We start from the raw sequence: 113,419 nt of genomic DNA on the forward strand, positions 1-113,419 counted from the left end.
TCTCATCGGTGGGCCTCAGCGTTTTGGAGAACAAGGGCTTTGAACGCCCCCAAGATTCGTGGATTACACTTTCGATACATAGGGTGTTGCCGCCCTGTTCCGCAAGATGTTCTGCACTTTATCACCCAAATCGGCTATTGCTGGCAGCCCCGGAGTTTCGCGGAAAATCTCGCAATCATACCTGAAATCGGAATACAATAATGAGAGTCAAGGCCCACGAGATAAGTTCCGATATCCGGGATGCAACCGAAACGGGGCTGCTTTGCTTGCAACCCGGTTATTCTCAAGGGTTAAGAATAAGCCCGCGCTGGCCCTCATCACATGTCCATATTGATCGCGAGGCGTTCAACCACTTGCTTGCGGTGTGCAAAGAACTGCCAGAGGGCGTCACGTTGATCCTCACCAGAGGTTACGAACAGGCGCATTCAAGACTTGGCCTCGTCAGGCGGGTTTCGCGGCGAATGGGAATAAAGCTGTTTCAGATCCTGTATAGCCAGCGACGCTCAGAAATCGCCGAGATATTCGGTGCTAACGGACATGATGTTGATGGAACGCATATCGAGGTCTCAATCGCTGTTGGCCTGAAGAGACTGCGGTTTCTCCCTCTCGGCGTGTTCACACCGGAAACTTGGCAAAAAGCGAAGGTCCGTCGTCATCAGCCTGATATCGATGCCGTGAAGGCCAAATTAAGGGAACATGGCTTCCGCATTCATCGCAACCATACCGAAAGCCTTCAGATTCACTGTGACTTGATACCCTCCAAAACTCCTGATCCTGACGGAACGCAACCGGAAACGGCTTAGGCGGCTTCCGCCATCAACCAGCGCTTGAGCAGGGGTACATTGCCGGTTCCCAGCGCCTGCGCTACACGCCGCCCGACCGCCGCGCCGAACTTGTATCCATGCCCGGAACAGGCGGAGACAACGAGACATTTGCCCTCTTCCGTGGCGAAAAATCGGTTATCCGAGGTGAACGTGTAGGCACAGGTGACAACGTTGGTGACTGTGTATTCACCGATCCGCTTCATCGGCGGTGCGAAGAGATCGCGGATCGCCTCACCCTCACCCGCTTCCGGAACCCGACCAGCATCGGCATCAGGCGATTTGCGCTTGTGCAGACCGGAGCCGAATTTCAGACCGCCGCCACCACTCGCGGGAATAATGTAGCCATCCGTGCGTCCGCCCACATCGAGTACAACCGGAGAACTGTCCCATGCAGCTTTTAAATCCGCCGGTGGCTCAAGATAAACAACGGCGGTGCGATAGGTGGTCAGCGATGATGTCACGTCGGGGAAAAGTTTTGTGACCCATGCGCCCGCCGTAACAACAACCCTATCGGCGGTAATCACCGTCCCGTCCGCCAGCACGACCGAACCGCCGGCACTGTCAACCGCGGTGACTTTTGTATTTTCCAGAACCACCGCACCATGGGCGCGCAGCCAGCGGGCGATGTCGCTGGCGATCTTCCTGCAATGCAACGCTCCCCCCTCAGGCGAGAAGAATGCATACCGGAATGTTCCTTCTTCCAGATAACCATAACGTTTCACCGCGTCCGCTGGCTCGTATATCTCCAGCGGATAACCGCCCTGCTCCAGTCCTTCGCGATATTCCTCCGCTTCATCATCAGCTTCGCGTGAAATGCAGATGAAACCGCGTGGATCAAGATGGGTTGCACCGATGTCCTGCCAAAGCTCGTCCCACGCCTCATAGGCTTCGGAAATCGCATCGGCATAACCACCGGCAGCACCATAGGCGCGGCGGATAATACGATGGTGATCACCGGAAGCCGCAAGCGGATTGGGAATAGGTCCCTGCTCGATCAGCGTCACCGAATGCCCCGCCTTGGTCAGCGACCATGCGCTGGACAGCCCGGCAATTCCTGCCCCGACGATGGTGATTTTCATGATTGGGTCCTGCTATGACTTGTGAAGGAGGAAGATTCGCATGCAATATGAAACCATTCGCATCGATTGCTCAAACATTTTCGATGAAGACAGTTTTCACAATGTCTTTGCCGGGACCTTTGGCTTTCCCGTATTCTATGGCCGCAACATGGATGCGTGGGTCGATTGCATGACATCGCTGGATGAACCGGATGATGGTATGACCACTGTTACGGTCGAAAAGGGGGGCATCGTGGTGTTGCAGCTTGATGCAATCGCACAAGTGCGGGATCGTTGCCGCCGTGCCTATGACGACCTTCTCGAATGCTCTGCCTTCGTCAATTGGCGCCGTATGCAAAGCGGCCTCAAGCCTGTCCTCTGCCTGTCTTTTGCCTGACCCTAACGGTACATCAATCATGAATCCCACGCCCGCATCCTTCCAATTCAATCCTGCCAATCCCCATCTGAAACTTGATCCACACGACCAGCCCTTCGTCCAAAACCCCTATGACACTTACGCAGCGCTGCATGCGCAGACGTCGGCGTTCTTCTGGGAGGAATACGGGTTCTGGTGCTTTATCGGCTTTGACGGCGTCAATAAATTGCTGCGCGACCGGCGTTTTGGCCGGGAGAATCGTCATGGTATCGCAGATTCGCAGGGCAATAGTGGCGACCGCTCTCACCTCAAAGACTTCGATCATGTCGAAAAGTTCTCGATGCTGGAGCTGGAACCACCGACGCATTCGCGGCTGCGTACGCTGGTCAATCGCGCGTTTGTCTCCCGGCAGGTTGAGCGCCTGCGTCCGCGCATTGAGGCACTGGCACATGAGTTGATCGATCGGTTCGAAACCAAGGGTGAAGCCGACCTTATCGCCGATTTTGCCACGCCCATCCCTGTTACAGTCATTGCCGAGATGCTTGGCGTACCCACCGAGGCAGCGCCACGCCTTCTCGACTGGTCCCACCGCATGGTTGCCATGTATATGCATGGCCGCAACCGGCAGTCCGAGGACAGCGCCAATGCTGCCGCCGCAGAATTCTCGGGTTTTCTCCGGGATTATGCTGGACAGCGGCGTGCTGAACCGGCCGACGATCTTCTTAGTCTGCTGCTCGCGGCCGAAGCAGATGGAGCAAAGCTGTCGGAAGACGAGCTTATCACGACCGCCATCCTGCTGCTCAACGCAGGTCACGAAGCGACAGTTCATCAAACCGGTAATGCGGTGAAAACCATTCTGGAAAGTGGCCGCAATGCCGCCGAACTGTTGCGGGACGCCGATGCAACGGTGCAAACCGTTGAGGAATGCCTGCGATTTGACGCGCCGCTGCATATGTTCACGCGCTACGCCTATGAGGAGATCGATCTTGGCGACGGTATCGTTGTGAAACCCGGCGACCAGATCGGTTTGATGCTTGGTGCGGGCAATCGCGATCCTGATGCCTTTGTCGATGCGGGATCATTCCTGCCGGGACGGACGGATCAGAAGAACCTCTCCTTCGGCGCGGGTATCCATTTTTGCATCGGCGCACCATTAGCGCGGCTGGAGTTGCAGGTCTCGCTAAAAGTGCTGTTCGACCGCCTGCCGGGGTTGCATTTGAAGGAGACCCCACGCTTCCGCGATAGCTATCATTTCCATGGATTGGAAAAGTTGGTTGTCGAGTGGTGAGTGGTGAGTGGTGAGTGGTGAGAAATGATCATCGACCCGCTCCCGCCGTCACCCCTTTCCCTCATGGTGAGCCTGTCGAACCATGATGAACTGCTGGTGCCAGACTGCCCGGTTCAAAGTTTGGTGCGTGGTTCGACAAGCTCACCATGAGGGAGAGTGAGGATGCCACACGGCTAATCGCAAAAGATGCAAAAACATCGCCAATGGTGCAGAACTTGACTCCCTGCAACCACCCCTCTCCCTCATGGTGAGCTTGTCGAACCACGATGAACTGTTCGTGCCAGACTGCCCGGCTCAAAGCTTGGTGCGTGGTTCGACGGGCTCACCACGAGGGAGATAGGAGCGCCTCACAACCGGATTACATATTCCTTGCGGGTGGTTTCAATCACCTCCCAGGTGCCGCGAAAGCCCGGTTTCAGTACAAAACTATCCCCGGCCTCCAGATGGCGCTCTTCACCACCCTCTTCCGTGACAATCGAGCGGCCGGACAGGATGTGGCAGAACTCCCATTCATCATAGGAAATGCGCCACTTGCCCGGTGTTGCCTCCCAAATCCCGGCATAAAGACCGCCTTCCGCCTCATCGCAGTTCCAAGTGCGAAATTGCGGATCGCCCGAGATAACCCGGTCCGGCGCCGGCGCGCCGTGTTCAGGGTCAATGCTACCGAAATCGATACGGACAAAATGTGTCATGGGTTCATCCTGCCTTTGTCAGCGCCTGATCGAGATCAGAGATAAGGTCTTCGACAGTCTCGATACCAATCGATAGCCGCACCACATCGGGTCCCGCTCCTGCGGCCACCTTTTGCGCGTCGCTCAACTGCCGGTGCGTGGTCGATGCGGGATGGATAATCAGGGATTTTGTATCGCCAATATTGGCCAAATGCGAAAACAGCTGCAGGTGCTCGACCAGTTTCACGCCCGCTTCGTAGCCGCCTTTCAAGCCAAAGGTGAAAACAGCGCCGGCACCGCGCGGCGCATATTTTTGCTGCAAAGCATGGTATGGATCGTTTGGAAGTCCCGCATAGCTGACCCAAGCCACTTTCTCGTGGGTGGAAAGCCATTCGGCTATTTTCAGCGCATTATCCGCATGGCGCTGCATGCGCAGCGGCAAGGTCTCAATTCCCGTCAGAATCTGAAAAGCGTTGAACGGCGACAAGGCTGGTCCAAGATCGCGCAAACCAAGCACGCGGCAGGCAATAGCAAAGGCGAAATTGCCAAATGTTTCGTGCAGGACGATGCCATTATATTCGCTGCGCGGCTCGGATAGCAGCGGATAATTACCGGATTTTGACCAGTCGAAGGTGCCGCAATCAACAATCACACCGCCCATCGAATTGCCATGACCACCCAGAAATTTGGTCATGGAATGAACGATGATATCGGCGCCATATTCGATGGGCCGGATGAGATAGGGGGATGCCAGTGTATTGTCGACGATCAGCGGCAGACCATGTTTGTGGGCGATTTCGGCAATCGCCTCGATATCGGTGACGATACCACCCGGATTGGCAAAGCTTTCGATGAATATGGCGCGGGTCCGGTCATCGATCTGGGCTTCGAACGAGGCGAGATCATCCGGTTCCGCCCAGCGCACAAGCCAATCAAAAGATTTGAACGACTGGCCGAACTGGTTGATCGAACCGCCATAAAGTTTTTTGGAGGCGATGAAATTATCGCCGGGCTGCATCAATGTGTGAAAAACCAGCAGCTGCGCCGCATGGCCCGATGCGACAGCAAGTGCAGCGGTTCCGCCTTCTAGCGCCGCCACCCGCTCCTCAAGCACCGCATTGGTCGGATTGGTAATGCGCGTGTAGATATTGCCGAACGCTTTGAGGCCAAACAGCGATGCCGCATGGTCGGCATCATCGAAAACAAAAGCTGTCGTCTGGTAAATCGGCGTAGCACGCGCTCCCGTTGCCGGATCGGGCTGGGCGCCCGCGTGGACGGCAAGAGTTTCAATTCCGGGTGCGCGATGCGCCATGGTTCATCTCCCTGTCATCAATGATTTGCCCGAGGCTATGGGATTGCGGCTCTAACGCCAAATCATTTTGGCTGTCTTAAACCAAAACTCTGGAACCCTTGCCGCATCTGCGGTTTTTTCGCCGAAAGGATGCGGGAATTCACGCCGCTCCAGCCAATTTCGCCGCACAGCCGCGCATATTCAATCTTCGGGCAGCGATTCATGACCACCTGAATACCCGCAGCCTCGGCTTTGCGCGCCGCTTCATCGTGGCGAACGGTCAGTTGGGTCCAGATGACTTTGGGTAGTGGGTCCAGCGCCAGAACTTCGTCAACAATCGCAGGCACTGCATCGGAAGCACGAAATACATCGATCATGTCGATGGGTTCAGGGATATCGGCAAGACGCGCATAGACCTTTTGCCCAAGGATTTCCTTGCCCGCCTGCCCCGGATTAACGGGGATCACCCGGTAGCCCTTATCGATCAGATATTTCATCACAAAAAAGCTCGGCCGCACCTCATTGGCGGAGGCGCCGACCATGGCGATGGTTTTGACCGATGATAGAATGCCGCTGATATAGTCGTCAGGATAATAATCGTGATCCATGCCGTTATTCGCCCTTCCACTCCGGCTTGCGCTTTTCGATGAAGGCATTGATGCCTTCTTCCGCATCGCGTGCCAGCATGTTTTCCACCATCACCTCAGCCGTATAATCATAGGCATCAGACAGGCCCATTTCCGCCTGCCGGTAAAAGGCTTCCTTGCCAATCTTAACGGTCAAAGTCGATTTCTCTGCAATGGTTTGGGCGTATTTCCTGACAATCGGATTCAGGTACTCCTGCGGCACCACCCGGTTGATAAGGCCAAATTCCCGCGCTGTCGAAGCATCGATCGTCTCGCCGGTCAGCAGCATCTCCATCGCCTGTTTGCGCGAAACATTCCGCGATAGTGCGACCATGGGCGTGGAACAGAACAGACCAATATGGACGCCGGGCGTGCAGAAAGTGGATTTGTCGGAGCAGATGGCAAGATCGCAGGAGGCCACAAGCTGGCAACCGGCAGCTGTTGCAAGGCCATCAACAGCAGCAATCACCGGCCTTGGATGGTGCACGATCGCCTGCATCAGTTCGGCACAGAGCTTCATCGTCTGTTCGAAAAATGCGCGGCCACGGTCAGCGTCCTGCCGGTGCGCCGTCAATTCCTTGAGGTCATGTCCGGCTGAAAACAGCTTTTGCGCCGAATCGATAATGATGACGCGGACCGCCTTGTCATCACGCGCGACGAGCAGATGATCCAGAAGCAATTGCATCATGGCAATCGAGAGCGCATTGGCAGGTGGATTCTGCAATGTCAGGCGCAGCACGCCCGAGATGAGTTCATACCCGATGATTGGTTCATCCTTCCGGATAACGTGAACTTCTCCCATATTGCTCCTCATTTCTATGCGCAGACGCCCCCTATCAGAGACTTGTCCATTGTTTATAAAGCGGTTTGATCGAACTTAAATGCTTTTTGACGATAGCCAGATTCTCCGGTGACGGCCGTGCCTTCTCCACCGTTTCCAGCCCTGCTTTCAGACCATCGATCATATCGGCCTTCTGCTTGTCCGTGAGATTAGGGGTTGATGGGATGGTAGCAATCGCCTTTTCCACCTCCTCGCGCGGATCAGGATTGGTAAGCCAGTGATAGGTCACCATGATCGTTCGCGTGGTTTCGCCCCAGTCATTGAAATCCTTGAAGCCGTATTCCGCCGCTTTCCTGTCCAGCCGCGCCGCCGCTTCCGGTGAAGTGGCATTGCCGGCCGCTTCCTGCTTCATCTGCGCACCCACGGCGGCAAAGCTGTAAAGGAAGCGCTTTATAATGTCCTGTGTGAGTGTCACCGGTCGCACAGGCAGGCTGAACGGTTCAATCTGCGGCGCAGTCTGGCCGAAGGACGGTGTCACAGTGCTCGCCGCAAGAACGGCGATGACAAACAGCGTGGTTCGAAGCAATTTCATGGCTGGCTTCCTTGCAAAGAAGACACGGATGGCTAGGAATATCAGTGAATGTGCTGTGAGAACAGATGGAGCGTACCTGTGGGGACTGCAATGAATGTAGAAGCGTTAACAGCTTTTCTCGAGCGTGAATTCCCACAGGTGAATGCAGATGGCGTGGCTTATACGGTGACTGGCGCGGGTCCGGGGTATGCCACCATGCGACTTGACCCGGCGGACAAACATTTGCGTCCCGGCGGGACCGTATCAGGCCCGACGCTGTTTGCCCTTGCCGATATTGCCGCCTATATCGCGATCCTGGCCCAGATCGGCCCGGTAGCGCTGGCTGTGACGACTAACCTCAACATCAACTTTCTGCGCAAGCCGGAACTCGGCCCTATCGATGCCACGGCAAAGCTGCTCAAGCTGGGCAAACGGCTCGCCGTGGTGGATATATCGCTGACCAATGGTGGAGATAATGAACTCGTGGCCCATGCAACCGCGACCTATTCGATTCCACCGCGTTGATGAGCCTGCTATGGAAAACGAGCCTGTAGGCACCAAAAACGCAGAAAATCCTGCCGAAATTATGTGGTAATATAATACCTTTTTCTTAAACCATTGTTTTAATTATTTAATTTGTCAAAAACCAGAAAAACATCCGCTTGACGCAATCAGTATAGGCCGGTATTGAACCCCTCGACTGCCGTAGGTTCTTCCTGCGGCATTTAACTGTTGTGTGAATGGCGACCATCCACACAACGCAAGCAACAAGAAAAGCCTTCTTTTATGAAGGATGATCTCAAGGACGAACACAATGGCTACCTTCACTCAGAAGCCAGCAGATGTGACGAAAAAGTGGATCCTGATTGACGCCGAAGGCCTCGTCGTCGGACGTCTCGCTTCCATCGTTGCCAACATCCTGCGCGGCAAGCACAAAGCAACCTTTACCCCTCACGTTGACGATGGCGACAATGTCATCATCATCAATGCTGAAAAGGTTGCACTCACCGGTAAGAAGTTTACCGACAAGGTTTACTACTGGCACACCGGCCACCCAGGTGGCATCAAGGAACGCACTGCCCGTCAGCTGCTCGAAGGCCGTTTTCCGGAACGCGTCGTTGAAAAGGCTATCGAGCGCATGGTTCCCCGTGGCCCGCTCGGCCGTCGCCAGATGAAGAACCTCCGCGTTTACGCAGGTTCCAATCACCCACATGAAGCTCAGGCACCAGAAGTCCTCGACGTTGGCGCGCTGAATTCCAAGAACAAAAGGAGCGCATAAGAATGGCTGAGCTCAACTCGCTCGCAGATCTCGGTACTGCCGCCGCATCGACGCAGGCAGCTGCACCGGTTCATGTCCAGAAGCTTGATGCCAAAGGCCGTGCCTATGCAACCGGCAAGCGTAAGGATGCGGTTGCCCGCGTCTGGATCAAGCCAGGTTCCGGCAAGATCATCGTCAACGATAAGGAATACGGCAAGTATTTTGCCCGTCCGGTTCTCCAGATGATCCTGCAGCAGCCAATCGTTGCTAGCAACCGCGCTGGCCAGTACGACATCATCGCTACTGTTGCCGGTGGTGGTCTGTCCGGTCAGGCCGGTGCCGTTCGTCATGGCATTTCCAAGGCTCTCACCTACTTCGAACCTGCCCTGCGCGGTGTTCTGAAGAAGGGTGGTTTCCTTACACGCGACAGCCGCGTTGTTGAACGTAAGAAGTACGGCAAGGCGAAGGCCCGTCGTTCCTTCCAGTTCTCGAAGCGCTAATACAGCGTTTCAATTGGACAGAACAAAAAGCGGGCCTTCGGGTCCGCTTTTTTGTTGCCAATAAATGCGTTTACGGTAGCTTCGCCGCAAAGATGAAGATGCAGAATTCCCCGGAGTTAGAAATCCAATGCCATCGAAGACCATCGATCACGCCTTCACCGCACGGACATTGACCAGCGCAGCGAGCGATCCGACGCATGCGGGTGCGCTTTCGTTCATGCGCCGGCGCTACACCAAGAATCTCAACGGTGCGGAAGTGGTTGTCTGGGGCATTCCTTTCGATGCGGCTGTTTCCAACCGGCCGGGTGCGCGGTTTGGTCCGCAGGCGATCCGGCGGGCATCGGCAATTTTTGACAATGATCCGCAATATCCGTTCCAGCGCGATCTGTTTGAAGACCTCGCCGTGATTGATTACGGTGATTGCCTGCTTGACTATGGCAATCACCAGAAAACCCCTGCAACGATCGAGCGGGAAGCAACCAAAATCATTAAATCAGGTGCATTCCTGCTCTCCATGGGTGGCGATCACTTCGTCACTTGGCCAATTCTGAAAGCGCATGCTGCCAGGCATGGTCCGGTTGCGCTTGTGCAATTCGATGCGCATCAGGACACATGGTATGATGACGGCAAGCGCATCGATCACGGCTCATTTGTCGGGCGTGCGGCACGGGACGGCGTTATCGATCCTGCCCATTCGATTCAGGTGGGTATCCGCACCCATGCGCCAGATGATTGCGGCTTGCAGATTGTTTATGGCTATGAAGTGGAAGAAATGTCTGCCGCCGAGATTGCCAAGGCGATCATCAAGCGCACCGCAGGCAAACCGGTCTATCTGACCTTTGACATTGATTGTCTTGACCCGGCATTTGCGCCCGGTACCGGCACGCCTGTTGCGGGTGGTCCATCCTCGGCTAAAATCCTTTCCGTGCTGCGGCATTTGACCGAACTCAACATTGTCGGCGCCGACGTGGTTGAAGTCGCACCTGCTTATGACCATGCGGATGTAACGGCAATCGCGGGTGCCACAATAGCGATGTACTATCTTGGTATTCTTGCTGAGAAAAAAGCCAAGCGATGAAGCTGATAATTTGATTCAGGGTTCTTATATGTTGAATCCGGTTTTCTCGCTAACTCACTGAATACCAAGCTCTAAAGGCAACTCACATGAAACCGAAAATCTTTATCGACGGCGAACACGGCACCACGGGACTACAAATCCGGACGCGGCTTGCGGGCCGTCATGATCTGGAAGTGTTGTCCATTCCGGAAGCTGAGCGGCGCAACAAGGATCTGCGCACCGATTTCCTGAAGGGCGCTGATGTGGCCATTCTCTGCCTGCCTGATGATGCGTCGAAGGAAGCTGTGTCTATTCTTGAAGGGCATAACTCCACTCGGATCATCGATACGTCCACGGCGCACCGGATTCACCCCGATTGGGCCTATGGCTTTGCAGAGCTGGATCGCGCGCAGCGGCAGAAGATTGCCGATGCGCGGCTGGTTGCCAATCCCGGCTGCTATCCGACCGGCGCGATTTCGCTGGTTCGTCCCTTGCGCGATGCGGGTATTCTCCCCGGCGATTACCCAATCGCTGTCAATGCGGTGTCCGGCTATACCGGCGGCGGCAAGCAGATGATCGCGCAGATGGAAGACCCTGCTAATCCTGATCATATCAGCGCCAACAACTTCCTTTACGGCCTGCCACTCAAGCATAAGCATGTACCCGAGTTGCAGACCCATGGCCATCTGGACCGGCGTCCGATTTTCAGCCCCAGTGTTGGCCGCTTTGCGCAGGGTATGATCGTTCAGGTCCCTATATTCACCGGTGATCTCAACGGCAATGCCTCGCTTGAAACCATCCACGCAGCCTTGCAGGCACATTATGACGGCCAGAACATTGTGCAGGTCGTGCCGCTGGCTGAAAGTGCAGCATTGGCAAGGATCGACGCGGAGGAACTGCGCGATACAGACATCATGAAGTTGTTTGTGCTGGGCACGCCGGGTCAGGGAGAGGTCAATCTCGTCGCTGTGCTCGACAATCTCGGCAAGGGCGCCTCGGGTGCGGCGGTGCAAAATCTGGACCTCATGCTGAACAATGGCTGATCGCATTCCGGAGGTTTTTCCTGCGGAATGGCAGATCTCCTCGCCTGAATTGATCGTTGAAACCGATACCAGCCGCATCATCAAGGTGCGGCTGGACAATGGTACGCCCGCTATCGTCAAGGCGCTCAATGCAACTGGCATGCAGGAAGAGCTGCGCGGTGTGCATTATCTCGACTGGCACGATGGTAATGGCGCCATCCGTGTGCTGGCTGAGCAAGGCAACCTGCTGCTACTCGAATATGCGGGCAGCCGCACCCTGCTCGACCATCTCAATGAACATGGCGATGATGCCGCCACGGCTATCGCGGTTGATGTTATGTTGAAGCTTTTGAACAATAGCGGCAACAACAGACCTTTTGCATCGGACCTGCGCCCGCTGCGCGAACAGTTTGCCAGCCTGTTCCTGAAGGCGGATATTGATCAGCAAAATGGCACAGACAGTCTTTTTGTCGAAGCGGCCAAGGTGGTTGACCATCTGCTCGATAACCCAGTGGATGTTCAGCCACTGCATGGCGATATCCATCATGAGAATATTCTTCTGGGGGATCGCGGCTGGCTGGTCATCGATCCCAAGGGGCTTCTGGGCGATCCGATGTATGACGCCGCCAATATGTTCTATAATCCATTAGAGCGGCAGGATTTGCGCGCGAGCGAGCAGCGCATTGCCACGATGGCTCTGACATTTTCCCGCGCATTCAACCGGGATATCCGCACCATCCTCAATTATGCGATGAGCCACGCCTGTCTGTCGGCGTCGTGGCATACGGAAGATGAGAATTTTGACGAAGCGGAACTAAGCCTTGCCGTAGCAAGGGCCGTACAGCGCGTGCGGGCATCACTGGATTGAGCGCCTGACCAGTCCTGCCACCGTCAGGAAGGTCACAACCCCAAGAATTCCAACGAAAGCTGCAACTGACAGCGCCAGCGTGGGCCCCAGCTTTTCCATGATGAAAGCGAAAATGAATGGCGCGGATGATGAAACGATCAGCCGTGCCGATGTGATCTTTCCCAGAATCTCGCCATAGCCCTGATGACCAAACAGGGCGAGCGGCAATGTGCCCTGCACAATGCTGTTGAGACCTGATCCCATACCAAACAGCATGGCGAACAGCACCGCGCCGACAACAAGCGGCATGGGTTCCGGGGCAATGAGCATCATGAACGACAGGGGAATAAGCGCGGTCGATAAAACTGCAATCGACATGGCAGAAAGCTTGTTGCCAAAAACCATGTTGACCAATCGGGCGGCAAATTGCGACGGGCCAAAAATGGCACCGACAAGCACAGCTGACGTGCCAACACCAACGGCAGCAAGCACCGGCACGAGATGCACAAGCATGGCTGAAAGCGAAAAGCTTGCCAGCGAAAACCCGGCCATGATGAGCAGCAGCGCGGAACGTCTGCTTTCAAGCGGCAATAGCCCACTGATGGCATAAGTTGGTTCCTGAGAGACTTCCCCATGCAGTTTTGGCGAGCGCCGTGTCATCTGTGACAACCAGAAATGGATAGGAAAACAGATGAAAAACTGTAGGCCCGCATAGAACAGATAAATCTCACGCCACGTAAAAACCGTCAGCAAACGAGTGGCCAGCGGCCAGAACAAGGTGGAGGAAAACCCCGCGATCAACGTCAAATAGGTAATGCGGCGTGAGGCCATCTGCGGATCGATCTGCACGAGAACCGCGAAGGCAGTGTTGTAAAGAATGAACGGCGTTGCCATGCCGGTTGTGACAAGCGCCGGAGCAAACCAGAGCCAATTCTGCGATAGGACGCAGAGAAGCAGCGACAAGGTGGCGGCGAGCGAGCCGAATGTCATCACCCGCCCTGCCCCGAACCTGTCAGCCCAGCGGCCTGACCATGGGGAGACAATGCCGCCAATCAGAAGCGTTCCGGAAAATGCCGCATAGAGCCATTCGCGCGATTGGCCGAATTCCTGAGCCATGGCGGGTTCGAGGATGCTGAAGCTGTAATAGAGTGTGCCGTAGCTGACGATCTGCGTGACTGCCAGACCTGTCACAGCGGCCGTGGAGCGTCTCGCACTTAGGATCATGATTCTGGCTTTCGAAGCGGCGGGAAAGCTTCGCAGACCATAGCCAGCGAAGCTCTCAAATCACTACACCGAGTCTGCCTGCAAATACAGATTACACGCCGTAACCAGCACCAATTTTCGCTTCCGAAGGATACGCGCCCTTGGTGGCGCGCCAGTGAGCCACGGCAAAGCCGAGAATCACAATGGCAAATCCCTGATGCAAAAGGCCAAGGCTCATCGGCACCTGCATCAATAGCGTGGTAATGCCGATGGCGGCCTGCAGCAGCACCAGAACAACCATAAATATGGCGCGCCGCGCGTGGGTGGTGCCGGGCAAGCGGCGCACCGTAGCAAATGCCTGCCAGAGTGCCGCAAGCAGCACAAAATAGGCAAAGCAGCGATGGACAAACTGCACCAGCTTCGGATTTTCAAAGAAATTGTGCCAGATCGGTTGGATCGGGAACATATCGCCGGGAACGACTGCCCCATCCATCAACGGCCATGTATTGTAGGAAAGCCCGGCATCGAGCCCGGCAACCAGCGCCCCGAGATAAATCTGGATAAAGACAAACAGCACCAACCATCCGGCAAGGCGTTGCGTGGGCCGGTCGGCGGGTCGTTCGGAATAGACAGCCAGACCGCGCGCCACATACATTACCGCGGCAAAGATGATGCAGGCGAGCGTCAGATGGGTTGCCAGACGATACTGACTAACATCCACGCGGCCGCTCAAGCCTGAGGCCACCATCCACCAGCCGACAGCACCCTGCAGGCCGCCAAGCGCCAGAATAACGATCATCCGGGGTTGCAACAGCCGCTCAAGCCGACCCGTGAGCCAGAAGAAGGCAAGCGGAATAGCCACGAGAAAGCCAACTCCACGCGCCAGAAAGCGGTGTGACCACTCCCACCAGAAAATACGCTGAAATTCGCCCAGACTCATGCCCTTGTTGAGTTGTTCATACTGGGGAATGAGCTTGTATTTGTCGAACTCCTCGAGCCACTGCTCATGGCTTAGTGGCGGGATGATGCCATGGATCGGCTTCCACTCGGTGATCGAAAGGCCAGAGCCCGTCATGCGTGTCGCGCCACCAACCAATACAATCGTCGCAAGCACTATCAGCACGAGATAAAGCCAGATGCGGATCATTCTGCGGTTGCGGGCTTCGCGATCCCGGGCCGAGGACACAGCGCCTTCGGACATGGTGTGGGCAGCCATTCAAAACACTCCTGTCATCAGGCCGTAAACTCATCAATCGGATCGAACTGGTATGAGGCTTTTGACCATATCGATGAGTTTACGGCCTGAGCCGATAGGTGCAGCATAAGCATGGGGATGACAAGCGGGAGTTACGCGACAAGCCGTCGCGTTTTTAACCCCTGGTGGGCTTTTTTGCTTTGCGCGTGCGGTTTAACCCGGTAGACCAGTCCCCAAAAGAATAATGATCTCGATTGGAGTGGATGAATGCCTGTACGGCTCAAGAAACTTATCGGAACCGTCCTGCTGGTCACTCTGGTTTGCGTCTACGCCATCGTCGCAACGATTTTTGCTGTGGCGCTGCTTGCCAATGCCAGCCCATGGATTCACCTGATTTATTTTCTTGGAACCGGCCTGCTCTGGGTTATTCCGGCCATGTTCATCATCAGCTGGATGGAAAAACCGCCGAAGAAGAAAGCCTGAATTCAGGCCTGTATGACGCGTCGTCCCGCATTGGCGATCGGCGTCGTGACCCCGCTCATCATCGTCTGGGCATAGACCAGTTTTTGAAAACGGCCATTGATGGAGATTCGCGGCAAAGCATGCAGATTGTTGCTGTGTTCAACGTGAATGGTGCCATGCCGGGTCGTCACTGCTGACTGAAAGCCCTCAGCTGCGGCAATTTCCGCCTCGCGCTTGCCTGCCGCCTTGGCTGAACCATAGGGAAAGGCAAAATGCTGCGGCCGCGCCCCAAGCTTGTCTTCGATCATATCGGCTGACAGGCGCATTTCCTGCTCCACCATTCCCGAGGTCAGCTTTTTCAAGTTGTAGTGGTGAACCGTATGGCCGCCAATCGTACATAGTGGATCGCTGTTCATCTGGCGCAGCTCGCTCCAACTCATGACGTCGCGATCCTGCGCCACACCGCACACCATCCCTTCGGCTTCACACAGTTCACGCAGAACCGGCATCTGCTCGATTTCGTTCAGCGTGTATGAGAAATACCGCATAAGCGCATGAAATGCTGATCTTTTCTGGAAGAGCGTACTGCAACGCCATTCCGGACCACCCGGAATCCTGACAAAGTCCGCCTTGGCCACGAGACTTTCCACCACTTCCCACCACAGAACGGTAGCGCCCTCGATAAATCCCGGCGCTACATAAACGGTGAAAGGTACTGAATACTTCTGGAAGACAGGATAGGCATGGTAAAAATTATCATTATAGCCATCATCGAGCGTCACGGCGACAAAGCGCCGATCGGGCCGCCTTCCCGCCTTCACGCGTTCGACCACCTCATCCATCGAAATGAATTCGGTGCCTTCAGCTTTCAATGAGACAATGATCCGTTCGAGAAAGGCCGGTGTGATGGACAGGGAACGGGTGACACCCAATGGGCTGATACAATCGGGGCGCACCCGATGCAGCATGATGACAGACCCTAATCCGCCAAAATGGTCGCGCGCAGTTGATGCAAAACCCGTATGCCAGGCCAGTCGCATCACAGCCTTCCGTATCAAGTCGGCCGCGTGGACCATTCCTTCACCAATTCGCGCTAATTAAGGCATTATGAGACGAGGTTCTGAGCAGCCTTTCTTGCAGACTAAATGTTTATATAAGGTTGATCAATGTGGTGGCATTTGATGCAACGCCACTTTCACTGGAAACAGCAATGACTCGTCAACGACTCGATGCAAAAATCATTGCTGAACCCGGTGAAATAGCGGAGTTGTGGCAATCACTTCCCGAAACCTATGTGTTCGGGCCGGCTCAAACGTCTGACTGGTTTTCCCTATGGCAATCCAATGTTAATCGCGACTGCCTTGTTGCCTGCCTATATGCGGGAGAAACAGCCGTTTTCATTCTGCCGCTGGAGATCAATCAGATGGGACCGTGCCGGGTTGCCGCCTATCCCGGCGGCCCGCATGCCAATTGTAACTTTCCGGGCATTTCTCCTGCGCATCAGATCACCAGTGATGATCTGAAACGCCTGTTCGATGCCTTGCATCGGGTGCGGGCAGATATCGACCTCATATCGCTGGAACGGCAACTTCCGACATTGGATGGTTATGAAAACCCACTTCTGCAGCTTCCAAGCCGGGAGAATGCCAATATCAGTCTCGCCATCACGCTTGACCGGAATTTTCAGACGGTTCTCGAGCGCCATAACGCCAAGCGAAAATGGAAAAAATACCGCAATACCGTTCGCAAGTTTGAGGAAGCAGGCGGATACCGGGTTGTCACCGCCACAACCTCAGGTGAAACCGATGCCATGCTTGAGAACTACCTTACAAACAAGGCGGTAAAATTCGCGAAATCCGGCATCAGGAATACTTTTGAACCGCAGACAATCCAGAGGTTCTTCAAAGAGCTTTTTATGCGGCATGCCGGGAAGGGAAATCCTCTGTTCCAGCTCAAGGCGCTTGAGGTTGCCGGGCAATATCGTGCCGTGCTTGGTAAATCCTGGGCGAAAAGCCAGACTTTCATCGATTTCATCGGCATTACCGAAGACGAGTTGAACAATGCCAGTCCCGGCGAATTCCTGTTCTTTGAAGATATCAAGGACAGTTGCCAAACCAGCTTGTCGGTTTACAGTTTTGGCGTTGGTGACGAGCCGTACAAACGCAGCTGGTGCGATCTTGAGACAGCTGTCTATGACACGCAAATCAGCCTGACAGGCAAAGGCAAAGCCTATGCAGGATATCTCGCCACACGCGGCGAACTCCTGCGCGGCATCAAGAAGAATGAGCGTCTCTGGACGGCAGTGAAGAAAATGCGGTCGCGATTGTTGGGGCGCAATTAGAGTGTCGTGCGGATAATCGCACCGTCATCAAGCTCCAACGCACCATCCTTGAATGGGGTCAGAAGCTCCGGTTTGATAAAGCCGCCGTCGAAAATCGCCATGGATATCGCCTTAACGTCTGCATCATCAGGGTTGATCAGGCTCATAACAAGCTCAGAGCCATCATCCACAATGTGTTTCAGTTCGTCCGCCGTGGCTGGTCCGCTATCCACCACCACCAGATCATAGGCTGATTGCAAGGCATTGAGGATCATCGGCAGCCGCCCGATAGACTGCATGGCTTTTGCAGGATCATGGGTGCCTAGCGGAATAATTTCCGCCTGCGAGTAGTGATCGGCATGAATGACTTCGCTGAACGGCTGTTCGCTGGCCAGAAGATCAGTCATGCCAGCGAGATTCTGGCCGTCGAGCATGGAACGGCCCATCTGGCCCGATCCGGTCATATCAAGCAGCACAACCCTGACACCGCGATCGGCAAGTTCCCGCACCAGCAGAATGGTCAAGGCCGATGCTTCGTCGCCCTCGGGCGAGACGATCACAGCGCGCGCCGCGCCGCTTGCCATCAAACGGTCAGCAACCGCCGAAATACCGGAATGATCTGCTGGATGTTCAACGCTTGTGGCGGACGGCGTGAATATTGGCGCCGCCACAGCTGGTGCTAGCGGTTCATCCTTGTGAGGTGTGGTGATGGTTTCTGCAACCGGAGCCAACACAACTGGCTTGGATGTCACGACTTTCGCTTCGACGGGAGCAGCTTTCGCGCGAACCGCATGTGCCGGACGCAATGCCCGTCCGCTGAAAAGCGCACTGAGCAGTGTTCCAATGCTTAAGATCAGTAGAGACGCGACAAAAGCAGCCGCGGTCATCGGCAGCACTTTCGGGAAATATGGCTCTATCGGCTTGTCGGCACGCGAGAAAATTCGCACATCCGCCGGCAGATAACCGCGATCGGTACGCGATGACGCCTCGCGGTAGCGGGTAAGATAGGATTCAAGCAGTTGCCGCTGCGCTGTTGCTTCGCGCTCCAATGCCCGCAGTTCAACTTCTTCTTCCCCAGCCTTGGAGGATTGTGCCTTCAGGCCGTTCAGGGAGCGGTTCAGTTCTGTCTCGCGCAGGCGCGCGGTCTCCGCTTCACTCTCAAGACCTGTCAGTACCTTGCGGGCTTCGAGCCTGATCTGCTGGTTAAGATCAGCCAGTTGCGAACGCAAAGCCTTGATGCGCGGATGACCGCTCAACAGGGAGGCTGAGAGATCGGCGATATCATTATTGAGCTGAACCTGGCGTTCACGCAGCCGCTGGATCAGCGGCGACGCCATGACACTTGGCAGTGTCTCCACCGGCGCGCCCTTGGCAAGCGCAGTGCGGACGCTGGCAGCATTGGCCTCGCTTGCCGCCTTGTTGGCACGCACGCGCGACAGTTCTGAAGACAGTTCGGACAGTTGTTGTGTCGCCAGAACAGCATTGTTCTGGCCAATCAACAGGTCGGACGAGCTGCGATAGGCAGCAACCTTGGCTTCGGCGTCCTTCACCCGCTTGCTCAAATCAGCAATCTCAGGCTCAAGCCACCCGGTGGCATCCGCGTTGGATTGTGACTTCGACGCCTGCTGCGTTGAAACATATTCATCGGCAATAGCGTTGGGCACGGTGGCAGAAAGCGCCGGGTCCTTCGACGAAAACTGGATAACGATCACACGAGAATTCTGCACGCTATAGACAAGCAGACGATCCCGCACTGCCTGCAGGATATAGTCATCCCGCGCCGTCGCATCAGGATCGGCGGCAAGACCGATCCCGGCGAGCAGACGCTTGATCGCCGAAGGTTCAGCGCCAGCAGCCAGTTCCGCATTGTTTCCAAGATCAAGTTTTGCGATGACCCGCTTCAACAGGTCCGATGAGCCGATGAGTTCCACCTGGCTCTTGATTCCCTCCTGGTCGAGAACTGGCCGGTCATCACCCTGATCGCCAGTAGGGCGCGTAAAGACAGATTCGCGTGTCTCGATGAGAATGCGCGTTTCGGCGCGGTATTTCGGCGAAATGAACGAAAGGATAAGGAATGCCAGCAATGTCAGGAAGATTGCGCCCAGCAGAACCCGCACCCTGTTTTGCCATAAACTGGCAAAGAGAGCGCCGATATCAATATCTACGTCACTATCGACAGAGCCAGCCCGAGGCATTCCCCACTCCACTTTGAATGCCGCAATGGTAAAGACCTATGGTAACCAGCGGGTTAAAATATTCAGAACTATCAAGAACACGGCATAACTAAAGTATCAGCGCAATTTACCAGCCATTAACCCTAATGAACTGATAATCCCGCACAGAGTCGAGCGAATTCGTCGCCATTGTTGCAAGGGTATTTACGGTGTTCAGCAAGCAAATCTTTCTGGTAGCGATCAGCGTTGTGTCCATGGCACTTGGCGGCTGTGCGAGTTATCGCCCTGCCCCTGCGGCATTCCACGAAGCCATCAACAAGCCTTATCTGCTCGATGCGGGCGACCGGATACGCCTGACCGTCTTTGAACAGGAAGGCATTACCAACACCTATAGCATCGATCAGGCCGGCTATATCTCCGTGCCGCTGATCGGTAGTGTTCCCGCCCGGGGCAAGACCATTCAGCAGATCGAGGCAGCCGTTGCAGCCAAGCTGCGCAAGGGCTACCTGCGCGATCCTGATGTTGCGGTGGAAATTGACCGCTACCGCCCGATCTTCGTAATGGGTGAAGTCGGTGCAGCCGGTCAGTATTCCTACGTTCCCGGAATGACCGCCCAGAAGGCCATTGCTGCTGCCGGTGGTTTCAGTGCCCGCGCCAATCAGGCGGATGTGGATATTACGCGCCAGCTCAATGGCGAAATCCTGACGGGCCGCGTGACCATTTCCGATCCAGTCCTGCCCGGAGATACGGTCTATGTACGTGAGCGCTTCTTCTGATCTTCCTCTATGATCGACAAACAGTCCCTTCGAATTGTTCACTGCTTTCGCGCACCTGTCGGAGGAATATTCCGCCACGTGCGCGATTTGATTGATGCCCAGATAGAAGCAGGACATCAGGTGGGCGTCGTTTGCGATGCATCAACCGGCGGCGATTTCGAAGAAGCCCTGCTCTCAGATATGCAGGACAAGCTCGTATTGGGGCTTAAGCGCATTGCCATGCAACGGCAGATCGGCCCGGGCGATGCTATCGCCGCCGTCCGCACGTACAGGACAATTAAAGCAATGCAACCCGATATCCTGCATGGTCACGGCGCCAAGGGCGGTACCTATGCCAGGATATTTGGCTCGCTACTACGACTGTCGGGAAACCGCATTGCCCGTTTTTATTCGCCGCATGGGGGCAGTCTCCATTATGACCCGTCCACAATGGCGGGGCGCGGGATTTTCTTCATTGAGAAGATTATGGAGAGGATGACCGACCGGATCATCTTTGTTTCGGCCTTTGAACGCAGTGTTTACACCAGCAAGATTGGTGCGCCGCGCTGTAAATCGGCACTGATCTATAATGGCCTCGCGGATAAGGATTTTGAACCGGTTCAGGCCAATAAGGATGCAGCGGACTTCCTGTTCATCGGCGAACTGCGCACCCTGAAAGGCCCGGATATCTTCATTGACGCACTGGCCAAAGCGAGCATCGCAAGTGGGCGTGCGCTATCCGGCGTGATCGTGGGCGACGGTGCGGAACGTGCGAGCCTTGAAAAGCAAGCTTTAGCAGTTGGAATCGGTGCGCATATCCGCTTCTTCAAACCCATGCAGGCACGGGAAGCATTCCGCCTCGCCAAAGTCGTGGTGATTCCGTCCCGAGCAGAGGCCCTGCCCTATATCGTGCTGGAAGCGCTGGCTGCCAGCAGGCCCGTTATCACCAGCCATATCGGCGGCATCCCCGAAATATTGGGCAATGATTCCCCTGCTCTGGTACGTCCAGATCCGCAAGAGCTCGCCGAGAAAATGCTTGTTGTACTCAGCGACCTGACTGCGTTTCGCGCCGCGCTCCCTGATAGCAACTTACTGCGGCAAAGGTTCAGCGTGCACACCATGGCAACTCAGCTTGAGAGTGAGTATTTCGCTGCCTTGAATCCCTGAACCACCGCTGCAACGCGCATTTTCATGCAAGTATTTTTAATCATATCCGTGCTATTACGGCACTATAAAAAACGTTCAGGGTGCAGCATGAAAGACAGAAAAGGGGAAACCAGATTCTCGCGGGATGCCGTGCGCGATCTCGCGTCCAGTGCTGGTTCTGCGCCAAAAGAAAAAGTGGTACTCAGCCCTGTCGCTTATCAGATAGCGTCGCAATATGCGCGCAACAGCAATTCGCCTGTCATGATCAGCGGAATCATGCGGATTGTCGAATTCCTGATCATCGTCCTAAGCGGGATCACCGTTTTTCTGATGTATGTTGGCCCCGCTCCGGGGGTTGTCTTCAGCTATACATTCGCAATTCTTGCAACCGCTATCGTCGGCGTGCTGGTGTTGGAACTGACGGATAGTTACCAGCTGGCGGTGATGCGCAATCCATTCACCCGGTTCGGCCGTCTGCTGATGGCTTGGTCCGGCACATTTGCCCTGATGGCACTGGCAGCATTCTTCCTGAAAATTTCGGAAGCCTATTCGCGCATCTGGCTTGGTGCCTGGTTTGTATCCGGACTGGTCCTTTTCGTTGTGTTTCGCGTGATCATGTCCCGGCTTATTCGCCGCTGGGCACGCAATGGCAAGATGGAGCGCCGCGCTGTCATCGTTGGCGGCGGCAAGCCTGCCGAAGACCTGATCCGTTCCATTGAAAAGCAGCCCTATAATGACATCCGTATCTGCGGCGTGTTTGATGACCGTGACGCCAAGCGCTCGCCACCCGTCGTTGCCGGTTATCCGAAACTTGGCAATATTTCCGAACTTATCGAGTTTGCGCGTATCGCCCATATTGACATGCTCATCGTCTCCCTGCCGATCACGGCGGAAGAGCGCGTTCTGGCGCTTTTGAAGAAGCTGTGGGTGCTGCCTGTCGATATCAGGCTTTCGGCACACAATAATCACCTGCAATTCCGGCCGCGCGCCTATTCCTATATCGGCTCGATTGCCATGATCGACCTGTTCGACAAGCCGATCAATGATTGGGATTCGGTGGCCAAGCGGGCCTTCGATATCTTTTTCAGCCTTTTTGGAATCATCGTTTTCAGCCCTTTCATGCTGGCAACGGCAATAGCGATCCGGCTGGAAAGCAAGGGCTCGGTCATTTTCAAGCAGCAGCGGCATGGCTTCAACAATGAGATCATCGAAGTATGGAAATTCCGCTCCATGTATACGGAAATGTGCGACCCGACGGCGCGCAATGCGGTGGTGAAGAATGATCCGCGCGTCACGCGTGTCGGGCGCATTATCCGCAAGACATCCCTTGACGAACTGCCGCAGTTCTTTAATTCCCTGATGGGAACGCTGTCGCTCGTCGGCCCCCGGCCCCATGCCATCTCCGCCCACACCCACGACCTTTTATACAATGAGGTTGTGGACGGCTATTTTGCCCGTCACCGGGTCAAGCCGGGCGTGACAGGCTGGGCGCAGATCAATGGCTGGCGCGGCGAGATCGATACGGAAGACAAGATCAAAATGCGGACGGAATTCGATCTCTACTACATCGAAAACTGGTCCTTGTGGTTCGATCTGAAGATCCTGTTTCTGACACCGGTCCGTCTGCTCAACACGGACAACGCCTATTGAGCACCACCGTTAACCCCGTTGATTTTGCCAGCGTCGATAGAGCCGCCAGAAACCGCTTTCTGATCAAGCTTGTCTCGATGCTGGCGGTCGGATTCGGCGTCTTTCTCAGTGGCTTCGTCATCAACGAGCCCGCGCCCTATGAACTCTATATGGCCGTGCTGATCGTGGTCTGGGCTCTGTTCGGCCTGCGCTTTTCCCGCAGTGTCGTTGTTCTGCTCGCCCTGTTGGTCATCTTCAATCTCGGCGGTTGGCTATCTGTGGCGCAGATGCCAGACCTCAAGACAGCACCCATGTATATGGCCGTTTCGCTGTTTCTTGCCTTCACATCGGTTTTCTTCGCCGCGATCATTGAAGGCAATCACCGCATCCTGCCAGCAATATTCAACGGCTATCTCATTGCCGCAGTCTGTACCGCCATGCTCGGTATTTTAGGCTATTTCGATGCCTTCCCCGGCGCTGATGTGTTTACCCGTTATGGCCGCGCCATGGGTGCGTTCAAGGACCCGAATGTGTTTGGGCCATTCCTCATTCTGCCGATTGCCTGGCTGGTGCACGGCATATTGGTTGGCAATTTGCGAACCCTGCCGCTGCGCCTCATCCCTACGCTTATTCTCACGCTTGGTGTTTTCCTCTCCTTTTCCCGTGCTGCCTGGGGCATGGCGGTTCTGGTGATTGCCGGCCTTGCCCTTGCGCTTTTCATTCGAAGCCCGAGCCGTCTTTTCCGCCTCCGGATTGTCTTCCTCGCCGGTCTGGCGGTGGTTGTGCTTCTCATTGCCATCCTCATTGCCCTGCAAATCCCCAGCGTCTCGGAGCTGTTCTTTGCGCGGGCACAACTGGTACAAGACTATGACGATGCGCAGTTCGGACGTTTTGCCCGCCATTGGTACGGCCTGCTGATGTCCGTTGATCATCCCTTTGGCATTGGGCCTCTGGAATTCGGTCCCATCTACGGCGAAGATACCCATAATATCTGGCTAAAAGCAGCGCTCGACTATGGATGGGTCGGCTTCATCAGTTATCTGACACTAACCATGCTCACACTGGGTCTGGGGCTGCGTATTCTCTTCCGGGATCGCCCGTGGCAACCCTTCCTGCTCTGCGCGTACCTCACCTATGTCTCGCATGTGGTTGTCGGCAATGTCATCGATACGGATCACTGGCGCCATTTCTATATTCTGGTTGGAATCATCTGGGGCTGCGCTGCGCTTGAAGCGCGTCATTCCTCATTGTCCCCGACTAACAAGTAATTCTGAAAGTAATGGTATAGATATTACCGCAATATGCTCTACTTGAGTGCATTTCGTTATTAATATTCCATTCGATACATTCATCCTCAACAAATGAAAACCACGAAACAACCAAAAATTATTTTGGAATATATACACAATACAAACTCAATACTCACATTGAAAAGAAGCCATTCTGCATGTAAGATCATGCGATTATTTTGAATTTCTCATATGAGAAGGATTTCTATTCTATAAGTTGAGTCAATGCACTTAGAAGAATGGGTGGAAAAGGTCGTTGACGTTTTTAGATACTGATAATCCGAATTACTCGAAAGCCGACGGCCAACTCATGCAGCAAGCACTGGAGGAAGCTGCACGGAAGCTGAGCATCGAGGACGACAATGACCCGGAACGCAAAGTTCTGGCGCGGTTTATCCGTGCCGCGTTCCTCATCGGCAACCGGGACGCCGAAGCGATGGCTGGATTTGCAGTGGATGCAGTGCTTGTGCGGCGCAGAGCCGCTGCAAGCGTAAGCCGCCCTAGCCTCGGAAATTACCGATAAACTGGCGAAATGCGGGTGAGGATTCACCGCTGAACATCTCTGGGGGTGCCCCGGTGCAGTCGATCTGCCCTTCCCGCATGAAAACGACGCGGTTCGAGACGTCTCGGGCAAAATTCATTTCATGGGTGACGACGAGCATGGTCATGCCCTCCTCGGCCAAAGCACGCATGACGCGTAGCACTTCACCCACAAGCTCTGGATCAAGCGCGGAGGTGGGCTCGTCAAACAACATAACCTTTGGTCTCATCGCCAGCGCTCGCGCTATGGCAGCGCGTTGCTGCTGGCCACCGGAGAGATGGGCCGGATAGGCATGGCGCTTTTCTGCAATGCCGACTTTTTCCAGAAGCGCTTCTGCTTCAGCAATACACTCGGCTCTGGGGCGTTTCAGCACATGGACAGGCCCTTCGATGACATTCTGCAGGATCGTCATATGCGACCATAGATTGAAGGACTGAAACACCATCCCAAGTTCCGCGCGGATATGATCCACCTGCTTCGAACTCGCAGGCATGTTCTTGCCGTGCTTCTTGACCATGTTGATATGTTCGCCATCAACCCAGATTTCGCCTTCGTCAGCAATTTCGAGCAGATTGATGCAGCGAAGGAAGGTGGATTTGCCCGAACCGCTCGATCCGAGAATGGAGATCACATCACCATCATCGGCTTCCAGAGAAATACCGCGCAGGACTTCCAGTGAACCAAATTTCTTGCGGATGTTACGCACAGAGAGCCGATTGACGGTTGCTGTGCTCGGGTCGCTGGAGTGTTCATGCACCATTGCTGATATTCCTTACGGCAAACGCGAAACGGCAGCGCGCCGATGGTGTGAAAGCCTATATTCCAGCAGCGCCATGGCCTGCAGGATCAGAAAATTAAGAACGAGATAGATAACTGCCGCGCATAGAAACACTTCCATGGTGCGATAGGTCTGCGAGATCAGCCGCTGCGCCACGCCGGTCACTTCCCAGACTGTCACAAGGCTGGCGAGCGCTGTTGATTTCACCATCATAACGATTTCCGTCGAATAGGCTGGTAGCGCATGGCGGAATGCGATGGGTCCAATGATGCGGCGTACCAGCAAAAAACCGGACATGCCGATGGAGCGCGCCGCTTCGATTTCACGGGCCGGAACAGCACGCAGACCGCCACGAAAAATCTCGGCGGAATAACCGGCGGTACACAAGGCGAGCGAAAGGACTGCGCAAACAAAGGGTTCACGCAGGAACGGCCAGAGAAAACTATAGCGAATGAAGCCGAACTGTCCGAGGCCATAAAAGACGAGAAACATCTGGATCAGCAGCGGCGAGCCGCGAAACACAAAAATATAACCCTTGGCGAAATTACTGAGGATCGGGTTTTTGGCGACACGCATCCACACGATCAACAATGCCAGCAAACCGCCTGATGAAACGGAAAGAAAAAACAGGCCAAGCGTCATCGGCACGGCTGCCAGCAGGGTTTTCATGGTCTGGAAAATGAAGGCAAAATCCATAACCGCTCCCTCAAGCCTGACCGAAGGAAGATGGCATGGAGCGATTGGCGCGCCGTTCCGCCCGCGTAAACAGCCGATCCGAAAGGCTTGTCAAAATAAGGTAGAGACAGCCACCCGCGATAAAGAACAGGAAATATTGCCGCGTGGACCCCGCAGCAACCTGGCTGGTGCGCATCAGGTCCGCCAAGCCGGTGACGGATACCAGCGCCGAATCTTTCAGGCTGAGCTGCCAGACATTGCCGATGCCCGGAATAGCGAAACGAAGCACCTGCGGGGCAATGATGCGCCGGAAGCGCAAGCCACGATGCATGCCAATGGCCTCCGCCGCTTCCAGTTCACCTTTGGGGATGGCGAGAAATGCGCCGCGATAGACTTCCGCCTGATAGGCCCCAGAGATAATGCCGACCGCCAGCGCACCCGCGGCAAAGGATGGCAGGCCGAGAAAGCCTTCATAACCAAGATAACGCCCGATGGCTGTAACAGCACCGGAGCCACCGAAATAGACGAGATAGATGATCAGAAGTTCGGGAACACCGCGAAATACAGTTGTATAGGCATTGCCGAGTGTACGCAGAACCCCGCCGCCGGAAAGTTTGGCCCATGCCACCAATGTGCCGACCACAGCGCCGATAAGCAGAGCGACAATGGTCACGCAAAGGGTCATCACGGCACCGGCGATCAGCAGACCGCCCCAGCCCTTCTGTCCAAATCCGAGCACTTCGATTAGCCACATCAGCTGTGTTCCCGCTCCGACCGGTTGATCCGGTTTCAAGAGTATAGGCGGGCATTGCCGGACAGTGTAAATGCTTCACATTGTCCGGCAATGCCTTATTCATCCAAAAGACATTACCGCCTTGTGGGAATAGTTACGGGCTAACGTCAGTCTTGAACCACTTCAGCGAAAGGGTTTTCACCGTGCCGTCTGCCAGTGCTGCGGTGATGGCCTTGTCAAACATCGCCTTCAGGTCTGTGTCAGCCTTGCGAATGCCCAGACCTTCGCCAATGCCGAAAAGCGTGCCGCCGAATTCTGGGCCGGTGAAAACCAGTGCGCCATTGGCTTTTTCGAATGTGGTGCCGAAATACACGGCGTCATCGAAGGCAAGATCAATACGGCCGGACTCAAGATCAAGATCGCGTTCCGCGCCTGTTTTGTATTCGCGCACCGTGGCGATGCTGCCAAAATTGTCATAGATGAACTTGGCATAGACAGTTGCAGCCTGAATGCCGATGGTCTTGCCCTTGAAGGCCGTCTTCATTGCTTCAATTTCCGCAACGCCTGTTTGACCCGGCGTAAGCTTCAGAACCGAGCCTGTACCGGCAGCATTGACCAGAGGGCTGTCTTTTTGGGTGGCAAAGCCCGCATGGGTATTGGCGTAGGGAATCGAGAAATCGATAACCTGCTTGCGCTCGTCAGTGATGGACAGCGCATCCATAATGACATCGAACTTGCCCGCATTGAGCGCCGGAATCATGCCATCCCAGTCGGAGGCAACAAGCTTGCATTCAACCTTCATTTCCTTGCAGAGATAAGCAGCCAGTTCAGGCTCAAAACCGCCGAGCGTTCCGTCGGGGTTGGTCACATTCCACGGGGCGTAGGCACCCTCTAGCGTAATAGTGACTGTTTTCCATTCTTTCGCATGGGCTGCGGACATGGACAGCGCAGAAAGCGCTATCGCTCCTGACAGCAAGAGCTTGTGTAGTTTCATCGGCCTTCTCCTCTTGAGGTTGGCAAGTGTTGAACCTGTGTTCCCGTACCACGCTGCGGTGGCTTTTGAGCTTTTGTCTTTTCGCAAGTTGTATATGGTACCTTATGACATCCCCCGTGCCGCGCAAGAGGGAAAGTCGTGGTGAGAGGCAAAATCTGATCCTGCACAAGGAATGAGCAATGAAAGGCCTGAGATGACCAATGCCATGCTCAAGATACAACCTGACACACGTGTTCGTTCCCCACTCTATGCCAATGTGAAGCGGATGATCCTTGGCCGCATTCATAGCGGAGAGTGGCCGCCTGAACATCGCGTGCCCTCGGAAAACGAACTCGTGGCGGGGCTTGGGGTCAGCAAAATGACCGCTAACCGCGCCTTGCGGGAACTCGCCAATGAAGGCGAACTGGTGCGCATTCGCGGCGTCGGTTCGTTTGTCGCGGCGCGTAAGGGCCATTCAACCCTGTTTGAAGTGCGCAATATCGCCGATGAAATTGTCGAACGCGGCCATACCCACAGCGCCGCCGTCATTCGTCTGGCACGGGAAAAAGCCTCGTGCGCCGTGGCGGAAGCACTTAACCTGTCTTCCGGTGCCACAGTGTTTCACTCGCTGATCGTGCATAGCGAAAACGGCGTTCCCGTCCAGATCGAAGACCGGTTCGTTAACCCCGCTGCCGCTCCGGATTATCTTTCTCAGGATTTCACCGCCCTTACGCCCAACGCCTATCTTAGCGCCAATGCTCCCTTGAGCGGATCAGAGCATATTGTCGAAGCGGCCATGCCGTCAGCGCGCGAGCGCAAGCTGCTTGGTATTTTGCGCAAGGAACCCTGTCTTGCTATCCGCCGTCGTACATGGTCGGGCAAGTCAGTGGTGTCGCTGGTGCATCTGGTTTATCCCGGCAATCGCTACCGGCTGGAATCGCGAACCGGTGCAACGCCGGACAAACTCTGACGCTACTTGGTCGCCTTGCCGCTCTGCGACTGGCCAAGCTTGTGGAAGCTGCGGGTCTTTCTGGTCATGAAATTCAGATAGGCATTAACAGGCATGAACCGTTTGAAGAAATAAGCCTTTCTGTCCCCGGCGTGCGGCAGGAGAAGATACTGGTTTGTCTCTACAGCGCGATAAATGCGGTCGGCGATTTCTGCGGCGGTAATGGGTGCCTTTTCAAACAGCCGTTCAATCTTGGCTGCTGCCGCAGGACTGCGCAAGGATTCCGTCAGATTGGTGCGGAAGAAAGACGGGCAGACAACCGTGACGCCGATATTGTTCGGCGCCAGTTCCACGCGCAGAGTTTCAGAAAACGCCACGACCGCGGCTTTCACCGCATTGTAGCTTCCCATCATTGGCGGATGAACCAGCCCTGCCATGGATGCCGTGTTGACGAAATGGCCCTTGCCTTGCGCCTTGAAAACCGGAGCAAAGGCCTGACAACCACGCACGACGCCCAGAAGATTGATGTCGAGCACCCATTGCCACTGTTCAATGGTTTCGCTTGCAAGCGCGCCAGCTGTTCCCACACCGGCATTGTTGAAGACCACATCAACACCGCCCCATTCCCGCAGCAATTCCCCGGCAACAGCCTGCAAATCCTCCAGCTTGGTCACATCGCAGTGCCGATAGATGCCCTCGCCTCCAGCGGCTTTGATAAGATCAAGCGTCTCCTGACCGCGTGCGTCATTGAGATCGCCGATGCAGATGAGAGCACCATCGCGGGCCCAGCGCAGGGCAATTTCCCGTCCAAGACCGGAAGCACCGCCAGTAACAAAGATGCGCTTTTTCATCAGGGTGTTCCTTATTATCAGGCGAGACGAAGCACGGCTTTGAGCGGAAGAAAGCGCATGAGAAACCCCATGGGACCCCACGGCCACCACGGAACCGATGCTTTGACCGGTTCCCGTTCGATTGCCTGCGCCAGCAGCCGCGAGCCAGTCGGCCCATCAACTTCAAACGGCAGTTTCGGGGCGCCTTCGTTGATTTCCGTGCGGATATAGCCGGGGAAGATCGTGCTGACCCTGATCGGCGTTGCCATAAGTTCCGCGCGAATGCCTTCCGATAGGGATGCCAGCCCTGCTTTCGTCGCGGCATAGGTTGTCAGATGTTTTGGCAGACCACGCACCGCGCTCATGGAGGAAATCGTCACCAGATGACCGGCATTCTGCGCGCGAAAAATCTCGACAGCGGCCTCGCACTGGGCAAGAGCGGCAACGAAATTCGTCTGAGCGGTCTGAACATTCTGCGCAAAATGGCCGGTGCCGATGCGCTTGCCCTGCCCGATACCCGCATTGACGATAATGCGGTCAATGGTGCCGAACTCCTGCTGCACCTCGCGAAATACCCGGAACACGGCGGGATAATCATTGACGTCGAGCGCCTTGACAATGACTTTGATGCCGGGGTGCTTGCGTTCCAGTTCGGATTTCAGTGTGTCGAGCCGTTCGGTCCGCCGGGCGCACAAAGCAAGATCGCGGCCCATGGCGGCAAATTCGCGGGCCATACCTTCGCCAAGCCCTGAGCTTGCACCCGTTATCAATATCGTTTTGCGTATGGCCATGCAGTGCCCCTATTTTCCACTTTGACGGATAATGCGCCGGCAACGCCAGTCGAAATAATTGATCATGATCCAGAGGTTCTTAAACGCAGGATTGCGCGTCTGTCTGTGATAATAGCGATAATAGATTTGCTGGGCGATGGCCGCGAGCCTGAATAGGCCGAACACCTCGTAAAAGGCAAAATTATCGACTTTCAAACCGCTCTTTTGCAGATAATAATCAACAACTTCCCCGCGTTTCATCATGCCGGACAGTGTCGTCGGCTGGCGCTGGGTCAACTTCATCAGATAGGGATCGCCAGCCTCCACCCAATAGGCAAGCATGCTGCCGAGATCCATCAGTGGATCACCCAGCGTCGCCATCTCCCAATCCAGCACACCGATAATGTTGGTCAAATCTTTTGGGTTGAGCACCAGATTGTCAAACCGCCAATCATTGTGGATCAGACATGTATGCGCATCATTGGGGATGTTCGCGGCGAGCCATTCACGCACAAATTTGAATGTCGGCGTGTTCCAGGTGCGCGCCTTGCCATAGCGGTCGGACCAGCCGGATACCTGCCTTTGCACATAGCCTGCACCCTTACCGAGTGATTCCAATCCCGCTTCTGCAATGTCTATCCGGTGCAGTTCGACCAGTTTGTCCAGCATGGTCTCACAGAGGCGGCGCGTGTCCCCGGCGTTCAGCGTCACCCCTTGCGGCAGGCGGCGGCGCGGTATGATACCGGCAATGCGCTCCATGACGTAAAACTGCGCACCGATCAGCGTCTCATCCTCGCACAGGCCGATCATCGTGGGGACAGCAGGATAAAACGGCTTCAATGCCTTCTGCACATTGTATTCCCGCCCCATATCATGGGCGGATTTGGCTTTGGTACCGGCTGGCGGGCGACGCAGGATCAGATCATGCTGCGAATATTGCAACCGGTAGGTCCAGTTTGAAGCACCACCGGAAAACTGGGTAACCTCCGGTGTCCCCTCCACCGGCACACCAAGCGCGTGCAGCCATTGGCTGACTGCTTCCGCATTCAGTTCCTCACCAGCGCGCACCTTGCCCGCGCGATCAATCCCCTTGGCTTCAGTCATTTCACTCACTTCGCATGGCCATACTTGGCCAGTTCAATGCGCGCGATCAGCCCTTTGTGGACCTCATCGGGGCCATCGGCAAGACGAAGCGAACGAGCCTGAATGAAGAACTGCGTGAGCGGCGTATCACGCGATACACCCGTTCCACCGTGAATCTGAATGGCGTTGTCGACAACTGCCTGCAGCATCTGCGGTGCGACAACCTTGATGGCGGAAATCTCAGCCATTGCGCCCATGGCTCCCAGCGTGTCGAGCTTCCAAGCTGCATTCAGGGTCAAAAGACGCGCCTGATCAATGGCGATCCGTGCCTCAGCCAGACGCTCGCGATTGCCGCCAAGATTAAGAATGGGCTTGCCGAATGCGACGCGCGACATGCCTCGCGCAATGGTCAACTCCAGCGCCGCTTCCGCAGCCCCGATGCAGCGCATGCAGTGATGAATGCGGCCGGGTCCCAGACGTCCCTGCGCAATCTCAAAACCCGCACCAATATCTTTGATCACATTGGTCAGGGGCACACGGACATTATTGTAATGCACCTCGCCATGGCCATGCGGCTCGTCATATTCGCCGAACACCGACTGCATACGGATGATCTCGACACCGGGGCTATCCAAGGGCACCAAGACCATGGAATGCTGTTGATGGCGGCCTTTTCCTACATCTGGCGTGCGCGCCATCACAATCGCGATCTTCGCACGCGGATCACCGAGTCCGCTCGACCAGTGTTTTTTGCCGTTGACGACAATGGAATTGCCATCGACCAGCGCTGTCGCCTCCATATTTGTCGCGTCGCTGCTGGCAACATCGGGTTCCGTCATGCTGAACACCGAGCGCATCTCACCCGCCAGCAGCGGTTTTAGCCATTCGTCCCGCTGGTGCTCGGAGCCATATTTCCACAGCACTTCCATATTGCCCGTATCGGGCGCATTGCAGTTGAAGATTTCAGGAGCCATGAAGCTGCGGCCGGTCTCTTCCGCAATCAACGCATATTCCAGCGTTGACAGCCCGGCACCCAGTGCTTCATCCGGCAGAAACATGTTCCATAGGCCCTCGGCTTTCGCCTTGGCCTTCAACTCTTCGACAACAGGTGAAATCCGCCACTGTTTCCAGTCACTGCCATGATCAGCTGACGCAATGCCAGCCCAATATTGCTTCTCAATCGGCTGAATATGCGTGCGCATAAAGGACTTCACGCGCGTGACGAAATCCTGCGTTTTTGGGCTAGGCGTAAAATGCATCGATTGGCCGTCCTGTCTTCTGGTGGTTAAAGACTAGCGGCTTGCGGCATATCAAACAAATTATATGTTCTTATGGTCGACTATGAGCTGTATTTATGACCTGTGGTCACTGGCGGCCCACCGCCACCGTACTTTGTCATCACTTCGGCAAAGAGTTCACGCATCCAGCGATGGCCCTGATCATCGTCCCGCACCGCGTGCCAATACATGACAACATCAATCGGCGGGATGGCCAGCGGCGCAACGAGCACATCCAGGTTGAGTACATCGGATAATTCAAGCGCATAGGTGCGCGGCATCGTCAAAATCCAGTCCGTCTCGGCGATAACCTTGCACGCCGCGAAGAAATGCTGGCAGCGCAAGCCGATATTGCGGCCAAGCCCCTGCTCCGCCAGAATATAGTCAATCGGCTCCATGCCTTCGATATGGGTAACCAGCACATGTTTGGCAGCCACATAATCCGCCTGCGTGAGCTTTTTTCCCGAGAGTGGATGACCTTTGCGCACGACAACGGCATTGGGTTCGCGCAGCAATGTCTTCTGGCGGATATGTGGACCGACCTTGATCTTGCGGTCAATGGCAAGATCAAGACCTCCAGCCGTCAGTTCCTTCTCAAAAGTTTCGCGCGCCACCCGGCGGCTGACGACACAAACCCCCGGTGCCTCCGTCGCAAGCTGACGCATCAATGGCGAGAAGGTTGCCGACTCAAGCACATCACGCAGCGCAACTTTGAAATCCATCGTGAGACGTGATGGCGAAAACTCCGAAGAAGTCTCAACCGCCGCATAGAGCCCCTGCAGGTTGCGCCTTACATCAGCAATGATGATGCGCACCCGTTCGGTGGCGACCATACGGTTGCCCTGACGCACGAATAACGGATCGCTGAAGATTTCACGCAAGCGGGCAAGCGAATGGCTGATTGCGGGCTGGGTCAGATGCAAGGCTCTGGCCGCGCCGGAAATGCTGCCATTGGCGTGAATAGCATCCAGAACGCGAAACAGGTTGAGGTCAAGACGGTTATCAAAGCTGTTCATGGGCAGACATTAGAACTGATCATATGATTTATACCATAGGCGATATTAGGCTTATGACCAACCCGGCTTGCCAGACCACGGCGATCCGGGACAATGACCTATGGAGGCAAAGCCCGTGAGTTCAGACGTCAACCGCCAGATTATCCTGCGTGAAAAGCCTGTTGGTAAGCTCCAACCGAACCATTTCGCCCTGACTGAAAACACCATTCCACAACCTGCGGATGGTGAGGTGTTGATCCGCGTGCGCTATATCTCGCTTGATGCTGCCAACCGTGCATGGATGCAGGGTGCCACCTACCGCGCCGCGGTTGAGCCGGATTCGGTCATGGCTGGCGGCGGTATTGCAGAGGTCGTCACCTCAAAAGCGCCCGGCTTTGCGCCCGGCGATCTGGTGTTCGCCGATACGGGCTGGCAGGACTATACCGTGCTGTCAGCCAAGCATCTCATCAAGATGCCGCATATCGAGCCGCTCACCCACCTGCTCAGCGTTTATGGCATTGCGGGGCTGACAGCCTATTTCGGCCTGCTTGATGTGGGCAAGGTGCAGCCGGGCGAAACCGTTGTCGTTTCGGCCGCGGCGGGTTCCGTTGGCTCCCTCGTCGGCCAGATCGCCAAGATCAAAGGCTGCCGTGTCATCGGCATTGCTGGCGGTGCCGAGAAATGCGCGTGGCTGATATCACATCTCGGTTTTGATGCGGCAGTGGACTATAAGGCAGGCAATCTCTTCAAGAACCTGCGCGCTCTAGTTCCCAATGGGATCGATGTCTATTTCGACAATGTCGGCGGCGATACACTGGAAGCCTGTCTCGCACTCATGAATACCCACGGGCGCATTGCCTGTTGCGGCGCCGTTTCCCAGTATGATGGCGCGCCGACGGCGGGACCACGCGGCATTCCGGGCTTGATCACCATCAAGCGCCTTGTCATGCAAGGCTTCATCGTCATGGACTATTTCAGCCAGCGCGACCGTGCTTTCGCCGATCTCCAAAGCTGGGTTGCCTCTGGCCAATTGAAGGTGGAAGAAGACATTATCGATGGGCTTGAGAATACACCGGCCGCATTGATCGGGCTTCTGGCTGGCGAAAACCGCGGCAAGCGGATTGTCAAAGTCTGATCACGCGTAAAATCCAAATAAAAGCCAGACCTGATGTCTGGCTTTTATTCCTGCATTTCCCGTCAAGATTGATCCAGACGCTGCCAGCTTCCGGCGACAGGCACGAGATCAGGATGTACCGCTGCCGGACTGCGGCCATTCATCATCGGGGACATCCATGATGCCGCCATCCTTCACGCCGTCGATCTCGTACTTGGTCAGATAGCTGCTGAGCAGGTCGCCAAAATCATCGGCTCTCTTTTGCTGCTTGCCTTCCGCAATCAAGCCCGGAATCAGCATCGCCAATGCACCGACGCCCGCTGCAACCAACCCAAGACCACCGGCGGCTAGCGCCGGGATCAAACGCGCCATGGTGGGAGCAAACAGTGCCATTCCGCCTTCGACGGTGGAAGCCAAGCCAGCCAAGACACTGAGGGAACCTGCCGTGATACTGATGCCCCCGGTGACCGTATCGCCCTTGCGGATTGCCTGCACACCATCGAAGATGCCGTAAGCACCGGCGGCAATACCGACGATGCCTCCAAGCCCCTTAGCGGCATTTTCAAACTTCTTCAGGTTGGAGGTCATGGCGTCGACGAGTTCATCATCGACCACGCCCTTCACGTCTTTCAGGTAATCCTGCAAACCCTTCATGCCGCCTTCGGTCATAATCGTGGCAGTCTGGATAGACCCGGTGGTGATATCGACGATCTGTCGGTCGGTGAGTTTGCCCGAACCGCTGGCGCCCTTGGCGATCGTAACACCAGCCAGGAAAAGGCCGCTGACGCCATGAAGAACCCCCTTGTCTGCGGCGCCCTTGACCGATGAATCGGGACTAAAAAGCTTAAGCTCGTTGAGCGTCTTCGCCCCCTGACGCAGAAGATCCCAGTCGCCCCTGAAGGTGGACAATATCTGGTCTGGCCTTGTGACCGTCCCATTTGGATTGGTGAAGAATGCGGGATTGTCCTTGCTGATCTGATCGATAAGGGCTTTTACCTTTTCCTCATCGAGGTCATCGCCACCATTGATGCCGAATGCCTTCCTGAGATCTTTGAAAGAGGCATCATTGAAGGCGTTTTCCTGCACGGTCTTGGTGAAATTGTCGTTGATCTGTTTGTCGAATTTCCCCGTGAATTCGGGGCTGAGCGTTGCATTATAGAGCGCGACTTCCATGCTGTAGGCACTGGCGGCCTTTTCGAACGAATTGTTCTTCATCAACTCCTTCAGGCGGTCGCCTGAGGCAAGCGACTTCTCATAAAAATCGTTCAGTTCGCCCGCATGTTTGGAATTCTTGACGGCGTTCTGGATTTCAGCCGCGTTCTTGATGCCAAGAGCGCTCTGGAACGTTTGTGCTGATCCGTAAAACTCGGCAAGAACCGCCTGCTGGTCCGTCTTGCCATCCTTCATCTTCGTGTCCCATAGGCTATTGAGCGCCTTGCCGGACTTGATATCGTCATCATAGGTTTTCTGCAGCGCGTCCTTGAGACCCTTATTCTCTTCCAACAGCTTGGACATCTGCTTGGAGCTGTTCTCGTTCATGTACTTTACGACTTCAGGGTCGCCCTCAAGGGTTTTGATATGGTCGTCGACGTCCTGAAGCAGCTTCTCGGGATTTGGATGGCTGCGAACACGGTTGGCTATGCTGACGATGGAATAATCGTCCTTCCACATGCCAGCGCTCGCTCCGCTGACGATCAGCTGCTGCGCCTTCAGCAGTTCCTGAAGCGCGGCGGCTTTTTCTTCCGTCGAGTGCTTTTCGGGGTGTTCAAAAATATCCTTGTCCAACTTGCTGGTATCGGTGCCAGCAACGACATTCCCGTCGGTGACACCGGATAGCAACATGATTGCCGAACCGGCATCCTTCGGAGTCTGCTTTTCTATCCAGCTCTTTAAATCGCCCTTGCTGAGCTTCCCGTCGGCTTTGAGCACCGTTGGATCGTTCGCCGTTTCAAGCTTGTTGAAAGCACCCGGCTGTGACCAGAAATTGAGTGCCTCCTTAAATTCCTGGCTGATTTGCGGGTTCTTTTCCTTGTATTTTTTCAAGGCTTCAGCCGTCAGATGTTCGCCGGAACCGGTCTTTCCCCTGATCGCATCATAGTTTTCGCCAAGGATGGCGGCATATTTGGCAATTGTTTTTGACGTTTCGTCGGCATCTGGATTGGCTTTTATAAAATCCTTGTAACTGCTGATATCCTCGGGCTTCTTCAGCTCTTTGATGACCTCAAAGCCATATTTCCCAAAATCCTGAAGACGGCCAGCCTCTGTGCCATGCTTTGCTTCACCGCTTTTGGTGAACCCATCAATACTGCTATTGGCGACATCGTCTCCAGACAGCGCGCTACCATTCTCGTCATACATCGTTATGCGATCAAGGATCTGCCCTGCCCTGTAGGCGGCGTTGGCGTCATTTTCAAAATCACCAACGCGTTCCTTCAGCATATCTTTGATACCGCTCTGATTGCCCAGATTCTTGAGCAGCGGCGAGTCATTGATGATGTCCTGCGCCGAGCGTTTATCGTTATCAGGCAGCTCCCATTTGACGCCCGCTTTCTCGGCCTGCGCACGCGCCTGTTCATCACCGCCAGCATTGGTCACATCATTGAGTTTTCCCTTGAGGTTGGAAAAACCATATTTGCCGAAGTCCTGCAGGCGTCCGGCTTCCGTGCCATGCTTTGCATCGCCACCCTTGGTAAAACCATCAACGCGGCCATTGTTGACATCATTACCGGCAATCCGATTTCCGCTCTCGTCAAACTTCTCGACATGATCCAGAACCTGTACCGCCCTGAACGCGGCGTCGGCATCCTTTTCGAAATCGCCGACCCGTTCTTTCAGCATGTCCTTGACGCCACTCTGATTCCCGAGATTGCGCAGCAGAGGATCACTATCAATAATGTCCTGCGTTGAGCGATTGTCACCTTTTGGTCGATTCCAGAGGATGCCCGCATCCTTGGCCGCATTCTGAGCCTGGTCCCATGCCTTGACGGTCTCAGAATCTGCAGTACCCGCATTCGCTCTAACGGCCGTGGATTGGTTGATCTGTGCGTTGACTTTCGACATGTGACACGCCTCTCCTGTCTCTGGGACATTTCAGTCCGGTTCGGTTAAGGGTCTGTCATAGTAAGCCCTCGCCTGTGAACGGCATGTGACATGTCAGCCAATTGCCTGATGTCAACAGGCACTCAAACAGGCCGTTATTGACGCCCGGAGCGTTCCACTTTCTGGCCATATGAAGGGAGCGCGTGCGGTTTTTCGGCTTTGGCTTTGAGTGGGATTCTGTCGCAGCTACGCAATGCTTCCGGCATTTCACACCGGATATTCATTCACGTGTAAATCAGTTTGGGAAACAAAAAAGCCAGGTTCCTTGAGAACCTGGCTTTCAGAAAACAGAGAATATAAGCCATGTTACTGAAAACATTCGGCTAAATCTCGGAGCGGCCGGATTCGAACCGACGACCCCTTGACCCCCAGTCAAGTGCGCTACCGGGCTGCGCTACGCTCCGTCATTTCTCTGCCGGTGCGGAACCCCTAGAATACTGGACGTTTGAGTGCAAGGGAGAAAACTCAAAAACCAACGAAATATGAAAGTTTGGCCCGCACAGACCAACAATTTGAAACGCAATATTCCCTGTTGGTCGCGGGATGCGAAGCCGAAGAGTAGCGGATGCCGTGTTTACATTTCGGCACCCCCGACATTTTTTCGGGCCATGAGGAACAAAACAAACCATCGCCGGTTTGTATTGTGTTAGAACTACGATTCTGACCGGGGACCAGCTGTGCGCCGCGCACACTTCATTTGGCCCCGCTCCATTCACTGACGTGACATCTCAAAAGCCTGGAGTTTTGCAAATGACAGATAAGATCGGGATCACGGATGATGCAGCATTTGAACTTGCCGCACACATCGCCGACACGCAAAAAGCGAAACTGCCGGAACAGCTTAGCAGTCAGATCAGCGATGCGGAAATGCAGATCGGCGAGACATGGTTCGCCTGGGGTATCTTCGGCGCCATCACCAGTGATCGCAAAAGACGACAAAAGCTTCTAGCTGATTATCTGACGCGGAAGATTCAGCCGCAAAGCGATATCCAAAAGATCGTAACGGATATCACAGCTCTGGAAAGCGCCGACAACCAACTGTTCAATGCTATCGCGGCGGCGGGACGGCAGGCTTATCACGAAGATGACGACGTCCATCTGAGCAAGATTGCCGGAATTTTTCTTAACGTCATCAAGAACCATTGATCGCGGACTATGGGAGTGCGGCCTCGGACAAATCTTCGACTTCCGCACATATTCGGGCGAGCAATTCCATAGCGCTATTGAATATTTTCTGACTAAGAATTAGTTGTCTCCTAACTTCGTTCCGGGCGAGCCTTGGCGAGCATGGAAAGTGCCGTCTGCAGTGTATTTCCCGATGCGGCAAACCGGGGAATCCGCATGCCAATCCAATATCCTATATCCGACCCGGCGGATTGGCGGCGTCTCGGTAATCCGTCATTCCTGAGACGGGCCAAAGCACACCTTTATCATTATACCTATCCAGCTGCATTCACGGCACCGCGCAAGAACCTTCTGACCAAGGTTTCCGGCCCCGCCGTTCATCCAGTCCAAGATGATGTTTTGGCGATTTGCATTGTCAAAAATGCGATCGGCTATATCAATTCCTTCTTGCGATACTACCGGAAGCTTGGTGTCACGCGCTTTGCCTTTGTCGATGATCAATCGAATGATGGTACATCAGATGTGTTGCGCAATGCGCCTGATGTGGATCTTTACACCTCGCCCATTCGCTATTCGGAAGCCGCACGCGGAAAAGCATGGCGCGATGCGCTCTTCAAGATTTATGGCGCAAACCGGTGGTATCTGTCACTTGACGCCGACGAGTTTCTTGTGTTTCCCGATAGCGAGACCATGACGTTGCCGGATTTCATTCGGCAACTGGAGAAGGCCGGAATGCAGCGATGCCATGCGCCAATGCTCGATCTCTACCCTGAAGGTCCACTGAACGGCGACGAGTTTGTCGATGATGGCAGCAGATGGCCATTTGATGTATCGTCAAACTTCGATGGCGACAGCTATACGATCAAACTGGAGCGCTATGGTACATCCGTGCGTGGCGGACCACGAAAGCGATTCTTTGGCCGTGACATGCGGCTCTCCAAATTCCCCCTCATCTGGGTCGATAAAGCCACGAGCTACGAGCGGGGCAGTATCCATGGTCCCGGACCATGCAGCCGCAATTTCGTTCCTATCACGGCCGTCCTGCTGCATTACCGCTTCTCGAACCAATCGATCAATGAGTTTAAAAACATCGTCAACCATGGCGGCCATGCGGACGGCGGCGCTCATTATGGTGCAATTCTTGATCATCCGGATTTTTCGGAAGATTTTACACTGGCATATGATGGTTCGGTGAAATTTTCCGGTTCAGCAGATCTCGTTGAACGGGGCTTTATGATGAGATTGCCAACTTGATCGTACAATGGCGAGTGCGGCAGCTGCTGCATTTTGCAATATTGTGATCGCCGCCTCAGTTTCACATCAGGTTCGGATAATCCTCTGCTCAGCTTGCGATGGTATCAACCGGGCGTTGTCGCCTTCGGACAACGCGAGGCCCGGCCACTTCATCACCCCCCCGATGCCCCCGCCGGGCCTCACCTCTCCCTACGGCATCGCACACATTTGCACTGCCGTTTTGCAATTCACATCGCCTCTGCGCATAACGGGATTGGAACAGGCCGGTGAATGGGGTATCTGGGACCGATGAAATCCGCTCAAATCATTGCGTGGCTGTTGTTCGCCGCTATACTTTTCATAACCGTTGATCCAATCAATCTGCGACCGGAGAGCGGTCTGCCTGTCAATGTCGAGCGCTTTCTTGCTTTTGCAGTGCTTGGCTTTGTCTTTGCGTTTGCCTATCCCAAGCGTTGGTTGTTGATCCTGCTTTTGGTGGTTTGCGCGGCCTTTGGATTTGAGCTCGCCCAGATGCTGGCGCCGACCCGGCATGCGAGACTGCTGGATGCCATGTTCAAAGCAGCCGGCGGCGTATCGGGCGTCCTTGTGAGCAATGTTCTTTTGCGCATTTTCCGCTAGCGGGCCGGATTGACCGCTTGAAAGGAAATGTCTGTTGCCGTGCCCACCAGAATGATTTCGTCTCCCAATGACCATTCGGCCGCACGGGCGGCCATTCTGGCCGGGACCGGCTCTGAACCACCCGGCCCTTCCGGCACGTCATAGGTTGCATGAGCATCGTGGGCCAATATCACGGAAAATCCCTTTTGCATCGCCGTGCGTGCCGTCGCAGCAACGCACATTTCCGACTGCATGCCACAGATCGCCAGTGATTCAACGCCGCATGTCGTCAGCAGATTTTCGAGCTTGGTTCCGTCAAAACCATCATCAAGTGACTTCCGTACAACGTGCTCACCCGCCTTCGCCGGAAAGAATAATTGCCAGCCATCCGTGTCCGGTTCATCGGGTGCGCCGGGAGATCCGTCATTTTGAACAAAGATAACGGGAACTCCCGCTGCGCGCGCACTGGCAAGAAGCGTTTCAATGGCACCTTGAAGCTGGATGTGGTCGGGAACGGCAGCGCTTCCTGCGGTGAAGGCAGTTTGCACATCCACAACCACAAGGGCATTGGCCGACTTGTCTTCAATAAACGTCAAGGCTCAGTCCTCTCATTTCGGTCCCGTTGCCCTGATATAGGTAAGGTTGGCTGTTATTCACCGTTTTGTGCGCTTTACATCAAGTAAAGATTCATTGGAGGTATTCCAAACTAATCAGAAGTATCGCATATATTACGTCTCTCAAAAAAAATCATAAGACACGAGGGGTGGTGGAACATGCGAACAAGAATTCAGTTTCTGGTACAACAGAACTGCAAAGAAAAAATTATCGTTCAGACAAAGGAACAAACCGACACGGCTCAATTGAATACTCAGGACAGTGGTGCCGATATGCTGGCAATGATCCGGCGCATGCGGAGGAAAGAACGAATTAGACTTTTGACATGCAATCGATAATTCCGGTTTACCGCCTGTAACTGTGATTTGACTGTTACAAGTCAAGGGCTCACATTTAGCTGGCTGCACGTGAGTGCAGCGAGAGGCTCGGTAACTGACACTGATGAAGGCAGGCTACCGGGCCTCGTCAATCAAATCGGTTGATCATAAATTCAGCGGTTGTTGCAAGGCTGCTGTGTCATGCCTTTGAAGATTGTTAAGTGACGTATCATTTCTGCTCAGAATCTGCCACAAGCACCCTGCCCGCAAGGGCACGGCGCGACTGCTATCAACTTTAGGATAGGGTCGGGCGGGCTGATTGACGTCTCTCCCGCTGCCACGAAAGAACGTGGCCGCCTATAATTTGCAGCAGCGGCAGAATTTAGCCATGGGCAAAAAAACATCCGAGCCGTCATTAACAGGCAATCTTCCTTTGCGAAGTCAGGTCCGATAAATCATCTGGTCTGGTCATTCATTGTGAAGCGCAACAATTCCCATCAAAGAAGTTTGACTGATAAACTCGTCATCGCCCTATGGACCGTAACGTTCCTGGAACTGATGCTTTTCTCTCTGTTTGACATTTTCAGTTAGGCGAATCTTATCCGCCGGTCGATTTCCGTTGGAAGACCCTATGAATCCCCGGAAAATTCGTTCTAAATTCGAGAAGGCCATTTAAGGACAAAACCCGCCACGGGCGATTCCGCGCCCTCATCCACCAGAGAGGAATACACCCAAATAATCTTGCTATATTTCAAAAACTTATCACATTTTTGTTACAATAACGTGATATGCTTTGTATTTACAGTATTACCATTATTTATACTATATATTTACCAATTGTAAACTTGTAGTTGCAAATCAGCAACAATAAAAATCCGTTCTTTGCCGACATTACAGATTTGTAATTTGACATTTGACTCTACGACCAAAGTCGCAGAATACGAAATTGTCACTACCAATCTCATGGAGAGCAACAATGAACATTAAGAGCCTTCTACTCGGCTCCGCTGCAGCCCTGGTTGCAGTCACAGGCGCACGCGCTGCTGACGCAGTTGTCGTCGCTGAACCAGAAGCTGTCGAATACGTTCGCGTTTGCGATGCTTACGGCAAAGGCTTCTTCTACATTCCTGGTACCGAAACCTGCCTGAAGATCAGCGGTTACTTGCGTTACGACGCCAAGGGCGGCGATAACGTCTACACTGGCGGCGAATACGGCACCTGGTGGAAGCGTACGCGCGCTACTGTTCGTTTCGACGCTCGTTCGGAAACCGAACTCGGCACATTGCGTTCGTACATTGAAACACGTTTCAATTACACGAACGGTGAAAACAGCGGCGGCCTCATTCCTCAGGCTTACATCGACCTCGGCGGTTTCCGCATCGGCGTGTCTGACGAAATCTTCGGTTCGTGGACTGGCTATGCAGGCAAGGTCATCAACGACGACGTGATCAACTATCAGTCCGGCACATCCAACCAGGTTAGCTATACCTTTACCGGTGGAAACGGTTTCTCGGCAATCATCGCTGCTGAACAGGGCCAGGTACAGACTGCAAACTACTTCAGCTACGACTACCGTATCGACGACTACATGCCACATGTTATCGCCGGTGCTAAGTTCGAACAGGCTTGGGGCGGCGTCTCCGGTGTTGTCGGTTACGACTCCAAGGCTGAAGAATTTGCTGGCAAGCTGCGTTTGGACGTAAAGTTCACAGACACAGTTTCCGCATTCATCATGGGTGGCTATCAGTCCAACTGGGATGATCTGCAGGATAGCGGCCAGCGCAACTGGTTCGGTACTTGGGACGGTGACTGGGCAGCTTGGGGTGGTCTCTCCGCCAAGGTTTCGGACAAGGCAACCGTTAACGCACAGGTTGCTTACGAATCCGAAGGCACATGGGCAGCAACTGCAAACGTAGCTTACGAACTCGTTCCTGGCTTCGTTATCACGCCAGAAATCAGCTACACCAAGTTTGACGGCGACCGTAAGGCTTTTGCTGAAAGCCGTCGTGGCGGTGGCGACGATGCATTCGGTGGCATGATCCGCTTCCAGCGCAACTTCTAATCCTAACGGATTTGAAGACGTATCCGGGGGCTCGCCCCCGGATCATCAGGCCTTGGCCCAACAAACATTCGAATTGTGTTTGGCAATGGAGAAGGACTGTATTGCCAAACTGCGATGATGAGATCTCCAGTCACGTCATTTTTTGAAACGGTGAGCTTTGCGGCTCACCGTTTTTTACGTTTGCTGCCCTGTGCAAATCTTTTGATCGACATCTTGTGATTTGGAAGCCAGTCGGTTCCGCGCTATAGTTGCCATCAGAATGCAGGAGGTTACGGATATGCGTGATCTTGATATCTTGCTTGCAGTCATTGTGGTTATCTTGCTGGCATACCAGTCGAAACCCTCGCACCGAACCTGGAACCGCAAGAATTTACTGACACATATATCGAATGATCCAGGCAAGGATCAACCGTCATAGAATTGAGGAATGTCCGTATACCCACAGCATTCGGCTTTCCGGCATAGGCCGGGAGCGGACGTCGTCAGGGAGTGACAAGAATGGGAGAAGCAATTCTTCATACGCCTCATCATGCCAAGCCAGCCTCGCCAAACACGCTGCAGCAAGCGCGTGGGCAAATTCCTAAAGTCGCCTGCGATCCGACAAAACTGTCTTCAATCCTGCGATTGGCCAAGGGCGGCTTCAGTCACCGGCGGTTCAAACACGAAGGCAAGTAATCTGCATGAGAACAAAAGCCCGCTACCGGGAAACCGGTAACGGGCATTTTGGGTGTCTGCCGCAGCGCTTATGGCTGTCTTGTTATTTCGGCAGAAGAACCTTGTCGATCACATGAATAACGCCGTTTGACTGCTGAACGTCAGCGATCGTGACATGGGCAACATTACCCTTTTCATCCTTGATGGAGATTTTGCCACCCTTCTCGCTGACAGTCAGGACGCAGCCGCCAACGGTCTTGACCTTGTGGGCGCCGCCATCATCCTTGATCATCTTCTTGATTGTCGCTGACATGGCGTCAGCGGCCACCACATGGCAGGTAAGCACCTTGGTGAGGGTTGCCTTGTTCTCAGGCTTGAGCAGCGTCTCCACCGTGCCCTTGGGCAAGGCTGCAAAGGCTTCATTGGTTGGCGCGAAGACTGTGAACGGGCCCTTGCCCTGAAGTGTCTCGACAAGGCCGGCGGCCTTGACCGCTGCGACGAGCGTCGTGTGGTCCTTGGAGTTAACAGCATTCTCGATGATGTTCTTGTTGGCATACATCGGCGCGCCGCCAACCATCGGGTTGTCCTTGGCCAATGCTGCTCCACTCAATGCTGTAACCGCCAAAAATCCGGCGAAAATCCCTGCAGTCAATTTACCCATTTTATTGCTCCACGTTTGCCTCCCCTTTCCCGGGGAATGCTAACAAGTACGAAGCGTTCAGCCGAAAAGTTTCCGGCGTGACAATTTATTATTGCGCGTTTTGTCGAAACCGCGAGGGAACATAAGCAGCCCGCACCCGTTATAGGCCTGTCATGCACAGGAGCATAAAGAATGGCAATATTCTCAAAAACGACCGATGATATTCAGGATGATGTTGAAGCTCAGATTGCGGCTTTGCGCAAGGAAGTATCAAGGCTCACATCCAGCATCTCCGACATGGGCGGCGAAAAGCTCGACCATGTAAAACGGGCCGCAACCAAGCAGGTTAACTATGCTGCCGATGCAGCCAAGGAAAACCCATTGGCAACCCTTGCCATTGTGGCAGGCGCAGCGCTGCTGATCGGGCTGATTTCCAGACGCTAAATGGAGGGTGACGGATATGGATAGTGCCGGGCCAATGCGCGACGAGGAAGACCGGGAACGTCTGCAACGTGAAATCGAGGATTTGAAGCGTGATCTGGCTGCGCTGACGAAAACCCTCACCAACAAGGGTGTCCAACTGCTGGACGATCTTGAAGGCGATGAGGATGGCTCGACTTTTGAAGCCATCAAAAATGGCGGACGCCGTGCCGCGCGCGTGGTTGGACATCAAGCCCAGAAAATCGGCGGTATTCAGACACAGAACTCCGTATCGACGCTGATGGTTATTGCGGGTCTTGGGATCGCGATAGGCATGTTGGCTCGGTAAATTCAGTTCCGGATTTTTTTCAAAATTCTCTGGAACTTTCTGCCGCCAGCTTCGTTTCTCTTGTACTGGTCCCCCAACCAGCTAGGCTGAACCCCACAGCCAACCCCAAATCCCAGCTTTCCCCCCCCCGTGAAAGCTGGGTTTTTTGTTTGGGGGTGTGGGATTTAGGGATTGTGGTGGTGGTTCGTGGTTCGTGGTTCGACAAGCTCACCATGAGGGAGATTGGAGATGCAACGCTAATCGCAAAGATTGCAGATCACCAATGTTGCAGAATTGGGCTCCCTTGCATCATCCCTCTCCCTCATGGTGAGCTTGTCGAACCACGAACCACGGACCACGGACAATATCCACACAGGCACACGTATGTCAGAGCGTTTACCGGACCTGATCGAGCAAACGCTTGCATTCCAGGAGATCGAACAGGGTTTCCTGCAGCAAAGTCCGGTTGTCCTTGGACAGGCGCTTGCCATCAGCCGCAACCGGGCCTTCATCATCGCCCTTGATCAATCCAAACAGGCGCCTGCCATGATGAGCCGATTTCTGCGACCCCATGACGGCAGCCTCCTCAGCCGCATCAGCGCGTTCCTGTTCGGCGGAAATTGCTTCCTCTTCGCGAACGGCAGCCTGCTTCTGTTGGCTGATAGCTTCAGCCGCAGCAGTATCGCCGCTACCCAGAGCAATAATGAACTGCGCGCCGTTCTCGCGTAAAAGCCGCTGCACGCCCTTGATCGTATAGCCCTGATCATAGAGGAGATGGCGGATGCCCTTGAGCAGATCCACATCGAGCGGGCGATAATATCGGCGCCCACCACCACGCTTCATCGGCTTGATATGGGTAAAACGCGTTTCCCAAAAACGCAGAACATGTTGGGGAAGATCGAGATCTTCTGCAACTTCACTGATGGTTCTAAAAGCGTCGGGACTCTTGTCCATGTTTTCACCCTTTCAGGAGAAAATCTGATTCGACGTCTATTTCAGCGGTTTATGATGTAATTTTCAAGTACAAGGCGAGATTGCCCCACAGCAATCTCGCTCAGAATGCCTTGAACCGGCTAATTTAGGCCGATTTTTTCTTCCGCGCCTGGTGTGAGCGCAAGATGCGCTGCTTAAGCACATTGGATGCTTTGAACGTCATCACCCGGCGAGGCAAAATCGGCACTTCCTCACCCGTTTTCGGGTTTCGGCCAATGCGTTCATTCTTGTCTCTTACCTGAAACGTGGCGAATGACGACAGTTTCACCGTCTCGCCACGAACAATGGCATCACATACTTCATCGAGGATTGTTTCGACGAGTGAAGCTGACTCCGTGCGCGAAAGCCCTACCTTACGATAGACTGCTTCGGCCAGATCAGCGCGCGTAATGGTCTTACCCCCCATACGATCTCTAAGCTCTCGTTTGTTGCAAAACTATCAGGTGGAAGCGGACGTTATAGGATCAAATCCGATAGGGCAAGCGGGTAAAAACAGTTGATAAAACAAACCACTGACCCAACCGGAGCATTACCACCGTAGCAGAACTGCACCCCACGTAAAGCCCCCGCCCATGGCTTCGAGAAGGACAAGATCGCCCTGCTTGATACGCCCGTCGGCAACAGCGGTTGCCAGAGCAAGAGGGACGGAAGCCGCTGAGGTATTGCCATGCTGGTCAACGGTGATGACGACTTTTCCTTCCGCAAGGTTCAATTTCTTGGCTGAAGCGTCGATGATGCGCTTGTTGGCCTGATGCGGCACAAACCAGTCGACATCTTCGGCGGTGATACCCGCTTCCGAGAAAGAGGCCTCAATCACATCGGTGATCATGCCGACAGCATGCTTGAAGACCTCGCGGCCTTCCATGCGCAAATGCCCGACCGTCTGGGTCGTGGAAGGGCCGCCATCCACATATAATTTTTGTTTGTGTGAGCCGTCAGAACGCAGATTGGCGGTCAGGATACCGCGATCGGAAGTCAGTCCGCGCCCTTCATTGCCCTCAAGGATAACGGCACCGGCGCCATCACCAAACAGAACGCAGGTTGTGCGGTCATTCCAGTCGAGAAGCCGTGAAAAAGTTTCAGAACCGATCACCAGAACGCGCTTGGCCATGCCGCCGCGAATATAAAGATCAGCCGTCGTAATGGCGTAAACGAAGCCGGAGCACACTGCCTGCATGTCAAAGGCGAAGCCATGGGTCATGCCAAGACGCGCCTGAATGTCGACGGCAGATGCTGGGAACGTGTTGTCAGGCGTGGAGGTGGCCAGAATGATCAGGTCAATGTCGTCGGGCGTCATACCGGCATTATCGAGCGCCGCGCGCGCTGCCGCCTCGCCAAGGGAGGCGGTTGTTTCACCCTCACCCGCGATATAGCGCTGGCGAATACCCGTGCGCTGGACGATCCACTCGTCACTTGTTTCAACGATACCTTCCAGATCGGCGTTCTTAACCAGACGCGCCGGTTTGGCCGCCCCTACACCTTTGACAACGGACCGGATCATTTATCTTTCCTACGCCTGTGGTTCTATCTCAGCTTCTGAATCATTCTCGGCCTCGCCCTGAAAAGCGACACCGACCGGGCTCTTGTGGAAATGACTCAGATCCGAGGCAATCTTATCCAAAAGCTTGTTGCGGGCCATATCATAGCCGACATCAACGGCAGAAGCGAAGCCAAGTGCGTCGGTTCCTCCGTGACTCTTGATGACGACACCATTCAGCCCAAGAAATACGCCGCCATTGGTCTTGCGCGGGTCCATCTTCTCGCGCAGGCGATCAAATGCGCCCTTGGCGAACAAATAGCCGATCTTGGCCATCCACGTACGGTTCATACCATCCCGCAGATATTGCGCGAACTGCTTGGCGGTGCCTTCGGCTGCTTTCAGCGCGATATTGCCGGTAAAACCTTCGGTGACCACCACATCAACCGTGCCCTTGCCGATATCGTCGCCTTCGACGAAACCGTAATATTCAAGGCTTGGCAGCGGAATTTCCCGCAGAATGCGTGCCGCATCCTTCACATCGTCCTGACCTTTGATTTCCTCAACGCCAACATTAAGCAGGCCAATTGTCGGACGCTCGATCTCGAACAGCGAACGGGCCATGGCAGCGCCCATAACGGCATAATCGACCAGTTGCTGGGCGTCAGCGCCAATGGTGGCGCCGATATCGAGCACAATGCTTTCACCACGCAGTGTGGGCCAGATACCCGCAATAGCGGGCCGTTCGACATTGGCCATTGTCCGCAGGCAGAATTTTGACATGGCCATCAGCGCGCCTGTATTACCAGCCGAGACGCATACATCGGCCTCGCCGGTTTTTACTGCTTCGATGGACCGCCACATGGATGACTTCCAGCGGCCATTACGCAGGGCCTGGCTGGGTTTCTCGTCCATGCGCACAGACACATCGCAATGATGGAATGTCGAGCTGGCAAGCGTTGGATGGCGATCAAGAACCGGCCTTACCTCTTCCTCACGACCGAAGATCACAAACCGGATATCAGGATGGCGCTCCAGCGCCGTTGCCAGACCGGGAATAACGATCTCAGGACCGAAATCACCGCCCATGGCATCAATGGAAATTCTGATCACTCTCGATTGTCCTGTTCAGTGAGTATGCTTGCTGGGTTCATCAATGGCTCAAAGACTCGGCGAAAATAGTCAATTTCCCTCGCTGCACAACCGGAATCTGCCAGCTGGCTGGCACATAAACTGTAATCATTGTGAAAAACGCTGCTCTTACCCTAGGTATTTTCTGTTCTTATAGCCCATCTGGGCAGCCTTCGGATAGTCAGCCGCAGGAAATCGTCACAATCAAGGCTTCTGTTTCCAATCCTTGAGGCTGGCAAAAGGATTAACAGGCTTTTCCGTTGCCACATCTTCACCAAAGACAACCTCAATAGGTGCATCCGACACACCCTCCTTGCGAGGGTAAGGATCAATTGCAAGTTCAAAGAACTCTTCTGCAATCGCTCCGGCATCCAGAGTATCGCCCGAAAATGTCTCAGGTATGTCAGGCCCATCCGCGCTGACAATCAGTTCACCATTCTCATCGAGCGGCAGCCGTGCCAGCTTGGAATTATCAGGGACAAAGAGCGTATCTATTTCGGCTTCAATAACCGCATCCACGGCTTCCGATGTGACAACGCAGGACTGCACGATTTTCGCCTTGACGACGCCACGCACACGTATGCCGTCCTTTTTCCACGGAACGATCTGCAGTTCAGCCTTGAAAGAGGTCACATCCTGCAGATCGTGAAAATCACGCAGTGCAATCCGCTCGCGCTCATCCGCTTCAATTTTGACTGTCAGCCCCTTCTGCGGCAGTCGCTTGACCGAAACCGGGAAACTCAGTGCACCATCAAGATTTCTTGTCATTTTGCTCCCCTTCTCAATTCTGTTGGGCTTCGGCGTCAGCACTGGCATCGGGAAACAGCAAATGCCCGCCAGCAAAGTCGTCATCCGATTGTGTTTCCAGATAAAGGGCCGCCTCAACTGTGTATTTGGCCAGTGCCGCCGCTTGTGGCCATTCCTTGCTATCAGGACGGACATTGCGGGCCAGCGCGGCAGCCAGCGCCGGATAATCATTGGCCTGCAGAGCCTTGTCGTAGGATTCCACACGGCCATAGAACATGCGGGCCAGTTTTTTCATGCGCTTCGGAATGCCGGAATCACCGATACCAAGTTCGCGCAGGGAATGGTCGACATCCCGGAAGAACTCGTCGGTCACTTCCTGCCCGATCATCTTGAGGGCCGGTGTTCGACCTTTTATCCGGCGCATGAAAAGAAAAACGTGCAAAGACAGCATTTCATAGCGCCCTAACGGCGAATCCGGCACATCAATGTCAGAATAGAAGTATGGCTGCCGCGCCGCTGCCACGATCGCATCGTAAAGGGCGGTGGTAACAGCCTCATTTGCTTTGGCCTTACGGCTGAATAAACTGAGAATCATATATGTGCTTTCACTTGGGTCAGGCCGCAACACGAGTCGCTGTTGCATCAGACTTCAAGGTGGTTTACCGAAGTTCTGCGGGCAGCGAAAGACTTGCGCCCACTATTGAAATGGAGATGTCGTTGCTGCAGCGGATTTTCAAGGCCGATCGTTCACGGGAATACCTTCTCGCGGGGACTCTGTTTTTTGTCGTGGGACTTGCCGGCTGTAACACCGCCAATCTCAATCCATCAGAAACGTTGTCGGAAGGCTACATTCTCGACGAGAAGGCACTGGAGTTCGTTCCTGTTGGTTCCAGCCGCGAGCAGGTCGTCCTGTCGCTTGGCAGCCCATCCTCGACAGCAACCTTCGACAACGAAGTTTTCTACTATATCTCGCAGAAGCGCCATCGCAGCGTTGCATTCATGCAGCCGAAAGTGGTGGATCGTCGCATTCTCGCGGTTTATTTCGATCAGAAGAGCAAGGTCGCCAGCATTTCCAATTATGGTTTGCAGGATGGCAAGGTCTTCGACTTCATCTCGCGCACCACGCCGACAGGCGGCAAGGATCTTTCATTCCTCGGTCAGTTGCTCGCGGGTGTTGGCAAGGCCCCCGGTACTCTGCCCGGCGCTGGCCCTGCTCCCGGCCAATAATCGTTCAGACGAAAATGCAAAAACCCGCGAAATCAGATTTCGCGGGTTTTTCTTTGGTCTGATGCCTGATTATCCGTGCGCCAGCACTGCAAGCAGCAGCAAGGCCACGATATTGGTGATCTTGATGGCCGGATTAACCGCAGGACCGGCCGTATCCTTGTAGGGATCGCCAACCGTATCGCCTGTTACCGAGGCCTTATGAGCTTCGGAACCCTTCATATGGCGAACGCCATCCTTGTCGACAAAACCGTCTTCGAAGGATTTCTTGGCATTGTCCCAGGCACCGCCACCTGATGTCATCGAAATGGCAACAAAAATACCATTGATGATAACACCCAGAAGCGAAGCACCGAGCGCGGCAAACGCCGATGCTTTTGAACCCGAAATTAGCAGCACGCCGAAATAGACGACGAGCGGCGCCAAAACAGGCAGCAGCGACGGCACAACCATTTCCTTGATGGCCGCACGGGTGAGAATATCCACCGCACGGGCATAGTCAGGCCGCTCCGTACCGGCCATGATACCGGGCTTTTCGCGGAACTGTCTGCGCACTTCCTCCACCACGGAACCAGCAGCGCGGCCAACGGCTGTCATTGCAATACCACCGAAGAGGTAGGGAATGAGTCCACCGAAGATCAGACCGGCAACAACATAAGGATTGGAGAGTTCGAACGATACGGCGCCCATTCCCTTGAAATAGGAGAAGACCGTCGAGCCATCCTTGTTGGCTTCACTGATGAAGAATTGCAGATCGTTGGAATAGGCCGCAAACAGCACCAGAGCACCAAGGCCAGCCGAACCAATGGCATAGCCCTTGGTGACGGCTTTTGTCGTATTGCCAACGGCATCCAGCGCATCGGTGGATTTGCGTACTTCCGGATCAAGTCCAGCCATCTCAGCAATACCACCGGCATTGTCAGTCACAGGACCGAACGCATCAAGCGCAACGATCATGCCGGCAATACCAAGCATGGCCGTTACGGCGATACCGGTGCCGAAAAGCCCTGCCAACTGGTAAGTCGAGATGATGCCGCCGACAATCACCAGAGCCGGAAGCGCTGTTGATTCAAGCGAAACCGCAAGACCCTGGATCACATTGGTGCCATGACCGGTCACCGATGCCTGGGCAATCGAATTAACAGGGCGCTTGTTGGTGCCCGTGTAGTATTCAGTGATCACCACGATCAATCCCGTCACAACAAGCCCGACAAGGCCGCAGATGAAGAGGTTGGAACCGGTGATCGATTTACCGGCAACTACACCCACCTCACCCCAGCCGATGGTCATTGATGTGGCAGCAGCAAGACCGGCGATCGACAGCAGGCCCGTTACAATGAGACCCTTGTAGAGAGCGCCCATGATCGAGTTGTTCGCGCCAAGCTTGACGAAGAACGTACCGGCAATCGAGGTGATGATGCAGGCGCCACAGATCGCCAGCGGATAGAGCATGATATTGCTCAAAACAGGCGTTGCAGCAAAGAAGATGGCACCCAGAACCATGGTGGCAACAATTGTCACCGCATAGGTTTCGAAAAGGTCGGCAGCCATACCGGCGCAATCGCCGACATTGTCGCCCACATTGTCGGCGATGGTTGCCGGATTGCGTGGATCATCTTCAGGAATTCCGGCTTCGACCTTGCCGACGAGATCGCCGCCAACGTCAGCACCTTTGGTGAAGATGCCGCCGCCAAGACGGGCAAAGATTGAGATGAGTGACGCACCGAACCCGAGGGAGACAAGAGCGTCAATGACAACACGGTCCGCAGGCAGATGGCCAAGCGGGCCGGTCAGAATGTAATAATAAACAGCAACGCCAAGCAGAGCGAGACCGGCGACAAGCATGCCGGTGATCGCGCCTGACTTGAACGCGATTTCAAGACCCGCCGCCAGACTGCGGGAGGCTGCTTGAGCGGTGCGCACATTGGCACGAACGGAGACGTGCATGCCAATGAAACCGGCAAGACCTGACAGCACGGCGCCGATCAGGAAGCCGATCGCTGCGGTTGACGACAAGAGGTACCAGACTGCTAGAAAGACAACGACGCCAACAATGGCGATCGTGGTATACTGACGTGTGAGATAAGCCTGTGCACCCTCGCGGATAGCACCGGCGATTTCTTGCATGCGCGCATTGCCCTGGTCTGCTGCGAGCACCGATTTGGTGGCCCAAAAAGCATAGACGATTGACAGCAAACCGCAGGCGATGACGAGAAACAGTATAGTCATGCCACTCCCTCAGATTTTGACCCGAAAAATACCCCTCCCCGGATCAGGTTCGGTACGGCACACAAAATCTGCCAGGCCGGCAGAAACGCGACCGTATGCACTAGGAGTAGCCAAGCCCATGCGAAAAGGTCAAGGCCTTTCGCTGAGGCGGCTTAGGGTTGATACCATTAATCTGATTGAGCGTGTTTGAAGGGTTTTGACGTGCGCGCTGCAGGGCTCATAATACGTGGTTCAACAAGCTCACCATGAGGAGAGATGGGTGGATGCAACGCTTGTCGCAAACGTTGCCGTGCAAAGGGAGCAGAACTTGACTCCCCCCGACACCTCATCCATCTCCGTCATCCTCGGGCTTGACCCGAGGACCCACGGCTGATGAGATCTAACTCACCTGAATATTTCGCACTTTTGATTATGGGTCCTCGGGTCAAGCCCGAGGATGACGGAGATGGGTGTGGGTTGAGGAGTCAAGTTCTGCTCCCTTTGCACGGCAACCTTTGCGACAAGCGTTGCATCCCCATTCTCCCTCATGGTTGTTATATCGAACCACGAAACACTAGAAATGCAATCACCAGCTAAATTGGCTGCTTAAGCTCAGCCGCGCGGGCTTTTCGCGCCCCGGCTTTCACCGCGAAGCTCGAAAGCCAGACGATCAAGCACAGCATTCACCAGTTTTGGCTCTTCTTCCGTATAGAAAGCCTTCGCGATATCGATATATTCGGAAACGATAACGGCTGTCGGCACATCCGGGCGATTTCTCAATTCCCAGATTCCGGCGCGTAAAATCGCCCGCAGCGTTGAATCGAGCCGCGACAATGGCCAATCCTCCGTCAAAGCCTGACGGATCATCGGATCAAGCGAAGTCTGCTCAGAAACCACGCCCGCAACAATGGCGCGAAACCACTGGGGATCAGCATCAAGATACTGGTTTCCATCGACTTCCTTGCCGAGGCGGTGTGCTTCGTACTCTGCAACAACCTCGATAACGCCGGTACCGGCAACATCCATCTGATACAGCGCCTGTACAGCGGCCAGGCGCGCGACGCCGCGCTTATTAGCGGGTTTTACAGCGGGACTTTCCCCATCTTTGGAAGAAGGCATCCGGTCAGGCTCCAAGCTTTTCCTTGAGGGCGATCATAGTCAGTGCAGCGCGCGCTGCAAAGCCACCCTTGTCCTTGTCCTCGCGGCGGGCCCGGGCCCATGCCTGCTCCTCATTCTCGACGGTGAGAATGCCATTGCCAATGGCAATGCTTTCATCAACCGCGAGTTCCATCAGAGCGCGGCAGGATTCATTGGCGACGATATCAAAATGATAGGTTTCGCCGCGAATAACCGTGCCAAGTGCCACGAAGCCATCATATTCCGTTCCGCCGTCTTCCGCTGCATCCAATGCAAAGGAAATGGCCGCAGGAACTTCAAGCGCACCGGGAACAGTCACAACGTCATAGGTTGCCTTGCCTTCATCAAGCGCCAGCTTGGCACCATTCAGCAGCGCATCCGACAAATCGTCATAGAATCGCGCTTCCACGATCAACAGATGTGGCGCATGCGCCTTTTTTTTGGACATGGAAAACTCCGGAACTCAAATGGGGTTGGCGAAGCCGCTTCGCCTTTGAGTGTGGTCCTAGGCTGATTTCGGATATTCTGCAAGCCGTGCAGCGTATCTCGCCATCTGATCAATCTCGATATTCACCCTGTCACCGGCCTTGCGGTCGCCCCAGGTTGTGACTTCAAGCGAGTGGCGGATCAACAGGACATCGAACTCGTTGCCATTAACGGCGTTGACTGTCAGCGACGTACCGTCGAGTGCAACGGAACCTTTCGGAGCGATAAACCGCGCCAATTCCTCCGGAACCCGCAGCGTGAAGCGGACGGCATCGCCCTCTTCCTCACGCTTGATCAGTTCCGCCATGGCATCGATATGGCCGGAGACAAGGTGGCCGCCCATTTCGTCGCCAAGCTTCAGCGAGCGCTCAAGATTGATACGCGTGCCATTCTTCCAGTTGGCAATGCTGGTCAGGCGCAACGCCTCTTCCCAAGCCTCCACCTCGAACCAACGGGCATTCGATCCCTTTTCGGGCAGTGTCACGACGGTCAGGCACACGCCCGAACAGGAAATGGAAGCACCAATCTCGATCGTTTCTGGGTCGTAATTTGTTTCCACGCGCAAAAGCACGCCTTCGTTGAGTGGCTTTACCTGACCGACCTTGCCGATATCCGTTACAATTCCCGTGAACATGCTGTTTCCTCAGATGGGTCTTATATATTCGCGGTAATGATCATCACCAAAACGATCATCGCGCGACAATGTGAAGTCACGAGCGATATGGGAAGAAAGTTCCGGTACTGCAAGACCGCCCTCTGATCCGATTGCCAGCGGTCCCTCGAAAAGCGCTATGCGATCCACCAGACCGTCCTGCAATAGCGCCGAAGCCACCGACGCGCCGCCCTCGACCATCAGTGTGGCAATACCCTGTGCGGCAAGGTCATCCAGCAGTTCCGGCAAAGCCGTTGCACCGCAATCGGTTTCCGTAGCGAGCATGCGGCAACCGGCAGCGACGAGTGCTTGCCGTTTTGCCGGATTGGCCTGTGCATTGGCGGCGATCCACAGGGGAACACTGCCCGCGCTTTGCACCAGCTTGCTATCCACCGGCAAGCGCAACTGGCTGTCGAGCACAATGCGCACCGGCGAACGGTTCTCGAGGCCCGGCAAACGGCAGGTCAAAATGGGATCATCGGCAAGTGCCGTGCCGATACCAACCAGAATGGCATCGGATTCAGCCCGCATCAGATGCACCTGCGCCCGCGCAACGGGACCGGTGATGGCAATCTGCCCGGTGCCATGTCTGCCGATAAACCCATCAGCGGAAAGTGCAAGTTTCAGAGTCACTTCCGGGCGTTTTTTCGAAGATCGAATCAAGTATCCGGCGAGATAGTCAGCGGCCTCACTGGCCATGACGCCGGTGATAACTTCGACGCCCGCATTGCGCAGAATAGCATATCCCTTGCCCGCCACCCGGTCATCAGGATCATTGGCGGCGGAGACCACCCGGGTTACGCCTGATGTCACCAGCGCATCGGCGCAAGGCGGGGTTTTGCCGTGATGGGCGCATGGCTCAAGCGTCACATAGGCGGTTGCGCCTCTCGCTTTGTCGCCCGCTTCAGCCAGCGCCTGCGTTTCCGCATGCGGCCGCCCGCCAATAGCTGTGACGCCGCGCCCGACAATAACGCCGTCCTTATCGACAATCAGCGTTGCAACGGACGGGTTTGTGCCTGTCAGCCCCTGATGGCTGCGAGACAGACGAATGGCCGCAGCCATGTAGCGCCGGTCAAGCGCACTCTGCTCCGATGGGTTCATGGGGTTCACTCATCCTCGACCGGATCGGACGCCACGTCACCGGCGGTGATTTCATCGATTACATTGTGGAAATCCTTGGCCTCGCGGAAATTACGGTAAACCGAAGCGAAGCGGATATAGGCGATATCATCGATGCCTTTCAGCGCATCCATGACGAGCCTGCCGATTTCATCGGAGCTGACCTCCGGCTCGCCTGAGCTTTCCAGCTGACGGACAATGCCCGATACCGCACGCTCGACGCGCTCCGGGTCAACCTGCCGCTTGCGCAGCGCCACTTCCACCGAACGCATCAGCTTGTCGCGATCAAAGGCCACCTTGCGGCCACTCTTTTTCACCACGCTCAAATCACGCAGTTGGACGCGCTCAAAGGTGGTAAAACGCCCGCCACATACGGTACAGATGCGCCGTCTGCGGATCACCGCCCCATCTTCAGCTGGGCGGGAATCTTTCACCTGAGTATCCTCAGACTGGCAATAGGGACAACGCATCGTTTGGCTTTCCGGAGATGATTCTGAAATCGTTAGGGAAGATAGTGTCTTTCGGTACGATATAAAAGCACCCTCACCGCGACGATGTGTCAAAGGAACGGCCAAGTTTTGCCATCGCGACATAGTGGATCGAGGTAATTGATCCAAATTCGGAGGGTTGCGGGTATTTCACCCCCCTCTGTCCTGTCGAGATGTCCGACAGGACAGAGGGGAGTAAAACTTGGCATAAAACCGTCGTGCGCGGTTCTAGGGTTCGTGGTTCGACATAACAACCATGAGGAAGAGCGTGGATGCAAGGCTAGTCGCCGAATCCGCAGAACTTGGCTCCCTGCCACTCACCACTCTCCCTCATGGTGAGCTTGTCGAACCACGAACCATTGTTGATGCAACGATAACCGCTAAACTCGCCACGGCGGATCGAGGCGATTACTGCCAGCGAAATAGAGAATAATCCTGTTCCCGGCAGGATCAAAAAGCTCCGCCTCACGCCAAAGCCATTTCTTATCTTCCGGGTCAGACGTGAAAACAAAGCCCGCTGCTTTAAGCTGCTCCACCCGCTCATCGAGATTATCGAGTTCGAAATAAACAGTCGTTCCACTGCCGGGCGTTGCACCTTGATGAATGGAGAACGTGCTGCCGCCATCAGAGCAGAGAAACCGGATATAGCGCGGACGGGAATCGACGATGGGAATGAGACCGAGAGCGCAATAAAAATCCCAAGTTTTGTCCAGATCTGGAGCAGTTAGCGTCACCTGATTCAATCGCATTATAGTCTCGCAGTTTATATTCAGATCTGCGCAATGTAGCCGTTTCACCCCCCTCTGTCCTGTCGGACATCTCCCCCACAAGGGGGGAGATCAGCTGCACTGCCGCCTTTGCACAATCTGAAACTTTTCCTGTTGTGCAAAGGCGTTGATGTCAATGTGATCTCCCCCCTTGTGGGGGAGATGTCCGACAGGACAGAGGGGGGTGAAAACGCAACCATTTGACACCCCCAAATAAAAATGGCGGCGCTCGCGCACCGCCATTTTATAAATCACCCCGGATTTACTGGCCGAGATAGGGATAAAGCGGGAAGCGGTCGGTCAGTTCGACAACCTTGTTCTGGACGGCCTTTTCAACCGCAGCATTGCCCTCGTCGGAATTGGCAACTTTCAGGCCATCAAGAACTTCCGAAATCAGATTGCCGATCTCGATGAATTCCGCAGCGCCAAAACCGCGTGTTGTTCCAGCCGGTGTGCCAAGGCGCACGCCTGAGGTTACAAACGGCTTTTCCGGGTCGAAAGGAATGCCGTTCTTGTTGCAGGTGATGTTGGCGCGGCCAAGAGCGGCTTCGGCGCGCTTGCCGGTGGCGTTCTTGGGACGCAGGTCAACCAGCATCAGATGGTTATCAGTGCCACCCGATACGATGTTGAGACCGTTCTTCTTCAGCGATTCCGCCAGAGTGCGGGCATTGTTGACCACATTCTGACCGTAAGTCTTGAACTCAGGCTTCAATGCCTCGCCGAAAGCCACTGCCTTGGCCGCGATGACGTGCATCAAAGGGCCACCCTGCAGGCCGGGGAACACAGCCGAGTTGATCTTCTTGGCGATATCGGCATCGTTGGTCAGGATCATGCCACCGCGCGGGCCGCGCAGCGACTTATGCGTCGTGGTGGTGGTGACATGCGCATGCGGCAGCGGCGACGGATGCACACCGGCAGCCACGAGCCCAGCGATATGGGCCATATCAACCATGAGATAGGCGCCAACCGCATCGGCGATCTGGCGGAAACGTTCGAAATCCCAAACGCGCGAGTAAGCTGTACCGCCAGCGATGATCAGCTTTGGCTTGTGCTGATGTGCCAGACGTTCGATTTCTGCCATATCAAGCAAATTGTCGTCCTGACGCACGCCATAGGACACAACATTGAACCACTTGCCGGACATATTAACAGGCGAACCGTGGGTCAGGTGACCGCCGGAATTAAGGTCGAGACCCATGAACGTATCGCCGGGCTGCAGCAGCGCGAGGAATACGGCCTGGTTCATCTGGCTGCCGGAATTCGGCTGCACATTGGCATATTCGCAATTGAACAGTTTTTTGGCACGTTCGATTGCCAATTCTTCAGCAATATCAACGAACTGGCAGCCGCCATAATAGCGCTTGCCCGGATAGCCCTCGGCATATTTGTTGGTCATGATCGAGCCCTGTGCTTCGAGCACGGCACGCGATACGATGTTTTCCGAAGCGATCAGTTCGATCTCATGACGCTGGCGACCTAGCTCCTTGCGGATGGAGCCAAAAATTTCCGGATCGATGTCTTCGAGTGATGCGTTGAAAAATGTATCTGCAACGGAAGCGCTTGCATTCGACATGGTGCCTGGACCCTCATTTGTCTTAAGTGAGTAGGTATTCCGGCGCATTATCATACTTAAACGGTCAAGGCCAATGGCCGGTGGGCGAAAAGCATTAGCCCGAAACCGCCATCCACCATTCAAATGCAAAAAGACCGCCCGAAGGCAGCCTTTTCGAAATCTTGCGTTCTGAAGTGAACGATCAGGTATTCGTGCCAATCGACAATGCCTGCTGGCCATCGCGCTCGTAAATATCGTCGCGCAACTGAACAACACCATCGCCGGTTGACCAGGCGCTGACATAAACGAAATGCAGCGGAACCGGATCAGCAACGGCAATCGGCGTGTTGACGCCTGACTTGATTGTCGCATCCATGGTCTGGCGATCCCAGCCCGGCGTGCTGCGCAACAGCCAGACATTAAGGTCACGCACGTTCTGCACGCGCACGCAGCCCGACGAATCGAAGCGCATGAGCTTGTTGAAATTGCCCTGCTGCGGTGTGTCATGCATGTAAACAGCGTAAGGGTTGGCGAAGTTGATCTTTGTCGAGGACATGGCGTTGATCTTGCCCGGGTCCTGACGGAACATCAGCTTTACCGCATCATCCGTGTTCCAGTCGACGCTTTCCGGTGGCACTTCCTGACGCTGTTCATTGAACAGGCGGATCTTGTTGCGCGTCAGGTAAGTCGGGTCCTTGCGCATCAGCGGAATAATATCCTTCTGGATGATCGACTTTGGCGCCGTCCAATAAGGATTGAGAATGACTTCGGAAATTTTCGAGTCAAGAATCGGTGTCTGGCGGTCGATCTTGCCGACGATGGCCGTATGGCGCTGCACGACGCGGCCGCCTTCAACGGCTTCGATCTGCGCTGCCGGTATGTTGACCATGACATAACGGCTGCCCTGATTTGCAGCGGCCAAGGTGCGCACGCGCTCCAGATTGGTCTGCAACTGGCCAAGACGGATATTGGCCGGAATGTTCATGGCGGCAATGGTGAACTGGCCCATGACGCCATCAGCAGGCAGGCCGTGGCGAGCCTGAAAACGCTTCACAGCCGCATCGACATAGGTGTCGAACGATGTGGAAAGACCAGCGCTTTCGGAAAGATCGCCCGATACCATCAGGCGCTTGCGCAAGGCAGGAACGGATGGATCGACAACGCCAAGCTGCAACTTGGTGGTAACTGGCACGTTCGGCCACCCGCCATTGGCGACAATCTGGCTGTAGGTATTGATGGCAGCCTGAATGAAAGAAACCGTCTCGGGGCTGGCTATCGGCTGGAAGCTTGCAACCTTGGCGTGGGCGCTAGAGCGCGCATCGAACTGATCATCCCAATTGCCACGGCGTGGAGAAGCCAGAATATCGTTGATTGCCGGATCATCCGCCCATGCAGATGATGAGATAGCAGCCAAACCAGCAGTTGCCACTCCGGTGAGGAATGTGCGGCGATCAAGCCCTGATGATCCTAGTTTCTTCATAGTATTGCCCAACCCAATTGAAAACGTCGCAGCCAACCTGCCGCCCAATAACGCAGAACGCAGATTATGGTTTCCAAAATTATCAGGAACACCCTTAACAAACAGCAACTTTCGCACCGATAGCGTAATCGTGATGGTTCAAACGCTAATCAGCCCGTGCGGAGCCAATATTTAAGCTTCACTGAATTATGGAATACTTCAAATGCCTTTCCATGGCATTATGGCGGATTGATGACTTTTGGCCCCACGCGGCGTGGGCCGGACAAGCAAAGCCCGCCTTCGCCAGAGCAGTTTCGAAACTGCTTAAAGAGCGAAGCCGGGCTTTTGTCTTGCAGATTGCAGTCGATATTACATGCGGTAGGCGATTGTATCGTTCCAGAAGCGGTCAAGACGCTGCAACGCCTTGTTCATCGACTGGAATTCTTCGGCCTTGATGCCACCGACGTGCTCGATAGAGGCCACATGACGCTCGTAAAGACCCGCGACGAGTTCCGCCACTTCATTGCCCTTCTCCGTCAAGCTGACGCGGACCGACCGGCGGTCGGTGCGTGAACGCTCGTGGGAGATGAAGCCGAGTTCGACAAGTTTCTTCAGATTGTAAGAGACGTTCGAACCCAGATAGTAGCCACGGCTGCGCAGTTCACCGGCAGTCAGTTCAGCATTGCCGATGTTGAAAAGCAGCAATGCCTGAATGGCGTTGATGTCGCTGCGGCCGTTACGGTCGAATTCATCTTTCACAACGTCAAGTAAACGACGATGCAAACGTTCGACCAACTGAAGTGCTTCAAGATAAAGAGTCCGCAATGCTGTGTCATTGACGGTGGCATGCGTGGTCGTGCCAGACTTTCTCTGTATGTTGTTCATAATACGTGCCTCACTGTTGTTTCGGTGTATTTTTCTCACCGTTGAGGCAACACTATCGAATACGCATAAAATTCGAATTAAAACTCAGACTTAACAGTACCTTACCGCGACCAATGCAATTTCAGGCTTAATGAAGACTTACCCGCGCCTCACCGCTGGGGTTTGGCCAGCTGGCGTTTCTGCAGGAAAAGCACGACGCGAAAGGCGATATAAAGCACGGCGACACTGCAATGAATGACTGCAATCGCGGGCTTATAATAAAAATATTCCCAGAAGACGGTGAACATCAATGTTTCACCTGCGGCGGCCACAAACCAGATGACAGGGCCCCATGAAACCATCATCCACAGACCTGTCGAGGCAACGGGGAAAAGCATGGCCAGCGACACAGATGCGACCTTCCACTGCCACGGCATCAGGTCGAAGCGCCAGAGCAGGCCCTCATAATAGCCCATGATCTGCACCCAGTAGCCAACCCCTGCCACGAGGCAATAGATCGAAACCAGTCGCAGCAGCCAGACAAAGCCTGTTTGCGCCAAGGTCGAATCGAATGGCAGATGCGTCGGCTTTTCGATCATGTAAGCTGCAATTCCCGCTCACCCAGCGGCGCAAAATAGGCGTCGATCATCTCAGGGGTGACATCTTCAAGCGTTGCAGGCTGCCAGACAGGCGCATTGTCCTTGTCTACAAGCAGGGCGCGGATGCCTTCATAAAAATCATTACTCTCAAGCATTCGCGAAAGAATCCGGTATTCCATCTGCATACATTGATCCATATCGAGATCACGTCCTTCTTCGATCTGCCTGAAAGTCACATGCAGGCTGGTGGGAGAACGTGCCTTGACGATATCCAGAACCCGTTGCGCATCCTCGTTTCCGTTCACCCCGGCAGCGGCAAGACGGATAAGACAGCCGCCAAGCGTTTGCGAATCGAACAGAACGCCGATCATATCGCGTATTTTCTCGCTGGTTTCATAGTCCGGATTGATAGTTTTATCGCGCAGAGCCTCTGCCGGGTCGCCGGTTTCGATCAAGGCATGGCGAACAGCCTCCTTGTCGGCGGCATGGATCGCGTGGGTAGCAATGCCGCTTTGCAGGCAATCTCCCTGGCGGATACGGTTGCCAGTCAGAGCAAGATAGGTGCCGAAATGTTCAGGCAGATGCGGAAGAAAGGCACTGCCGCCCACATCGGGAAAGAAACCGATTCCGACTTCCGGCATGGCAAACATGACATTTTCAGTGACGATCCGGTGCGATCCATGCACGGAAATACCAACGCCGCCGCCCATGACAATGCCGTCTATCAGCGAAATATAGGGCTTTGGAAAGTGTCGGATAAAGGCGTTGAGCCGGTATTCATCATAAAAGAACTCATAGAGCGGCTTTCCGGCCTTGCCCGCGTGATAGACGGCGAGAATATCGCCGCCAGCGCAAAAGGCGCGGCCCTCGCCCTCGACGATGACACAGGCAATCTCAGGATCAACAGCCCAGGCATGCAAGGCGCGGGACAGCGCTCTGATCATTAAAGGTGTCAGCGCATTCAATGCCTTCGGGCGCGTCAGGCGCACCAATCCTGCCCTACCCTTGGTTTCGAACGCAATCTCGCCTTGGCCGCCAAAATCGATTTCCATGCGCCCCTCCTTATTCATTGTCTAACGTTAGGAAACTCCTGCATACCGCGTCAATGGATCACATCTTGTGCCAAGCATCTTGGTCCACAGGGGGAAGCCTGTTAAAACTATTCCAAACAACAGAAGAAGTTCCGCACCCTTGCGGATAAGGCAGCCATCATGAACAAAGCTTCCCCATTTCTTGCCAGTTCGGGCCGGACAGTTGATGAAATCACGCAAAGTCGGCGTTTGCGCCGTATGCGCAAGGCTGATTGGTCGCGCCGTCTGGTGCAGGAAAACCAGCTGACGGTGAATGACCTGATCTGGCCGATCTTTCTGTGTGAGGGAACCAACCGCCGCGAAGACATTGCCGCCATGCCCGGCGTGCAGCGCTTTTCTGTGGATATGGCAGCGCGGGAAGCGGAGCGCGCGGCAAAACTTGGCATTCCCGCTATTGCGACCTTCGCAAATATTGACCCTGCCCTGCGCGATGAAACGGGTTCCGGCATTCTCGATGCCGATAACCTGATCAACCGCGCCACCCGCGCCATCAAGGATGCGGTGCCTGAAATCGGCATGATCACCGATGTGGCGCTTGATCCATTCACCAGCCATGGCCATGATGGCATTTTGCGCGACGGCATCATCGTCAATGACGAGACCGTGGCACAGATTACGCGCGGTGCAGTGTTGCAGGCAGCAGCGGGCGCCGACATTATTGCTCCATCCGACATGATGGATGGCCGTATCGGTGCGATCCGTGAAGCGCTTGACCAGAACGGTTTTCAGGATGTGGCAATCATGGCTTACGCCACAAAATTCGCTTCGGCCTTCTATGGTCCTTACCGTGAAGCCATCGGCACATCTGGGCGTCTGAAGGGCGACAAGAAGACCTATTATATTGATCCAGCCAACACGGACGAGGCAATCCGCGAGGCGGAACAGGATCTGGCTGAGGGCGCGGATTCTTTGATGGTCAAGCCGGGCCTGCCCTATCTCGATATCATCCATCGCCTGAAGGAAACATTCTCCGTGCCGACATTCGCCTATCAGGTGTCGGGTGAGTATGCGATGATCAAGGCAGCCGGTGCCAATGGCTGGATTGATGAGGAACGGGTGATGATGGAAACCCTGCTGGCGTTCAAACGCGCCGGTTGTGACGGCATCCTGACCTATTTCGCCCCTATCGTTGCGGAGCGTTTGAGAGCCGGACTTTAGATTGCATCCTGTTATGGCTGATTCACTTGTGGTTCGTGGTTCGACAAGCTCACCATGAGGGAGAGTGTGGGTGCAACGATAATCACGGAGATTGCAAATCACAAAGATCGCAGAATGATGTGCAGATCACAAAAGTTGCAGAACGTAGCTCCCCTTCATCATCCCTCTCCCTCATGGTGAGCTTGTCGAACCACGAACCATAAATCACGAACAGCGGGTGGTTTCTGACCAAAAACACCAAAAATGTTCCTTGAATTTCTATTCTAGAGTTCCCACGTTGAGCAGCACGGCACTATGTCCGTGTGTTTGAAACAGGAAACAAAATGAATACGAGCGCGCTTGACGGCGAAATAATCACCAACCGCCTGGATGATTGGCGGATGTATCAGGGCGTGCGGTCCAGCCGCGTTTTCGCGTTCCTGATGGATTATGTTATCGTGTTTTTCCTCTGCATCCCCGTGGCGATCGTCATCGCCATTCTCGGTGTTGCAACGCTTGGCCTTGGATGGATGCTCTACGGCATCATGTTCCCCGCCGTGGCGCTTGCCTATGTGGCGACGACGCTTGGCGGACCACGTCAGGCAACCAAGGGCATGCAGATGATGGGCCTGAAACTGGAGCGCCTCGACGGCCAGAAGGTCGACGGCCTGCTTGCCATTGTCCATACGGTTCTGTTCTGGGGTCTGAATGTGGTGCTGACACCGCTCATTCTGCTTGCAACATTCGTTCTGGATCGTAAACGTACGGTCCACGATCTTCTTCTCGGTACGGTTGTCGTACGCGCATATAATTGATCCCGAGGGCTCCTGAACAGGGAGCCTTCTTCATTTACCGGCCATATCAATGACACATCTCAGGCTCACCGCCTTCGCCGCAATGGCGTTTCTATTCTATGGTTCTGGTATCGCCACCAGCCTGGCCGCGTCACCCGCTGGACGGTTTTGCGGCGAGGTCATTTCCAATGGCGACTATCGGGACGTTATCACCGTTCTGAATGTTGATCGTGAGGGCCGTGTTTCCGGAACATATCAGATCGAAGCGCCCGACGGCCTATTCATCGGAACGCTCACCGAGAAGATTGTCACGCCCGGAACCGTCCATAATCTTATCTGGACCGATAAATATGGCTCCGGTCTGCTGGCCGTTCATTTTTCCAATGATTACCGTTCTTTCAAGGCACGCTGGGGCAATCAGGTCGACGGCAAGGACGATGCTCCAAGCCATTCATGGAATGGCGAGCCATGCTATCATGCCGAAGATGAACGCGATTGATAACAGTGGATGTGTTGCGGGAAGCTAAATTTTTGCATCTGCGATGCTCACCCCCCACTTCGTGGTTCGACAAGCTCACCATGAGGGAGATTGATGATGCAGCGATAATCACAGAGATCGCAGATCACAAAGGTTACAGAGTTTAGCTCCCTTTCATCACCCCTCTCCCTCATGGTGAGCTTGTCGAACCACGAACCATCAACGACCAACCAGTGAGCTTTGTACCGAAACCCGCGACATTCACACTTGAATACAATATAATTGAATTGACGTTTTTGGTGGTCTTACGATTCTATAGGAGTTGCAGACTGGTCCAGGATAACGAATGACGCATCAACCGCAGCAATCACCGCAGTTTTTCCTGACAGCACCCTCGCCCTGTCCGTATCTGGAAGGGCAACTGGAGCGCAAGGTTTTTACGCATCTGGTGGGCGGACGCGCGAGTGAGCTGAATGATCTGTTGACGCAAGGCGGTTTTCGTCGCTCGCAGAACATTGCCTATCGTCCGGCATGCGAAAATTGCCGGGCCTGCGTTTCGGTGCGAATCCTTGCTGGAGAGTTCAAGCAGGAAAAGTCGATGCGCCGGGTCTGGAATCGTAACCGGGACCTGATCGGCAATATTCATCAGGCAGAACCTTCCACCGAGCAATATACGTTGTTCCGCCGTTATCTTGACGCACGCCACAACAAGGGCGGCATGTCGGAGATGACCGTGCTCGATTATGCGATGATGGTCGAGGATACGCATGTTCCGACCCAGATCATCGAATATCGCCGCCGCGGACCGGATTCCTTCATCACCAAGAAGGGCGAAGGCGAACTGATAGCCGTGGCGCTGACCGACATCATGGGCGATGGATTGTCCATGGTTTATTCGTTCTTTAATCCTGACTACGCCGACCGCTCTCTCGGTACATTCATGATTCTCGATCACATCCAGCGCGCCGCCGCCGCCGGCCTGCCGCATGTCTATCTCGGTTACTGGGTCGAGGGCTCGCGCAAGATGCAATACAAGATCCGCTATAAGCCGCAGGAACATCTCGGGCCAAAAGGCTGGGAACGCCGGGAATAATCAGGGTTTCCGATTGCGTATTGCTCCACGCGTTAAGCTTGCAACTTCGTGGTTGGCGGTCGTGGTTCGTGGTTCGACAAGCTCACCATGAGGGAGAGTGTGGATGCAACGATAATCTCCAAAGTTGCAGAACTAGACTCCCTGCACGCACCACTCTCCCTCATGGTGAGCTTGTCGAACCACGAACCACGACCGCCAACCACGGAAATGCACGCATCCCTCAACACGCAATCAGATTTATAAACGCGCGCGCTGGAATAAGATTGTTCTTCCAGTTACACCCTGCGGCTTAGAACAATAAAAAGACTTGGAAAGCCCTAAGGAATGTCCCAACCGCATCTTGATCACCGCAAGGGCCTGCTGATTACGGGTATTGGCGGATTGATACTCTCCGTCGATATCCCGCTTTTGCGTCTTGGTCAGGGTGAAACCTGGTCGACGCTGCTGCTGCGCAGCGGTACGACCTTCCTCTGCGCCATGATCATCTGGGCGGTGTGGAGCATTGCCACCGGCAAGGTAAGAACGCTCATTCCGGGGCGCATTGGCGTGGCTGTTGCCGGGCTTTACGGCATGGGCTCCATCTTTTTCATGATCGCCGTCTACAACACCTCGACGGCCAATCTCGTGTTCATTCTGGCGTTCAATACGGTGTTCGCCGCGCTGCTCTCCTGGATATTCCTGAAAGAACGCCCGAAAACCGCGACCTTCGTTGCCATGTTCTTCATGCTGATCGGCGTCGGGATCATCGTGCGCGAGGGCCTGTCATCGGGGCATCTTTTCGGCAACATCATTGCCCTGCTTTCAACATTCTTTCTTGCCTCGGCCATTACCGTGACCCGCGCTTCGAAGAAGGATATGAGCTTTGCCGCAATCATCGGCACCATCCTGCCGATGTCTGTTGCGATTTTCATGGTGTCGCAGCATGGGTTTTCCGTTGCCGCGCCCGGATGGATCATCTTCAACGGCGCGGTGGTAACGACCATCGCCTTTGCCTGCCTTGCCACGGGGCCGCGATACCTGTCAGGCCCTGAAGTGGCAATGTTCTATCTCTTGGAAACAGTGCTTGCGCCGATCTGGGTCTGGCTGGTTTTTGCCGAGCGGCCCAGCGATCCTACCCTGCTGGGTGGCATCATTATCATCACCGCGCTTGTCAGCCACTCGATCTGGCAGATGCGCAGTGCCCGCAAGCGGTCACGGATGGCGGCAATCCGCCACCCGATCTGACAGAGCCTATTCAGCGGCCTCACTGGCAAAGCCCGGCGCCGGATAAGCAGGAACCGAGCGCACACCATGGGGTGTTGTGGTCGTGGGCTCATCCGGCTTGTTCGGACGGAAGCCCCAATGGAATGCGCGGGCCATCCAGCGGCTCAGATCATCCATGATCGTGTAGAAGGACGGCACGAACACCAGTGACAGAACGGTGGAAATCAGAAGACCGCCGATCACCGCGATAGCCATCGGCGCACGGAACTCGCCGCCGTCACCAAAGGCGAGTGCTGCCGGGATCATGCCTGCGGACATGGCAATCGTCGTCATCACAATCGGACGGACACGCTTGCGACCGGCATCGATGATCGCCTCGTTGCGCGGGATACCGTGTTTCACCTCTTCAATGGCGAAATCGACAAGCATGATGGCATTCTTGGTGACAATGCCCATCAGCATCAAAATACCGATGACCACAGCCATGGAGACGGAATTGTTGGTGAGCAGCAAGGCGGCGGCCACACCGGCAATCGATAGGGGCAGCGACATCAGAATGGTGAAGGCGTGGAAGATACTGCCAAACAAAAGGATCAGCACCACAAACACCAGCATCAGCCCCATGATCATGGCATCGCGGAACCCGGCAAAGACTTCGCCCATGACCTCGGCGTCACCGGTTTCCTGAATACGCACACCATCCGGCATGGATTGGACCTGCGGTAGGCTTTTGACGATGGAAAGCCCCTCGCCGATCTCCTTGCCTCCAGCCATATTGGCGCCGACAACAACACGACGTTCACGGTTGAAGCGCTCGATCGAAGAAGGCCCCTGTCCGAAACTGACTTGCGCAATAGACGCCAGCGGCACCACGACACCCGAGGGAGCGGTGACTGTGAGCGTGTTGAGCACAGTCAGATCGCGGCGCGATTCTTCCGTCAGCTGAACCCGGATCGGGATCTGCCGGTCGCCAACCGTATATTTCGCCAGATTGGCATCGAGATCACCGAGCGTCGCCACGCGCAGCGCATCGGAAACGCCAGATGTGGACAGGCCAAGTTCGGCCAGCTTGTCCATGCGCGGCGTGACAATGATTTCGGGGCGGTCCAGTGCTGCACTTGAGGAAACCGCCTGAAAGCTACCGGTTGCCATCATGGCGCTCTGCATGGCGCGCGCCTGTTCACTCACCTTCTGGCCATCCGGCCCGATAACACCGATGGCAAATTCGCGCTCGCCGCGATCATTGACGAAATTGGCACGCAAATCAGGCACTTCGGAGAGCTTGTTGAAGATATCGACTTCAATCTGCTTCTGGGTACGGTTGCGCTCGCTCTTATGGCTGAGCTTGACGATCATCGTCGCGCGCCGGGTATCCACTTCACCCTTTGGCGACGATCCGCCAACGACATAGGTCTGCTGAACCTCCGGAATTTCCCGGACGCGCGTTGCAGCTTCGTCAGTGACGCGGCGCGTTTCATCGATGGGAGAGCCGGGTGTTAATTCCAGATTGACGGCAACACGCGCTTCATCCTGTGGTGGCACGAAGCCCGACGGCAGGAAGCCCATGGCCCAGATCGCCGTGGCGAATAGCAGCACACCGCTGATCAGCGTCAACCAGCGATAGCGCAGCGTGACGCCAAGGAAGCGGGTATAGGCACCCACCCAGCCGCCTGTATTTTCCTCATGATGCAGGCTTTTACCGTCACGCAGGAGATAGGCCGTCATCATGGGTGTGATCAGACGCGCCACCAGCAGCGAGAAGAACACAGCAACGGCAACAGTCAGGCCAAACTGTTTGAAATACTGCCCGGCAATGCCGCTCATGAAACTGACAGGCGCAAAGACGGCGATGATCGTTACGGAAATCGCGATAACCGCAAGCCCGATTTCATCCGCCGCCTCGAGCGAGGCGCGATAGGGCGATTTGCCTGAACGCATATGCCGGACGATGTTCTCGATCTCCACAATGGCATCATCGACGAGAATACCCGTTACCAGCGTGATACCGAGCAGGCTGATCAGGTTCAGCGAGAACCCGAGCATATCAATAGCCCAGAATGTGGGGATGGCGGATAGCGGCAGCGCCACCGCCGCAATCAGCGTGGCGCGAATGTTGCGCAGGAACAGGAACACCACGACAATCGACAGAAGCGCACCTTCGACAAGCGAACTCATCGCCGCTTCATAATTGCCGTAGGTATAGTTCACCGCATTATCGATGATGTTGAAGCGTGTATCGGGATATTTCTGCTTCAACAGGTCCATGCGATCCTGAACCCGCTTGAAGACGTCAGCATCGCTGGCACCCTTGGCGCGGAACACGCCAAGCGACACAACGGTCTGGTTGTTCACACGGGCGAAGGATTTTGGCTCCTGAAACGCATCCGTAACAGCGCCGATGGCATCAAGCCGCACGGAACGGCCACCGGCAAGGGGAATTTCCACGGCGCGCAGATCGTCCAGTGAGCGGGAGGCGCCGAGGGTGCGGATGGTCTGCTGCGTCGAGCCGAGATCACCACGTCCGCCCGTCAGATCGGCATTCATGGATTTCAAAGCACGGTTGACATCGGAGGCTGTCACACCCAGCGCTGTCAGGCGATCTGGATCAAGCGAGACACGGATTTCGCGCGTCACGCCGCCATAGCGTTCAACACGGCCAACGCCCTTGACGCCCTGAATATCGCGCAAAATCTTGTCATCAACGAACCATGAGAGTTCTTCCGATGTCATGGTCGGCGCAGAAACCGCGTAGGTCAGGATGGCCGAGCCTTCGACATCCACCGAGCTGACAATGGGCTCCTTGATGGTCGCAGGCAGATCGCTGCGAATGCGCGTCACCGCGTCCTTGACGTCGTTCAACGCTTTTTGCGTATCTACTTCAAGGCGGAACTCGACCAGCGTGGTGGAACTGCCCTCGGTCAGCGTGGTGATAACATTCTTCACGCCGGTGATATTGGCAACAGAGTCTTCAACCCGCTTGGCGATCTGGGTTTCAAGCTCGCTCGGCGCCACACCGGGATCGGTGACGGCCACGGAAATCAGCGGCACATCGATGTTGGGAAAGCGGGTAATGGGCAGCTTGGCAAAGCTCATCAACCCCAGAACCATCAGCACAACGAAAAGCAGGATCGAGGGAACCGGATTGCGGATCGACCAGGCGGAAATGTTCCAGTTCATTTGACCGCCCCCGTCGTTTCATTGGTGATACGAACCGGGGTGACGCGGTCGCCATTGGCAACAAAGGTGCCGGCACGCGCCACCACATCTTCGCCACTGGCGAGGCCATCAAGCACTTCAACCGCGCGATCATTGCGGATACCGAGCGTCACCTTGCGCGTATCGACAACACCGTCCTTCACCACCTGTACGAATGATGTGGGGCCGCGATAGACCACTGCGGAGAGCGGAACATTGACGCCATTGCGCCGGGTCAACTCAATAACAGCGCGGGCAAAATTGCCGGGGCGGATTGCTTCATTGCGCTCAAGTGAAATCTTGACTGCGCCGAGACGGGAGCTGGCGGTGATTTCAGGCGAGATCAGACGCACATGGCCGCTGACTGGCTGCTCCATACCGGAAACGCGCACGGATACGGGCATATCAGGCTTGAGGCGCGGCAGGTCAACTTCGGGAATGTTGGCGGAAAGCTCAAATTCATTGTCGCGGGCAATACGGAACAAGGGACCGGCATTCATCGACACGATACCACCGAGCAATGCGTTGCGGCTGAGCACAACGCCCGACGTTGGTGCTTTTACATCGGCTTTCTCGATCCGCAGCAGCACATCGCGTTTTTGTGCAGCCACCAGTTGCAACTGCGACTGGCTGGCAACCAGCGCCTGCCGCGAGGTATTGAGCCGCGCATTGGCGCTGTCATGGGCATTGGTGGCATTGTCGAAGTCGGCCTTGGACGTGATCCCCTTGGCCGATAGCGCGCGGGCACGGTCCAGCGCTTCCTGTGCCTGCCGGACGGCGATCTGCGCGTCAACAATCTGCGCTTCAGACTGGGCAATGGATGCCTCAGCCTGTGCGCGCTGCGCTTCGATTTGTGCCAGCTGAATTTCGAGGGATGACCTGTCGAGGCGGGCAATGATGTCGCCCTCCTTTACAAAGTCGCCCTGATCGGCACCCAACTCAAGCACGATCAGTCCGGCAACGTCGGTTCCAACGGCAACTTCCTGCCGGGGAACGATTGTGCCCGTGACGGTGATGCTTGCGACCATCTCGCCCTCTGCGGCCGGGATGACATTGATGACAGGCGGCTTGACCCTCTGCACCAATGCATCATCGGCGAAAGCGCCTGAGACGAGCATGGATGACAGGCCAAGGGCCAGAGCGATAGGTGTCAGAACTTTGTTGCGGCGGTTGCGCATCGGATGACCTGATCAAAAGAGGTATTTGCCGGGATCGGTAGTTCAGTAATTTATGCGTATGTTTTATGCTTTTACCGGGCGCAAAATCGCCACGGCGAGCGCCCGAAACATCGGTTCCAGCGCTTCGACAGGCACACCCTGTGCCGGAAAATTCCGCATGATCACGCCCTCGCCCATGGCAGCAAGGGTTGCTGCAACGAGGCCGAGATCGCCAATGGGATCAATCTCGCCGCGATTCTTGGCAGCACTGATGGCCGACAAAAGCTGTTCGCGCATCTGCCCTTCATAAAGTTCGCACTGGGCGGCAACGGCTTCATTGCGGATGGCCTCGGCCCGTATTTCCGCGAAAATCCGGGCATTTGCATCACCAACACCATCGCCGGTGCTGGTCGCCGATTTTTGGTGGATATGCTCCATTCCAACCATCACCAAGGCGTCGATGATATTGTCGTATGCGCTCATACGATCGAGAATTTCAGCGCTTGCCTTGCGGTGGGCCGCGACAATGGTCTCGATAATCGACTCTTTCGACGGGAAATAACGGTAAAGCGCGCCGGGGCTCATGCCCGCTTCGGAGCAGATGTCATTCATCGACGCGCCGTGAAACCCTGCCCGAACAAAACAGGTGGTTGCCGCTTCCAGAATACGCGCTTCCTGAACCTCGCGGTTCTGCGCCCGTTTGCCGAAGAGTTTGGTGACAAAACAGCCGCCTTCCCTGTCCGATTTCTCATCGGCAAGGTGCTTGGTCGGTCTTGGGAGAATGTTATCAACCATGCGGCACCACAAAAAAGAGCGAATGTTCGTTCTCGTTTATAGCGAAACACAATCATCGTCAATACGAGAATGAACATTCTCGTTTACATTTTCAATCAACCTGCGAATTGCGTGTCAGGAAAACTTGCCCGAGCGCGGGAAACCCTTCGGCACCATACGCCCAGCGGTGGCACGTGGACCGATCCACTCGATGAGTTCATCCTTGCTGCGTGTGAAGGTACGGTCAGCCGCATCCTGCCACGTCAGCCCCTGCTCCATGGCAAAGACACGGATATCGGATACGCCGCCATCCTTGTAGCGCTGCAGGCGTACGCCCTTGCCACGGCCAAGTTCCGGGATCTCCGATAGCGGAAACACCAGCATCTTGCGGTTTTCACCGACAATGGCGACGCTATCACCGGCAACAGGAACACAATGGCGCGCCTCATCCGGTGCCTTGACGTTCATCACCTGCCTGCCCTTGCGGGTATTGGCCATGACATCAGCCTCGGGCACAAGGAAGCCATTACCGTCATGCGACGACAGGAGCAATTGGCGTCCGGGATTGTGGACGAAGGCAGTGACGATATCCTGATCGTTCTCCATATCGACGATGATACGGATCGGCTCACCATGACCGCGCCCGCCCGGCAGGCTGTTGGCGCCAATGGTGTAGAACTTGCCGCCGGTGGTCAGGACAAGAATTCTATCGGTGGTTTCCGCATGGAACGCCAGTTTCAGCTTATCGCCTTCCTTGAAGGTCAGGGCGGCGAAATCAGGCAGATGGCCCTTCATAGCGCGCAGCCAGCCTTTTTCCGAGACGACAACCGTAACCGGTTCCTTCTCGATCATGGCGTGATGCATGTCGGTCAGATCATGCTGCGGCGCATCGGCAAAGGTCGTACGGCGCTTGCCCAAAGGCGTATCTGCCGCATATTTCTTCTGCATTTCGGCAATCTGCCAGGAAATGGTCTGCCATTGCTTGGTGTCGGAGGCCAGCAATTGCTCGATTTCACCCTTTTCAGCAGTCAGCCCGGCGAACTCCTTGCGGATTTCGAATTCCTCAAGCTTGCGCAATGAACGCAGACGCATATTGAGAACAGCTTCAGCCTGAACATCCGTTAGCCCGAAGCGGGCCATCATTTCCTGCTTCGGCTCATCCTCCTCGCGGATGATGCGGATCACCTCATCGAGATTAAGATAGGCGATGAGGAAGCCGCCGAGAATTTCCAGACGCCGCTCGATTTCCGCCAGCCGGTGGCGTGAGCGGCGAATGAGTACATCCTTGCGGTGCTCAAGCCATTGCTGGAGCACGTCCTTCAAGGACAGGACGTTCGGCACCTTGCCGTTGGTCAGGACGTTCATGTTCAGCGGGAAACGCGTTTCAAGCTCGGACAGCTTGAACAGGGATTCCATCAGAATATCAGGATTGACGCTGCGGCTCTTGGGTTCGAGCACGATGCGCACGTCTTCGGTGGATTCGTCGCGCACATCGTCAAGCAGCGGCAGCTTCTTGGCGATCAGCAGTTCGGCAATCTTTTCGATCAGCCGGGACTTTTGCACCTGATAAGGAATTTCGGTAATGACGATGATCCAGGTGCCGCGCCCCTGATCCTCCACCTCCCAGCGCGCGCGCAGACGGAAACCGCCCCGCCCGGTCTTATAGGCATCGAGAATGGCATCGGCGCTTTCGACCATCACACCGCCGGTCGGAAAATCAGGCCCGCGAACCATGGTCTTGGTATGATCGGCTGCATCTTCTTCGAGGGAAACAAGATCTTCAACCGTCGCATCAGGATGTTTGATCAGATGCAGCGCTGCGGCGCAGAGTTCCGAGACATTGTGCGGCGGGATTGATGTGGCCATGCCAACCGCAATACCGGACGAACCATTGGCCAGCAGGTTCGGGAACGCGCCGGGAAGAACAATCGGTTCCTCGTCTTCATCATTATAGGTCGGGCGAAAATCGACAGCGTCTTCGGTGATGCCTTCCAGAAGCAGCATGGCGACGTCGGTCATACGCGCTTCGGTGTAACGCATGGCGGCCGGATTATCGCCGTCAATATTGCCAAAATTGCCCTGCCCGTCGACCACAGGGTAGCGCACCGCAAAATCCTGCGACAGGCGCACCAGCGCATCATAGATCGACTGGTCGCCATGCGGATGGAATTTACCCATCACTTCACCGACGATACGGGCGCATTTTGCATAGGACTGATCAGGCGAGAGCCTGAGCAGGCGCATCGCATGCATAATTCTGCGATGAACGGGTTTCAGCCCGTCACGCACGTCAGGCAAGGCACGGTTTGTGATCGTCGAAAGCGCATAGGCAAGATAGCGCTGTTCAAGCGCTGCCTTCAGATCAACCGGTTCAACATTATCGTCGCCATTGTCTGGCGGAATCAGGCTTTTTCCCATGTCAATGGGTTATCAACTCACTGAATCGCGAGCAAGCAATGATTCGCCAAGATCACAGCCTGTTGCGCTTTGTAATGGGTAAAAAATGGGCGGGGCTTGCTTCCGTTCGCCAAATCTGACTTTCTACCGCCGAATTTGCCAAAATTCATGCCGCATGACCGTCATAGTTTTGCCGCGCGACATGCGATAGAACTACCTACTGACCAAAACAAGGAATCCACTATGCGTCCAACCACCTCTCTGAAATCCGGCTTGCACCTTATGGCTGCGACCACTGCCCTCGTCGTTGTCTTTGCCGGTTCAGCCTATGCGGTGGACGGTAATGCCGTGGCTGCCCGTTTGAAGGGCGTCTATGGCGAAATGGATAACAAGATTGAGTACTCAAATGTTGAAACCAATGGTTCGACAGTCGTCCTCAAGGATACCAAATTCTCTACCCCGGGTATGAAGGAAACCGTCAATATTGGAGACGTGACTTTGAGTGATGTCAGTGATTCATCCGGCGGCGGCTTCAAGATTGGCAGCCTCACGGTACCAGACATCAATTACGTCCCTGCCGGTGAAGCTGACAGTAAAATTACGATTGAGGGTATCAAGTTAAGTGACATCACACTTCCAGCCGAGGGGGCGACCGAACCACTCGCAAAAATGCTGCAATATGGAAACGCTGAAGTGAAACATGGTGCAATTCGCATCAAGAACACCGAAGTTTTTTCGGCTGATGGTTTGACTGCAACGGTATCACCTTTCACAACGACCGCGCCAATAACCTTCACGGCTAATTTGGCAAGTTTCAAGGCCAACTTCGCCAATGTCGAAGACGCTAAGACCAAAGACGCTTTGAAAGCACTTGGCTATGAAACCGTTACCGGAAAGTTTATTGCCGGAGGTAGCTGGAATCTTTCGGACGGACACATGATTTTCGATAAATTCGATTACATAGTCGACAATGCTGGTACATTGGGTTTGAAGATCGACGTTTCGGGCTACACACTAGAGTTCCTCAAGGGCCTGCAGGAAGCCGCCAAGAAGGGCGAAGGCAAGGCTGACGAAGCACAAGCCATGGCCATGCTCGGCCTGATGCAGCAGTTGAGCTTCACTGGTGCGTCGATCCGCTTCGACGATGCCTCAGTCACCAACAAGGCGCTCGACTATGCTGCCAAGCAGCAGGGTATGAAGCGCGATGATCTGGTCAATCAGGGCAAGGCAATCCTGCCAATGATGGCGGCACAGCTCGGCAATGCGGAATTTGCGCAGGCGCTGGGAACAGCTGTCAGTGCCTATCTCGACAGCCCGAAGAACATCGAGATCAAGGCTGCTCCTGGCAAGTCTGTTCCATTTGCGATCATCGCAGCTGGCGGCATGGCTGATCCTAAGTCGCTGATCAAGACACTTGGCGTCACTGTTAACGCCAATCAGTAATGGTTTTTGGAGCGCCTTCCTCGGGAACGGCGCTCCACGACAACGAAAAAGCCCGGCAGCGATGCCGGGCTTTTTGTTTATCTGGAGTCGGTTAGAAGAGGCTTTTAATCCTCTTTCTTCATCGGCGCGAGGCGGATGTTGAGATCGCGCAACTGGGCTGGCGACACATCGGATGGTGCGTTCATCAGAAGGTCATAGGCCTGCTGGTTCATCGGGAACATGGTGATTTCGCGCAGGTTCTTCGCACCCACGAGCAGCATCACAATGCGGTCGATACCTGCAGCCATACCGCCATGCGGCGGTGCGCCATACTGGAACGCGCGATAAAGACCACCAAAACGCTCTTCCACCGTTTCGCGTGAATGGCCAACCGCCTCAAACGCCTTGACCATGGTTTCCGGCAGATGGTTGCGGATACCGCCAGAGGAAATCTCAAAACCGTTGCAGACGAGATCGTACTGGAACGCCTTGATCGTCAACGGGTCCTGATTTTCCAGTGCATCAATGCCACCCTGCGGCATGGAGAACGGGTTGTGGGCAAAATCGATCTTCTTTTCTTCTTCCAGCCACTCGAAGAACGGGAAGTCGATGATCCAGCACAGTTTGAACTGGTCGCGGTCAACAAGGTTCAGTTCTTCGCCAGCGCGGGTACGCGCGGCACCGGCAAAGGAAACGAACTTCTTGGGATCGCCAGCAACGAAGAACGCCGCATCGCCATCGTCAAGACCAAGCTGCACGCGCAGTGCTTCGGTACGCTCAGGTCCGATGTTCTTGGCAAGCGGGCCAGCGCCCTCAAGCGCTTCGCCTTCCTTGCGCCAGAAGATATAGCCGAGACCCGGCTGTCCTTCGCCCTGCGCCCAGGAGTTCATACGATCACAGAATGCGCGCGAACCACCTGTCTTGGCCGGAATGGCCCAGACTTCGACCTTCGGGTCATTGGCGATCATGTTGGCGAAAACCTTGAAGCCGGAACCGGCAAAATGCTCGGTAACAGCCTGCATTTCGATCGGGTTGCGCAGATCAGGCTTGTCGGAGCCGTATTTGCGCATGGCAACGTCATAGGCGATGCGCGGGAATTCCTGCGTGACAGGCTTACCCTCGGCAAATTCTTCAAAGACGCCGCGCAGGACGGGTTCCATGGTCGACAGAACGTCTTCCTGCTCGACAAAGCTCATTTCGACGTCGAGCTGGTAGAATTCACCCGGCAGACGGTCAGCGCGCGGGTCTTCATCACGGAAGCATGGCGCGATCTGGAAGTAGCGGTCGAAACCGGACATCATGATCAGCTGCTTGTACTGCTGCGGCGCCTGCGGCAGTGCATAGAACTTGCCGGCATGAATGCGGCTTGGCACGAGGAAGTCGCGCGCACCTTCCGGCGAGGAAGCCGTCAGGATAGGCGTCGAGAACTCGGTGAAGCCGATATCGGTCATACGGCGGCGCATCGCGGCGATGATCTTGGTGCGCGACATGATGTTCTTGTGCAGCGTATCGCGGCGCAGATCGAGGAAGCGGTATTTCAGGCGAATATCCTCAGGATAATCCAGCTCGCCGAACACCGGCAGCGGCAGTTCCTTGGCAGCTGACAGAATTTCGATCTCGCGGGCAAAAACTTCGATCTCGCCAGTGGGCATGTTCGCATTGACAGTATCATCCGTGCGGGCCTTCACTTCACCATCCACGCGGATAACCCATTCGCCGCGCACGGTCTCGGCCACCTTGAATGCGGGCGAGTCGGGGCTGGCAACGATCTGGGTCAGACCGTAATGATCGCGGATATCGATAAAGAGAATACCGCCATGATCGCGGACGCGGTGAACCCAGCCGGAAAGACGAACTGTCGAACCAACGTCGGATTTCCGCAGGGCGGCGCAGGTATGGCTGCGGTAACGGTGCATGATATGTGCCTCTGAGATGCTTGATGCTTGTTGCCGGAAGGCGTGAAGAAAGCCCCGGATATAATCTGGAATTTGCGCGGACAAGCGCATTTTGACGATGATTTGTCAAGATTGCGAATTGCCCGATGGGGCATTTGTGAGCCCGAAACAGTTATATGGAAGCAATGACAGCGCTCTGGTAACGAAGAAACTCAGACAGACGAGACAAATGCATTTCCATTCGCTATAGAAATTTCATGACCATGATTACAACCACAGATCAGCTTGACCAGGCTGTAGCCGCCCTTTCGCAATCCGATTTCGTAACCGTCGATACGGAGTTCATCCGGGAGACCACGTTCTGGCCGGAGCTTTGCGTTATCCAGCTCGCATCCCCTGATCACACAGCCATTGTCGATGCCCTTGCGCCGGGTCTCGATCTTGCGCCGTTTTTCCGGCTGATGGCCGATGAAACCATCGTCAAGGTGTTCCACGCCGCGCGGCAGGACATCGAGATTATTTTCCATCTTGGCAATCTGATCCCTCACCCGGTTTTCGATACGCAGGTTGCCGCGATGGTTTGCGGCTTTGGCGATGCGATTGCCTATGACCAGTTGGTGCAGCGGGTGAATGGCGCGCAGATCGACAAATCCTCGCGCTTTACCGACTGGCGCCGCCGCCCGCTTTCAGAAAAGCAGCTGGATTATGCACTGGCTGACGTGACGCACCTGCGCGACATTTATCTCTACCTCAACAATAAGCTTGAGGAAGAAGGCCGCACGGACTGGGTTCTCGACGAGATGAAGGTGCTCACCGCCCGCGAGACCTATGACATGCATCCAGATGATGCATGGAAGCGCCTGAAGATGCGCCTGCGCAAGCCGCAGGAACTGGCCGTGCTGCGCAGTGTCGCTGCCTGGCGCGAACGCGAAGCGCGCGAACGCAATGTGCCGCGCGGCCGCGTGCTCAAGGACGATGCCATTTACGAGATCGCCCAGCAGCAACCACGCGATGTGGAAGCCATGGGCCGCCTTCGCACCATCCCCAAGGGTTGGGAGCGCTCCAGCATAGCGACTGGTCTGCTCAATGCGGTCAACATTGCGCTCGACCTGCCAAAAGAAGACATGCCGCGCCTGCCGAAATCCGTGCAGTCGCCTGAGGGAGCCGGTGCCGCTGCGGAGCTTTTGAAGGTTCTGCTGCGTCTGGTGACGGAAGAACATGGTGTTGCCGCCAAGGTTGTGGCGACGTCAGATGAAATCGAACGGATAGCCGCGGAAGGCGATGCGGATGATATTGCCGCTCTGCAGGGTTGGCGCCGCGAAGTTTTTGGCGAAAAGGCGTTGCAGCTGATCAATGGCGAGCTTTGCCTGAAGTTTGAAAACAAGCGAATCCGCGCCGTGCCCTGCGCAGACCTATAGTACGGTGCGGGCCGAAGTATCGGCCCGACAATTTGGCTAGCATCGGCCCATTGAAACCATGCTGATGCGAGGCAATGATGTCTGATACCACCATTCAAAACCCATCTCTGGCGAGAGAATTGGCGCTTCTTGCCGTTCTCGCGACGCTTTGGGGTGCCTCCTATACCTTCATCAAAATTGGCGTGGAGACCATCCCGCCTATCACCTTCATTGCCGCGCGCACGCTGATTGCCGGTGGATTGCTGCTTGCCATCATCAAGATGCGCGGCCTTTCGCTTCCCCGCGACCCGGCGATCTGGAAGCGCTTTTTCATTCAGGCCTGCATCAACAGCGTCGTCCCATTTACCTTGGTCGCCTGGGCGGAACAGACTGTGAATGCCGGGCTTGCCACCATTTTGAATTCAACAACGCCCATCTTCGCTTTCCTGCTGACCGCGCTGATCACCCGGCATGAGCCTGTGACCACACGCAAGGTTTTTGGCGTGGCGGCGGGTGTTGTGGGCATTTCACTGATCATCGGGCTTGAAGCATTCAACGGGATTGGCAAGGAACTTATGGCGCAACTCGCTATCGTTGCCGCAACGATTTCCTATGCGTTCGCTGCAATCTTCGGCAAGGGTTTTAAAGGGCTCGACCCGATGATGCCAGCGGCAGGCTCAATGATCTGCGGTGCGGTCATTCTCATTCCGGTTAGCCTCGTGGTTGACCAGCCATGGACCTTGGCACCCTCAGCGCATTCCATGCTGGCATTGCTTGGCCTATCCGTGTTCTCGACCGCCCTCGCCTTTGTGATCTATTTCCGGCTGATCAATACGCTTGGTACCGTTGGCGCGACGTCGCAAGCCTATCTGCGCGTGCCCATTGGTGTTGGCATTGGCGTCCTGTTCCTTGGCGAAAGCCTGACATCAACAGCGTGGTTTGGCCTGATGTGCGTCATCATTGGTGTTGCAGCGATGACCTTGCCAGCACGCAAGCGGGCGGTTGTGCCCGTTTAAGGATGCGCCTCGGGAAAACCGTGCCGCTCGGTCAATGCTTTCAAAATGGCGTCCTTGTCCGATATGAAAGCATGGCCGTTATGGATACCTGTCTGAAACGCTGACGTTTCTCCGTTTGCCAGCACAAGCAAAGGAAGCGACTGGTTTTCGCTTCCAAGCAATGCCACAACGTCCTGACGTGGTCTTGGCCATGCAATCCGATGCACATCAAGGCTTTTGGCAAGCTCGGGAAAGGATGCGAGAACACCCTCCATCAACGCGCAATGCCAGCAATAAAAGCGCTTGCCCGGATAAGCAGGGTCTTCAAAGTCAGGACGAAGAAGAAAAAGCCGATCCTTCGTGATTTGCGTCACTGCATCAATCTCCATCCAGAAATGAGAAAGCCGGTTATTTGCCGATGGCCATTTTCAAGGTCTTGCCTGTCAGTTTTGCCAGTTGCTGCAAACGTCCCTCGGGAACATCGCCAATCAGATCGGCATTCTTTGCCGCGACTTCCAGATAAAGACCATCCGACGCTTGTTTCCACGTCAGATTTGGAACAACGCCGGCCATGGATGCGGAGAACGGATAGACGATCCGCATGATCGCGGCCAACACCTTGGAATACTCAAGCAGACGCGGGCTGGCGAGCGCAGCCAATTCCGGGTCTGCCGTGCTGTTGGCAACGCCCTCATGGCGGAAGAAATTGGCTAGCGCGATATAGGCCCGGCCCGGATGATCAATACCGACAAACGCCGCATTGGAGATCATATTCAGCGCCTGCGAGCCGCGATAATCCGGATGGGCGCGCCAACTGATATCGGCAATCAGGCAAGCTGCGCGGCGATAGCGCTTCTCGTCCTCCGTCTCGCTGTAACCAAGAGCAGCAAACGCCTCTCCGCTCCAATCCGCAAGCTCGCGCGCATAGGCTGGCGAGCGGGCACGCAGAACGGCGAACTCGTCAGCAGCCGATATCAACGGATCTTCAAGGCGTTCAGATTCGGACAACAGTGAAAAGAGGAAACCTTCGCGCACACCAAGCGCAGAGAAGATAACCTTTGAGGGGCGCATCTTGCGGATGGTTTCCAGCAAGGCGATGGCGCCGTAGGACAGCAGTGCACGACGGTTTTTCGACACATCCTCTATACCGCGCATATTATCGAGATTGCCGTCGGCAACACGTTTGAGAAAGCGCTGGGCTTCCTCAAAAGGTATCTCGTAATGGTGCATGACATGCAGGGGATAGTGTTCGGCGCTCATATGCAGCTTGGCGAGATTTCGCCAGGTGCCGCCAACGGCGTAAAAAGCACGCCCCTTGCCCTTGGCCAGCAGCTTTGCCGATTCCAGCGTTTTCTTGGCAATATCCGATGCGGCGGCAAGATCACCGTTCGACATATCCTGCAAACGCAGGCCGCCAAGCGGGAGCGTTATGCCATCGCCGATGGTGCGGCCCTTGACGTCAACCAGTTCAAGACTGCCACCGCCAAGATCGCCCGCAATACCATCCGGATCATGAAATCCCGAGATAACGCCAAGTGCGGAATAATAAGCTTCCTCGCGACCGGACAGAACCTTGATCGGCTCGCCCAGCACGATTTCTGCCTGTGCGATGAAATCAGGACCATTTTCGGCTTCGCGCGCGGCGGCCGTCGCCAGCACATCCAGCGAACGCGCACCGGCCTGATCAGCCAAGGCACGGAAGCGGCGCAGCGCGCGCAAGGCGCTCTGCACGGCTTTTTCATTCAGCTTGCCGGTTTTGACCAATCCCTTGCCCAAACCGCACAGAATCTTTTCATTGAAAAGCACCGTGGGTGAGCGGGTAACGCCTTCATAAACGACGAGACGTACAGAGTTCGAGCCGATGTCGATGACACCGGCCGGATGACGCCCCTGCACGCGTCCCTGTGCTGCGGAAATCATGCAGTCTTGTTTTTCGCTGCTTTGGATCGCTTACGGTGGGCGATCAAGCGTGGTGCTGAAGACTTCAGCGACTTGCCGCGGCCAGACAGGCTGGGATTTGTCATGAAATATTCCTGCGCGTTAAAAGCATCTTCACCGTCTGCCGGAACAATCCGGCGCGACGTACCGTCTGCTAGTAACTCGTAACTCTGCTGGTTGTCGAGAAGGTTCGCCAGCATAATCTGTGAAAGAAGCTGTTGATGCACAGTTGGATTGGTGATCGGAACCAGGGTTTCAACACGCCGGTCGAGGTTACGCGTCATCATATCGGCCGAACCGATATAAACGAGCGCTTTTTCCGAAGGCAGTCCCTCACCATTGCCGAAACAGAAGATTCGGCTGTGTTCAAGAAAGCGACCGACAATGGATTTTGCGCGAATCGTGTCGGAGAGGCCCGGAACCTGCGGACGCAGGCAGCAGATGCCGCGCACGATAAGGTCAATATCCACGCCGTTGGAGCTGGCTTTATACAGAGCATCAATGATCTGCGGATCAACCAGAGAATTCATCTTCATCCAGATTGCAGCCGGACGACCCGCCTTGGCATGGGCGATTTCTTCCTCGATATGCTGGAGAATGCGCGGCCGCAGCGTGGTTGGCGATACGGCAATGCCCATCTCGCCCGAGGGCTGAGTGTAGCCAGTGATGAAGTTGAAAATCTGGGCAACGTCACGGCCAATGGACGGCTCGCAGGTGAAGAATGACAGGTCGGTGTAAATCTTGGCGGTGATCGGGTGATAATTGCCTGTGCCAAGATGCACATAGCTGCGCAGCTTCTGTTCCTCGCGCCGCACGACCAGCGACATTTTTGCATGGGTTTTCAGCTCGATAAAGCCGAAGACGACCTGAACGCCAGCACGTTCCAGATCGCGCGCCCAGCGGATATTGGCTTCTTCGTCAAAGCGCGCCTTCAATTCCACCAGTGCCGTGACTGATTTGCCCGCATCGGCGGCATCGATCAGCGCGCGTACGATCGGGCTGTCATTGGATGTCCGATACAGCGTCTGCTTGATGGCAACCACTTCCGGATCGGCAGCGGCCTGACGCAGGAACTGCACGACAACATCGAAGGATTCGTAAGGATGGTGAACCAGGATGTCCTTTTCGCGGATCGCGGCGAAGCAATCACCGCCATGCTCACGCACGCGCTCGGGAAAACGTGGATTGTAAGGCACGAATTTCAGATCGCCGCGTGGAATGCCGACGATTTCAGAGATCGTGTTCAGCGCCAGAAGACCTTCGAGAACGCTGATACGGTTGTCAGGAACGCCGAGTTCGGTCGCCACAAAAGCGCGCAGGGATTCAGGCATTTCATCGTCAAACTCGATACGGATCACCTGACCGCGCCGACGGCGCTTCAGCGCACTTTCGAACAGGCGCACCAGATCCTCAGCCTCTTCTTCCACTTCAATATCGCTGTCGCGGATGATGCGGAATGTACCGGCGCCCTTCACCTCGTAGCCGGGGAACAGGCGTCCGGTGAACAGGCTGATGGCATCTTCGAGCGTCAGGAAGCGGAAACGGCCAGCATCATCAGGAATCTGGATGAAACGTTTCAAAGCCTGTGGCAGACGCAAAAGCGCGGTCATCGGACGATTGTCCGTGCTGCGGCTCAAGAGCATAGCGATGGTGAAACCGAGATTGGGAATGAATGGAAACGGATGCGCCGGATCGATGGAGAGTGGCGTGAGTACGGGATAGATGGTTTCGAGGAAGTGATCCTCAAGCCAGAGCCGTTCAGTTCTTGTCAGCTTATCAGGGCGGACGATCTCGATATTCTCGGCCAGCATCTCAACGCGCAGTTCGTTGAAGCGAAGCTGTTGGGCGGCCTGCAGCTTGCCAACTTCATCAAGCACGAATTCCAGCTGTTCCTGCGGCGTGCGCCCGTCAGGGCTGCGATTGGAAACGCCTGCACGCACCTGACCCGCAAGGCCAGCGATACGCACCATGAAGAATTCGTCCAGATTGGCAGCGGAGATTGACAGGAAGCGCAAACGCTCCAGCAGCGGCTGATGCAGGTTATGAGCTTCTTCCAGAACGCGGCGATTGAACTGCAGCCAGGAAAACTCGCGATTGACGAAGCGATCGACACTGTTATGCAGATCCGGCAGATCGATGACTTCGACCGCATTCGTTATGGCGGGTGACTGATCGTTCATTGTCATTCTCCGATTAGAATAGTCCCGTCAAACGCGGAATCACAGGCCACAATAGAGAAGTCTCTTGAAGCTTTTATAGCAGTCGCCGCAAATTCTCGTTCGTCCGATAAAAAATCAACGCCCCAAAGACCTTACACCGGAATTGCAGCGTTTCGCGACGAAATTCTAAGCCGGATGAATAGTGAGGGGGCCGCCAAAGCGGCATTTGTGACTGGATGAAACGCACTTGTGTCAGATTGCCTCGCTTTGAGGCAACAGAAGCGATTTTCATAATGGCAGAATTGCTCTATGAGGGAGGCAATACTAATGCGTATTGACCGAAAGCTCAGGAGCGACACATGGCCGGACACAGCATTCCCCACTTCCAGAACAGCGCTGGCCACGCCGCCATCAGCATCGGCGTGAAGGAATTCATGTGCGTCGGTGCCAATCCACCTTTCGATCATCCGCATGTTTTCCTCGATCTTGGCGACGATAACGAAAAAGTCTGCCCCTATTGCTCGACCCTGTATCGTTATGATGCATCACTCAGCGCGGAAGAGACTATTCCTGCCGGTTGCACCTATGTGGACAACAAGGCTGCCTGATTGCAAACGCCCGTCATCGACCTGAAGACGGCCCGCAACAGGCGAACTCCCAACCCTGATCAGATCATTATTGCCGGGGCCGGTATTGCCGGCCTGACATTGGCGCTGGCGTTGAGCGCCAGAGGATTTGCAGTCCAGATATTCGAGAAGAGTGCTGTTCTTGCCGAAGCCGGGGCTGGTATACAGCTTTCGCCCAATGCAACGCGCCTTTTGCAACGCCTCGGCGTGCTTGACCGCCTGATGCCCTCGTCGGTGCAGCCAGATGCTGTTTGTCTGCAGGACGGGATAAGCGGCAACACGCTGCTGCATCTGCCCATGGGCAAAGGCGCGGAAGAACGCTGGCATTCCCCCTACATTGTCTGTCATCGCGCAGACCTGCAACGCGCATTGCTCGCCGAGGTCCGCAGCCGCGGTAATATTGCCATGCAATTGGAATCCTCCGTGACCCATCATCGAAGCGATGCGCAGGGCGTGATGGTGCGTGTCCAGTATAATGACCGTATCGAGGAACATCGCGGTGCCTTGCTGGTCGGAGCTGATGGTGTCTGGTCGATTTTGCGTAATGCAGCATCTGACCATGATCAGGCGCGCTACACCGGTTCTATCGCCTGGCGTGCCTCGGTTCCAGTCGGTCGGTTGCCCGCATCGTTCACCGCCCTTCTGCCTGAGGGGAAAAATGTGGTCGCCTGGACCGGCAGCAATGCGCATCTGATCGCCTATCCCATGCGTTCAGGTGAAATGATGAATTTCGTTGCCGTGGCGCGCGACAGGAAAAACGGTGGCCGTTGGGATGTCGAAATCAGCCCCGATGCACCAAGTCAGAACTTTGCCAAGGATTTCCACGCGTGGCATCCGGGTATTCGCGATCTGGTCCTGTCCGTCGGTCCATGGACGCCGTGGCGGCTGTTCGAAATGAAGCGCTGTCATTTCCTGCAGGACAACCGGCTTGTGCTGATCGGCGATGCCGCCCATGCAATGACACCCTATGCGGCGCAAGGTGCAGCCATGGCGATCGAGGATGCCTGCGCCCTCGCCGCAACACTCGGTGAGCAGAAGGAAAACTGGCCGAGAGAACTAGCCGCCTATGCCAAAAGCCGAACACGACGCATTGAATCGGTCGTGCGCCGAGGCGCACTCAATCAACTGGCCTATCACGCAAAAGGACCGGTTGCCCTTGCCCGCAATCTGCTCATGCGCAATCGACCGGTGGAAAAATTCGTCGCAGGTTTTGACTGGCTCTATGGTTTTGATGCGGAAGCCAGATAGTACCGATTACTCGGCTGCCGTGGCACGACGTTCCAGTTCGCGCGCAATAGCAGCAAGGCGAAGGTCCGTTTTTTTCTGACTTTGGTCCACTTCATGCAGACCATACATAATCGCACCAGCCACCATGGCTATGACCATGACAGCCCACGTGCCGATCCAGACCATCTCATAGGTGAGCATCAGGACAACCCTCTTTCAGAACCCATCTGCCGCAAATATGCAGACCAAACGATAACACGCCGCCGAATACCATCGCAATAAACTTCATCATCAACCAGAAGGTGTTGTCCTGCTGCAAAACCGAGGGATTTGCCATGATCCCAACTATCGGCGCCAGGATACCAACCACAATGAGCGCCGTAGACAGCCGATCGAGCGCCGAAGCTACATACTTGCGTAACTCGTTATTCCATATTTGCTCGGTTGCAGCGATTTCGCGCAATCGCTCGCTGCTTATTTCCTCAAAGTTCTCCGTCATTAAAAACTCCGGCTGAAATAAATTATAATAAAATCAAATAAATCAATTAGTTAAACAAAAATACCAAGACGAAAGAACGATTCATCCTACAGATTATTATTCGAGTGACCAGACAAGGTTTCGCGGCAGAGGGTTCCAAAAGCCCGTGCGCAAACAACCTACCCGCAAAATAGCGCTCGTCCAGGCGTGGCACCCTCGCATTCGCGACCTTGTTCTGTCCGTGGGCCTGTGGAGCCATAGAGACTATTCTGCGGGCAATCCCTGTTCACGCAAGCCTTGCCTTGCCCGTGCGATCTGTTGCTTGGAACGCTCGGTTTCTTTTCTAAGCTGATTGAACTCGTATCGAGCGGCAAAAAAACCGCCTATACCAATAAGATTAATCATGAAAATTGCATAAATGAGCATGTTTGAATCAATTGTCATTGCCAACCATCTCTTAGTTTAATCTTTCCATAAAGATGCAGGCCGCAGGATATCATCAACGCTTGCAACAATCCACAAACGATCAGAAACTTGCCTATCCGATTGTAATTGCTCAATAGAGCCGGATTCAAAACCGAACCAAAAATCGGGCCAAGAAACCCCGTGATGAAGATTGCCGTGGAGAGACGGTCATATGCGGCAACCGTATATTTCAGCACTTCATTGTTGCGGCTCTTACGCAATAATTCTGCCGCGTCTATCTGTTTACTAGTCAGCCCCTGAAGATCATCGGTCATTAAAAACTCCGAATTAAAACTTCAAAATAAATTTAATAAAATCAATTAGTTATACAAAAAATGCGGAAGAAACACCCGCTCTACAAATTATTATAATGTTTGAGCGACCAGACAAGGCTCTGGGGCAACGGATTCCACACTCCTGTGCGCAAACTACCTGCCCGCAAAATGGCACTCGTCCAGGTGTTGCAACCAAGAAGCGCGGTGAACGTGCCTTTGGCTTCAAAAAAGCGGTCATTCGGCCCGTAACCAGCGCCTTCGATCATCACCGCTTTTCCTTCTGCATCCCGCTGGAAGGTGGCCAGTGCATTGGCAAGCATGGCGTCGAAAGCCTCCGGGCTGACCAATAAGCGTTTGATCGCAGGATGGTTCGTATTGATGGTGCCGATGGGCTCCACATGCATGGCGGATGCATCATAGGTCAGCCCGCGCATCAAAGGCATGAATTTGAGTTCCGCCCAAGTGGGTGTCTCAAGATAAAAGCTGCGCCCTCCCCAGCCCACAACAATCCACGCGATACGCGGATCGGTGAACTGAAAATCATCATTGCTCAGGAAAGACAGCCGTGCCAGCACATCCGGATCGGCGGGAAACGCAATGTCCGTATGAATGGGATTGGACAGGAGAAGGACTGTGCGCACGGGCTGCGACGTTTGATCTGTCTGCGCGAAGAACGGGCGGGGTATCAATGCGCCCGCCACAAAAACCAAAGCAGCGGCCACAAGGACCGCTGCAATGGATTTCAGGATGAGACGCAGAAGTCTCAATGAAGAATCTGGCTCAAGAACAGCTTTGTCCGTTCATGCTGCGGATTGTCGAAGAATGCGGCCGGTTCGTTCTGCTCGACGATCTGGCCCTGATCCATGAAGATCACGCGGTTCGCCACCTGACGGGCAAAGCCCATCTCGTGCGTCACGCAAACCATGGTCATGCCTTCTTCGGCAAGCTGAACCATCGTATCCAGCACTTCCTTGATCATCTCGGGATCGAGCGCCGAGGTTGGCTCATCAAACAGCATAATGCGCGGGTTCATGCATAGCGAGCGGGCAATCGCCACACGCTGCTGCTGACCACCAGAGAGCTGACCGGGATATTTATTGGCCTGCTCGGGGATTTTGACGCGTTCGAGATAGTGCATGGCAATCTCGTCCGCCTTTTTCTTCGGCATCTTGCGCACCCAGATTGGAGCGAGTGTGCAGTTCTCCAGAATTGTCAGGTGCGGAAACAGGTTGAAATGCTGGAACACCATGCCAACTTCGCGCCGGACTTCATCGATCTTTTTCAGATCGTTGGTGAGTTCAATACCATCGACGAGAATCTTGCCGCTCTGATGCTCTTCAAGCCGGTTGATGCAGCGGATCATGGTGGACTTGCCCGACCCCGAAGGACCGGCGATGACGATGCGCTCACCGCGCATCACCTTGAGGTTGATGTCCTTGAGGACGTGGAAATCACCATACCATTTGTTCATGCTGCTGATCTCAACGGCAACATCGGTCTTGGAGACCTGCATCAAGGAGCGGTCGACATGAAGTTCAGATGGATCGACGACGTTTTCAGTGGTCATGCAAGGTACTCCTTAGTGTTTATGTCCTGTATCCAGCCTGCGTTCCATGAAGATGGAATATCGCGACATGCCGAAACAGAAAATCCAGAAGACGAAACCGGCGAAAATCAGACCGGAGATGGGGGTTTGTGGCGATGCCCAGTTGGCATCATTAAAGTGCTGACGCACGGTTCCGAGCAGATCGAACATGCTGATAATGGAAACCAGCGATGTATCCTTGAACAGACCGATGAACGTGTTGACGATCCCCGGGATCACCATTTTCAGCGCTTGCGGCAGAATGATAAGGCCGGTTTTCTGCCAATAGCTCAATCCGAGCGAGTCAGCACCTTCATATTGCCCTTTCGGGATTGCCTGCAGACCACCGCGCACCACCTCAGCCATATAGGCCGAAGCAAAGAGTGCCACGCCGATCAGTGCGCGTAAAAACTTGTCAAAGGATACGCCCGGCGGCAGGAACAGTGGCAGCATATAGCTGGCCATAAACAGCACCGTCACGAGCGGAATGCCACGCACCATTTCAATGAAAATGACGCAGAGCATCTTGATAACAGGCATTTTCGAACGCCTGCCCAAGGCGAGAACAATACCGAGCGGCAGCGACACGGCAATGCCCACAAAGGAAAGCACCAGCGTGACGAGCAAGCCACCCCAGGTCGCCGTTTCAATGTAAGGAAGACCGAACCAGCCACCGACCAGCAGGAAGAAGGCGAAGATCGGGAAAATGAAGAAAAACACGATCGCATTGGCGGTCTTGAACGGAGCTTTTGGCGTCAGCAACGCAATCAACAGCAGAGAAAAGATGATGCCAACAAGATTGACACGCCAATGCTCTTCCAGCGGATAACGGCCATACATGAACTGGTTGAAATTGGCATTCACGTAAGCCCAGCAGGCGCCTGACCAGCCATCGGGCATGACACCGCCCTGCGCGACAGTCGAGCAGACTGCCCGGTCCGCACCGGACCATGAGGCCTGAATAAACAGCCAGTTGATCATCGGTGGTACGAACCACGCCAGAAGGAAAATGGCAAAGACCGTCAATATGGCATCAATAGGCGTTGCCATGAGGTTGAGCCTGATCCAGCGGACGATGCCCCGCTCACCCAGAGGTGGTGTCTGGCCCTGCAGCATTTCGGTACGAACGAAACTCAGATTGTTGCTATCAGCCATGATCAGCGCTCCACCAATGCCATCTTCGCGTTAAACCAGTTCATGAAGAGCGATGTCAGCACACTCAGACTGAGATAAACGATGATGAAGATGGTTACGACTTCGATGGAACGGCCAGTCTGGTTGAGGATTGTTCCGCCGACGGCAAAAAGATCAGGATATCCTACCGCCACGGCCAAAGATGAATTCTTGGTCAGATTCAGAAATTGACTGCTCAGTGGTGGAATGATGATGCGCAGAGCCTGTGGTACGACCACGAGCCGTGTGGTTGTACCGGCGCGCAGTCCGAGGGCATGGGCCGCTTCGCTCTGCCCCTTGCCCACACCGCGAATACCGGAGCGCACAATCTCGGCAATGAAGGATGCCGTATAGAAGGAAAGCGCAAGATAGAGCGACATGAATTCGGGGCCGACAAGCGAACCGCCGCTCAGATTAAATGAGCCGAGCACAGGACGGTTGAAGGTCAGCGGAAAGCCTTTGAGAGCAAAAGCCAGAAGCGGCAGTCCGATAATCAAGGCCAAGCCTGTCAGGAGAACAGGGAACTGCTGTCCTGTCGCCATTTGCCGTTTATAAGCCCAGCGGCGGACAAAGAATGTGCCTATGATGGCTAGGATAAATGCGGCACCTGCCAGCCATGCACCTTCACCAAAAATCGGTACGGGAAAGAAGAAACCGCGATTGTTGAGGAACGTGCTGAACGGCAATGCAATGCTCTGCCGTGCTTGCGGCAAGACAGCCAAAACACCGGAGTACCAGAAGAAGATAACCAGCAGTGGCGGGATATTACGGAAAACCTCGACGTAAACGGTGCAGAGCTTGCGAATAAGCCAATTGTGCGAGAGCCGTCCGACGCCAATAATAAAACCGATAATGGTCGCGGTGATGATACCGACGACGGCGACCAGCAATGTATTCAAAAAACCGACATAAAGCGCGTTTATGTAGGTGGAGTCGCTCGAATAGCTGGTGAACGGATGAGAACTGATATCAAACCCGGAGCGACCGTCGAGAAAACCGAAACCTGTTGCCAGGTGGGCGCGCTGCAGATTGGCGATTGTATTGTTGACGACCCAGTAGACCAATCCCACCAGTACAACCAGAACCACGACCTGATAAATGTAGCCGCGAATTTTCGGATCGTTTAAAAGTGATGCTTTGGCACTATCTGTACCGACAGGCGTAATATCCTGCGATGCCATTGACCCCTCATTTCTTTAGTTCGTTTTTTATTTTTATTATTTTTGTAATTGTTTTCCCGGAAAGGAGGCAAAGCCCCCTTCCCGGATTTCAAATCAATCAGTTAAAAAATCAGCGGATCGGCATTGCGTATTGCAGGCCACCCTTGCTCCACTGAGCATTGATGCCGCGGGCAATCTTGAGCTTGCTGCCTGCACCGACATTGGACTCGAACAGTTCGCCATAATTGCCGACCGCCTTGACGATCTTGACGACCCAATCATTGGTCAGACCGAGGTCCGTTCCAAGCTTGGTGTTGGCTTCCTGACCAAGCACGCGCTTGATTTCAGGGCTGTCGCTCTTGGTCAATTCATCAACATTGGCCTTGGTGATGCCGAGTTCTTCAGCGGTCAGCAGGGCATAATGTGTCCAGCGGATAACGTCAGCCCACTGGCTGTCGCCCTGACGAACGACGGGGCCCAGAGGCTCCTTCGAGATAATTTCAGGCAGAACAACGTGATCATCCGGCGCAGAAAGTGTCAGACGGATGGCATAAAGGCCCGACTGGTCGGTGGTGTAGACGTCGCAACGGCCGGCATCATAGGCGGCGTTGACTTCTTCAAGCTTCTCGAACACGACAGGATTGTATTCCATCTTGTTCGCCTTGAAGTAGTCGGCGAGATTGAGTTCGGTCGTTGTACCGGCCTGAACGCAAACCGATGCACCCGAAAGCTGCAATGCGGAATTGATGCCCGACAGCTTCTTGGCGTTGATCATAAAGCCCTGACCGTCGTAATAATTGACACCGGGGAAATCAAAGCCCTGCGTGTCGCGGCTCAGTGTCCATGTGGTGTTGCGAATCAGAACGTCAATCTCACCCGACTGCAAAGCAGGAAGACGATCCTTGGCGGAAAGCGGTGTAAACTTTACCTTGGTTCCATCGCCAAAAACGGCGGCGGCAACGGCACGGCAATAGTCAACGTCGAAACCGGACCACTCACCCTTGTCGTTTGGTGCGCCAAAACCAGCAAGACCTGTGTTTACGCCGCATTGCACGAAGCCTTTTTTCTTAACGTCATCAAGCGTGCCAGCGGAAGCAGCGGAAGCCAGCAGGACCAACGCAGATGCCCCCAATACGCCCTTCAAAACAAGATTTTTCATAACTACCAAACCCTTTAATTGTTGCCCGTGGTTCCCAGAGAGGAATCTTCCATATTGGCGGGTTCCCCCCGTGCCCTTTCAAGGCTCCAACATGTCTCCCATTCACCCCTGTATCGAAGGGCATTCTGTGAGTTTGGTCAAGGGATAATCTTTGCCCAATATTTTTGCAGAAACAGCCGAATAGCTGCTTCTTGTTGAAGTTTTCGATTATTTCTTGTTCAAAAACTCAAATCAGCGCCAAAACCGGTCGCGAAAACGCAAAATCGGGAAGAATCGAGTGCCGTCGAACAAAAAGGCAGCGCGGCGTCCGGCAAGGAATCTGGCAAGGGCGAGGGTGAAGAGGAAGCCGACGGTGTAGCCGGCAACCACATCCGTCGGATAATGGGCCCGCGCGATGATGCGCGTGAAGGCAATAAACATGGTTGCCAGAATGATCGGCACCCGCCAGCGCGGAAACCATAGCGCGAGAATGGCGCCAACAGCACCCATTGTGGTTGAATGCCCCGAGGGAAAACTCGCGAAATCATACCCGGCCTGAAATGGTGAAAACCCATTGGCGCCGAGGGTATCGATAAATTTCGGCCGGGCACGCCCGATACAGAACTTGGCAATATTCGTCAGAATTCCTGACAGGGCCACAGCCCAGAAAGCAAATGTTGCCTGTGCATAAATCAAGCCCAGGCGCACGCGCCGCGCATGGGGCAGATTGCGCCAGTTAATGCCAATCAGGCACACCGCAATGAAGAATGCCGGGATCAGGTACCACTGGGACAGACCGATATCGGTCAGCAGCCGCATGGAGCTTAATGGCCCCTCATGCGATGACAGATTGCGTGAAAGAGGATCGTCGAAAGGATGCAGCAGGAGAATGAAGAAAAATATCAGCACCGCCGCCATCGACATGCCGCCGGTCCATACGGCAGGTGTGTTCGGATGGGCAGGCGCTCGCATGCGTCGCAAAAAATTGACGATCGACCTGTTCGCGCGTCTTATGCCTGACAGGGATTGTGAATTGGCGGCATCCGTCATTGTTTCTCCAATTTGCCTGAACCTAAACAGGCTAACTGTTCCTCATCCAGTATGACTCGACTGTTGCAACGGGAACGTCGTGGCATTATCGACTTCTCGCAACACTTACAATTGTCATGCATCGCAATGCGGAGAATATCCATGGGCAAAGAGTCTGATAAGATGGCAAAATTCGGGATCAACACGCGTCTGGCCCATGGCGGCTATGATCCGCGTGATTATCACGGTTTTGTCAATCCGCCGGTTGTTCACGCTTCGACCGTTCTTTTCCCTGATGCGGAAACCATGGCGAGCCATAAGCAGAGATATGGTTATGCAACGCATGGCACGCCTACAACCGATGCGCTGTGTCAGGCAATTGACGAGTTGGAAGGCTCATTCGGCACCCTGCTGGTCCCATCGGGCCTTGCAGCTGTAACCATTCCTCTGCTTGCGTTTCTGGCACCCGGCGATCATTTGCTGATGGTCGACAGCGTCTACGGCAACACACGTTATTTCTGCAATACGATGCTGAAACGCTTGGGTATCGAGGTCGAATATTATGACCCGCTTGTTGGCGCTGATATTGAAAAGCTCATCCGCCCCAACACAACAGTCGTCTTTACCGAATCGCCGGGCTCCAACACATTTGAAATTCAGGACATTCCAGCGATCGTTGAGAAAGCACACGCGGCAGGGGCCATTGTCATGATGGACAATACCTGGGCGACGCCGCTTTATCTGAAGCCGCTGGATTTTGGTGTCGATATCTCCATCCATGCGGCAACAAAATATCCATCAGGCCATTCGGACATTCTCATGGGCACCATCTCAGCCAATGAAAAATGCTTCAAGCGGCTTGATGACGCCTATACGGCCATCGGCCTGTGCGTTGCTGGCGATGATGCCTACGACGTTCTGCGCGGTTTGCGTACAATGAAGCTGCGTCTGGATCAGCATGGCAAAAATGCGCTTGAAATCGCCCGCTGGCTTGAAAAACAACCCGGTGTCATCGAGGTCTTGCATCCGGCTCTTGAGAGCCATGCCGGACACGCCTTGTGGAAACGGGATTTTTCCGGTGCTGCTGGCGTGTTCTCCATCGTTATCGAGGGCGAAACAAAACAGGCCAGAGCTTTCCTCAACACGCTTGATATTTTTGCGCTCGGCTATTCGTGGGGCGGCTATGCAAGCCTTGCGCTTCAGGTCAATCTTTCGGACCGGGTTCTGACCGGCAAGAAATATGCGGGAGCGCTTATCCGCCTGCAGATCGGTCTCGAAGATACAGAAGATCTCATCGCTGATCTCGAAAAAGCCCTCGCGGCAGCCAAAGCGGCGCAACAACAATAAACAGAAGGTGATTTCGCGTTTGGGATTGTTCTTGCTATGACAAAGCCATGAGCAGGCTTGCCATTCTTCTGACCTTCCTCACAGCCTTTTCCGTCGGTTGGGTGCCCGTATTTGCGGCGCCTGTCCGGCTGGCAACGGAAATGACAGCACAGGTTACAGACCAAAAGCCAATGGCAGGCCATGCCCATGCCTGCGCGGGCGACCAAAACCATTGCATGGGTACGGCAAAAGCCCCTCATCCAGCCCTTTGTTCCGCCTGTATCGCCATTCCTGCTATCGCACTCATCACCATTACGACACCATCCACACGGATGGTGGTTCCGCATGGAACGGAGTTGCCGCTTGTGGCACAGGCCAGCGCGCCCCTGTCACCCCCTCCCAAACCGCAATTGATCGCTTCCATTTCCATTTAGCGCACGGGCGAACGGGTCATAGCCTGTGCTTGTCTGTCTGACCCAAGGAAAGATCAATCCAATGAAAATGACTACTTTCTCCGCCACTATCCTCGCTGGTGTTCTGGTTATTGCCTCCCCTGCATTGGCACAGGACCACAAGATGATGAAACACGACGCCATGGCCATGCAGCCAACCGGCGATCAGGGCCCGTCATCGAAGGCCTTTGCTGAAGCAAACGCCAAAATGCACAAGGACATGGCCATCAAATTCACCGGCGAAGCCGACAAGGATTTCGTCCGCGGCATGATTGCCCACCATCAGGGCGCTATCGACATGGCCAAGGTGGAGTTGAAATATGGCAAGGATGAAGAAATCCGCAAGCTAGCGACGGATATCATTGCCGCGCAGGAAGGCGAGATCAAGCAGATGAAAGCCTGGCTCGCCAAGCACGGCAACTAGCCGCCAAATAAATTACCCGCCGGGTCAGTCCGGCGGGTAGCTTAAAAGCTTCCGATAATTCTCAGGAGGCGTTGTGATGCTGCATCTCGAAGGAGGCAGCGCGTTTCTGCATGCTGAGTTCCCATAGGCTATGGGCGGCATCGGCATAGGTTGATGTGCCAGCTCTGAATTCTGCTGAGCGCAATGGCAGCAAATCTTCCACGACTGCCAATGTTCTGGCTGGAAGAATATCCGTACAGGTCCAAAGACGCCGGAACACGGCGCTGATTACAACCTGTCTGTCATTGACCTCAATCTGAGGCTCATCACTCCCGAGCTCCCAGTCCTCCAAAGCATCGATGGCGTCCTGAAAGGCACTATGCAATATGAAGGGCGCATGGCCCTCGTGAAGTGGGTGCAGCAAACCAGGCATTCCTGTCTCCTCACTCTTGTGTTGCACTGCCGGGGGCTCCCGGAAACAGAATCATAAGGGCGAGTGGGCGGGATCGGCAAGACAAAACTTTAATACAAGACCGATTAACTCGACATTTCTGATTAAATCGAGTTTTCACTACAGTTTTAAGTATCGATATTGATATCTTTATTATGAAAACCCCTGCAAACTATTGATAATATTTGCTTATGATTCAAACGGTTTAAAGTCTGGCTGGAAACATTTGCCGTTCCCCTGCCTCTGACGCGACCAGAGGGCTTGCGACAGTTCGGCAACAACAGATTCGAGCTGACATCTTGCCAAAACCGCGTCATTGGCCCATTCATGTCCCGCTATTCGTGATCGAGGATATTGGCACATGACGACAAAACACCTTCCGGTGATTATTCTTGCGGTACTGCTTGCCGGTTGCGGCAACATACAGGGGCAGCTTGACCGCGAAAAGATTTCGTCGTTGCACTATGACACAACCGAGTGCCCTGCCCTGATTTCCCAGAAGAATGCGGCAATGGCACAGATTAGCCAGTTGACCAATGGCAAGGGTTATCAGGACCCTGATGTGATCACCGGCTTTGGGCCAATTCTCCCGGATTACCGCACTGCCAATCAGAAGAAGGCCGGCGTGCTGCAGGGTCAGGTTGATTCCATGACCCGTTCAATCGCCAGAAGAAAATGCGCTGGCTGACCGCCGCGGCGCTGCTCTGGTAATAAAAAAATGGCCCCTTGCGGGGCCATCTCTGTTTTATCCGTTTGATCTCATGTGCCGCGAAGCATCTTGCATAGCGCAACGAGAGAACTGTCATAGCTCATCGAGTTCGATGAAATCTCCGCACAACGGATTCTCAACTTCATGCGGTCCTGTGCAGTAAGGCCTGCCAACCTCGCTGAAATGACGCTGGATTTCACACCAGTGCCTGGTTTGACACCACCGCCGGGCGTTGTGCCTCCACCAATAATTCCGCCACCGATAATTCCACCACCGGGATTGGTTCCTCCAGGATTTGTACCGCCCGGATTCGTACCACCGGGGTTTGTGCCGCCTGGGTTGGTTCCGCCGCCAATACCAACGCCGACGCCGACGCCGATACCGCCAGTTCCACCAACATTGGCACCAACACCTGCACCAATACCATTCGAACCAATACCAGCACCGAGGCCTGCGGATACACCACTGGTACCGCCAACATTGGCACCTGCTCCAGCGCCGATGCCGGTTGATGCAACGCTTGCGCCAGCACCGGCCGTCACACCATTGGCACCGCCCACATTGGCGCCGACGCCTGCCTTGACGCCGTTACCAACTTGCGCGCCTGCACCGGCATTAACGCCATTTGCACCGCCGATAGAAGCGCCTGCTCCTGCTGCAATACCCTTTGATCCGCCAACAGACGCATCCGCGCCCGCCTTGATGCCACCGATGTTAGCGCCAATGCCAACGCCAAGGCCGCCATTCTTTGAGCCTCCCACCGAAACGCCGCCCACTGATAATCCTCCGGCGAACGCTGACGTGGAAATAACTGCAAGTATTAAGGAGCTGGCGACGATGCAGCTCGTCTTTTTATAGAACTTACTCATTACAACCTCCCTACCCATTTTCTTATGTTGTCCAAGCCGTAAAACTGAAGCTTAGAATATTTCTATATGCATTATTATTTGTGATTTATCAATATAATTGTTGTAACTGAAGTTTACATTCCGTATTCATCATACTATTTCAAATAAAAATAAAACAAAGACTCCCATCTGGCGAATCCAGATTACAATATTAAGCAAAATTACGTGTTTAAAGCCCAACTAGATACGTATTTTCTTGCATTAACCTCCTACACTCGACACACACCAGAGACTGGCCGTCGCCTTTAGGAAGCAGCTACGATTTCTTTTGATTTTTAGTTTCGCTTTATGTAAAAATTTTTATTTAGATTTTTATTAAAAGATGGATATCAGTACATGATAATTTTTTACAATAACAATATTTTCCATATAAATACGTAACTGTACTTCTGGTATTACACGTTGATGGAGGATTTAGCCAAGAATGATGCTGAACCGCTGCGGCGGCGACGGGGTCGTTAAAACAGCTTTCTAGACTTTTCCAGGCATCGGCGGAAAAGAGTGATAATTGCTTTCTCTACAGCAACATCAAACCAGTACCAACAATAGCGATGCACACTACATTTGAAATTCTATTTTTATTAAAATCCTCAAGACAATGTAACCAGAGATTAAGCAAGAAGACTGGTGACTATTTGCTAACCAGTTTCTTTAAGTCAGCCGCAATTGTTGAAAGCCTAAGTTCACGACGGTTCAACGAAACCGCGTCAAACGCAACGCTTCAACAGGGATATAAACAATGACAACTCTTTTCACACGTTTTCTCAAGGATGAGTCCGGCGCAACAGCGATCGAATACGGTCTGATTGCTGCCCTCATCTCCGTCGGCATCATTGCTGGCGCTACTTCGCTCGGCACGAGCCTCAGCGGATTGTTCACCAAACTCAGCACTAAGCTCGACGCGACTGTAGTCAAATAAGCATCTATCTGGGGCTGGCTGCCGAGCGGGCAGCCCCGTTCCCCTTTGAGCATCGTTCACAACGGTTCAACGAACCATGTCAAACGCAACACTCAACAGAGATACAAATCATGACAACTCTTCTCACACGCTTTCTTAAGGACGAGTCCGGCGCAACCGCGATCGAGTATGGCCTGATCGCTGCCCTCATCTCCGTCGGCATCATTGCTGGCGCTTCCTCGCTCGGTACCAGCCTTGGAACACTATTTACCAACCTCGGCACCAAGCTCAACGGCGTAACTGTTCCATAAGCATGCATCTGGGGCTGCCTGCCAAGCGGGCAGCCCCAGATAATATTGATTTTTTTACTCAAGTATATTGTTCGCAGATCAATATTTACAATTGATGCAAAAGCTTGTTTCGTTTCTCCGGTTTGATTCAGAATAACTCTGAACAAAACTGATTGGGGGACGGCATCATGATCTTTGGCATGACCTATTATACTTTCTTCCACGTACTCATCAGCCTTGTCGGCATCATATCAGGACTTGTTGTTCTCGCGGGCCTGTTGAATTCCGACAGGAAGGATGGCTGGACGCTGATCTTTCTCATTACCACCGTCGCGACCAGTCTAACCGGATTTGGATTTCCCTATAGCGGATTTACACCTGCCATCGGCGTCGGGATCATTTCCATTGTCTTTCTCGCCGCCGCAATCGCAGCGCGTTATCCCTATCGCCTCGTGAATTCGGCGCGCTGGATTTATGTGGTGACCGCAATCATCTCGCTTTACCTCAACGTTTTCGTGCTGGTCGCCCAGTCCTTCCAGAAGATACCACCGCTCAACGCACTCGCCCCTACCGGAACGGAGCCACCTTTCGCCATTGCTCAGGGGATTGTGCTTGTTCTGTTTGTCATTGCCGGATTTGCATCGCTTCGCCGCTTCCATCCCATTATCCGGTAGTGCAAAACTCTCCCAAACGCTCGACAGCGGCATAAAGACCGATTAAATCTTGACCGCAATTTTGGGGGAGTTCTTTTATGAAATCGATCTATCTTTCGGCGGCGTTTTTGCTCGCCATGCAAACCGTGAGCCACGCGCAGCCAATCGACAGTTACACGGCAAGGCTTAGTTCGACCGATCATTTCAATTCCAACGGTCAAAGGCTGGACAGCGCCGCGGCGATTATCCGTCAGGACCGTGCCAATTATTATGTTTATGGCAATCGGGATGCCGAGGATCACGGGGACAGCTTCTTTCGCAGCAAAGAAAATCGCGCCCGTCTTGAAAGCATGCTCAATCGTGGCAAATTCACGCCGGGAGCTCGGCGTGCCATCATCAATGGCACACCGCTGATTCATGTCGACATCTACGAGGATTATATCGAGGTTGAGGTCGAATCCGATTGATTGAACGGTAGCCAGACGGCTCCCGGCCCGTCTTGGCGCAAACCAGTAACGGCATCCAATGTACGGGTGGCGGAATTTTGCTTCAAAAAACTGAAATATTAGCTCTCCCGCACCGCTCGGGTCAGTGTTATTATAAGCCTGCTGAATTGTTCTCGAATTGCCACGCCGGTCGAACGTGAATTGGTCCTCACCCCGATTGCAGGCTCAAATCCGTTGACTGTTGCCTGGCCCGGCCCATGCAGGAGAAGGCAATGGATGAGGACGACGACGAGAGAAGAGAGAAAGACGACTACGCACCCTATATGACCCCCGTATGGGGCTATCTTTTTGTTTTCATGATTATTATACCCATTGTTCTCGTTCTCGGCCGCAAGTTTGGCCGATGAGCTACCGCATTTGCAGGCGTTGCACGAGGCGGTAAACATCTTCGCCAAGCGGCCGATCTTCTTGCAGGGTCTCGGAAATGGCGCGAACCAGATCATAGGTCGGGCGCGTACCGCCACCACAGTGGTGCTCCGGCCGTAGATCAATCGCCTGTGCTGCCGCCAGCATTTCGCACGCCACAACATGGCGCCAAAGATCCAGCATCTCGGCGCATTTTGTCACTGCCAGAAGCGTCTGGGTTGCGTGGTCTTCAACGCCTTCCGAAACGGGCAGGAAATCCAGCAAAACGGGATTGGCCTTGTGGCGGATCGCCCCTATCAGGGCGGTGACGGTTTTCTGCAACGGGACAAACCCTGCCGATGCGCCGCCCACGGGCGAAAGGTAGCGTGGCAAGCCATTGCGGCTCGAACCCGTCAGCTGAATGAACCTGGCAGCACTGGCAAGCGCGGTCTGCGCAACGGCAAGTCCAAGGGTTTCGAAGGCCAGCGCCAGAGATGGCGTATGAAAATTGCCCGTTGATAGCACCCTGTTCTCATCGATAAGCACCAAGGGATTGTCTGCCGCTGCGTTGAGCTCAATCTCAACAGCTTCTGTTGCAGTTGTCAGGGCCTGCGCCAACGCGCCGTGGATCGAGGCTACGCAACGCAGGCTGAGCGGGTCCTGAATGGCGGCTCGCGCTTCATGTAGCGACGAGCCTTCAAGCCGTTTGAGAAGCTTTTCCGCTTCCTGTGCCTGTCCTGCGGCGGGACGTGCTTGCTGGATGGCTGGCGTGAGGATCAGCGGATTGCCGCCGAGCCCCTCAAAGCTGAGTGCCGCAGCATCCCGCTGCCACTCAAACAAAACAGTTGTATCGACAACAGCAAGTGCTCCCTTGCCTACTGAAACCGCAGAAGCATTGAGCAGCGACAACCCATCCTTGGGGCCAAGCGTTGAAGGTTCAAGGCCGGCCCTCGATAGGGCTTCTGTGGAAGCAAGCACCTCGCCCTGATATTCTGCCAGCCCCTCGCCGATCAGTGTCTGCGCGATGGCAGAAAGAAGCACAAGATCACCCGCACCGATGGAACCAATGGATGGCACCACGGGATGCACTTCGCTGTTCAGGAGTGCCAGCAAATCATTAAAGACATGAGGCGAGATGCCGGAGCCGCCAACCGCCAGCATGGACAATCTTGCGGCCATCACCGCGCGGGTCACATCCCGTGGCAAGGATGAGCCAACACCGACGCCGCGGCCGCGCACCAGTTGCTGCTGGAAATGAAACGTTTCATTGCCCACTGACGTCTTCAGATTGGCACCAAGGCCCGTATTCAGACCATAGATTTGTTGTCCCGTTGCCGCCACCTGATCAAGAACGCTTCTCGCTTTTGCCAGTTTGGCCGAAACCTCTGGCGTAGCCTTCACAGCAATGTACCTGCGCGCCACGGCTTCGATATCGGCAACCGTGACGCCTGCCCCTTGGAGAATGAGCGTGCTCATGCAAACCGCAGCCTTTGGCCGATATTGTTCGCCTTGGCCTTCTCAAGCATGGCATAGCCAAGCGCTATGTCGCTGAGCGACAGGCCGCGATGCCAGAACAGAATGGTCTCGCTATCGTTCTCACGCCCTGATCTGTGACCGGCAACGATCTGGCCAAGCTCCGCATGCAGCGTCTGTTCAGACAGTTTGCCCGCCTCGACATGGGCACGCAATGATCCGAACTTGCCGCCCTTGCACTGCCCCCAATCATCAACCACCAGCTTGTCCATGATGTCGGTCAGTGACAATTCCACTGCACTCATGGTCCCGTAAGGCACCACAAAGGCTCCGGGTTTGATCCATTCGGTTTTCAGCATCGGCGTTGGTTCCGGCAGGCGCGAGGCCTCGACCACAATATCCGCTCCTTCGACACAGGCCTGCCAGTTGTCAACAACGGTTATTGTCTTGCCGAGATCCTTGGAGAGCTTTTCGGCAAAGGCATTGCGGCTTTCCGGGCGGCGCGAATGCACGCGGATTTCATCGAAATCATAGAGATGATCGAGCAGCCGCACATTCCAGTAGGCTGTACCGCGCGCGCCGATATGGCCAAGCACTTTTGAGTTCTTGCGCGCCAGATGTTTGGCACCAAGCGCAGTGATGGCGCCGGTGCGCATATCCGTGATCACAGTCGCATCAAGAATGGCTTTCGGTGCGCCAGTGCGCGGATCAAACAGGTTGAGTACGCCGAATTCAGAAGGATAGTTCAGCTTGTAGTTGTCAACGAAGTCGCCAACAATCTTCACTCCGGCCAGATTGAGCGGTGCCACATAGCCACGCAACACGTTAAAATGGCCATGAAACGTTTCATCCGGCTCAAGATGCACGCGCGGCTCGATCACAGTCTCACCATTGCCCTGTGCTCTAAGCGAGGTTTCAATGGCGCTGAGAATTTCCGCATTGGTCAAAGCGAGAGCCTCGATATCGAAGGCATTCAGATAGTCGATATAGATCGGTTTCATATGGTTCTCTCTGCTCATGATATACGCGCCGGTTTTCTGACACCCAGGTTTTCGCGCAATGTGCGCCCTTCATAATTCTCGCGAAAAAGACCACGACGGCGCAGTTCCGGCACCACAAGGGTGGTAAAATCCTCAAGGCCCGTAGGAAACAGCGGCGGCATGACATTGAACCCGTCAGCCGCTCCGCCGCGAAACCGCTCCTCCAATGCATCGGCAATCTGAACGGGCGTTCCGATCAATTGCCAGTGGCCGCGCGCACCGGCGAAATGCCGGGCCAATTGGCGGATCGACAGATTTTCGCGCTTGCCAAGGTCGATAATCAGCTGCTGTCTGCTCTGGATACCATCGGTTTGCGGCATGTCAGGCAATGGCCCGTCCAGCGGGTGGTTGGACAGGTCTTTGATGCTGAGATAACTCGCCAGCAGCGCCACACCGACCTGATCGGGGATCAGCTCCTGCAGCGCATCGTATTTTGCCCGCGCTTCGCTTTCCGTCTCACCGACAATGGGTGAAACACCCGGCATGATCTTGAGATCATCGGCACTCCTGCCAAATTTTGGCAGTCGCGCTTTTACATCCGCATAGAAGGCTTGCGCTTCCTGCAAAGTCTGGGCAGCGGAGAACACCACATCGGCGGTGCGCGCGGCGAGGTCCTTGCCGACATCAGACGCCCCGGCCTGTACCATAACCGGCCTGCCCTGCGGCGATCTCTGGCTATCGAGCAATCCCTTGACGGAAAAATGCGTGCCGTGATGATCCGCCGGATGGAGTTTTGTCGGATCGGCATAGATGCCCTTTGCACCGTCGAGAATGTAGGCGCCCTCGTCCACGCTATCCCAGACTGCAACAGCAGCCTCTGCAAACTCTTCCGCCCGCTCATAGCGCTGGCCATGCGGGCGCAAGCCACTGGAAACGAAATTCTCCGCCTCCAGATCGCTGGCCGAGGTCACCAGATTCCATCCGGCACGGCCACCGCTGAGCTGATCGAGCGAGGCAAATGTTCGCGCCAGACCATAGGGCTCGTTATAGGTGGTTGAGGCCGTGGCAACGAGACCGATATGGGTGGTATTGACCGCAAGCGCCGCCAAAAGGCTGAGCGGCTCGAAGCTGGTGGAACGCGCCGCCTGACTGGCAATTTCAGGATTGCGCTCGCGAATGGCAGCGGCATCCTCGATGAACACCATATCAAACTTGGCCCGCTCGGCCATCTGCGCCAACGCGATGAAATGGCCGATATCGACACCCGCATTGGCGTGGGCATCGGGATGACGCCACGCGGCGATATGGTGTCCGCCTGCCATAAGAAAGGCACCGAGTTTCATCTGCTTCGTGCTCATGATGCGCGCTCCAGACGATCCGGATGAGCAAGCCCAAGATGGCCACGCAAGGTCAATTCCTCATAGGCGTTGCGGAAAAGTCCGCGTTGCCGCAATTCGGGTATGACCAGATCAACGAAACCGGTCACACCTTCGGGGGCAACGGGCGGCAGAATGACAAAGCCATCAAGACCAGCGGTTTCCGCCAAAGCCTTCATGCGCTCGGCAATCCCGGCAGGTGTGCCAACGATCTCAAGCGCATCGGGAATGGCATTCAGTTCGTCTGACGATGAATTGCCGACCATAGGGATGATATTCGCCAGAACCCGTACATCTTTCCGGCGGCGTCCAAAGGCGGAAAGGCTGCTGTTCAAGCGTGCGGAGAGTGTCTTTACTTCCTCGGATGAGGGAGACGGCAGAAAAATCACATCGGCAACACGCGCTGCGATCTCAAATGTATTGGCTGTCAGCACATGGCTGATCACGGGCCTACCCTGCGGCGAACGATTAACATTCAATGGTCCGCGAACGGTGAAATGCGTGCCCTTGTGATTGAGAACATGCATTTTATCCGGTTCGAAAAAGCGGCCCTGTGCCTTGTCATAGACAAAGGCATCGTCCGCCCAGCTGTCCCAAAGTCCCGATACCACATCAAGATATTCCAGATCGCGCTCGAGCTTTTCCGAACCCACGACATTCCAGCCGGTGCGGCCCTTGCTGATCGAATCCAGTGAGGCAAAACGGCGGGCAAGATTATAAGGCTCGTGCTGGTGCGTGGCAGCGGTGGAAATAAAGCCGATTTTGCCCGCCGCCGTTGCAAGAGCTGCGACCAGCGTCGTTAGCTCAAATGGCACAGCAAGAGGCGACAGGTCATTTTCAGGTCTTTGACCAAGACGATCCGCGAGCAGGACGAAATCCAGCCCGCCATCCTCGGCCTTTTTCACCTGCGCCGCCAGATGACTAAACTCAAGCGCGCCCCGGTCAGTGCCGCTTCTGCGCCATGCAGCGGGGTGATGTCCGAACGGGGTCAGGGATAGCCCGATATGCATTATTCCGCATCCCCGGTGCTGACACGGATATTGTCGATCCTTTCATTGTAGAACGAGATCAATCCCTTGATCCTGCCAGCCTCATAAAGTGGCTCCGGATAATACCAGACGATATTCTCGTGGCGTTTACCGTCGAGTTCGAAATGATAGTAGGAGGCCCTGCCCTTATAGGGGCAATAGCTATGCAGCGGGCTTTCCACCAATGTACCGGCGATCAGGTCCTCTACCGGGAAATAGTAACGGGTGATGAGATTGGTTTCGAACAGGAAAATCGCACGGTTTGTCCGGGCAACAAGCTTGCCAGCGACAAAGACTTCAACAAGACGCGAGCTGTTGATGGTGTCGATGCGCCAATGAACATTGCGCGGATGACCAAAGATTTCCTCATCCTCCTCAAACCAGCGCACCGCACTCCATGCAACGGTGACATAATCGGCGAGATTGGGCACACCTTGAGGCACGTTCTCGTAACTCCATGCGCTGTCTTCACCCGCAAGCGACCAGTAGCGCCTTGGCCCGAGCACAGGTGATGCGCCGGTTTTTGATGAAGGTTCAAGGGCGCCCTCGCGGAAATCGGATTTCGGCAGGTAGTAAACCGGGTGCCCACCGTTCTCGTAGACGACAATCGCCTTGGCGCTGTCGGCGATTACCTCTTCGCCGAGCTTCAGACGGATGCGGCGATAGGTCGGCTCAATCAGGATGGCGGGGATTTCATTGGAACGATAGCTGATGGACATAAGCACTCTCCAAAGGTGAGTTTCTATCGAGATGCCTGATCGAACGCTTCGCGGGATCAGACGGAAAAAATCGCATCGCGGGTCAATTGGCCCTTCACAGCACCTGATGCATCGGTCACAGCAAGCACGTCGCTATTGGCCGCCACCATCAATGCCAGCGCATCACGCAGATTGCTTGTTGAAGCAACCATGTGTGCCCCTTGCCGCGGCTTATCTGCCGTCATGGCATGATCGACAGTAAACAGGCTCAGGCGCTTGATTGCACGGTCTATGCCGACGAAGTTTTCGACAAATGCGTCAGCCGGGTGAGACAGGATGGCATCCGGCGTATCATACTGGACAATCTTGCCGCTTTTCATGAGGGCGATACGGTCGCCCAGACGAATGGCTTCGTCGAGATCATGCGTCACCAATACAACTGTCTTGCGCACGCGCTGCAATATCTGGCGGAACTCGTCCTGCAACCGTGTGCGTGCAATCGGATCGATAGCGCCAAATGGCTCATCCAACAACAGAACGGGCGGATCAGCTGCCAAGGCGCGCGCCACGCCGATGCGCTGGCGCTGGCCGCCCGATAGCTGGCGCGGATAGCGTTTGAGCATCTCAGCCGGATCAAGCCCAACGAGATGCAGAAGCTCGTCAGTCCGGTTCCTGATTTTGGCGTCGTCCCAGCCGAGAAGCTTTGGCACGGCGGCAATATTCTGGGCGATGGTCATATGCGGGAACAGACCTACCTGCTGGATCACATATCCGATATGGCGACGCAGGATCACCGGATCAACCTTTGTGACGTCCTCGCCATTGACAATAATCGTGCCCTCGGTTGGATCGATCAACCGGTTGATCATGCGCATGGTGGTGGTCTTGCCGCAACCCGACGGCCCGATCAGCGCGACCGTCGAACCTTCGGGAACGATGAGACTGAGATCGTCAACCGAAGCAACGCTGCCTTCCGTATAGCGCTTGGTGACGTGCTGCATATTGATCATCAGGATGTTCTTTCTGCGAAGAAGAATTTTTCGGCAAAGCCGAGCGTGAATTCCGTGGCCAGTGCCAGCAACGCGATGGGCACTGCGCCGACCAGAAGCCGCGACATGTCCATCATGCTGATGCCAACGGCGATGAAATCACCCAGCCCGCCACCACCGATAAAGGGCGCCAGTGTTGCCCCGGCAAGCACTTGCACGGCGGCTGTGCGTGCGCCAGCGAACATGGCGGGGGCAGCCAGCGGAATGCGTATCTTGCGCAGGACCTGTCCCCGGTTCATGCCCATGCCGATGGCCGCTTCCACTGCGTCAGGATCAACATCGCGCAACCCTATGAAGGCGTTGAGCAGAATGGGCGGGAGAGCGAGGATCGTGAGCGCGACGATCGACGGCCAGAGGCCAATGCCGAGCAGCGGCATCATGATAGCGAGAATGGCAAGGCTTGGAATGGTGCGCAGCGCATTGATGGCATTGATGACGGTAAAGGCCAATCCGCCGCGGTTGATGATGAGAATGGCAAGCGGCAGGCCTATGGCAAGCGCAAACACCAGCGAGACGCCAGACATCACCAGATGCTGGCCAAGCGCCCGCAAAAACTCCGGTTGATTATTAATGATCCAGTTGAAAGCGGTGATCAGCATGGCCACTCCTTCACCGCCAACGGACCAGAGCTTTTTCAGCCTGGCTCAGAACAAGGTCAAAGAACGTGGCCATCAGCGCCGTGAGAATACCGCCGACGAGGATTTTTTCCGTATAGCTCTGGTCGATACCCATGAGAATAATGGTCCCCAGCCCGCCGCCATCAATGAAGGCGGCAACGGTGGCAATGCCGATAACCGTGACCAACGCAATGCGAATGCCGGAAACAATAAGCGGCAAGGCCAGCGGCAATTCAATACGCACCAGCCGCTGCCATGCGCTGTAGCCCATGCCGTCAGCCGCATCGAGCACATCGGCGGGGACGCCGCGCAGGCCAGTCACGACATTGCGCAGGAGAATAAGCAGGCAATAGGAGGAAAGGCCAACCAGCGCTGGCTTCGTGCCAAGGCCCAGCCAGGGAATAAGCAGCGCAAACAGCGCTAGGCTCGGAATAACGAAGATGATGCCGGTGATCGTCAGAACCACCGCGTAAAGGCGCGGACGCCGCGCGCAGATGATCCCAAGGATCAACGCGATGACCAGCCCGATCAACACGGATGAAACCGACAACACCAGATGCTGCCAGGTTGCCGTGAGTATCTCAGGGATGTTTTTGGGAGCCCAGTTCAAATGCGTCGTTCCATATCGGTCAGAATTGAAACAGCGGAGATGACCTCATCTCCGCCGCTTCCTGTATATGTGCGTGAAAGCCTGTAAGCCCTGATGTCAGATGCCTTTTTCCTTCAGGAAAGCTTCGGCCACTTCCTTGGGTTCCTTCTTGTCGCGTTCAACGGCCGCATTAAGCTCGCGCATGTTTTCATTGTTGAGAAGCGGGCTGATCTTGTTGAGGACTTCGGCAATCTTCGGATTCTTGGCTAAAGTATCCTGACGCACGACCGGCACGAGATAATAGGGAGGGAACAGGTTCTTATCGTCGGCAAGAACAACCAGCTTGTTATCCGCAATCTGCCAATCGGTGGCAAAACCATAGGACACATCGATGTTCTTGCTGGTCAGCGCGCTGTAGCGAATACCGAGCTTGGCAAAAATGCGGAAATCCTTGAAGACGATGCCATAGGTCTGTTTGAGGCCCGGCAAGCCGTCCTTGCGCTCGCCAAAACCGCCTTCCGCACCAAAACTCAGATCCTTGGAAACGGGACCAAGATCCGTCAGCGTCTTGAGCTTGTATTTTTCGGCGGTTTCCGGGAGCGTAATGATTGCGTAGCCATTGTTGATGTTGGTCGGCTGGAGCAAGGTCAGCTTCAGGTTCTTCTCGTAGTAATCCTTGACTTCGCCGTAGATTTTTTCAGCGGAACCCGAAAGATCGCCTTTCACCACAGCGGCAAGCGCCGTGCCTGTATATTCAGGATAAAGGTCAATCTCGCCATTCAACAGCGCGGAATGGGCGATCAGTGTCGCGCCGAGATTGGTGCGTCGTTCCACCTCGACGCCGGCCTTTTCCAAAGCCTGCGCATAGATTTCAGCGACCACAAACTGTTCGGTAAAATTCTTGCTGCCAATCTTGACGGCTTGCGCAAAGCCCGGCGTTGCCGCAGCCAATGCCAATATTACCCCCATCCCCATGGAGGCGATGCTTTTGAAAATCATGATATACCCTGCGAGCTGACGTAGGATTTAATCTATCCCACTGGTTTCTTTGTTCATTTCGCATGCTAGCAATCCGCGGGCGCAAGTTCGTAGAACAAACTCCCAATATTTCCCGGTTAAGTAGAATTTATTTACCTGACGATTGCAATCGCCCAGCCACCGACAATGAAAATATAACGACAATCTTCTTCGATGAACGTCGTGGGGGCCGACACCGTTGGCTAAAACAGCTTCTTCTCACGCATGACCAGTTCGCGGCGAAACCCGGATGTTTGCTGGCTTGTTGTCCTGACGGAGCATACTGCCCGAACCGCAGTTCTGCGCGTTGGAAAAACCGCTGTAATTCACGCACAACCGGTAAAAACCACACTGTCATGAAAGGCTGTATCTATCAGATATCATGTGGTTTTGTGATATTGAGCGGCGTTTGCTGCTGTTGCAACAGCGAGAGCATCGAGAATTACAACTAAAGTTCTATCTGATGTCGCTGATTGGCCTTTTTTGACGGTTATCGTCTTGTGTTCCACCCCCTCCTCCAATTTGCTGACGATGAACCTGCGACTGCGCTGGCAGGTGATATTCGGAAAGGGGCCACCTGAGTGCTTACTCTGTACTTTTTGGAAGACTATCGTAATCCGGGCCATTCAAATCACGAGACCGCAATGGCGACACATCGCCCAGAAAACTCAAAAACAAACACAAAGACCAAGAAAGCCAAACCAGCCAAAGTCGTTGCAAAGACCAACTGGGACCAACTCATCGCCCGGAGCGTCAAGCTTGAAGACAGGCTTCTGAAAAAGCTGAAGTCGCGTAACATGGTTCGCAAGCTTAAAGTCAAGATGCTGGCCAAATAGGCATTTCATTGTGCAGATCGACTGACCACCAAGCCGATGGAAAGCCGTGGTCAGCACGACTCATCATTATCTCGTAGTAAATGGTGAGCACTTTAGCATCATAGCCCTACGTCTTAGTGCAATCGTCTTATATATTTTTCTGACTTCTTCTGATCAATTGTATGGGTGAATGGGCATAAAATGACTGCCGTCGAATGCGACGTGCAACATTTCACCTTTTATTATTACACAAGTTCTCGTTGCTTATTCGCGCAATAGTTGTATTTATTTTACAAAACAAATATGTGCTCTGGAACTTTCAATGTCTGACGATAATAAACAACCCGGCGTATTCGCAGGTTCGTGGCGACTCGCTATTATCATGCTCATTATTTTGGCGGGAATCTGGATGCTTGGGCGCGCCTTCGCATAGCAACCCAAGGTTGTGCCATTTTGATTTCAACCGAAGATCGTTTGCCCTGACCAAGTACGCGCATCGTTCTGGCCGGGACGATGGCTATTTACCTACCTCTAATCGCGACGCCTGAGAGAATCATTGTTCTTAACGCCTCGCCATCACGTTTGTATGGCCTGTTTCAAGGCCATATTTGCCCTTCCAGTCGCTTTTCAGTGCATTTTCTGAATTATTTTCATGCACATGCTTTGACATTTTACTTTCATGTTGATGGAATAGGCACCTGCAGACGAATTAGGGGAACATTCGAATGTATGAAGATGATGAGGAAGAACAGCACCTGCACTATACCACACCGGCGTGGTGTCATCTGCTTGTCTTTGGCTTCGCACTTGCTCTGGCTGTGCTGATTAGCCAGCTGTGCTCATCCATGGCCTGAATGACCATTGCCGCTTTCCTGAATTCATAACTTTGAAGCACCCTTATTCTGGATGATCGCGGACTTTGCGGGCCAGCATCTATAAATAGATTTTACCGCTGACCGTCATCAAGCTGCGGTTGCCAAAATCCAATGGCGGAACGTCCTGATTGCATTGCACCAGCAACCCGTTCAACCATGGGCTCTCCGATGCGGATTTGCCGACCGAACCAGAACTATTGAGTTTGATGGACGCAATCAGCCGTGCGTCCTGCTCACTTGAGGCCCGCACCCAACAGGTTTCGCGTATTTTCGATCTTTCCCAAATCACATGGCCCATAAAATCAGCTGACGGTTCCAGTCTGAAAAACCTGTTATTCATATCGTCGAGGTCCCCTTGCCCGGACAAATACGTTTGAGCCCAAGAAAAAGTTCGATCACAAAGAATTAAAATTGAATTCCAAATTTATGGAACTCGATGATGCAAAGCGCGGTCTGTGGACCTTACGCAGTACCAGCGGGTTTTTCGGGAGGTTCGGTGGGAATACCGGGCGCAGTGCCCAGCAGCGATCCCGTGCGCTCGGTCACATAAATTCCTGCCTCACGGGACGCCTCGACAAACGCTGCGCGCGCTTCGTCAACTGATC

General features: G+C 54.7%; 117 protein-coding genes, 1 tRNA gene and 1 pseudogene (2 of these 119 only partly in view). 47 read left to right on the forward strand and 72 right to left on the reverse strand.

From position 1 onward, the window contains the following. A protein-coding gene (locus BLU05_RS19690; RefSeq protein WP_091883799.1) for an ATP-dependent Clp protease proteolytic subunit crosses the window boundary here: on the reverse strand, positions 1 to 6 show its 5' portion. It extends 624 nt beyond the left edge of the window; 6 of the gene's 630 nt are visible here — the first part of the coding sequence; the start codon lies at positions 4 to 6; the stop codon falls past the left edge of the window. A gap of 194 nt (positions 7 to 200) precedes the next feature. Here BLU05_RS19690 and BLU05_RS19695 point away from each other — a divergent pair, with 194 nt between their 5' ends. Further along, the gene (locus BLU05_RS19695) at positions 201 to 803 is read left to right on the forward strand and encodes a hypothetical protein (RefSeq protein ID WP_210184622.1); all 603 of its coding nucleotides are present in this window, start codon (positions 201 to 203) and stop codon (positions 801 to 803) included. Here BLU05_RS19695 and BLU05_RS19700 read toward each other — a convergent pair. Beyond that, positions 800 to 1,903, reverse strand: coding sequence for an NAD(P)/FAD-dependent oxidoreductase (locus BLU05_RS19700; protein WP_091883801.1), 1,104 nt, complete (start codon positions 1,901 to 1,903; stop codon positions 800 to 802). The two genes, BLU05_RS19695 and BLU05_RS19700, sit on opposite strands and share 4 nt — an antisense overlap. 40 nt (positions 1,904 to 1,943) lie before the next feature. Here BLU05_RS19700 and BLU05_RS19705 point away from each other — a divergent pair, with 40 nt between their 5' ends. After that, positions 1,944 to 2,279 (forward strand): barstar family protein, encoded by a 336-nt coding sequence (locus BLU05_RS19705; RefSeq protein WP_091883802.1) that lies wholly within the window; start codon positions 1,944 to 1,946, stop codon positions 2,277 to 2,279. Positions 2,280 to 2,298: 19 nt separating this feature from the next. Further along, positions 2,299 to 3,546 (forward strand): cytochrome P450, encoded by a 1,248-nt coding sequence (locus BLU05_RS19710; RefSeq protein WP_091883804.1) that lies wholly within the window; start codon positions 2,299 to 2,301, stop codon positions 3,544 to 3,546. A gap of 347 nt (positions 3,547 to 3,893) precedes the next feature. Here BLU05_RS19710 and BLU05_RS19715 read toward each other — a convergent pair whose 3' ends face one another. The 5 genes from BLU05_RS19715 to BLU05_RS19735 form a co-directional block, all read right to left on the reverse strand. Beyond that, a complete protein-coding gene (locus BLU05_RS19715; RefSeq protein ID WP_091883806.1) occupies positions 3,894 to 4,238 on the reverse strand; it encodes a cupin domain-containing protein in 345 nt (114 codons plus the stop codon). A 4-nt stretch (positions 4,239 to 4,242) separates the two neighbouring features. After that, positions 4,243 to 5,529, reverse strand: coding sequence for an O-acetylhomoserine aminocarboxypropyltransferase (locus BLU05_RS19720; protein ID WP_091883807.1), 1,287 nt, complete (start codon positions 5,527 to 5,529; stop codon positions 4,243 to 4,245). Between the two features lie 62 nt (positions 5,530 to 5,591). Next, positions 5,592 to 6,116 (reverse strand): CoA-binding protein, encoded by a 525-nt coding sequence (locus BLU05_RS19725; protein ID WP_091883809.1) that lies wholly within the window; start codon positions 6,114 to 6,116, stop codon positions 5,592 to 5,594. Positions 6,117 to 6,120: 4 nt separating this feature from the next. After that, a complete protein-coding gene (locus tag BLU05_RS19730; protein WP_091883810.1) occupies positions 6,121 to 6,936 on the reverse strand; it encodes an enoyl-CoA hydratase in 816 nt (271 codons plus the stop codon). 34 nt (positions 6,937 to 6,970) lie between these two features. Next, a complete protein-coding gene (locus BLU05_RS19735; RefSeq protein WP_091883812.1) occupies positions 6,971 to 7,507 on the reverse strand; it encodes a hypothetical protein in 537 nt (178 codons plus the stop codon). A 90-nt stretch (positions 7,508 to 7,597) separates the two neighbouring features. Here BLU05_RS19735 and BLU05_RS19740 point away from each other — a divergent pair, with 90 nt between their 5' ends. From BLU05_RS19740 to BLU05_RS19765, 6 genes are all read left to right on the forward strand, one after another. After that, positions 7,598 to 8,011, forward strand: a complete 414-nt coding sequence (locus BLU05_RS19740) for a PaaI family thioesterase (protein ID WP_175540677.1) — start codon at positions 7,598 to 7,600, stop codon at positions 8,009 to 8,011. A gap of 289 nt (positions 8,012 to 8,300) precedes the next feature. Then, positions 8,301 to 8,765 (forward strand): 50S ribosomal protein L13, encoded by a 465-nt coding sequence (rplM, locus tag BLU05_RS19745; RefSeq protein ID WP_091883815.1) that lies wholly within the window; start codon positions 8,301 to 8,303, stop codon positions 8,763 to 8,765. Positions 8,766 to 8,767: 2 nt separating this feature from the next. Next, a complete protein-coding gene (gene rpsI, locus BLU05_RS19750) occupies positions 8,768 to 9,244 on the forward strand; it encodes a 30S ribosomal protein S9 (protein WP_091883816.1) in 477 nt (158 codons plus the stop codon). Positions 9,245 to 9,371: 127 nt separating this feature from the next. Continuing rightward, positions 9,372 to 10,322 (forward strand): agmatinase, encoded by a 951-nt coding sequence (gene speB, locus BLU05_RS19755; RefSeq protein WP_091883818.1) that lies wholly within the window; start codon positions 9,372 to 9,374, stop codon positions 10,320 to 10,322. Between the two features lie 86 nt (positions 10,323 to 10,408). After that, a complete protein-coding gene (gene argC, locus BLU05_RS19760) occupies positions 10,409 to 11,344 on the forward strand; it encodes an N-acetyl-gamma-glutamyl-phosphate reductase (RefSeq protein ID WP_091883820.1) in 936 nt (311 codons plus the stop codon). Further along, a complete protein-coding gene (locus BLU05_RS19765; RefSeq protein ID WP_091883823.1) occupies positions 11,337 to 12,191 on the forward strand; it encodes an aminoglycoside phosphotransferase family protein in 855 nt (284 codons plus the stop codon). The genes argC and BLU05_RS19765 overlap by 8 nt, the downstream gene beginning before the upstream one ends. Here the strand turns inward: BLU05_RS19765 and arsK are convergent. Beyond that, positions 12,180 to 13,394 (reverse strand): arsenite efflux MFS transporter ArsK, encoded by a 1,215-nt coding sequence (arsK, locus tag BLU05_RS19770; RefSeq protein ID WP_091883825.1) that lies wholly within the window; start codon positions 13,392 to 13,394, stop codon positions 12,180 to 12,182. The two genes, BLU05_RS19765 and arsK, sit on opposite strands and share 12 nt — an antisense overlap. Before the next feature lie 91 nt (positions 13,395 to 13,485). Beyond that, positions 13,486 to 14,589, reverse strand: a complete 1,104-nt coding sequence (locus tag BLU05_RS19775) for a COX15/CtaA family protein (protein WP_091883828.1) — start codon at positions 14,587 to 14,589, stop codon at positions 13,486 to 13,488. Positions 14,590 to 14,835: 246 nt separating this feature from the next. Here BLU05_RS19775 and BLU05_RS19780 point away from each other — a divergent pair, with 246 nt between their 5' ends. Further along, a complete protein-coding gene (locus BLU05_RS19780; protein ID WP_091883830.1) occupies positions 14,836 to 15,051 on the forward strand; it encodes a DUF2842 domain-containing protein in 216 nt (71 codons plus the stop codon). Positions 15,052 to 15,053: 2 nt separating this feature from the next. Here BLU05_RS19780 and BLU05_RS19785 read toward each other — a convergent pair whose 3' ends face one another. Next, entirely contained in the window at positions 15,054 to 16,070 is a 1,017-nt protein-coding gene (locus tag BLU05_RS19785; RefSeq protein WP_175540678.1) for a polysaccharide deacetylase family protein, read from the reverse strand. Positions 16,071 to 16,240: 170 nt separating this feature from the next. Here BLU05_RS19785 and BLU05_RS19790 point away from each other — a divergent pair, with 170 nt between their 5' ends. Further along, positions 16,241 to 17,371, forward strand: a complete 1,131-nt coding sequence (locus BLU05_RS19790; protein ID WP_139210493.1) for a GNAT family N-acetyltransferase — start codon at positions 16,241 to 16,243, stop codon at positions 17,369 to 17,371. Here BLU05_RS19790 and BLU05_RS19795 read toward each other — a convergent pair. After that, positions 17,368 to 19,545 carry a GumC family protein gene (locus tag BLU05_RS19795; RefSeq protein ID WP_091883837.1) on the reverse strand — a complete coding sequence of 726 codons (2,178 nt, stop codon included), beginning with the start codon at positions 19,543 to 19,545 and terminating at the stop codon, positions 17,368 to 17,370. The two genes, BLU05_RS19790 and BLU05_RS19795, sit on opposite strands and share 4 nt — an antisense overlap. Positions 19,546 to 19,778: 233 nt before the next feature. Here BLU05_RS19795 and BLU05_RS19800 point away from each other — a divergent pair, with 233 nt between their 5' ends. The 5 genes from BLU05_RS19800 (at position 19,779) to BLU05_RS19820 (ending at position 24,866) form a co-directional block, all read left to right on the forward strand. Beyond that, positions 19,779 to 20,300 (forward strand): polysaccharide biosynthesis/export family protein, encoded by a 522-nt coding sequence (locus BLU05_RS19800; RefSeq protein ID WP_091884100.1) that lies wholly within the window; start codon positions 19,779 to 19,781, stop codon positions 20,298 to 20,300. 9 nt (positions 20,301 to 20,309) lie between these two features. Beyond that, a complete protein-coding gene (locus BLU05_RS19805; protein WP_091883840.1) occupies positions 20,310 to 21,446 on the forward strand; it encodes a glycosyltransferase family 4 protein in 1,137 nt (378 codons plus the stop codon). 87 nt (positions 21,447 to 21,533) lie between these two features. Next, on the forward strand, positions 21,534 to 23,075 hold the full coding sequence (locus tag BLU05_RS19810) for an undecaprenyl-phosphate glucose phosphotransferase (protein WP_091883842.1): 1,542 nt from the start codon (positions 21,534 to 21,536) through the stop codon (positions 23,073 to 23,075). Next, entirely contained in the window at positions 23,072 to 24,322 is a 1,251-nt protein-coding gene (locus tag BLU05_RS19815) for an O-antigen ligase family protein (RefSeq protein ID WP_244518442.1), read from the forward strand. Before BLU05_RS19810 ends, BLU05_RS19815 begins: the two co-directional genes overlap by 4 nt. Positions 24,323 to 24,599: 277 nt before the next feature. Further along, positions 24,600 to 24,866, forward strand: a complete 267-nt coding sequence (locus tag BLU05_RS19820; RefSeq protein ID WP_091883845.1) for a hypothetical protein — start codon at positions 24,600 to 24,602, stop codon at positions 24,864 to 24,866. On the opposite strand, the gene BLU05_RS19825 is transcribed toward BLU05_RS19820, so the two are convergent. The 4 genes from BLU05_RS19825 to BLU05_RS19840 form a co-directional block, all read right to left on the reverse strand. Beyond that, positions 24,844 to 25,644: an ABC transporter ATP-binding protein gene (locus BLU05_RS19825; protein WP_091883848.1), complete on the reverse strand. Its 801-nt coding sequence runs from the start codon at positions 25,642 to 25,644 to the stop codon at positions 24,844 to 24,846. The two genes, BLU05_RS19820 and BLU05_RS19825, sit on opposite strands and share 23 nt — an antisense overlap. Before the next feature lie 12 nt (positions 25,645 to 25,656). Then, positions 25,657 to 26,358, reverse strand: coding sequence for an ABC transporter permease (locus BLU05_RS19830; RefSeq protein ID WP_091883850.1), 702 nt, complete (start codon positions 26,356 to 26,358; stop codon positions 25,657 to 25,659). A 10-nt stretch (positions 26,359 to 26,368) separates the two neighbouring features. Next, positions 26,369 to 27,091: an ABC transporter permease gene (locus BLU05_RS19835; RefSeq protein WP_091883853.1), complete on the reverse strand. Its 723-nt coding sequence runs from the start codon at positions 27,089 to 27,091 to the stop codon at positions 26,369 to 26,371. Between the two features lie 133 nt (positions 27,092 to 27,224). Further along, positions 27,225 to 28,064: a transporter substrate-binding domain-containing protein gene (locus BLU05_RS19840; protein WP_091883855.1), complete on the reverse strand. Its 840-nt coding sequence runs from the start codon at positions 28,062 to 28,064 to the stop codon at positions 27,225 to 27,227. Between the two features lie 193 nt (positions 28,065 to 28,257). Between BLU05_RS19840 and hutC the strand changes: the two genes are divergently transcribed. Further along, positions 28,258 to 29,013 (forward strand): histidine utilization repressor, encoded by a 756-nt coding sequence (gene hutC, locus BLU05_RS19845; protein WP_175540686.1) that lies wholly within the window; start codon positions 28,258 to 28,260, stop codon positions 29,011 to 29,013. A 2-nt stretch (positions 29,014 to 29,015) separates the two neighbouring features. On the opposite strand, the gene BLU05_RS19850 is transcribed toward hutC, so the two are convergent. From BLU05_RS19850 to BLU05_RS19870, 5 genes are all read right to left on the reverse strand, one after another. After that, positions 29,016 to 29,843 (reverse strand): SDR family oxidoreductase, encoded by an 828-nt coding sequence (locus BLU05_RS19850; protein WP_091883858.1) that lies wholly within the window; start codon positions 29,841 to 29,843, stop codon positions 29,016 to 29,018. A gap of 17 nt (positions 29,844 to 29,860) precedes the next feature. Further along, positions 29,861 to 30,607 (reverse strand): SDR family oxidoreductase, encoded by a 747-nt coding sequence (locus BLU05_RS19855; protein ID WP_091884107.1) that lies wholly within the window; start codon positions 30,605 to 30,607, stop codon positions 29,861 to 29,863. Positions 30,608 to 30,622: 15 nt separating this feature from the next. Continuing rightward, complete coding sequence (locus BLU05_RS19860) at positions 30,623 to 31,696, reverse strand: phosphotransferase family protein (protein WP_091883859.1); 1,074 nt, start codon at positions 31,694 to 31,696, stop codon at positions 30,623 to 30,625. Between the two features lie 5 nt (positions 31,697 to 31,701). Beyond that, positions 31,702 to 32,934: an acyl-CoA dehydrogenase family protein gene (locus BLU05_RS19865; protein ID WP_091883862.1), complete on the reverse strand. Its 1,233-nt coding sequence runs from the start codon at positions 32,932 to 32,934 to the stop codon at positions 31,702 to 31,704. An 80-nt stretch (positions 32,935 to 33,014) separates the two neighbouring features. After that, a complete protein-coding gene (locus BLU05_RS19870) occupies positions 33,015 to 33,968 on the reverse strand; it encodes a LysR family transcriptional regulator (protein ID WP_091883864.1) in 954 nt (317 codons plus the stop codon). 115 nt (positions 33,969 to 34,083) lie between these two features. On the opposite strand from BLU05_RS19870, the gene BLU05_RS19875 reads away from it, so the two are divergent. Continuing rightward, positions 34,084 to 35,082, forward strand: a complete 999-nt coding sequence (locus BLU05_RS19875) for an NADP-dependent oxidoreductase (RefSeq protein WP_091884109.1) — start codon at positions 34,084 to 34,086, stop codon at positions 35,080 to 35,082. Between the two features lie 108 nt (positions 35,083 to 35,190). Here BLU05_RS19875 and BLU05_RS19880 read toward each other — a convergent pair whose 3' ends face one another. Together BLU05_RS19880 and BLU05_RS19885 are read right to left on the reverse strand one after the other, a co-directional pair. Further along, positions 35,191 to 38,121 carry a type III effector HrpK domain-containing protein gene (locus BLU05_RS19880; protein ID WP_091883867.1) on the reverse strand — a complete coding sequence of 977 codons (2,931 nt, stop codon included), beginning with the start codon at positions 38,119 to 38,121 and terminating at the stop codon, positions 35,191 to 35,193. Positions 38,122 to 38,490: 369 nt separating this feature from the next. Next, positions 38,491 to 38,564, reverse strand: a tRNA-Pro gene (locus tag BLU05_RS19885). Positions 38,565 to 38,910: 346 nt separating this feature from the next. On the opposite strand from BLU05_RS19885, the gene BLU05_RS19890 reads away from it, so the two are divergent. The 3 genes from BLU05_RS19890 (at position 38,911) to BLU05_RS19900 (ending at position 41,157) form a co-directional block, all read left to right on the forward strand. Next, positions 38,911 to 39,306: a hypothetical protein gene (locus BLU05_RS19890; RefSeq protein WP_091883869.1), complete on the forward strand. Its 396-nt coding sequence runs from the start codon at positions 38,911 to 38,913 to the stop codon at positions 39,304 to 39,306. A 195-nt stretch (positions 39,307 to 39,501) separates the two neighbouring features. Next, entirely contained in the window at positions 39,502 to 40,539 is a 1,038-nt protein-coding gene (locus BLU05_RS19895) for a glycosyltransferase family 2 protein (protein ID WP_091884112.1), read from the forward strand. A gap of 288 nt (positions 40,540 to 40,827) precedes the next feature. Continuing rightward, positions 40,828 to 41,157: a VanZ family protein gene (locus BLU05_RS19900; protein ID WP_091884115.1), complete on the forward strand. Its 330-nt coding sequence runs from the start codon at positions 40,828 to 40,830 to the stop codon at positions 41,155 to 41,157. Here the strand turns inward: BLU05_RS19900 and BLU05_RS19905 are convergent. Beyond that, on the reverse strand, positions 41,154 to 41,732 hold the full coding sequence (locus tag BLU05_RS19905) for an isochorismatase family protein (RefSeq protein ID WP_091883872.1): 579 nt from the start codon (positions 41,730 to 41,732) through the stop codon (positions 41,154 to 41,156). The genes BLU05_RS19900 and BLU05_RS19905 overlap by 4 nt on opposite strands. Before the next feature lie 1,312 nt (positions 41,733 to 43,044). On the opposite strand from BLU05_RS19905, the gene BLU05_RS19915 reads away from it, so the two are divergent. Next, entirely contained in the window at positions 43,045 to 44,130 is a 1,086-nt protein-coding gene (locus tag BLU05_RS19915; protein ID WP_091883877.1) for a porin, read from the forward strand. Between the two features lie 498 nt (positions 44,131 to 44,628). Next, complete coding sequence (locus BLU05_RS26295; protein WP_175540679.1) at positions 44,629 to 44,805, forward strand: hypothetical protein; 177 nt, start codon at positions 44,629 to 44,631, stop codon at positions 44,803 to 44,805. Positions 44,806 to 44,887: 82 nt separating this feature from the next. Here the strand turns inward: BLU05_RS26295 and BLU05_RS19920 are convergent, their stop codons facing one another. Continuing rightward, positions 44,888 to 45,361 (reverse strand): fasciclin domain-containing protein, encoded by a 474-nt coding sequence (locus BLU05_RS19920; RefSeq protein ID WP_244518449.1) that lies wholly within the window; start codon positions 45,359 to 45,361, stop codon positions 44,888 to 44,890. A 255-nt stretch (positions 45,362 to 45,616) separates the two neighbouring features. Here BLU05_RS19920 and BLU05_RS19925 point away from each other — a divergent pair, with 255 nt between their 5' ends. Continuing rightward, positions 45,617 to 45,868: a DUF883 C-terminal domain-containing protein gene (locus tag BLU05_RS19925; protein ID WP_091883882.1), complete on the forward strand. Its 252-nt coding sequence runs from the start codon at positions 45,617 to 45,619 to the stop codon at positions 45,866 to 45,868. Between the two features lie 16 nt (positions 45,869 to 45,884). Next, positions 45,885 to 46,193, forward strand: coding sequence for a hypothetical protein (locus BLU05_RS19930; protein ID WP_091883884.1), 309 nt, complete (start codon positions 45,885 to 45,887; stop codon positions 46,191 to 46,193). A 375-nt stretch (positions 46,194 to 46,568) separates the two neighbouring features. Here the strand turns inward: BLU05_RS19930 and BLU05_RS19935 are convergent, their stop codons facing one another. From BLU05_RS19935 to BLU05_RS19960, 6 genes are all read right to left on the reverse strand, one after another. Further along, a complete protein-coding gene (locus tag BLU05_RS19935) occupies positions 46,569 to 47,126 on the reverse strand; it encodes a MerR family transcriptional regulator (protein ID WP_091883887.1) in 558 nt (185 codons plus the stop codon). 124 nt (positions 47,127 to 47,250) lie between these two features. Further along, positions 47,251 to 47,571: an integration host factor subunit alpha gene (locus BLU05_RS19940; protein WP_091883889.1), complete on the reverse strand. Its 321-nt coding sequence runs from the start codon at positions 47,569 to 47,571 to the stop codon at positions 47,251 to 47,253. 123 nt (positions 47,572 to 47,694) lie between these two features. Next, complete coding sequence (locus BLU05_RS19945) at positions 47,695 to 48,666, reverse strand: beta-ketoacyl-ACP synthase III (RefSeq protein ID WP_091883891.1); 972 nt, start codon at positions 48,664 to 48,666, stop codon at positions 47,695 to 47,697. Between the two features lie 9 nt (positions 48,667 to 48,675). After that, the gene (gene plsX / locus BLU05_RS19950; RefSeq protein ID WP_091883893.1) at positions 48,676 to 49,755 is read right to left on the reverse strand and encodes a phosphate acyltransferase PlsX; all 1,080 of its coding nucleotides are present in this window, start codon (positions 49,753 to 49,755) and stop codon (positions 48,676 to 48,678) included. Positions 49,756 to 49,977: 222 nt separating this feature from the next. Next, positions 49,978 to 50,541, reverse strand: a complete 564-nt coding sequence (locus BLU05_RS19955; protein WP_091883896.1) for a YceD family protein — start codon at positions 50,539 to 50,541, stop codon at positions 49,978 to 49,980. Positions 50,542 to 50,554: 13 nt separating this feature from the next. Beyond that, on the reverse strand, positions 50,555 to 51,115 hold the full coding sequence (locus BLU05_RS19960) for a ubiquinol-cytochrome C chaperone family protein (RefSeq protein ID WP_091883897.1): 561 nt from the start codon (positions 51,113 to 51,115) through the stop codon (positions 50,555 to 50,557). Between the two features lie 122 nt (positions 51,116 to 51,237). Here BLU05_RS19960 and BLU05_RS19965 point away from each other — a divergent pair, with 122 nt between their 5' ends. After that, positions 51,238 to 51,747 carry an outer membrane protein assembly factor BamE gene (locus BLU05_RS19965; RefSeq protein ID WP_091884117.1) on the forward strand — a complete coding sequence of 170 codons (510 nt, stop codon included), beginning with the start codon at positions 51,238 to 51,240 and terminating at the stop codon, positions 51,745 to 51,747. Between the two features lie 69 nt (positions 51,748 to 51,816). On the opposite strand, the gene BLU05_RS19970 is transcribed toward BLU05_RS19965, so the two are convergent. The 12 genes from BLU05_RS19970 to BLU05_RS20025 form a co-directional block, all read right to left on the reverse strand. After that, a complete protein-coding gene (locus BLU05_RS19970; protein WP_091883900.1) occupies positions 51,817 to 53,973 on the reverse strand; it encodes a sodium-translocating pyrophosphatase in 2,157 nt (718 codons plus the stop codon). Between the two features lie 591 nt (positions 53,974 to 54,564). Next, the gene (nusB, locus tag BLU05_RS19975; protein WP_091883903.1) at positions 54,565 to 55,071 is read right to left on the reverse strand and encodes a transcription antitermination factor NusB; all 507 of its coding nucleotides are present in this window, start codon (positions 55,069 to 55,071) and stop codon (positions 54,565 to 54,567) included. 4 nt (positions 55,072 to 55,075) lie between these two features. After that, positions 55,076 to 55,537 carry a 6,7-dimethyl-8-ribityllumazine synthase gene (gene ribH / locus BLU05_RS19980; RefSeq protein WP_091883905.1) on the reverse strand — a complete coding sequence of 154 codons (462 nt, stop codon included), beginning with the start codon at positions 55,535 to 55,537 and terminating at the stop codon, positions 55,076 to 55,078. Positions 55,538 to 55,594: 57 nt separating this feature from the next. Then, positions 55,595 to 56,209 carry a riboflavin synthase gene (locus BLU05_RS19985; RefSeq protein ID WP_091883908.1) on the reverse strand — a complete coding sequence of 205 codons (615 nt, stop codon included), beginning with the start codon at positions 56,207 to 56,209 and terminating at the stop codon, positions 55,595 to 55,597. A 9-nt stretch (positions 56,210 to 56,218) separates the two neighbouring features. Beyond that, the gene (gene ribD, locus BLU05_RS19990; protein ID WP_091883910.1) at positions 56,219 to 57,328 is read right to left on the reverse strand and encodes a bifunctional diaminohydroxyphosphoribosylaminopyrimidine deaminase/5-amino-6-(5-phosphoribosylamino)uracil reductase RibD; all 1,110 of its coding nucleotides are present in this window, start codon (positions 57,326 to 57,328) and stop codon (positions 56,219 to 56,221) included. 5 nt (positions 57,329 to 57,333) lie between these two features. Then, positions 57,334 to 57,816, reverse strand: a complete 483-nt coding sequence (gene nrdR / locus BLU05_RS19995; RefSeq protein ID WP_091883913.1) for a transcriptional regulator NrdR — start codon at positions 57,814 to 57,816, stop codon at positions 57,334 to 57,336. A gap of 398 nt (positions 57,817 to 58,214) precedes the next feature. Continuing rightward, on the reverse strand, positions 58,215 to 58,583 hold the full coding sequence (locus BLU05_RS20000) for a VOC family protein (protein WP_091883915.1): 369 nt from the start codon (positions 58,581 to 58,583) through the stop codon (positions 58,215 to 58,217). A 280-nt stretch (positions 58,584 to 58,863) separates the two neighbouring features. Next, entirely contained in the window at positions 58,864 to 60,174 is a 1,311-nt protein-coding gene (gene glyA, locus BLU05_RS20005; protein WP_091883918.1) for a serine hydroxymethyltransferase, read from the reverse strand. Positions 60,175 to 60,355: 181 nt separating this feature from the next. Then, positions 60,356 to 61,633: a L,D-transpeptidase family protein gene (locus BLU05_RS20010; protein ID WP_091883921.1), complete on the reverse strand. Its 1,278-nt coding sequence runs from the start codon at positions 61,631 to 61,633 to the stop codon at positions 60,356 to 60,358. 348 nt (positions 61,634 to 61,981) lie between these two features. After that, positions 61,982 to 62,497: a transcriptional regulator LdtR gene (locus tag BLU05_RS20015; protein ID WP_091883923.1), complete on the reverse strand. Its 516-nt coding sequence runs from the start codon at positions 62,495 to 62,497 to the stop codon at positions 61,982 to 61,984. 149 nt (positions 62,498 to 62,646) lie between these two features. Continuing rightward, positions 62,647 to 63,075 carry a DUF6163 family protein gene (locus BLU05_RS20020; RefSeq protein ID WP_091883926.1) on the reverse strand — a complete coding sequence of 143 codons (429 nt, stop codon included), beginning with the start codon at positions 63,073 to 63,075 and terminating at the stop codon, positions 62,647 to 62,649. Then, entirely contained in the window at positions 63,072 to 64,127 is a 1,056-nt protein-coding gene (locus BLU05_RS20025; RefSeq protein ID WP_091883928.1) for an enoyl-CoA hydratase/isomerase family protein, read from the reverse strand. The genes BLU05_RS20020 and BLU05_RS20025 overlap by 4 nt, the downstream gene beginning before the upstream one ends. Before the next feature lie 159 nt (positions 64,128 to 64,286). On the opposite strand from BLU05_RS20025, the gene hemB reads away from it, so the two are divergent. The 5 genes from hemB (at position 64,287) to BLU05_RS20050 (ending at position 68,892) form a co-directional block, all read left to right on the forward strand. Beyond that, positions 64,287 to 65,324: a porphobilinogen synthase gene (gene hemB, locus BLU05_RS20030; RefSeq protein WP_091883931.1), complete on the forward strand. Its 1,038-nt coding sequence runs from the start codon at positions 64,287 to 64,289 to the stop codon at positions 65,322 to 65,324. Between the two features lie 323 nt (positions 65,325 to 65,647). Next, entirely contained in the window at positions 65,648 to 66,118 is a 471-nt protein-coding gene (locus tag BLU05_RS20035; RefSeq protein WP_091883935.1) for an RDD family protein, read from the forward strand. A 49-nt stretch (positions 66,119 to 66,167) separates the two neighbouring features. Beyond that, the gene (locus BLU05_RS20040) at positions 66,168 to 66,596 is read left to right on the forward strand and encodes a hypothetical protein (RefSeq protein ID WP_091883938.1); all 429 of its coding nucleotides are present in this window, start codon (positions 66,168 to 66,170) and stop codon (positions 66,594 to 66,596) included. A 325-nt stretch (positions 66,597 to 66,921) separates the two neighbouring features. After that, positions 66,922 to 67,668, forward strand: coding sequence for an arginyltransferase (locus tag BLU05_RS20045; protein WP_091883940.1), 747 nt, complete (start codon positions 66,922 to 66,924; stop codon positions 67,666 to 67,668). A 324-nt stretch (positions 67,669 to 67,992) separates the two neighbouring features. Beyond that, the gene (locus tag BLU05_RS20050; protein WP_091883943.1) at positions 67,993 to 68,892 is read left to right on the forward strand and encodes a DMT family transporter; all 900 of its coding nucleotides are present in this window, start codon (positions 67,993 to 67,995) and stop codon (positions 68,890 to 68,892) included. A gap of 6 nt (positions 68,893 to 68,898) precedes the next feature. Here BLU05_RS20050 and BLU05_RS20055 read toward each other — a convergent pair whose 3' ends face one another. The 4 genes from BLU05_RS20055 to parC all read right to left on the reverse strand — a co-directional run bounded on the left by BLU05_RS20055 (position 68,899) and on the right by parC (position 76,415). Continuing rightward, entirely contained in the window at positions 68,899 to 72,048 is a 3,150-nt protein-coding gene (locus BLU05_RS20055; RefSeq protein WP_091883945.1) for an efflux RND transporter permease subunit, read from the reverse strand. Then, the gene (locus tag BLU05_RS20060; RefSeq protein ID WP_091883948.1) at positions 72,045 to 73,244 is read right to left on the reverse strand and encodes an efflux RND transporter periplasmic adaptor subunit; all 1,200 of its coding nucleotides are present in this window, start codon (positions 73,242 to 73,244) and stop codon (positions 72,045 to 72,047) included. Before BLU05_RS20060 ends, BLU05_RS20055 begins: the two co-directional genes overlap by 4 nt. A 63-nt stretch (positions 73,245 to 73,307) precedes the next feature. Beyond that, on the reverse strand, positions 73,308 to 74,018 hold the full coding sequence (locus BLU05_RS20065; RefSeq protein ID WP_091883950.1) for a TetR/AcrR family transcriptional regulator: 711 nt from the start codon (positions 74,016 to 74,018) through the stop codon (positions 73,308 to 73,310). 114 nt (positions 74,019 to 74,132) lie between these two features. Then, positions 74,133 to 76,415: a DNA topoisomerase IV subunit A gene (parC, locus tag BLU05_RS20070; RefSeq protein WP_091883952.1), complete on the reverse strand. Its 2,283-nt coding sequence runs from the start codon at positions 76,413 to 76,415 to the stop codon at positions 74,133 to 74,135. Between the two features lie 222 nt (positions 76,416 to 76,637). Between parC and BLU05_RS20075 the strand changes: the two genes are divergently transcribed. Continuing rightward, entirely contained in the window at positions 76,638 to 77,837 is a 1,200-nt protein-coding gene (locus BLU05_RS20075) for a hypothetical protein (protein ID WP_139210494.1), read from the forward strand. Positions 77,838 to 77,941: 104 nt separating this feature from the next. Here BLU05_RS20075 and aspS read toward each other — a convergent pair whose 3' ends face one another. After that, a complete protein-coding gene (aspS, locus tag BLU05_RS20080; RefSeq protein WP_091884120.1) occupies positions 77,942 to 79,732 on the reverse strand; it encodes an aspartate--tRNA ligase in 1,791 nt (596 codons plus the stop codon). A 236-nt stretch (positions 79,733 to 79,968) separates the two neighbouring features. Between aspS and rnd the strand changes: the two genes are divergently transcribed. Both rnd and BLU05_RS20090 read left to right on the forward strand, forming a co-directional pair. Next, positions 79,969 to 81,129, forward strand: a complete 1,161-nt coding sequence (gene rnd, locus BLU05_RS20085) for a ribonuclease D (RefSeq protein WP_091883957.1) — start codon at positions 79,969 to 79,971, stop codon at positions 81,127 to 81,129. Positions 81,130 to 81,221: 92 nt separating this feature from the next. Beyond that, a complete protein-coding gene (locus BLU05_RS20090; RefSeq protein ID WP_175540687.1) occupies positions 81,222 to 82,124 on the forward strand; it encodes a DMT family transporter in 903 nt (300 codons plus the stop codon). Here BLU05_RS20090 and BLU05_RS20095 read toward each other — a convergent pair. From BLU05_RS20095 to BLU05_RS20105, 3 genes and pseudogenes are all read right to left on the reverse strand, one after another. Next, the gene (locus BLU05_RS20095) at positions 82,121 to 82,468 is read right to left on the reverse strand and encodes a DUF3088 domain-containing protein (protein ID WP_091884122.1); all 348 of its coding nucleotides are present in this window, start codon (positions 82,466 to 82,468) and stop codon (positions 82,121 to 82,123) included. The genes BLU05_RS20090 and BLU05_RS20095 overlap by 4 nt on opposite strands. Before the next feature lie 43 nt (positions 82,469 to 82,511). After that, positions 82,512 to 84,023, reverse strand: a complete 1,512-nt coding sequence (gene ppx / locus BLU05_RS20100) for an exopolyphosphatase (RefSeq protein ID WP_091883962.1) — start codon at positions 84,021 to 84,023, stop codon at positions 82,512 to 82,514. Continuing rightward, a pseudogene (locus tag BLU05_RS20105) lies at positions 84,020 to 86,167 on the reverse strand (RNA degradosome polyphosphate kinase); the annotation flags it as partial. The gene ppx and the pseudogene BLU05_RS20105, both read right to left, overlap by 4 nt. Before the next feature lie 392 nt (positions 86,168 to 86,559). On the opposite strand from BLU05_RS20105, the gene BLU05_RS20110 reads away from it, so the two are divergent. Together BLU05_RS20110 and BLU05_RS20115 are read left to right on the forward strand one after the other, a co-directional pair. Beyond that, the gene (locus tag BLU05_RS20110) at positions 86,560 to 86,808 is read left to right on the forward strand and encodes a zinc-finger domain-containing protein (protein WP_091883967.1); all 249 of its coding nucleotides are present in this window, start codon (positions 86,560 to 86,562) and stop codon (positions 86,806 to 86,808) included. After that, positions 86,809 to 88,074 carry an FAD-dependent monooxygenase gene (locus BLU05_RS20115; protein WP_091883969.1) on the forward strand — a complete coding sequence of 422 codons (1,266 nt, stop codon included), beginning with the start codon at positions 86,809 to 86,811 and terminating at the stop codon, positions 88,072 to 88,074. 6 nt (positions 88,075 to 88,080) lie between these two features. Here BLU05_RS20115 and BLU05_RS26300 read toward each other — a convergent pair whose 3' ends face one another. The 10 genes from BLU05_RS26300 to BLU05_RS20165 form a co-directional block, all read right to left on the reverse strand. Next, positions 88,081 to 88,254, reverse strand: a complete 174-nt coding sequence (locus BLU05_RS26300) for a hypothetical protein (RefSeq protein WP_175540681.1) — start codon at positions 88,252 to 88,254, stop codon at positions 88,081 to 88,083. Continuing rightward, positions 88,241 to 88,552: a hypothetical protein gene (locus BLU05_RS20120; protein ID WP_091883972.1), complete on the reverse strand. Its 312-nt coding sequence runs from the start codon at positions 88,550 to 88,552 to the stop codon at positions 88,241 to 88,243. Before BLU05_RS20120 ends, BLU05_RS26300 begins: the two co-directional genes overlap by 14 nt. Positions 88,553 to 88,795: 243 nt before the next feature. Beyond that, positions 88,796 to 88,975 carry a hypothetical protein gene (locus BLU05_RS20130; protein ID WP_091883976.1) on the reverse strand — a complete coding sequence of 60 codons (180 nt, stop codon included), beginning with the start codon at positions 88,973 to 88,975 and terminating at the stop codon, positions 88,796 to 88,798. Beyond that, entirely contained in the window at positions 88,972 to 89,271 is a 300-nt protein-coding gene (locus BLU05_RS20135; RefSeq protein WP_091883979.1) for a hypothetical protein, read from the reverse strand. Before BLU05_RS20135 ends, BLU05_RS20130 begins: the two co-directional genes overlap by 4 nt. Positions 89,272 to 89,351: 80 nt before the next feature. Next, the gene (locus BLU05_RS20140; RefSeq protein WP_091883981.1) at positions 89,352 to 90,038 is read right to left on the reverse strand and encodes a TIGR02117 family protein; all 687 of its coding nucleotides are present in this window, start codon (positions 90,036 to 90,038) and stop codon (positions 89,352 to 89,354) included. Further along, the gene (locus tag BLU05_RS20145; protein ID WP_091883984.1) at positions 90,035 to 90,838 is read right to left on the reverse strand and encodes an amino acid ABC transporter ATP-binding protein; all 804 of its coding nucleotides are present in this window, start codon (positions 90,836 to 90,838) and stop codon (positions 90,035 to 90,037) included. The genes BLU05_RS20140 and BLU05_RS20145 overlap by 4 nt, the downstream gene beginning before the upstream one ends. A gap of 12 nt (positions 90,839 to 90,850) precedes the next feature. After that, positions 90,851 to 92,011, reverse strand: a complete 1,161-nt coding sequence (locus tag BLU05_RS20150) for an amino acid ABC transporter permease (RefSeq protein WP_091883986.1) — start codon at positions 92,009 to 92,011, stop codon at positions 90,851 to 90,853. Between the two features lie 2 nt (positions 92,012 to 92,013). Next, positions 92,014 to 93,210: an amino acid ABC transporter permease gene (locus BLU05_RS20155; protein WP_091883989.1), complete on the reverse strand. Its 1,197-nt coding sequence runs from the start codon at positions 93,208 to 93,210 to the stop codon at positions 92,014 to 92,016. A gap of 109 nt (positions 93,211 to 93,319) precedes the next feature. Next, a complete protein-coding gene (locus BLU05_RS20160; RefSeq protein ID WP_091883991.1) occupies positions 93,320 to 94,348 on the reverse strand; it encodes an amino acid ABC transporter substrate-binding protein in 1,029 nt (342 codons plus the stop codon). Between the two features lie 231 nt (positions 94,349 to 94,579). Then, a complete protein-coding gene (locus tag BLU05_RS20165; RefSeq protein ID WP_091883994.1) occupies positions 94,580 to 95,377 on the reverse strand; it encodes a phosphatase PAP2 family protein in 798 nt (265 codons plus the stop codon). A 141-nt stretch (positions 95,378 to 95,518) separates the two neighbouring features. Between BLU05_RS20165 and BLU05_RS20170 the strand changes: the two genes are divergently transcribed. From BLU05_RS20170 to BLU05_RS20180, 3 genes are all read left to right on the forward strand, one after another. After that, positions 95,519 to 96,703, forward strand: a complete 1,185-nt coding sequence (locus BLU05_RS20170) for a cystathionine beta-lyase (protein WP_091883997.1) — start codon at positions 95,519 to 95,521, stop codon at positions 96,701 to 96,703. A 47-nt stretch (positions 96,704 to 96,750) separates the two neighbouring features. Then, positions 96,751 to 97,116 carry a hypothetical protein gene (locus tag BLU05_RS20175; protein ID WP_091883999.1) on the forward strand — a complete coding sequence of 122 codons (366 nt, stop codon included), beginning with the start codon at positions 96,751 to 96,753 and terminating at the stop codon, positions 97,114 to 97,116. A gap of 61 nt (positions 97,117 to 97,177) precedes the next feature. Then, positions 97,178 to 97,558: a CopM family metallochaperone gene (locus BLU05_RS20180; protein ID WP_175540682.1), complete on the forward strand. Its 381-nt coding sequence runs from the start codon at positions 97,178 to 97,180 to the stop codon at positions 97,556 to 97,558. Between the two features lie 61 nt (positions 97,559 to 97,619). On the opposite strand, the gene BLU05_RS20185 is transcribed toward BLU05_RS20180, so the two are convergent. Continuing rightward, positions 97,620 to 97,970: a BRA0787 family protein gene (locus BLU05_RS20185; protein ID WP_227986882.1), complete on the reverse strand. Its 351-nt coding sequence runs from the start codon at positions 97,968 to 97,970 to the stop codon at positions 97,620 to 97,622. Between the two features lie 379 nt (positions 97,971 to 98,349). Between BLU05_RS20185 and BLU05_RS20190 the strand changes: the two genes are divergently transcribed. Further along, positions 98,350 to 98,676 (forward strand): hypothetical protein, encoded by a 327-nt coding sequence (locus tag BLU05_RS20190; RefSeq protein WP_091884002.1) that lies wholly within the window; start codon positions 98,350 to 98,352, stop codon positions 98,674 to 98,676. A 71-nt stretch (positions 98,677 to 98,747) separates the two neighbouring features. On the opposite strand, the gene BLU05_RS20195 is transcribed toward BLU05_RS20190, so the two are convergent. Further along, complete coding sequence (locus BLU05_RS20195; protein WP_091884003.1) at positions 98,748 to 99,566, reverse strand: hypothetical protein; 819 nt, start codon at positions 99,564 to 99,566, stop codon at positions 98,748 to 98,750. Positions 99,567 to 100,344: 778 nt separating this feature from the next. Between BLU05_RS20195 and BLU05_RS20200 the strand changes: the two genes are divergently transcribed. From BLU05_RS20200 to BLU05_RS26575, 5 genes are all read left to right on the forward strand, one after another. After that, positions 100,345 to 100,524 (forward strand): Flp family type IVb pilin, encoded by a 180-nt coding sequence (locus BLU05_RS20200; protein WP_091884006.1) that lies wholly within the window; start codon positions 100,345 to 100,347, stop codon positions 100,522 to 100,524. Positions 100,525 to 100,634: 110 nt separating this feature from the next. Beyond that, positions 100,635 to 100,814, forward strand: coding sequence for a Flp family type IVb pilin (locus BLU05_RS20205; protein WP_091884008.1), 180 nt, complete (start codon positions 100,635 to 100,637; stop codon positions 100,812 to 100,814). 179 nt (positions 100,815 to 100,993) lie between these two features. Beyond that, positions 100,994 to 101,467, forward strand: coding sequence for a hypothetical protein (locus tag BLU05_RS20210; protein WP_244518444.1), 474 nt, complete (start codon positions 100,994 to 100,996; stop codon positions 101,465 to 101,467). Between the two features lie 77 nt (positions 101,468 to 101,544). Next, complete coding sequence (locus tag BLU05_RS20215) at positions 101,545 to 101,913, forward strand: hypothetical protein (RefSeq protein ID WP_091884013.1); 369 nt, start codon at positions 101,545 to 101,547, stop codon at positions 101,911 to 101,913. Between the two features lie 251 nt (positions 101,914 to 102,164). Further along, positions 102,165 to 102,299, forward strand: a complete 135-nt coding sequence (locus tag BLU05_RS26575; protein ID WP_255784423.1) for a hypothetical protein — start codon at positions 102,165 to 102,167, stop codon at positions 102,297 to 102,299. Position 102,300: 1 nt separating this feature from the next. Here the strand turns inward: BLU05_RS26575 and hutH are convergent, their stop codons facing one another. The 9 genes from hutH to BLU05_RS20260 form a co-directional block, all read right to left on the reverse strand. After that, the gene (gene hutH, locus BLU05_RS20220; RefSeq protein ID WP_091884016.1) at positions 102,301 to 103,773 is read right to left on the reverse strand and encodes an HAL/PAL/TAL family ammonia-lyase; all 1,473 of its coding nucleotides are present in this window, start codon (positions 103,771 to 103,773) and stop codon (positions 102,301 to 102,303) included. Next, positions 103,770 to 104,771, reverse strand: coding sequence for an ornithine cyclodeaminase family protein (locus BLU05_RS20225; protein WP_091884019.1), 1,002 nt, complete (start codon positions 104,769 to 104,771; stop codon positions 103,770 to 103,772). The genes hutH and BLU05_RS20225 overlap by 4 nt, the downstream gene beginning before the upstream one ends. A 14-nt stretch (positions 104,772 to 104,785) precedes the next feature. Next, positions 104,786 to 106,108 carry an LLM class flavin-dependent oxidoreductase gene (locus BLU05_RS20230; RefSeq protein ID WP_175540683.1) on the reverse strand — a complete coding sequence of 441 codons (1,323 nt, stop codon included), beginning with the start codon at positions 106,106 to 106,108 and terminating at the stop codon, positions 104,786 to 104,788. After that, entirely contained in the window at positions 106,105 to 107,136 is a 1,032-nt protein-coding gene (locus BLU05_RS20235; RefSeq protein WP_091884024.1) for an LLM class flavin-dependent oxidoreductase, read from the reverse strand. Before BLU05_RS20235 ends, BLU05_RS20230 begins: the two co-directional genes overlap by 4 nt. Continuing rightward, positions 107,136 to 107,873 (reverse strand): DUF427 domain-containing protein, encoded by a 738-nt coding sequence (locus BLU05_RS20240; RefSeq protein ID WP_091884026.1) that lies wholly within the window; start codon positions 107,871 to 107,873, stop codon positions 107,136 to 107,138. Before BLU05_RS20240 ends, BLU05_RS20235 begins: the two co-directional genes overlap by 1 nt. 56 nt (positions 107,874 to 107,929) lie before the next feature. Further along, positions 107,930 to 108,862: an ABC transporter ATP-binding protein gene (locus BLU05_RS20245; protein WP_091884029.1), complete on the reverse strand. Its 933-nt coding sequence runs from the start codon at positions 108,860 to 108,862 to the stop codon at positions 107,930 to 107,932. Further along, a complete protein-coding gene (locus tag BLU05_RS20250; RefSeq protein ID WP_091884031.1) occupies positions 108,862 to 109,500 on the reverse strand; it encodes an ABC transporter permease in 639 nt (212 codons plus the stop codon). Before BLU05_RS20250 ends, BLU05_RS20245 begins: the two co-directional genes overlap by 1 nt. Before the next feature lie 10 nt (positions 109,501 to 109,510). Next, on the reverse strand, positions 109,511 to 110,128 hold the full coding sequence (locus tag BLU05_RS20255) for an ABC transporter permease (RefSeq protein WP_091884034.1): 618 nt from the start codon (positions 110,126 to 110,128) through the stop codon (positions 109,511 to 109,513). Between the two features lie 96 nt (positions 110,129 to 110,224). Next, a complete protein-coding gene (locus BLU05_RS20260; RefSeq protein ID WP_091884036.1) occupies positions 110,225 to 111,106 on the reverse strand; it encodes a glycine betaine ABC transporter substrate-binding protein in 882 nt (293 codons plus the stop codon). Positions 111,107 to 111,768: 662 nt separating this feature from the next. On the opposite strand from BLU05_RS20260, the gene BLU05_RS20265 reads away from it, so the two are divergent. Both BLU05_RS20265 and BLU05_RS26580 read left to right on the forward strand, forming a co-directional pair. Continuing rightward, positions 111,769 to 111,960 (forward strand): hypothetical protein, encoded by a 192-nt coding sequence (locus BLU05_RS20265; RefSeq protein WP_139210495.1) that lies wholly within the window; start codon positions 111,769 to 111,771, stop codon positions 111,958 to 111,960. 704 nt (positions 111,961 to 112,664) lie between these two features. Then, positions 112,665 to 112,793 (forward strand): hypothetical protein, encoded by a 129-nt coding sequence (locus BLU05_RS26580; RefSeq protein WP_255784424.1) that lies wholly within the window; start codon positions 112,665 to 112,667, stop codon positions 112,791 to 112,793. 483 nt (positions 112,794 to 113,276) lie between these two features. On the opposite strand, the gene BLU05_RS20275 is transcribed toward BLU05_RS26580, so the two are convergent. Beyond that, positions 113,277 to 113,419: the 3' portion of a DUF982 domain-containing protein gene (locus BLU05_RS20275; protein WP_091884043.1), read on the reverse strand. Its footprint extends 190 nt past the window's final position; the window shows 143 of its 333 coding nt (coding positions 191-333); its start codon lies beyond the right edge, outside the window; it ends in the stop codon at positions 113,277 to 113,279.

Origin of the sequence: Phyllobacterium sp. OV277 (assembly GCF_900104355.1) — a bacterium.
Classification (GTDB): domain Bacteria; phylum Pseudomonadota; class Alphaproteobacteria; order Rhizobiales; family Rhizobiaceae; genus Phyllobacterium.

Bases quoted from the DNA above. Each gene is read 5' to 3' on its own strand.
- BLU05_RS19695 (WP_210184622.1), top strand. From the start codon at position 201: ATGAGAGTCAAGGCCCACGAGATAAGTTCCGATATCCGGGATGCAACC.
- BLU05_RS19700 (WP_091883801.1), bottom strand. From the start codon at position 1,903: ATGAAAATCACCATCGTCGGGGCAGGAATTGCCGGGCTGTCCAGCGCA.
- BLU05_RS19705 (WP_091883802.1), top strand. From the start codon at position 1,944: ATGCAATATGAAACCATTCGCATCGATTGCTCAAACATTTTCGATGAA.
- BLU05_RS19710 (WP_091883804.1), top strand. From the start codon at position 2,299: ATGAATCCCACGCCCGCATCCTTCCAATTCAATCCTGCCAATCCCCAT.
- BLU05_RS19715 (WP_091883806.1), bottom strand. From the start codon at position 4,238: ATGACACATTTTGTCCGTATCGATTTCGGTAGCATTGACCCTGAACAC.
- BLU05_RS19720 (WP_091883807.1), bottom strand. From the start codon at position 5,529: ATGGCGCATCGCGCACCCGGAATTGAAACTCTTGCCGTCCACGCGGGC.
- BLU05_RS19725 (WP_091883809.1), bottom strand. From the start codon at position 6,116: ATGGATCACGATTATTATCCTGACGACTATATCAGCGGCATTCTATCA.
- BLU05_RS19730 (WP_091883810.1), bottom strand. From the start codon at position 6,936: ATGGGAGAAGTTCACGTTATCCGGAAGGATGAACCAATCATCGGGTAT.
- BLU05_RS19735 (WP_091883812.1), bottom strand. From the start codon at position 7,507: ATGAAATTGCTTCGAACCACGCTGTTTGTCATCGCCGTTCTTGCGGCG.
- BLU05_RS19740 (WP_175540677.1), top strand. From the start codon at position 7,598: ATGAATGTAGAAGCGTTAACAGCTTTTCTCGAGCGTGAATTCCCACAG.
- rplM (WP_091883815.1), top strand. From the start codon at position 8,301: ATGGCTACCTTCACTCAGAAGCCAGCAGATGTGACGAAAAAGTGGATC.
- rpsI (WP_091883816.1), top strand. From the start codon at position 8,768: ATGGCTGAGCTCAACTCGCTCGCAGATCTCGGTACTGCCGCCGCATCG.
- speB (WP_091883818.1), top strand. From the start codon at position 9,372: ATGCCATCGAAGACCATCGATCACGCCTTCACCGCACGGACATTGACC.
- argC (WP_091883820.1), top strand. From the start codon at position 10,409: ATGAAACCGAAAATCTTTATCGACGGCGAACACGGCACCACGGGACTA.
- BLU05_RS19765 (WP_091883823.1), top strand. From the start codon at position 11,337: ATGGCTGATCGCATTCCGGAGGTTTTTCCTGCGGAATGGCAGATCTCC.
- arsK (WP_091883825.1), bottom strand. From the start codon at position 13,394: ATGATCCTAAGTGCGAGACGCTCCACGGCCGCTGTGACAGGTCTGGCA.
- BLU05_RS19775 (WP_091883828.1), bottom strand. From the start codon at position 14,589: ATGGCTGCCCACACCATGTCCGAAGGCGCTGTGTCCTCGGCCCGGGAT.
- BLU05_RS19780 (WP_091883830.1), top strand. From the start codon at position 14,836: ATGCCTGTACGGCTCAAGAAACTTATCGGAACCGTCCTGCTGGTCACT.
- BLU05_RS19785 (WP_175540678.1), bottom strand. From the start codon at position 16,070: ATGCGACTGGCCTGGCATACGGGTTTTGCATCAACTGCGCGCGACCAT.
- BLU05_RS19790 (WP_139210493.1), top strand. From the start codon at position 16,241: ATGACTCGTCAACGACTCGATGCAAAAATCATTGCTGAACCCGGTGAA.
- BLU05_RS19795 (WP_091883837.1), bottom strand. From the start codon at position 19,545: ATGCCTCGGGCTGGCTCTGTCGATAGTGACGTAGATATTGATATCGGC.
- BLU05_RS19800 (WP_091884100.1), top strand. From the start codon at position 19,779: ATGGCACTTGGCGGCTGTGCGAGTTATCGCCCTGCCCCTGCGGCATTC.
- BLU05_RS19805 (WP_091883840.1), top strand. From the start codon at position 20,310: ATGATCGACAAACAGTCCCTTCGAATTGTTCACTGCTTTCGCGCACCT.
- BLU05_RS19810 (WP_091883842.1), top strand. From the start codon at position 21,534: ATGAAAGACAGAAAAGGGGAAACCAGATTCTCGCGGGATGCCGTGCGC.
- BLU05_RS19825 (WP_091883848.1), bottom strand. From the start codon at position 25,644: ATGGTGCATGAACACTCCAGCGACCCGAGCACAGCAACCGTCAATCGG.
- BLU05_RS19830 (WP_091883850.1), bottom strand. From the start codon at position 26,358: ATGGATTTTGCCTTCATTTTCCAGACCATGAAAACCCTGCTGGCAGCC.
- BLU05_RS19835 (WP_091883853.1), bottom strand. From the start codon at position 27,091: ATGTGGCTAATCGAAGTGCTCGGATTTGGACAGAAGGGCTGGGGCGGT.
- BLU05_RS19840 (WP_091883855.1), bottom strand. From the start codon at position 28,064: ATGAAACTACACAAGCTCTTGCTGTCAGGAGCGATAGCGCTTTCTGCG.
- hutC (WP_175540686.1), top strand. From the start codon at position 28,258: ATGACCAATGCCATGCTCAAGATACAACCTGACACACGTGTTCGTTCC.
- BLU05_RS19850 (WP_091883858.1), bottom strand. From the start codon at position 29,843: ATGAAAAAGCGCATCTTTGTTACTGGCGGTGCTTCCGGTCTTGGACGG.
- BLU05_RS19860 (WP_091883859.1), bottom strand. From the start codon at position 31,696: ATGACTGAAGCCAAGGGGATTGATCGCGCGGGCAAGGTGCGCGCTGGT.
- BLU05_RS19865 (WP_091883862.1), bottom strand. From the start codon at position 32,934: ATGCATTTTACGCCTAGCCCAAAAACGCAGGATTTCGTCACGCGCGTG.
- BLU05_RS19870 (WP_091883864.1), bottom strand. From the start codon at position 33,968: ATGAACAGCTTTGATAACCGTCTTGACCTCAACCTGTTTCGCGTTCTG.
- BLU05_RS19880 (WP_091883867.1), bottom strand. From the start codon at position 38,121: ATGTCGAAAGTCAACGCACAGATCAACCAATCCACGGCCGTTAGAGCG.
- BLU05_RS19890 (WP_091883869.1), top strand. From the start codon at position 38,911: ATGACAGATAAGATCGGGATCACGGATGATGCAGCATTTGAACTTGCC.
- BLU05_RS19895 (WP_091884112.1), top strand. From the start codon at position 39,502: ATGCCAATCCAATATCCTATATCCGACCCGGCGGATTGGCGGCGTCTC.
- BLU05_RS19900 (WP_091884115.1), top strand. From the start codon at position 40,828: ATGAAATCCGCTCAAATCATTGCGTGGCTGTTGTTCGCCGCTATACTT.
- BLU05_RS19915 (WP_091883877.1), top strand. From the start codon at position 43,045: ATGAACATTAAGAGCCTTCTACTCGGCTCCGCTGCAGCCCTGGTTGCA.
- BLU05_RS26295 (WP_175540679.1), top strand. From the start codon at position 44,629: ATGGGAGAAGCAATTCTTCATACGCCTCATCATGCCAAGCCAGCCTCG.
- BLU05_RS19920 (WP_244518449.1), bottom strand. From the start codon at position 45,361: ATGGTTGGCGGCGCGCCGATGTATGCCAACAAGAACATCATCGAGAAT.
- BLU05_RS19925 (WP_091883882.1), top strand. From the start codon at position 45,617: ATGGCAATATTCTCAAAAACGACCGATGATATTCAGGATGATGTTGAA.
- BLU05_RS19930 (WP_091883884.1), top strand. From the start codon at position 45,885: ATGGATAGTGCCGGGCCAATGCGCGACGAGGAAGACCGGGAACGTCTG.
- BLU05_RS19935 (WP_091883887.1), bottom strand. From the start codon at position 47,126: ATGGACAAGAGTCCCGACGCTTTTAGAACCATCAGTGAAGTTGCAGAA.
- BLU05_RS19940 (WP_091883889.1), bottom strand. From the start codon at position 47,571: ATGGGGGGTAAGACCATTACGCGCGCTGATCTGGCCGAAGCAGTCTAT.
- BLU05_RS19945 (WP_091883891.1), bottom strand. From the start codon at position 48,666: ATGATCCGGTCCGTTGTCAAAGGTGTAGGGGCGGCCAAACCGGCGCGT.
- BLU05_RS19955 (WP_091883896.1), bottom strand. From the start codon at position 50,541: ATGACAAGAAATCTTGATGGTGCACTGAGTTTCCCGGTTTCGGTCAAG.
- BLU05_RS19960 (WP_091883897.1), bottom strand. From the start codon at position 51,115: ATGATTCTCAGTTTATTCAGCCGTAAGGCCAAAGCAAATGAGGCTGTT.
- BLU05_RS19970 (WP_091883900.1), bottom strand. From the start codon at position 53,973: ATGACTATACTGTTTCTCGTCATCGCCTGCGGTTTGCTGTCAATCGTC.
- nusB (WP_091883903.1), bottom strand. From the start codon at position 55,071: ATGCCTTCTTCCAAAGATGGGGAAAGTCCCGCTGTAAAACCCGCTAAT.
- ribH (WP_091883905.1), bottom strand. From the start codon at position 55,537: ATGTCCAAAAAAAAGGCGCATGCGCCACATCTGTTGATCGTGGAAGCG.
- BLU05_RS19985 (WP_091883908.1), bottom strand. From the start codon at position 56,209: ATGTTCACGGGAATTGTAACGGATATCGGCAAGGTCGGTCAGGTAAAG.
- ribD (WP_091883910.1), bottom strand. From the start codon at position 57,328: ATGAACCCATCGGAGCAGAGTGCGCTTGACCGGCGCTACATGGCTGCG.
- nrdR (WP_091883913.1), bottom strand. From the start codon at position 57,816: ATGCGTTGTCCCTATTGCCAGTCTGAGGATACTCAGGTGAAAGATTCC.
- BLU05_RS20000 (WP_091883915.1), bottom strand. From the start codon at position 58,583: ATGCGATTGAATCAGGTGACGCTAACTGCTCCAGATCTGGACAAAACT.
- glyA (WP_091883918.1), bottom strand. From the start codon at position 60,174: ATGTCGAATGCAAGCGCTTCCGTTGCAGATACATTTTTCAACGCATCA.
- BLU05_RS20010 (WP_091883921.1), bottom strand. From the start codon at position 61,633: ATGAAGAAACTAGGATCATCAGGGCTTGATCGCCGCACATTCCTCACC.
- BLU05_RS20015 (WP_091883923.1), bottom strand. From the start codon at position 62,497: ATGAACAACATACAGAGAAAGTCTGGCACGACCACGCATGCCACCGTC.
- BLU05_RS20020 (WP_091883926.1), bottom strand. From the start codon at position 63,075: ATGATCGAAAAGCCGACGCATCTGCCATTCGATTCGACCTTGGCGCAA.
- BLU05_RS20025 (WP_091883928.1), bottom strand. From the start codon at position 64,127: ATGGAAATCGATTTTGGCGGCCAAGGCGAGATTGCGTTCGAAACCAAG.
- hemB (WP_091883931.1), top strand. From the start codon at position 64,287: ATGAACAAAGCTTCCCCATTTCTTGCCAGTTCGGGCCGGACAGTTGAT.
- BLU05_RS20035 (WP_091883935.1), top strand. From the start codon at position 65,648: ATGAATACGAGCGCGCTTGACGGCGAAATAATCACCAACCGCCTGGAT.
- BLU05_RS20040 (WP_091883938.1), top strand. From the start codon at position 66,168: ATGACACATCTCAGGCTCACCGCCTTCGCCGCAATGGCGTTTCTATTC.
- BLU05_RS20045 (WP_091883940.1), top strand. From the start codon at position 66,922: ATGACGCATCAACCGCAGCAATCACCGCAGTTTTTCCTGACAGCACCC.
- BLU05_RS20050 (WP_091883943.1), top strand. From the start codon at position 67,993: ATGTCCCAACCGCATCTTGATCACCGCAAGGGCCTGCTGATTACGGGT.
- BLU05_RS20055 (WP_091883945.1), bottom strand. From the start codon at position 72,048: ATGAACTGGAACATTTCCGCCTGGTCGATCCGCAATCCGGTTCCCTCG.
- BLU05_RS20060 (WP_091883948.1), bottom strand. From the start codon at position 73,244: ATGCGCAACCGCCGCAACAAAGTTCTGACACCTATCGCTCTGGCCCTT.
- BLU05_RS20065 (WP_091883950.1), bottom strand. From the start codon at position 74,018: ATGGTTGATAACATTCTCCCAAGACCGACCAAGCACCTTGCCGATGAG.
- parC (WP_091883952.1), bottom strand. From the start codon at position 76,415: ATGGGAAAAAGCCTGATTCCGCCAGACAATGGCGACGATAATGTTGAA.
- BLU05_RS20075 (WP_139210494.1), top strand. From the start codon at position 76,638: ATGCGTCCAACCACCTCTCTGAAATCCGGCTTGCACCTTATGGCTGCG.
- aspS (WP_091884120.1), bottom strand. From the start codon at position 79,732: ATGCACCGTTACCGCAGCCATACCTGCGCCGCCCTGCGGAAATCCGAC.
- rnd (WP_091883957.1), top strand. From the start codon at position 79,969: ATGACCATGATTACAACCACAGATCAGCTTGACCAGGCTGTAGCCGCC.
- ppx (WP_091883962.1), bottom strand. From the start codon at position 84,023: ATGATTTCCGCAGCACAGGGACGCGTGCAGGGGCGTCATCCGGCCGGT.
- BLU05_RS20110 (WP_091883967.1), top strand. From the start codon at position 86,560: ATGGCCGGACACAGCATTCCCCACTTCCAGAACAGCGCTGGCCACGCC.
- BLU05_RS26300 (WP_175540681.1), bottom strand. From the start codon at position 88,254: ATGCTCACCTATGAGATGGTCTGGATCGGCACGTGGGCTGTCATGGTC.
- BLU05_RS20120 (WP_091883972.1), bottom strand. From the start codon at position 88,552: ATGACGGAGAACTTTGAGGAAATAAGCAGCGAGCGATTGCGCGAAATC.
- BLU05_RS20130 (WP_091883976.1), bottom strand. From the start codon at position 88,975: ATGACAATTGATTCAAACATGCTCATTTATGCAATTTTCATGATTAAT.
- BLU05_RS20135 (WP_091883979.1), bottom strand. From the start codon at position 89,271: ATGACCGATGATCTTCAGGGGCTGACTAGTAAACAGATAGACGCGGCA.
- BLU05_RS20145 (WP_091883984.1), bottom strand. From the start codon at position 90,838: ATGACCACTGAAAACGTCGTCGATCCATCTGAACTTCATGTCGACCGC.
- BLU05_RS20150 (WP_091883986.1), bottom strand. From the start codon at position 92,011: ATGGCTGATAGCAACAATCTGAGTTTCGTTCGTACCGAAATGCTGCAG.
- BLU05_RS20155 (WP_091883989.1), bottom strand. From the start codon at position 93,210: ATGGCATCGCAGGATATTACGCCTGTCGGTACAGATAGTGCCAAAGCA.
- BLU05_RS20160 (WP_091883991.1), bottom strand. From the start codon at position 94,348: ATGAAAAATCTTGTTTTGAAGGGCGTATTGGGGGCATCTGCGTTGGTC.
- BLU05_RS20165 (WP_091883994.1), bottom strand. From the start codon at position 95,377: ATGACGGATGCCGCCAATTCACAATCCCTGTCAGGCATAAGACGCGCG.
- BLU05_RS20170 (WP_091883997.1), top strand. From the start codon at position 95,519: ATGGGCAAAGAGTCTGATAAGATGGCAAAATTCGGGATCAACACGCGT.
- BLU05_RS20175 (WP_091883999.1), top strand. From the start codon at position 96,751: ATGAGCAGGCTTGCCATTCTTCTGACCTTCCTCACAGCCTTTTCCGTC.
- BLU05_RS20180 (WP_175540682.1), top strand. From the start codon at position 97,178: ATGAAAATGACTACTTTCTCCGCCACTATCCTCGCTGGTGTTCTGGTT.
- BLU05_RS20185 (WP_227986882.1), bottom strand. From the start codon at position 97,970: ATGCCTGGTTTGCTGCACCCACTTCACGAGGGCCATGCGCCCTTCATA.
- BLU05_RS20190 (WP_091884002.1), top strand. From the start codon at position 98,350: ATGACGACAAAACACCTTCCGGTGATTATTCTTGCGGTACTGCTTGCC.
- BLU05_RS20195 (WP_091884003.1), bottom strand. From the start codon at position 99,566: ATGAGTAAGTTCTATAAAAAGACGAGCTGCATCGTCGCCAGCTCCTTA.
- BLU05_RS20200 (WP_091884006.1), top strand. From the start codon at position 100,345: ATGACAACTCTTTTCACACGTTTTCTCAAGGATGAGTCCGGCGCAACA.
- BLU05_RS20205 (WP_091884008.1), top strand. From the start codon at position 100,635: ATGACAACTCTTCTCACACGCTTTCTTAAGGACGAGTCCGGCGCAACC.
- BLU05_RS20210 (WP_244518444.1), top strand. From the start codon at position 100,994: ATGACCTATTATACTTTCTTCCACGTACTCATCAGCCTTGTCGGCATC.
- BLU05_RS20215 (WP_091884013.1), top strand. From the start codon at position 101,545: ATGAAATCGATCTATCTTTCGGCGGCGTTTTTGCTCGCCATGCAAACC.
- BLU05_RS26575 (WP_255784423.1), top strand. From the start codon at position 102,165: ATGGATGAGGACGACGACGAGAGAAGAGAGAAAGACGACTACGCACCC.
- hutH (WP_091884016.1), bottom strand. From the start codon at position 103,773: ATGAGCACGCTCATTCTCCAAGGGGCAGGCGTCACGGTTGCCGATATC.
- BLU05_RS20225 (WP_091884019.1), bottom strand. From the start codon at position 104,771: ATGAAACCGATCTATATCGACTATCTGAATGCCTTCGATATCGAGGCT.
- BLU05_RS20230 (WP_175540683.1), bottom strand. From the start codon at position 106,108: ATGAGCACGAAGCAGATGAAACTCGGTGCCTTTCTTATGGCAGGCGGA.
- BLU05_RS20235 (WP_091884024.1), bottom strand. From the start codon at position 107,136: ATGCATATCGGGCTATCCCTGACCCCGTTCGGACATCACCCCGCTGCA.
- BLU05_RS20240 (WP_091884026.1), bottom strand. From the start codon at position 107,873: ATGTCCATCAGCTATCGTTCCAATGAAATCCCCGCCATCCTGATTGAG.
- BLU05_RS20245 (WP_091884029.1), bottom strand. From the start codon at position 108,862: ATGATCAATATGCAGCACGTCACCAAGCGCTATACGGAAGGCAGCGTT.
- BLU05_RS20250 (WP_091884031.1), bottom strand. From the start codon at position 109,500: ATGCTGATCACCGCTTTCAACTGGATCATTAATAATCAACCGGAGTTT.
- BLU05_RS20260 (WP_091884036.1), bottom strand. From the start codon at position 111,106: ATGATTTTCAAAAGCATCGCCTCCATGGGGATGGGGGTAATATTGGCA.
- BLU05_RS20265 (WP_139210495.1), top strand. From the start codon at position 111,769: ATGGCGACACATCGCCCAGAAAACTCAAAAACAAACACAAAGACCAAG.
- BLU05_RS26580 (WP_255784424.1), top strand. From the start codon at position 112,665: ATGTATGAAGATGATGAGGAAGAACAGCACCTGCACTATACCACACCG.